At 41.4% G+C, this 100,379-nt stretch carries 87 protein-coding genes, 2 pseudogenes and 2 riboswitches; of the genes and pseudogenes, 6 read left to right on the top strand and 83 right to left on the bottom strand.

The window, feature by feature from the left end; translation table 11 throughout:
• Window positions 1–474: 474 nt before the first annotated feature.
• From ppdK to PGW42_RS09220, 33 genes are all read right to left on the bottom strand, one after another.
• Window positions 475–3,111 (bottom strand): pyruvate, phosphate dikinase, encoded by a 2,637-nt coding sequence (gene ppdK, locus PGW42_RS09380; RefSeq protein ID WP_117822757.1) that lies wholly within the window; start codon window positions 3,109–3,111, stop codon window positions 475–477.
• A gap of 345 nt (window positions 3,112–3,456) precedes the next feature.
• Window positions 3,457–4,857 carry an aminopeptidase gene (locus tag PGW42_RS09375; RefSeq protein WP_022220665.1) on the bottom strand — a complete coding sequence of 467 codons (1,401 nt, stop codon included), beginning with the start codon at window positions 4,855–4,857 and terminating at the stop codon, window positions 3,457–3,459.
• Between the two features lie 71 nt (window positions 4,858–4,928).
• Window positions 4,929–5,750, bottom strand: coding sequence for a 2-amino-4-hydroxy-6-hydroxymethyldihydropteridine diphosphokinase (gene folK / locus PGW42_RS09370; RefSeq protein WP_008372039.1), 822 nt, complete (start codon window positions 5,748–5,750; stop codon window positions 4,929–4,931).
• A gap of 13 nt (window positions 5,751–5,763) precedes the next feature.
• Entirely contained in the window at window positions 5,764–6,573 is an 810-nt protein-coding gene (gene folP, locus PGW42_RS09365) for a dihydropteroate synthase (protein ID WP_173699319.1), read from the bottom strand.
• Window positions 6,574–6,589: 16 nt separating this feature from the next.
• Window positions 6,590–7,126 carry an HD domain-containing protein gene (locus PGW42_RS09360; RefSeq protein ID WP_270203285.1) on the bottom strand — a complete coding sequence of 179 codons (537 nt, stop codon included), beginning with the start codon at window positions 7,124–7,126 and terminating at the stop codon, window positions 6,590–6,592.
• 4 nt (window positions 7,127–7,130) lie between these two features.
• Window positions 7,131–7,685, bottom strand: a complete 555-nt coding sequence (gene folE, locus PGW42_RS09355) for a GTP cyclohydrolase I FolE (protein WP_270203284.1) — start codon at window positions 7,683–7,685, stop codon at window positions 7,131–7,133.
• Window positions 7,679–9,004: a bifunctional folylpolyglutamate synthase/dihydrofolate synthase gene (locus tag PGW42_RS09350; protein ID WP_270203283.1), complete on the bottom strand. Its 1,326-nt coding sequence runs from the start codon at window positions 9,002–9,004 to the stop codon at window positions 7,679–7,681. The genes folE and PGW42_RS09350 overlap by 7 nt, the downstream gene beginning before the upstream one ends.
• A gap of 80 nt (window positions 9,005–9,084) precedes the next feature.
• A complete protein-coding gene (gene lpdA / locus PGW42_RS09345) occupies window positions 9,085–10,488 on the bottom strand; it encodes a dihydrolipoyl dehydrogenase (protein WP_270203282.1) in 1,404 nt (467 codons plus the stop codon).
• Window positions 10,489–10,502: 14 nt separating this feature from the next.
• The gene (locus PGW42_RS09340) at window positions 10,503–11,501 is read right to left on the bottom strand and encodes a lipoate--protein ligase (RefSeq protein ID WP_270203281.1); all 999 of its coding nucleotides are present in this window, start codon (window positions 11,499–11,501) and stop codon (window positions 10,503–10,505) included.
• Between the two features lie 30 nt (window positions 11,502–11,531).
• Window positions 11,532–12,962 carry an aminomethyl-transferring glycine dehydrogenase subunit GcvPB gene (gene gcvPB, locus PGW42_RS09335; protein ID WP_270203280.1) on the bottom strand — a complete coding sequence of 477 codons (1,431 nt, stop codon included), beginning with the start codon at window positions 12,960–12,962 and terminating at the stop codon, window positions 11,532–11,534.
• The gene (gcvPA, locus tag PGW42_RS09330; protein WP_118198824.1) at window positions 12,962–14,275 is read right to left on the bottom strand and encodes an aminomethyl-transferring glycine dehydrogenase subunit GcvPA; all 1,314 of its coding nucleotides are present in this window, start codon (window positions 14,273–14,275) and stop codon (window positions 12,962–12,964) included. The genes gcvPB and gcvPA overlap by 1 nt, the downstream gene beginning before the upstream one ends.
• Before the next feature lie 24 nt (window positions 14,276–14,299).
• Window positions 14,300–14,677, bottom strand: a complete 378-nt coding sequence (gene gcvH, locus PGW42_RS09325; protein ID WP_008372058.1) for a glycine cleavage system protein GcvH — start codon at window positions 14,675–14,677, stop codon at window positions 14,300–14,302.
• Between the two features lie 105 nt (window positions 14,678–14,782).
• Window positions 14,783–15,871 carry a glycine cleavage system aminomethyltransferase GcvT gene (gcvT, locus tag PGW42_RS09320; protein ID WP_270203279.1) on the bottom strand — a complete coding sequence of 363 codons (1,089 nt, stop codon included), beginning with the start codon at window positions 15,869–15,871 and terminating at the stop codon, window positions 14,783–14,785.
• 15 nt (window positions 15,872–15,886) lie between these two features.
• The gene (glyA, locus tag PGW42_RS09315; RefSeq protein ID WP_270203278.1) at window positions 15,887–17,134 is read right to left on the bottom strand and encodes a serine hydroxymethyltransferase; all 1,248 of its coding nucleotides are present in this window, start codon (window positions 17,132–17,134) and stop codon (window positions 15,887–15,889) included.
• Window positions 17,135–17,397: 263 nt separating this feature from the next.
• Window positions 17,398–17,510: riboswitch (glycine riboswitch) on the bottom strand.
• Between the two features lie 493 nt (window positions 17,511–18,003).
• On the bottom strand, window positions 18,004–19,395 hold the full coding sequence (locus PGW42_RS09310; protein WP_173826079.1) for a glycine--tRNA ligase: 1,392 nt from the start codon (window positions 19,393–19,395) through the stop codon (window positions 18,004–18,006).
• 178 nt (window positions 19,396–19,573) lie between these two features.
• Window positions 19,574–20,326 (bottom strand): DNA repair protein RecO, encoded by a 753-nt coding sequence (recO, locus tag PGW42_RS09305; protein WP_173826080.1) that lies wholly within the window; start codon window positions 20,324–20,326, stop codon window positions 19,574–19,576.
• The gene (locus PGW42_RS09300; protein WP_022220670.1) at window positions 20,271–20,441 is read right to left on the bottom strand and encodes a hypothetical protein; all 171 of its coding nucleotides are present in this window, start codon (window positions 20,439–20,441) and stop codon (window positions 20,271–20,273) included. Before PGW42_RS09300 ends, recO begins: the two co-directional genes overlap by 56 nt.
• A gap of 116 nt (window positions 20,442–20,557) precedes the next feature.
• Window positions 20,558–21,454 carry a GTPase Era gene (era, locus tag PGW42_RS09295; RefSeq protein WP_117555625.1) on the bottom strand — a complete coding sequence of 299 codons (897 nt, stop codon included), beginning with the start codon at window positions 21,452–21,454 and terminating at the stop codon, window positions 20,558–20,560.
• An 11-nt stretch (window positions 21,455–21,465) separates the two neighbouring features.
• Window positions 21,466–24,390 (bottom strand): insulinase family protein, encoded by a 2,925-nt coding sequence (locus PGW42_RS09290; RefSeq protein WP_270203277.1) that lies wholly within the window; start codon window positions 24,388–24,390, stop codon window positions 21,466–21,468.
• A gap of 274 nt (window positions 24,391–24,664) precedes the next feature.
• Window positions 24,665–26,263 (bottom strand): Na+/H+ antiporter NhaC family protein, encoded by a 1,599-nt coding sequence (locus tag PGW42_RS09285; protein WP_416387151.1) that lies wholly within the window; start codon window positions 26,261–26,263, stop codon window positions 24,665–24,667.
• A 139-nt stretch (window positions 26,264–26,402) separates the two neighbouring features.
• A riboswitch (Lysine riboswitch) is annotated at window positions 26,403–26,570 on the bottom strand.
• A 62-nt stretch (window positions 26,571–26,632) separates the two neighbouring features.
• Window positions 26,633–26,806 (bottom strand): hypothetical protein, encoded by a 174-nt coding sequence (locus PGW42_RS16120; RefSeq protein ID WP_334304019.1) that lies wholly within the window; start codon window positions 26,804–26,806, stop codon window positions 26,633–26,635.
• 93 nt (window positions 26,807–26,899) lie between these two features.
• Complete coding sequence (gene nifJ, locus PGW42_RS09275) at window positions 26,900–30,439, bottom strand: pyruvate:ferredoxin (flavodoxin) oxidoreductase (protein WP_118198820.1); 3,540 nt, start codon at window positions 30,437–30,439, stop codon at window positions 26,900–26,902.
• Between the two features lie 264 nt (window positions 30,440–30,703).
• A complete protein-coding gene (gene ychF, locus PGW42_RS09270) occupies window positions 30,704–31,804 on the bottom strand; it encodes a redox-regulated ATPase YchF (RefSeq protein WP_022220674.1) in 1,101 nt (366 codons plus the stop codon).
• 632 nt (window positions 31,805–32,436) lie between these two features.
• Window positions 32,437–35,178: an ABC transporter permease gene (locus PGW42_RS09265; protein ID WP_270203276.1), complete on the bottom strand. Its 2,742-nt coding sequence runs from the start codon at window positions 35,176–35,178 to the stop codon at window positions 32,437–32,439.
• Between the two features lie 11 nt (window positions 35,179–35,189).
• The gene (locus PGW42_RS09260; RefSeq protein ID WP_270203275.1) at window positions 35,190–35,873 is read right to left on the bottom strand and encodes an ABC transporter ATP-binding protein; all 684 of its coding nucleotides are present in this window, start codon (window positions 35,871–35,873) and stop codon (window positions 35,190–35,192) included.
• Window positions 35,874–35,973: 100 nt separating this feature from the next.
• Window positions 35,974–36,894, bottom strand: a complete 921-nt coding sequence (locus tag PGW42_RS09255; RefSeq protein WP_270203274.1) for a sensor histidine kinase — start codon at window positions 36,892–36,894, stop codon at window positions 35,974–35,976.
• A gap of 1 nt (window position 36,895) precedes the next feature.
• The gene (locus PGW42_RS09250) at window positions 36,896–37,549 is read right to left on the bottom strand and encodes a response regulator transcription factor (protein ID WP_270203273.1); all 654 of its coding nucleotides are present in this window, start codon (window positions 37,547–37,549) and stop codon (window positions 36,896–36,898) included.
• A gap of 358 nt (window positions 37,550–37,907) precedes the next feature.
• Window positions 37,908–38,237, bottom strand: coding sequence for a TfoX/Sxy family protein (locus tag PGW42_RS09245; protein ID WP_270203272.1), 330 nt, complete (start codon window positions 38,235–38,237; stop codon window positions 37,908–37,910).
• A 33-nt stretch (window positions 38,238–38,270) separates the two neighbouring features.
• Window positions 38,271–38,654, bottom strand: coding sequence for a VOC family protein (locus tag PGW42_RS09240; protein WP_008372125.1), 384 nt, complete (start codon window positions 38,652–38,654; stop codon window positions 38,271–38,273).
• 54 nt (window positions 38,655–38,708) lie between these two features.
• Entirely contained in the window at window positions 38,709–39,323 is a 615-nt protein-coding gene (locus tag PGW42_RS09235) for a TetR/AcrR family transcriptional regulator (protein ID WP_117555615.1), read from the bottom strand.
• 140 nt (window positions 39,324–39,463) lie between these two features.
• Window positions 39,464–40,366 (bottom strand): ABC transporter permease, encoded by a 903-nt coding sequence (locus tag PGW42_RS09230; protein ID WP_270203271.1) that lies wholly within the window; start codon window positions 40,364–40,366, stop codon window positions 39,464–39,466.
• The gene (locus PGW42_RS09225) at window positions 40,366–41,277 is read right to left on the bottom strand and encodes an ABC transporter ATP-binding protein (RefSeq protein WP_270203270.1); all 912 of its coding nucleotides are present in this window, start codon (window positions 41,275–41,277) and stop codon (window positions 40,366–40,368) included. The genes PGW42_RS09230 and PGW42_RS09225 overlap by 1 nt, the downstream gene beginning before the upstream one ends.
• Window positions 41,278–41,912: 635 nt before the next feature.
• Window positions 41,913–42,716 (bottom strand): helix-turn-helix transcriptional regulator, encoded by an 804-nt coding sequence (locus PGW42_RS09220; RefSeq protein WP_270203286.1) that lies wholly within the window; start codon window positions 42,714–42,716, stop codon window positions 41,913–41,915.
• On the opposite strand from PGW42_RS09220, the pseudogene PGW42_RS09215 reads away from it, so the two are divergent.
• A pseudogene (locus PGW42_RS09215) lies at window positions 42,695–43,045 on the top strand (helix-turn-helix domain-containing protein); the annotation flags it as partial. The gene PGW42_RS09220 and the pseudogene PGW42_RS09215 overlap by 22 nt on opposite strands.
• Before the next feature lie 223 nt (window positions 43,046–43,268).
• On the opposite strand, the gene PGW42_RS09210 reads toward PGW42_RS09215, so the two are convergent.
• From PGW42_RS09210 to PGW42_RS09090, 25 genes are all read right to left on the bottom strand, one after another.
• Window positions 43,269–43,919, bottom strand: a complete 651-nt coding sequence (locus PGW42_RS09210; protein ID WP_008372144.1) for a thiamine diphosphokinase — start codon at window positions 43,917–43,919, stop codon at window positions 43,269–43,271.
• Window positions 43,912–44,574 carry a ribulose-phosphate 3-epimerase gene (gene rpe / locus PGW42_RS09205; protein WP_270203269.1) on the bottom strand — a complete coding sequence of 221 codons (663 nt, stop codon included), beginning with the start codon at window positions 44,572–44,574 and terminating at the stop codon, window positions 43,912–43,914. Before rpe ends, PGW42_RS09210 begins: the two co-directional genes overlap by 8 nt.
• 1 nt (window position 44,575) lies before the next feature.
• Window positions 44,576–45,463: a ribosome small subunit-dependent GTPase A gene (gene rsgA / locus PGW42_RS09200; RefSeq protein WP_195488511.1), complete on the bottom strand. Its 888-nt coding sequence runs from the start codon at window positions 45,461–45,463 to the stop codon at window positions 44,576–44,578.
• Between the two features lie 12 nt (window positions 45,464–45,475).
• On the bottom strand, window positions 45,476–47,578 hold the full coding sequence (gene pknB / locus PGW42_RS09195) for a Stk1 family PASTA domain-containing Ser/Thr kinase (RefSeq protein WP_270203268.1): 2,103 nt from the start codon (window positions 47,576–47,578) through the stop codon (window positions 45,476–45,478).
• Window positions 47,572–48,315 carry a Stp1/IreP family PP2C-type Ser/Thr phosphatase gene (locus PGW42_RS09190; RefSeq protein ID WP_117822698.1) on the bottom strand — a complete coding sequence of 248 codons (744 nt, stop codon included), beginning with the start codon at window positions 48,313–48,315 and terminating at the stop codon, window positions 47,572–47,574. Before PGW42_RS09190 ends, pknB begins: the two co-directional genes overlap by 7 nt.
• A 3-nt stretch (window positions 48,316–48,318) precedes the next feature.
• The gene (rlmN, locus tag PGW42_RS09185) at window positions 48,319–49,356 is read right to left on the bottom strand and encodes a 23S rRNA (adenine(2503)-C(2))-methyltransferase RlmN (RefSeq protein WP_117822693.1); all 1,038 of its coding nucleotides are present in this window, start codon (window positions 49,354–49,356) and stop codon (window positions 48,319–48,321) included.
• Window positions 49,356–50,660 carry a 16S rRNA (cytosine(967)-C(5))-methyltransferase RsmB gene (rsmB, locus tag PGW42_RS09180; protein ID WP_270203267.1) on the bottom strand — a complete coding sequence of 435 codons (1,305 nt, stop codon included), beginning with the start codon at window positions 50,658–50,660 and terminating at the stop codon, window positions 49,356–49,358. The genes rlmN and rsmB overlap by 1 nt, the downstream gene beginning before the upstream one ends.
• Window positions 50,647–51,357, bottom strand: a complete 711-nt coding sequence (locus PGW42_RS09175) for a zinc metallopeptidase (RefSeq protein ID WP_008372155.1) — start codon at window positions 51,355–51,357, stop codon at window positions 50,647–50,649. Before PGW42_RS09175 ends, rsmB begins: the two co-directional genes overlap by 14 nt.
• Before the next feature lie 337 nt (window positions 51,358–51,694).
• Entirely contained in the window at window positions 51,695–52,633 is a 939-nt protein-coding gene (gene fmt, locus PGW42_RS09170) for a methionyl-tRNA formyltransferase (protein WP_270203266.1), read from the bottom strand.
• Between the two features lie 23 nt (window positions 52,634–52,656).
• Window positions 52,657–53,127, bottom strand: coding sequence for a peptide deformylase (gene def / locus PGW42_RS09165; protein WP_173826092.1), 471 nt, complete (start codon window positions 53,125–53,127; stop codon window positions 52,657–52,659).
• 24 nt (window positions 53,128–53,151) lie between these two features.
• Window positions 53,152–55,380 carry a replication restart helicase PriA gene (gene priA, locus PGW42_RS09160; protein ID WP_270203265.1) on the bottom strand — a complete coding sequence of 743 codons (2,229 nt, stop codon included), beginning with the start codon at window positions 55,378–55,380 and terminating at the stop codon, window positions 53,152–53,154.
• Complete coding sequence (locus PGW42_RS09155; RefSeq protein WP_270203264.1) at window positions 55,359–56,915, bottom strand: UDP-N-acetylmuramoyl-L-alanyl-D-glutamate--2,6-diaminopimelate ligase; 1,557 nt, start codon at window positions 56,913–56,915, stop codon at window positions 55,359–55,361. The genes priA and PGW42_RS09155 overlap by 22 nt, the downstream gene beginning before the upstream one ends.
• Before the next feature lie 153 nt (window positions 56,916–57,068).
• The gene (locus tag PGW42_RS09150; protein ID WP_270203263.1) at window positions 57,069–58,586 is read right to left on the bottom strand and encodes a Mur ligase family protein; all 1,518 of its coding nucleotides are present in this window, start codon (window positions 58,584–58,586) and stop codon (window positions 57,069–57,071) included.
• 33 nt (window positions 58,587–58,619) lie between these two features.
• Window positions 58,620–59,324, bottom strand: coding sequence for an aspartate/glutamate racemase family protein (locus PGW42_RS09145; RefSeq protein WP_008370818.1), 705 nt, complete (start codon window positions 59,322–59,324; stop codon window positions 58,620–58,622).
• 25 nt (window positions 59,325–59,349) lie between these two features.
• Window positions 59,350–60,561 (bottom strand): carboxylate--amine ligase, encoded by a 1,212-nt coding sequence (locus tag PGW42_RS09140; RefSeq protein ID WP_055297612.1) that lies wholly within the window; start codon window positions 60,559–60,561, stop codon window positions 59,350–59,352.
• A gap of 116 nt (window positions 60,562–60,677) precedes the next feature.
• A complete protein-coding gene (locus tag PGW42_RS09135) occupies window positions 60,678–61,931 on the bottom strand; it encodes a Y-family DNA polymerase (protein WP_173692595.1) in 1,254 nt (417 codons plus the stop codon).
• A 218-nt stretch (window positions 61,932–62,149) separates the two neighbouring features.
• Entirely contained in the window at window positions 62,150–62,350 is a 201-nt protein-coding gene (locus tag PGW42_RS09130) for a hypothetical protein (protein ID WP_173826095.1), read from the bottom strand.
• Between the two features lie 234 nt (window positions 62,351–62,584).
• Window positions 62,585–63,424: a tyrosine-type recombinase/integrase gene (locus PGW42_RS09125; protein WP_055246337.1), complete on the bottom strand. Its 840-nt coding sequence runs from the start codon at window positions 63,422–63,424 to the stop codon at window positions 62,585–62,587.
• A 130-nt stretch (window positions 63,425–63,554) separates the two neighbouring features.
• The gene (gene clpB, locus PGW42_RS09120) at window positions 63,555–66,155 is read right to left on the bottom strand and encodes an ATP-dependent chaperone ClpB (RefSeq protein ID WP_270203262.1); all 2,601 of its coding nucleotides are present in this window, start codon (window positions 66,153–66,155) and stop codon (window positions 63,555–63,557) included.
• 166 nt (window positions 66,156–66,321) lie between these two features.
• Window positions 66,322–67,356, bottom strand: coding sequence for a DnaJ C-terminal domain-containing protein (locus PGW42_RS09115; protein ID WP_270203261.1), 1,035 nt, complete (start codon window positions 67,354–67,356; stop codon window positions 66,322–66,324).
• 66 nt (window positions 67,357–67,422) lie between these two features.
• Window positions 67,423–67,893, bottom strand: coding sequence for an Hsp20/alpha crystallin family protein (locus PGW42_RS09110; protein WP_008370865.1), 471 nt, complete (start codon window positions 67,891–67,893; stop codon window positions 67,423–67,425).
• A 254-nt stretch (window positions 67,894–68,147) separates the two neighbouring features.
• Window positions 68,148–69,368 carry a tyrosine-type recombinase/integrase gene (locus tag PGW42_RS09105; RefSeq protein ID WP_117536952.1) on the bottom strand — a complete coding sequence of 407 codons (1,221 nt, stop codon included), beginning with the start codon at window positions 69,366–69,368 and terminating at the stop codon, window positions 68,148–68,150.
• A 104-nt stretch (window positions 69,369–69,472) separates the two neighbouring features.
• The gene (locus PGW42_RS09100) at window positions 69,473–69,667 is read right to left on the bottom strand and encodes a hypothetical protein (protein ID WP_004614488.1); all 195 of its coding nucleotides are present in this window, start codon (window positions 69,665–69,667) and stop codon (window positions 69,473–69,475) included.
• A gap of 439 nt (window positions 69,668–70,106) precedes the next feature.
• The gene (locus PGW42_RS09095; RefSeq protein WP_117536951.1) at window positions 70,107–70,355 is read right to left on the bottom strand and encodes a helix-turn-helix domain-containing protein; all 249 of its coding nucleotides are present in this window, start codon (window positions 70,353–70,355) and stop codon (window positions 70,107–70,109) included.
• Between the two features lies 1 nt (window position 70,356).
• On the bottom strand, window positions 70,357–70,776 hold the full coding sequence (locus PGW42_RS09090) for an RNA polymerase sigma factor (RefSeq protein ID WP_015552791.1): 420 nt from the start codon (window positions 70,774–70,776) through the stop codon (window positions 70,357–70,359).
• A 395-nt stretch (window positions 70,777–71,171) separates the two neighbouring features.
• On the opposite strand from PGW42_RS09090, the gene PGW42_RS09085 reads away from it, so the two are divergent.
• The 4 genes from PGW42_RS09085 to PGW42_RS09070 are packed head-to-tail and all read left to right on the top strand — an operon-like array spanning window position 71,172 to window position 74,529.
• Window positions 71,172–71,837 carry a response regulator transcription factor gene (locus PGW42_RS09085; protein WP_117536950.1) on the top strand — a complete coding sequence of 222 codons (666 nt, stop codon included), beginning with the start codon at window positions 71,172–71,174 and terminating at the stop codon, window positions 71,835–71,837.
• A 55-nt stretch (window positions 71,838–71,892) separates the two neighbouring features.
• Complete coding sequence (locus PGW42_RS09080) at window positions 71,893–72,810, top strand: ABC transporter ATP-binding protein (RefSeq protein ID WP_117536949.1); 918 nt, start codon at window positions 71,893–71,895, stop codon at window positions 72,808–72,810.
• The gene (locus tag PGW42_RS09075; protein WP_117536948.1) at window positions 72,803–73,624 is read left to right on the top strand and encodes an ABC transporter permease; all 822 of its coding nucleotides are present in this window, start codon (window positions 72,803–72,805) and stop codon (window positions 73,622–73,624) included. Before PGW42_RS09080 ends, PGW42_RS09075 begins: the two co-directional genes overlap by 8 nt.
• 26 nt (window positions 73,625–73,650) lie before the next feature.
• A complete protein-coding gene (locus tag PGW42_RS09070) occupies window positions 73,651–74,529 on the top strand; it encodes a sensor histidine kinase (RefSeq protein ID WP_117536947.1) in 879 nt (292 codons plus the stop codon).
• 37 nt (window positions 74,530–74,566) lie between these two features.
• On the opposite strand, the gene PGW42_RS09065 is transcribed toward PGW42_RS09070, so the two are convergent.
• The gene (locus PGW42_RS09065; protein WP_117536946.1) at window positions 74,567–74,920 is read right to left on the bottom strand and encodes a stathmin-1-A; all 354 of its coding nucleotides are present in this window, start codon (window positions 74,918–74,920) and stop codon (window positions 74,567–74,569) included.
• 19 nt (window positions 74,921–74,939) lie between these two features.
• Complete coding sequence (locus PGW42_RS09060; RefSeq protein WP_117536945.1) at window positions 74,940–75,164, bottom strand: sporulation initiation factor Spo0A C-terminal domain-containing protein; 225 nt, start codon at window positions 75,162–75,164, stop codon at window positions 74,940–74,942.
• Between the two features lie 149 nt (window positions 75,165–75,313).
• On the opposite strand from PGW42_RS09060, the gene PGW42_RS09055 reads away from it, so the two are divergent.
• Window positions 75,314–75,676 (top strand): helix-turn-helix domain-containing protein, encoded by a 363-nt coding sequence (locus tag PGW42_RS09055; protein ID WP_114091354.1) that lies wholly within the window; start codon window positions 75,314–75,316, stop codon window positions 75,674–75,676.
• Window positions 75,677–75,731: 55 nt separating this feature from the next.
• On the opposite strand, the gene PGW42_RS09050 is transcribed toward PGW42_RS09055, so the two are convergent.
• From PGW42_RS09050 to PGW42_RS08940, 23 genes and pseudogenes are all read right to left on the bottom strand, one after another.
• A complete protein-coding gene (locus PGW42_RS09050; RefSeq protein WP_117536944.1) occupies window positions 75,732–76,634 on the bottom strand; it encodes a conjugal transfer protein in 903 nt (300 codons plus the stop codon).
• A 17-nt stretch (window positions 76,635–76,651) separates the two neighbouring features.
• The gene (locus PGW42_RS09045) at window positions 76,652–77,659 is read right to left on the bottom strand and encodes a bifunctional lytic transglycosylase/C40 family peptidase (RefSeq protein ID WP_117536943.1); all 1,008 of its coding nucleotides are present in this window, start codon (window positions 77,657–77,659) and stop codon (window positions 76,652–76,654) included.
• The gene (locus tag PGW42_RS09040; protein WP_117536942.1) at window positions 77,656–79,875 is read right to left on the bottom strand and encodes a CD3337/EF1877 family mobilome membrane protein; all 2,220 of its coding nucleotides are present in this window, start codon (window positions 79,873–79,875) and stop codon (window positions 77,656–77,658) included. Before PGW42_RS09040 ends, PGW42_RS09045 begins: the two co-directional genes overlap by 4 nt.
• On the bottom strand, window positions 79,875–82,325 hold the full coding sequence (locus PGW42_RS09035; protein ID WP_117536941.1) for an ATP-binding protein: 2,451 nt from the start codon (window positions 82,323–82,325) through the stop codon (window positions 79,875–79,877). Before PGW42_RS09035 ends, PGW42_RS09040 begins: the two co-directional genes overlap by 1 nt.
• Window positions 82,303–82,701 carry a conjugal transfer protein gene (locus tag PGW42_RS09030; RefSeq protein ID WP_004843362.1) on the bottom strand — a complete coding sequence of 133 codons (399 nt, stop codon included), beginning with the start codon at window positions 82,699–82,701 and terminating at the stop codon, window positions 82,303–82,305. The genes PGW42_RS09035 and PGW42_RS09030 overlap by 23 nt, the downstream gene beginning before the upstream one ends.
• A 108-nt stretch (window positions 82,702–82,809) precedes the next feature.
• Window positions 82,810–83,313, bottom strand: a complete 504-nt coding sequence (locus PGW42_RS09025) for an antirestriction protein ArdA (protein WP_002323345.1) — start codon at window positions 83,311–83,313, stop codon at window positions 82,810–82,812.
• A gap of 17 nt (window positions 83,314–83,330) precedes the next feature.
• Window positions 83,331–83,834: an antirestriction protein ArdA gene (locus tag PGW42_RS09020; protein ID WP_117536940.1), complete on the bottom strand. Its 504-nt coding sequence runs from the start codon at window positions 83,832–83,834 to the stop codon at window positions 83,331–83,333.
• Complete coding sequence (locus PGW42_RS09015; RefSeq protein WP_101880314.1) at window positions 83,753–84,049, bottom strand: conjugal transfer protein; 297 nt, start codon at window positions 84,047–84,049, stop codon at window positions 83,753–83,755. The genes PGW42_RS09020 and PGW42_RS09015 overlap by 82 nt, the downstream gene beginning before the upstream one ends.
• A 366-nt stretch (window positions 84,050–84,415) precedes the next feature.
• Complete coding sequence (locus tag PGW42_RS09010; protein ID WP_117536939.1) at window positions 84,416–84,604, bottom strand: YgiT-type zinc finger protein; 189 nt, start codon at window positions 84,602–84,604, stop codon at window positions 84,416–84,418.
• An 86-nt stretch (window positions 84,605–84,690) separates the two neighbouring features.
• A complete protein-coding gene (locus tag PGW42_RS09005; RefSeq protein WP_002323342.1) occupies window positions 84,691–84,912 on the bottom strand; it encodes a hypothetical protein in 222 nt (73 codons plus the stop codon).
• A gap of 1 nt (window position 84,913) precedes the next feature.
• On the bottom strand, window positions 84,914–85,048 hold the full coding sequence (locus PGW42_RS09000; RefSeq protein ID WP_055154251.1) for a DUF3789 domain-containing protein: 135 nt from the start codon (window positions 85,046–85,048) through the stop codon (window positions 84,914–84,916).
• Window positions 85,049–85,060: 12 nt separating this feature from the next.
• Complete coding sequence (gene mobT / locus PGW42_RS08995) at window positions 85,061–86,257, bottom strand: MobT family relaxase (protein ID WP_117536938.1); 1,197 nt, start codon at window positions 86,255–86,257, stop codon at window positions 85,061–85,063.
• Window positions 86,258–86,440: 183 nt separating this feature from the next.
• Window positions 86,441–87,835, bottom strand: coding sequence for an FtsK/SpoIIIE domain-containing protein (locus PGW42_RS08990; protein WP_008792582.1), 1,395 nt, complete (start codon window positions 87,833–87,835; stop codon window positions 86,441–86,443).
• Between the two features lie 73 nt (window positions 87,836–87,908).
• Window positions 87,909–88,325 carry a DUF523 domain-containing protein gene (locus PGW42_RS08985; RefSeq protein WP_002322983.1) on the bottom strand — a complete coding sequence of 139 codons (417 nt, stop codon included), beginning with the start codon at window positions 88,323–88,325 and terminating at the stop codon, window positions 87,909–87,911.
• A gap of 75 nt (window positions 88,326–88,400) precedes the next feature.
• Entirely contained in the window at window positions 88,401–88,784 is a 384-nt protein-coding gene (locus tag PGW42_RS08980) for a YdcP family protein (protein ID WP_117536937.1), read from the bottom strand.
• 15 nt (window positions 88,785–88,799) lie between these two features.
• Window positions 88,800–89,126 carry a YdcP family protein gene (locus PGW42_RS08975; RefSeq protein WP_117536936.1) on the bottom strand — a complete coding sequence of 109 codons (327 nt, stop codon included), beginning with the start codon at window positions 89,124–89,126 and terminating at the stop codon, window positions 88,800–88,802.
• Between the two features lie 237 nt (window positions 89,127–89,363).
• On the bottom strand, window positions 89,364–92,399 hold the full coding sequence (locus PGW42_RS08970) for an SrtB-anchored collagen-binding adhesin (protein ID WP_117536935.1): 3,036 nt from the start codon (window positions 92,397–92,399) through the stop codon (window positions 89,364–89,366).
• Between the two features lie 558 nt (window positions 92,400–92,957).
• Window positions 92,958–93,191, bottom strand: coding sequence for a hypothetical protein (locus tag PGW42_RS08965; protein ID WP_243000040.1), 234 nt, complete (start codon window positions 93,189–93,191; stop codon window positions 92,958–92,960).
• 113 nt (window positions 93,192–93,304) lie between these two features.
• Window positions 93,305–94,117 (bottom strand): class B sortase, encoded by an 813-nt coding sequence (gene srtB / locus PGW42_RS08960; RefSeq protein ID WP_195250082.1) that lies wholly within the window; start codon window positions 94,115–94,117, stop codon window positions 93,305–93,307.
• 202 nt (window positions 94,118–94,319) lie between these two features.
• Window positions 94,320–95,276, bottom strand: coding sequence for a carbohydrate kinase family protein (locus tag PGW42_RS08955; RefSeq protein ID WP_117555945.1), 957 nt, complete (start codon window positions 95,274–95,276; stop codon window positions 94,320–94,322).
• Window positions 95,277–95,327: 51 nt separating this feature from the next.
• Window positions 95,328–97,148 (bottom strand): amylosucrase, encoded by a 1,821-nt coding sequence (locus tag PGW42_RS08950; RefSeq protein WP_270203260.1) that lies wholly within the window; start codon window positions 97,146–97,148, stop codon window positions 95,328–95,330.
• Window positions 97,149–97,252: 104 nt separating this feature from the next.
• Window positions 97,253–98,737: a glycoside hydrolase family 32 protein gene (locus PGW42_RS08945; RefSeq protein WP_270203259.1), complete on the bottom strand. Its 1,485-nt coding sequence runs from the start codon at window positions 98,735–98,737 to the stop codon at window positions 97,253–97,255.
• 25 nt (window positions 98,738–98,762) lie between these two features.
• Window positions 98,763–100,316, bottom strand: a pseudogene (locus tag PGW42_RS08940) (ABC transporter substrate-binding protein); the annotation flags it as partial.
• Between the last annotated feature and the right edge of the window lie 63 nt (window positions 100,317–100,379).

Here is a 100,379-nt window from a genome sequence, read left to right as displayed (position 1 = left end):
ACTCTAAGGAATTGACCTAATTATCTAAGTTTCATGTCCACACTATAGGGTCCATTATACTGTAATCTTCTTGATTTTCTTTGAGTTTTTGAGAATACAACCAATTTATTTCCATCATCTTCTTGATTTATTTTCATTTTTCCGGTATACAATCAATCCATTTCTGGAAACTTCTTGATTTATTTTCATTTTTTGGAATTATAATCAACCTATTTAATTAGACTGTCTTGATTTGTTTTAGCTTGTAATAATTTGCAATCAATTTACTCTTTGCAAAAATGATTTGATAAAAGATTTTTTGATTTGGTGGATTCAGTGTATCATATATATTCTGAAAAGAACAGTAAAATTTTCATTTTAATCATAATTTAATATTTCTAATCTATAACTAGATAAAATAAGAGAGCGTGTGAAAAAACGAAAGTTTTTTTCACACGCCCTCTTATTATTTATTTCTTGCTATACGCAATATGCTTATTTTGCATTCTTCTGAGCGATTGCAGCCTGAGCAGCAGCCAGACGAGCGATCGGTACACGGAATGGTGAGCAAGATACATAATCAAGACCAATGCTGTTGCAGAATTCTACAGAGCTTGGATCTCCACCATGTTCTCCACAGATACCAACGTGAAGTTTCGGATTAACCGGTTTTCCGAGTTCGATAGCCATCTTCATAAGTTTACCAACACCTGTCTGGTCAAGTTTAGCAAATGGATCGTTCTCGAAGATCTTAGCGTCATAGTAAGCGTCAAGGAACTTACCAGCATCATCACGTGAGAATCCGTATGTCATCTGTGTAAGGTCGTTTGTACCGAAACAGAAGAAGTCAGCTTCTTTTGCGATGTCATCAGCTGTAAGAGCAGCTCTAGGAATTTCGATCATTGTACCAACTTCGTACTCAAGGTCGCTTCCTGCAGCAGCGATTTCAGCGTCAGCTGTTTCTACTACAAACTTCTTAACATATTTAAGCTCTTTGATATCGCCAACCAGCGGGATCATGATTTCCGGTTTAACATTCCAATCCGGATGAGCTTTCTTAACATTGATAGCAGCACGGATAACTGCGCTTGTCTGCATCTTAGCGATTTCCGGATAAGTTACAGCAAGACGGCATCCACGATGTCCCATCATTGGGTTGAATTCGTGCAGAGAGCTGATGATTGCTTTGATCTGGTCAACAGATTTGCCCTGTGCATCAGCAAGTTTCTTGATATCTTCTTCTTCTGTTGGAACGAATTCATGAAGCGGTGGATCAAGGAAACGGATAGTAACCGGATTTCCTTCCAGTGCTTCATAAAGTTTTTCAAAGTCTCCCTGCTGTTCCGGAAGGATCTTAGCAAGTGCAGCTTCTCTTTCTTCTACTGTTTCAGAGCAGATCATTTCACGGAATGCATCAATTCTGTTGCCTTCGAAGAACATATGCTCTGTACGGCAAAGTCCGATACCTTCAGCACCAAGTTCGCGGGCTTTCTTAGCATCAGCTGGTGTATCAGCATTTGTACGAACTTTCATAGTTCTGTACTTGTCAGCCCATCCCATGATTCTTCCGAATTCACCTGCGATTGTAGCGTCTACAGTCGGGATGATTCCGTCATAAATGTTACCTGTAGATCCATCAAGAGAGATTGCATCTCCTTCATGGTATTCTTTTCCACCAAGTGTGAATTTCTTGTTTTCTTCATCCATGTTGATGTCACCACAACCAGATACACAGCATGTTCCCATACCACGTGCAACAACGGCTGCGTGTGATGTCATACCACCACGAACTGTCAGGATACCCTGAGCAGACTTCATACCTGTGATATCTTCCGGTGATGTTTCAAGACGTACAAGAACAACTTTTTCTCCTCTTGCAGCCCATTCTACAGCATCATCAGCTGTGAAGACGATCTTACCACAAGCAGCTCCTGGAGATGCTCCAAGTGCTTTAGCCATCGGTACAGCAGCTTTCAGTGCAGCTGCATCGAACTGTGGATGAAGCAGTGTATCAAGGTTACGAGGATCGATCATAGCAACTGCTTCTTCTTCGGTTCTCATTCCTTCATCAACGAGATCGCAAGCAATCTTAAGAGCAGCCTGAGCTGTTCTCTTACCATTACGTGTCTGAAGCATGTACAGTTTACCATGTTCTACAGTAAACTCCATATCCTGCATATCTCTGTAATGTGTTTCCAGAGTCTTGCATACTTCTTTGAACTGTTTGAATGCTTCTGGGAATTTCTGTTCCATTTCTGAAATGTGCATTGGTGTACGAACACCTGCAACTACGTCTTCTCCCTGAGCATTTGTAAGGAATTCTCCGAACAGTCCGTTATTTCCTGTAGCTGGGTCACGTGTAAATGCAACACCTGTACCACAGTCATCACCCATGTTACCAAATGCCATCATCTGTACGTTAACAGCAGTTCCCCATGAATACGGGATATCGTTGTCACGACGGTATACATTTGCTCTCGGGTTGTCCCATGAACGGAATACGGCTTTGATAGCTCCCATTAACTGTTCCTTTGGATCTGTCGGGAATTCAGCACCGATTTTTTCTTTATATTCTGCCTTGAACTGGTTAGCTAATTCGTGAAGATCTTCTGCTGTAAGTTCAACGTCCTGTTTAACGCCTCTTTCAGTTTTCATCTTGTCGATCAGTTCTTCGAAGTATTTTTTACCTACTTCCATAACTACGTCTGAGTACATCTGAATAAATCTTCTGTAGCAGTCCCAAGCCCAACGTGGGTTGCCTGATTTTTCAGCAAGTACATTGACAACGTCTTCGTTAAGACCAAGGTTCAGGATTGTATCCATCATACCAGGCATAGATGCTCTTGCACCAGAACGAACGGAAACAAGAAGTGGATTCTCTTTATCACCGAATTTCTTTCCTGTGATTCCTTCCATCTTTGTAATAGCTTCCATGATCTGAGCCATGATTTCTTCATTGATCTGTCTTCCGTCCTCATAATACTGAGTACAAGCTTCTGTTGTGATTGTGAAGCCCTGTGGCACTGGAAGACCTAAGTTTGTCATTTCAGCAAGGTTAGCGCCTTTTCCACCAAGCAGGTTTCTCATATCGGCATTACCTTCTGTAAACATGTAAACCCATTTTGTTGCCATTTTACAATTCCTCCTCGTTATTGGTAATTGATATATATAAAACTTGAAAATCACAGTCAGACTGGTAACTGTCTGCTCTTTTCATATCTTATATCGCCCTTAAAAAACGGATTTTACCGCACTAATATTGTAAATGTTTTAACTGTGATAGTCAACCCTTATGCACTTTTTTTCGTACAAAAAAAGTGAATTTATCGAAGAGTTCAATTTCTTCAAGTGATTTCTTCTATAAAAAAAATCTCCATAATTAAATTTCTTTTATATACTATAAATTTTGTTATTATCAGAAAAAACTCAGGCAAAACCGGACTGTATCCATTGTTTTACCTGAGTTCTTTTCATCTCTTACATATTCAGAAGGAATGCTCTGTATCCCTTTACTGCTTCATACACATCAGCTTTGCTGCTGACTTCATAAGGTGCATGCATGGAAAGTACAGCAACACCGCTGTCGATCACTTCCATACCATAATTTGCCATAATATATGCGATGGTTCCGCCGCCGCCTACATCGACTTTACCAAGTTCTGCGAACTGGTAAGTAACGCCTGCATCGTCCATCACCTTGCGCAGTCTTGCAAGATATTCTGCATTTGCATCATTGGATCCGCTCTTTCCGCGGCTTCCTGTAAACTTGTTGAATGCAAGTCCCTTTGTAAAGAAAGCGGCACTTCTCTTTTCAAATGCTTCTGCAAACATCGGATCATAAGCAGCACTTACGTCAGAAGAAAGCATTCTTGAATTAGCAAGTGCACGGCGTACCTTCAGTTCAGATTCACCTTCTGTAAGTGCAACAAGCTCTGCAACTGTATTTTCAAAGAAACGAGAATGCATTCCTGTTGCTCCGACGCTTCCGATCTCTTCTTTATCTACTAACAGACAGCATCCTGTACGCTTTGCATTTTCCACATCCAGCATAGCGAACAGAGAAGTAAATGCGCAGACTCTGTCATCCTGTCCATAAGAAAGGATCATGCTGCGGTCAAATCCACAGTCTCTTGCCTTTCCGGCCGGAACAATTTCCAGCTCAGCCGATGCAAAATCCTCTTCTTCGATTCCATAGTTCTCTTTTAAAATATGAAGTACGTTAGCCTTGATCGTTTCTTTTTCTTCTTCATCAAGTCCCTCCGCTTTATCAAGCGGACTGTTTCCAATCAGAAGATCCAGCTTTTCTCCTTCAATCACTTCACTTGCTTTCTTTGACATCTGGTTTGCTGCAAGATGAACAAGAAGGTCTGTAATAACAAATACCGGATCAGACTCTTTTTCCCCAATGCTGATCTCTTCTACGCTTCCATCTTTTTTCGCAACAACACCATGAAGTGCCATCGGTCCTGTTACCCACTGGTATTTTTTGATTCCACCATAGTAATGTGTATCCAGATAAGCCATTCCTTCACTTTCATATAATGGATTCTGTTTCACATCAATACGTGGTGAATCGATATGAGCTCCAAGGATATTCATACCGTTTGAAAGCGGTTCTTCGCCCATACGGAACATGGCAAGCATTTTTTCCATGCATACCGCATATACTTTATCTCCTGCTTTCAGGCTCTTTCCTTCTTTCAGAACATCTTTGATATCCTGATATCCTGCTTCTTTCGCCATCTCAACCGCAAGCTTTACGCATTCACGCTCTGTCTTTCCGGCATCCAGGCAAGCTTTGTACTTTTCATTGATTTCATGAAGTTCTTTTTTGGCAGCTTCATCATAAGAGCTCCAGAGATTCTTTTTTTCTTCCATTTCTATACCTCTCTTCAATTCAGTTGGGATTCCCCACAATATTTTTAGTATAATCCTCTCCCGATAAGAAGTCAATTATTACCCTTTAACTTTACAAGCATTTCCGTCATCGTTTCCTTCAAAACCGGATGCCGTTTATGCGGTGCGATCTCACACATTGGTCCAAGCACAAATTCCCTGTTCTGCATATCGATATGTGGTATACATAAATCATCCTCTTCAATGATCTGATCCCCATAGAAAATGATGTCCAGATCCAGTGTTCTCGGTCCCCATCTGCGGATCCGCTTTCTTCCGGCTTCCTGCTCAATTCGGTGTAACAGCTCCAGAAGCTCATGCGGGGTAAGCAGTGTTTCCATTTTCAGAGCCCCGTTCAGGAATTCATCCTGATCCGTCACGCCATATGGCTCGGTTCCGATCAGTTTCGATACCTTTAGGACTCTACAAAGTTTTTCATTTTTCAGCTCTTCTACCGCATTCTCAATGTATTTTTTCTTGTCACCCATATTCGATCCGAGTGCGATAAACGCTTCATTCCAGCAACGTTCAATCTTCACGGAAACCGTCTCAAGCGGCAGTCCTACCGGTGCCCATGGTTTCTTTACTTCCACCATGACTTTCCGGATCTTCTCATCAAATAATAAGATCTCTTCTGCAAGCTGCTCTGCTACTGCTTCGATCAGCCTGTAATTCTTCTCTTCCATCTTTTCTTTTATCAGATGGGAAATGGTTCCGTAATTCACAGACGCTTCCAAGTCATCTGTTTTTCCCGCCTTGCGTGTATCCACATATAAAATGCAGGAAACCAGAAACTTCTGTCCCAGTCTGTTTTCTTCCGGATACACCCCATGATTTGCAAATATTTCCAGGTTTTCAATTTTTATCTGATCCATCTTTTTCTCCTGCTTACTCTCTTGCCAAAATCACTTCTGTCATCTTGATCGCTCTGCGGTTTTTCTCAGCATCATGAACGCGCACAAATCCATAATGACTCTGTACTGCCATCACGGTTGTGACAAGAGTTCCTTCTTCTCTTTCTGATACCGGCAGATCCAGTGTCAGACCGATCATGGATTTTCTGGAAGTTCCAAGAAGCATCGGATATCCAAGTCCGTTAAAAAGATCCAGATGCTTCATCACATCCAGGTTCATCTCGTAGGTCTTTCCAAATCCAACCCCCGGATCCAGCATGATCCGGTCATCTTCAATCCCAGCCGCTTTCGCTGTATCTACACACTTCTGCAATTCTGCATACATATCCTTCAGGAAATTCTTGTACACCGCCTCATTTTTATTATGCATCAGACAGCATGCCGCATCATATTTTTTCACAAGACCTGCCATCTTTTCATCGTACTGGAATCCCCAGATATCATTTACCAGATCTGCCCCTGCCTGAAGTGCTGCCTCTGCCACATCACTCTTATAAGTATCAATCGAAACCGGCACATCAAAATTCTTTTTGACAGCCTCGATAACCGGCGCAGTTCTTGTAATTTCTTCTTCTGACGTAATCTGCTGGTGTCCTGGTCTTGTGGACTCTCCTCCGATATCCAGGATATCGGTTCCGCCTTCTAAAAGCTCTTCTGCATGACGCATTGCCGCATCATAACCGTTCCACTTTCCCCCGTCCGAAAAAGAATCCGGTGTTACATTCAGGATTCCCATAATATAAGTATGTTTTGCTGTGTCAAATTCTTTATTCCCAATTTTCATTTTGTTTCCTCGTTTTCTACCAGATGATTTTCTGATTCTTCTTTTCTCCACTCCAGTTACAGTCCTTCTCAGCCGGACACGTATAACACGCACGGGAAATCTTATCTGCATCATAAAGGATTTCTGCAAGCTGCCACTTATCCTGCCCTGCATTTTCTGTCTCTTCTGCATTGCCCCGGTGACTTAAAATTGCAAAAAGAATCCTGTCCGACTCCTCCTTTGTAAATCCAGTCTCTTCCAGAATCCTTTTTGCAATTTCAGCACTCGCTATCTCATGGGGAACTCCCGTCTTATACTGCTGCCATTTCCCAATATCATGAAGTAATGCCGTCGCATAAATCTCTTCTTTTCCAAAGGCATATCCACGCTCCATCGAAAAAATATACATCAGACGTGCCACGTCCAGAAAATGGTTCATATCATGATGGCAGAATATTCTTTCCTTTTCTGCATCTTTATTCTTTACCAGTCCTTCTATAAAAAGAGGATGCTCATATATTTTCCAGATTCTCTGCATCCTCCTCTGCTCTTCCAGTTTTCGTTTTATTTTCATCGCATTAACCTATCATACGGAAAAACATGTTCTGCAGCTTTTCATTTTCTTCAAATGCACCTCTTGTAACAACACTGACCGTCTTGCTTCCCGGCTTCTTGATTCCACGCATGGTCATACACATATGCTCTGCCTCAGCAAGTACCATTACTCCCTTTGGATGAAGATTTTCCATCAGGGCATCCGCGATCTGTGCTGTCATCTGCTCCTGCAGCTGAAGTCTTCTGGCAAACACTTCCACAGTCCGTGCAAGCTTGCTAAGTCCCACTACCTTTCCATCCGGAATATAGGCAATATGAACCTTTCCGTAAAATGGCAGCATATGATGTTCACACATGGAATAAAACGTAATATCTTTTTCCACAACCATCTCATTGTTTTCTGCTGTAAATGTCTTTTTCAGGTGTTCCGCTACATCCTCATTCATTCCGCCACAGATTTCTTCATACATTCTTGCAATCCGGTCCGGTGTCTCAGCCAGTCCTTCCCTATCCGGATCTTCACCGATTCCTTCCAGTAAAAGACGGATTGCCTGTTCTACTTTTTTATGATCTACCATAATGTTCTCTCTTCCTTTTTTCTTTCAAACACGTTTGTTTCCCGTTCAAGTCTTATCACTTCTCCCAGATAAGATAAGGAACCAAACACCAGAACAACATCTTCTTTCCCACATTCTGCTTTTGCTTTTTCAAGCGCATCTGCAATGTTCTCTGCCGGTTCTGACTGTACGTTCTTGGCCTTTAATACTTCACATAATCTCTCTTTTCCCAGATTTCTCTCCCCATTTGGAAGATCGATCGTATACACCTTTGAAAGATACGGAGCCATGATCTCTACGATTTGTTCATATTCTTTATCTTTAAAAACTCCCATCACACCGACAATCTTTCTGTCTGTCAGATAGGTTCTCACATTTTCCGCAAGTCTTCTTGCGGCATCTCTGTTATGCGCTCCGTCAACGATCACGGTCGGTTCTTTTTCGAGTACCTGAAACCGTCCAGGCCATGTCACTCCCGCAAATCCCTTTCTTACAGCTTCTTCCGGAATCGGAACACCGCTCCTTCTTAACGCATCCACAGCTTCCAATACTGTCACTGCATTGTCAATCTGATATCTGCCAGCCAGGCGAAGACGGATGTCTTTATATTCTCCATAAGAAAAAATCTGTCCATCCATCGTTTCTTCAGAAATCACAGCCTTTTCCGGATGCGACACCACAAGCCGGCATCCACACTCTCCGGCCTTTTTCTGAAGGATATCGGTCACAGACATCTGCTGTGGCGACGTGACAACTGCCAGACATGATGGTTTTATAATTCCGGCTTTATTTTCTGCTATCTCTTCTAATGTGTTTCCCAACACTCCGATATGATCCATACTGATCGATGCAAAAATACTCAAAACAGTTGTATCTATTACATTTGTCGCATCAAGAAGCCCACCCATTCCGGCTTCCAGAACGACATAATCACACTGTTTTTCTCTGAAATAGAGAAATGCGATCGCTGTTTCTATCTCGAAAACAGTTACGGTGAGATCCGTTTTTTCTTCTACTTTTTCTGCTGCCTCTTTCACCTGAGATACAAAAGGGGCGAGCTCGTCCTCCGCCATCCATTGGCCATCAACCTGAAATCGTTCCATATATCCCATCACGGTCGGAGAACAGTATTTTCCGGTCCGGTATCCAGCCTGCTGCAGGATACCGGAGAGTCCGGCGAGAATCGATCCTTTTCCATTAGTCCCGGCTATATGTATAAATTTCAAATCTTTCTGCGGATTTCCAAGCTCACCCAATAAGCTCTTTATACTATCTAAGCCAAGTACACTTCCGTATTTCGATACATGATCCAAATATACCCTTGCTTCTTCGTATAACATGATTTAATTTTCCTTTTTGTACTTTTCAGCATATGCTGATATCTGAATATTTTATCATATTCCCTTACTGCTGTACAGTTCTATTTCTTTTTCTTTGGTACAACGTGGATCGCTCCACCCTCTGCTTCTTCCAGGGCTTCTCCGATTCCTTCATTATACGTCGGATGTGCACGCATTCCCTTCAAAAGCTGTGCAACCGTCATTTTGTTTGCGATCGCAGTTACAAATTCACCGATCATGTCTGTGGCTCTTGCACACATCATCTGTGCTCCGAGAATCACATCTGTCTCTTCATCTGCCACGATCTTGATAAATCCTCTTTCTTCTTTTGTAATAAGCGATTTACCATTGGCACTCATGATAAATTTACCAGTCTTCACTTTGATTCCCTGTTCTTTGGCTGCATCTTCGGTAACACCTGCTGATGCGATTTCCGGATCTGTATAAACACACCCCGGAACCACATCCAGATTCACAGAAGGTTCTTTTCCCGCCAGCTGTTCTGCAACAACGATTCCCTGTGCACTTGCTGCATGGGCAAGCTGTGCACCAAAGATCAGATCACCGATCGCATAGACTCCCGGAATACTGCTTTCGAATTTATCATTTACAAGAACACGTCCTCTTTCCATATCCGGAGCAGCACCTTCTGCAAATAATCCGTCGGTATTCGGGCATCTTCCGACTGCACACAGAACATATTCTGCTTCTACAGTCTGTTCTTTTTCTTTTTCAACGAAGGTACATACACAGGTATCCCCTTCCATATGCACACCCTGTACTGCTGCTGATGTATGGCTTTCTACGCCACGTTTCTTCAGGATCAATTTCAGGTTCTGTGCAATCTCTTTATCCATATTTGGAACCAGACGCGGCATTGCTTCAAGAATGGTAACCTTAGATCCAAGTGCGGAATATACGGTAGCAAATTCTACACTGATCACACCGCCACCGATGATAACCAGACTCTTTGGAACTTCTCTCATCTTGAAGAGTTCATCACTTGTCAGAACTCTCGCAAGATCCATTCCCGGTATTGGAAGAATCAGTGATTTGGAACCAGAAGCCAGAATGACATTCTCTGCTTCAATAGACTGTTCTTCATTCCCTGTAATCTTAACTTTTTTCCCCTCAAAAAGTGTGCCTTTTCCATGATATCTTGTTACGCCGTTTGCCTGCAGGAGCTGTTCTACTCCCTGAACAAGCTGTCCGGTTGTCTGCTCCTTATATTCCAGAATTTTTTCAAAATCATAAGTAACATCTGATGCTGAAATTCCGAAGCGGTCCGCTTCTTTGATTTCACGATATAATGTCGATGCATGAATCATTGCTTTTGCCGGAATACATCCTCTGTTCAGGCATGTTCCCCCGACTTCTCTCTCTTCGATCACTGCGGTCTTCATTCCAAGCTTCGCAGATTTAATTGCTGCCACATATCCTCCCGGACCGGCTCCAATTACTACTACATCAAACTTCTCGCTCATTTTATTTCATCCTCCTACAGTTCCTCGCCCTGAATCCATTCGATAATGTCTTTCATCATCTCTTCTTCCTGTGGATCATCTGACCAGAACAGCCCCAATTCCGTACAGATACTTTCCTTTCTGTACTTCAGTCCTTTCAGATACTTCGGAAGTGCATGTATGAAATCCGGATTCAGTGCATCCGACCATGCAATTGCATCCTTGATCTTTCCTGATTCTACTGCAAACTGAAGTGTAATTCCTCCCCATCCAAAACGGTGGGAAAGCTCATACTGAAAATCAATTTTTCTGCCATAGAGCCAGTTCCATGAAGAGAAAAATTTCTCTCTTTCTGCAATTACTCCGGTATCAAGATCTTCTATTTTTTTATCACGTATCTTTAATCCGTATACCTTTTCAAATGACTGCTTAAGTGCCACCTTCAGTTCTTCCATTGTAAGCTCCGGAAGATAATCTCTTAAATTTGTCACTCTGGATTTTACCGAATCAACCCCCTTTGATTTCAGTTTATCCTTTGATACAGTCAGATATCTGGATAAGGTTTCCATGTTTACTCCTACCATGATCGTGCCATGGTGATAGCAATGTTTTTCCTGCTCATAAAACGCATTTCCCGAGAATTTCTTTCCATCGATCAGGATATCGTTACGCCCGGATTTTTCAGCCTTCAATCCAAGGATCCCCATCGCTCCTATGATTACCTGCAGTTGCCGGTTCAGATCATATTCTTCTTTACTGATCAGAAATGTGAAGTTCATATTTCCCAGATCATGGTACACAGCTCCACCACCTGACAGGCGCCTGGCAAGATGACCACCTTCTTCTTCCAGCTTTGTTGTTCTACATTCTTTCCAAGCATTTTGATTCCGTCCGATAACAACTGTATTCTGATTCTGCCACAAATAAAGAATACATTCTTTATCCTCGCAGTGGAGGAGCAAATACTCCTCCACTGCAAGATTTCTATATGGACTGAACTGATTGCTTTCAATATAAGTAATCTTTTCAATCATAGTTTTTCCCTCGCTTTAAGCTATAACTTATTAGTCCTGCCATTCATATCGCAGATATGGATGTCTTGCTGCTCCAACCTCATCCACTCTTGTAACCGGTGTTGTAACAGGAGCCTGATGAAGCTGTTCGGCATCTGTTTCTGCAATTTCATACAGTTTGCGTAATACTTCTACTGCTTCATCCAGAGTTTCTTTGGACTCTGTCTCTGTCGGCTCTACCATCAGTGCTTCCTCAACGATCAGCGGGAAGTACATTGTCGGTGGATGTATACCGTTATCAAGAAGTCCTTTTGCAATATCCATTGCAGAAATTCCTGTTTTCTTTTTCAGATCTGCAAGACTCATTACGAATTCATGCATACATACCTCGTCATACGCCATTGTATAAAGGTCTTTCAGCTTGTTCATCATGTAATTTGCATTCAGAACTGCATTCTGGCTCGCTTCCGGAATACCTTCGCGTCCCAGTGTCTTCACATAGGTAAGTGCTTTTACGATGACTGTAAAGTTTCCATAGAAGCTCTTCATCTCACCGATGCTCTGTGGTTCTTTTACAAATTTCAGTTCTTCTTCTCCATCTACTACATAAGACGGAAGGAACGGAACCAGCATGCTCTTGCATCCAACAGGTCCGCTTCCAGGACCACCGCCACCGTGCGGAGTTGAGAAGGTTTTGTGAAGATTCAGATGGATCACATCAAATCCCATATCTCCAGGGCGAACAGTTCCCATAACTGCATTTAAGTTTGCTCCGTCATAGTAGCAAAGTCCGCCACAGTTATGAACGATCTCCGTGATCTTCAGGATATTCTTATCGAAAAGTCCTACCGTATTTGGATTGGTAAGCATAAGTCCTGCTGTATCCTCTCCGCATACTTCCTGTAATTTTTCAAGATCAACACCACCATCCGGTGCAGATTCAATGCTGACTACCTGGAATCCTGCCATTGCCGCACTTGCCGGGTTGGTTCCATGTGCAGAGTCCGGAACGATGATTTTCTTTCTCTTTTCGTCTCCACGGCTCTTATGATATGCTTTGATCAAAAGGAGCCCTGTAAACTCTCCGTGAGCACCGGCTGCCGGCTGGAATGTCATACGATCCATACCTGTGATCTCGCAAAGCAGATTTTCTGATTCCTTGATGATTTCCAGGCATCCCTGTACCGTATGTGCCGGCTGCAGTGGATGGATCTCTGTGAATCCCGGAAGTGCTGCCATATCTTCATTGATCTTCGGATTGTATTTCATTGTACAAGATCCGAGAGGATAGAAACCATCATTCACACCATGTGATTTCTTTGCAAGCTCTGTATAATGTCTGCTCAGTTCAATCTCAGAAAGCTCTGGCAGATGAAGTTTTTTCTCTCTTTTATCTTTTTCCTGTGGAAGTGTTACTTCTACATCGCATTCTGGCAGTAAATCGCAACCTCTTCCAGGTCTGCTTTTTTCAAATATTAACATTACTGCACCTCCTTCAGAATCTGAACAACTGCGTCCATCTCTTCTTTGGTATTCACTTCTGTACAGCACCACAGGATTCTGTGTTCGTCAAGCGGAAATCCTCCAAGGATTCCTTTTTCCTCAAGTGCTGCAAGTGCTTTTGCGGCCGGAACATCGGATACAGTTACGAATTCATGGAAAAATTCTCCTTTGTTCTCGGTCTGATATCCAACTTTTGCAAGTTCTGCTGAAAGATAATGTGCTTTTGAAGTTGAAAGTGTTGCTGCTTTCTTAATCCCTTCATTGCCCATTGTTGCCAGATAAACGCCTACTGCAAGTGCGCAGAGTGCCTGGTTTGAGCAGATATTGCTGGATGCTTTTTCACGACGGATATGCTGTTCTCTTGCCTGAAGAGTAAGTACATAACCTTTCTTTCCATTGTGGTCTTCTGTCTGTCCAACGATACGTCCCGGAAGATTTCTCATCATCTTCTGTGTTGCAGCCATAAATCCAAGATATGGTCCGCCGAATGCAATAGAAAGTCCAAGTGGCTGTCCTTCGCCAACTGCCACATCAGCTCCATATTCTGCCGGTGTCTTTACTACACCGAGAGAAATCGGATTGACATTCATCACATATTTCGCACCAGCTCCATGTGTGATCTCACCAATCTCGGCTGCTTCTTCCAGATTACCGTAATAGTTCGGATGTTGGATCAGTACACATGCTGTCTGTGCATCTACATGTTCTTTCAGATATTCCATATCTGTAAGTCCGTCTTTTTCCGGAATTACTTCTATTTCCATTTCATTACCGAAGCAGTATGTTTTGATTGTTTCAAGAACATATGGATTCACGGTAGCTGAAACAAGTGCTTTGCTGCGTTTTCTGTCACGGCACATTGCCACACCTTCTGCGGATGCTTCTGCACCATCATATACGCAGGCATTGGAAATATCCATTCCTGTCAGATCACAGATCATGGTCTGATATTCAAAGATCGACTGCAGGATTCCCTGGCTGATCTCTGCCTGATAAGGAGTATATGCAGTTAATAAATTTTCTTTTGAAATCACGCTCTTTACTGTTGCCGGAATAAAATGCCGGTAAGCGCCTGCGCCGCGGAAAATCGTCTTAAAGACCTGATTCTTTGCAGCAATATTTTCCATATCACGACGTACTTCTAATTCTGTTTTTCCTTCCGGAATATTAAGACCGCCCTGGATCTTTACTTCTGCCGGAATGTGTGCGAACAGATCATCAATTGTCTGAAACCCGATTTCTTTCAGCATTTCCTGACGCTGTTCTTTTGTATTCGGTACATAGCTTCCCATAAATGGTCCACCGCCTTTCCCTGATTATTCTTCGCTTGCTACAAATGCCTCATATTCTTCTGCTGAAAGAAGTTCCTCTGTTCCCGATACATCTTTTACTTTGATGAACCATGCATCATACGGAGCGCCATTGATCTTTTCTGGTGCGTCAAGAAGTTCTTCGTTGATTTCTTCAACTTCTCCTGTTACCGGTGAGTATACATCTGATACCGCTTTTACAGATTCAACATCTCCAAATACTTCTCCTGCCTCTACACTGTCTCCGGCTTCCGGAAGATTTACAAATACGAGATCGCCGAGTGCTGACTGTGCATAATCCGTAAGACCAATTGTCCAGACTCCGCCTTCTTCTTTTACCCATTCGTGTGATTTTGTATATTTTAATTCTGCTCTAACTTCCATGATTTTAATCTCCTTTTCTTTTCAACTGCCGGTCGCCTTTTCCAAACACTCTCTATCGCTTTTTCTGCGACCGACCTGTTAATCTATTTTCGTTATTATTTTCTTTTATTTTGCTCTCTTATAGAACGGAAGCTGCACAACTTCTGCTTCCACTCTTCTTCCACGTACATCTGCTTCTACCTTGTCGCCAATTGCTACGCTTCCGGCATCAACAAGTGCCATAGCAATCGGATATCCAAGATAAGGACAATGTGTTCCGGATGTTGTATGTCCGATCTTCTGATCTCCAACATACAGATCCTGATGTTCACGGATGATTCCTCTTCCTGTTACTTTAAGACCAATTCTTTCGATCTTTGGTGTTCCTCTGTCTTCCATGGCTTTCTTTCCGATGAATTCGTCTTTCTTCATCTTAACACCGAAGTTCAGACCTGTTTCAAGAGGTGATACTTCATCATCCATCTCATGTCCGTAAAGAGGCATTGCTGCTTCCATACGAAGTGTATCACGTGCACCAAGTCCACAAGGGATCAGTCCCTCTTCTTTTCCAGCTTCAAGAAGTGTCTCCCACATCTTTTCTGCAAGATCACTTGCCAGGTAGATCTCTACTCCATCTTCGCCGGTATATCCTGTTTTGGATACGATGCAAGGCATTCCGGCAACTTCTGCACCAAATACTGCATGATAATATTTCTTTGGAATACTTTCTTCTGTTGTAAGTTTTCTTAAAATTTCCATCGCCTTCGGTCCCTGAAGAGCGATCTGTCCATACTGGTCGGATACGTCTGTAAATGTAACTTCTCCTGACTGATGTGCGAGCATCCACTGATAATCCTTATCCTTGTTTGCTGCATTTACTACGATAAAATAGTGATCATCTGCTCTTTTGTATACGATCAAGTCATCTACAGTTCCACCGTTCTCGTTACACATCGGGCTGTATCTTGCCTGTCCGTCTACCATATTTGTAAAATCGTTTGTAAGGATGTGCTGCAGATTGACAAGAGCATCTTTTCCTTCACAAAGGATTTCGCCCATATGAGATACATCAAAAAGTCCTGCCTGTGTACGTACTGCCATATGCTCTTTGATCACGCCTGTCTCATACTGAACCGGAAGAAGGTATCCGGCAAACGGCACGATCTTTCCACCTGCTTTTACATGAGCGTCATAAAGGGGTGTTTTTAATTCCATTATTTTTTCCTCCTGTTATTCATAAAGTGGATATTTATCGCAGATCTTTGTAACTTCGGCACGGATTTCATCTGCTTTGGTATCAAAGTCTGTAATCGTCATCTTGATCAGTTTTGCGATGGTCTTCATATCTTCTTCTTTCAGACCTCTTGTTGTAACAGCCGGTGTCCCGATACGAACTCCACTGGTCACAAACGGGCTTGCAGGATCATTCGGAACTGCATTCTTATTAACTGTGATGTAAACTTCATCCAGTCTGTTCTGAAGTTCTTTTCCTGTGATGTTCATGTTCTGAAGATCTACCAGAATCAGATGGTTGTCTGTTCCACCACTGACAAGGTTGAATCCTTCTTCAACCATGGCTTCTGCAAGTGCTTTTGCATTCTTGACAACCTGTTCCTGATAGGTTTTGAATTCCGGTTTTAATGCTTCTCCAAAGCATACAGCTTTTGCTGCGATAATGTGCATCAGAGGTCCGCCCTGTGTTCCCGGGAAGATTGCTTTGTTGATCGCTTTTGCATATTCTTCTTTGCATATGATCATTCCACCACGAGGTCCTCTGAGTGTCTTATGTGTTGTTGTTGTAACTACATCAGCATAAGGAACCGGGCTCTGGTGAAGTCCTGCTGCAACAAGACCTGCAATATGTGCCATATCTACGAAAAGATAAGCTCCAACTTCTTTTGCGATATCTGCAAAAATATCAAAACGGATCTCTCTCGGATAAGCCGAAGCTCCTGCTACGATCATCTTCGGTTTGCATTCATGTGCAAGCTTTCTGATCTCATCGTAATCCAGAACACCGTCATCATTGACATTGTAAGGTACGAAATTGTAAAGGATACCGGAAAGGTTTACCGGTGAACCATGTGTAAGATGTCCGCCGTGTGCCAGGTTCAGTCCCATAACTGTATCGCCTGGTTTGATCAGCGCCTGATATACAGCTGTATTCGCATTTGCTCCTGAATGTGGCTGTACACATACATGGTCACATCCAAATAACTTCTTTGCACGTTCGATTGCAAGATTTTCAAGAATATCTACATCCTCGCATCCGCCATAATAACGTTTTCCCGGATAACCTTCTGCATACTTGTTTGTCGGTACAGTTCCCATCGCAAGCATAACTGCCGGGCTTACGATATTCTCTGATGCGATCAGTTCAAGGTTTCTGCGCTGACGGCCAAGTTCTAACTGCAGCGCTTTTCCTACTTCTTCATCACATTCAGTAATGTAATTTGTTACATCTTCAATTCTGTTCATTCTCTTTTACCTCCTTAGAACCAACTACCTTGTCTTTTTTGCTCCCTTTTCGGTGTGCTAAATTCAGAATTTTATCGTTTATATCTGTATTTTTCCGAATATTCAACTTTTTAGGGTACAAAAAAACAGGCAAAAAAGTTTTCGTCATTGAAATCTTTTTTGTCTGCCTCTGTCCGTTCACCTGAAAGATCACCCAGACTTTTGCGCTATATAGTCCAGACTACTTCTTCGGTACAATACATATATATTGTTCTCCAGAGTGTTGTCCGAATATGTTCCTTTTGCCTGAGAGTTTCTGCTTGCCCCTTCGGCTCATGCTATACATTAAATAACGGTGCGCGCCGTCTGTACAACAAGTATCTCACATATTCATCTTCCAACCTTAACGTTAATCTCATTATATAATTGTCTTCACAATTAGTCAAGCGTTAAATAATTTTCTTTATTGTTTATTATTTGTCAGAATATTTAATAGTTTTTCCCTATAGGCATTGTTTTTATTGACTATTTTTTAACTATATCATCGATTTTCTTTGTCTAATTTCACAAATCAAATTTTTTCTCAGAATCCCATCACACTTGCCAGCATTTCCCCTGCCACAAAATAGTTTCCACTAGTAAAGTTGAATGACAAATGGGACAAATATAAGTGTTCAAATTCGATTGTTGTGCCATGGCGAGGAGACTCAAAAATTATGGAAGCCTCTGCTGACATAATTTTCGCTTTCAGAGGCTCCTCAGAATGGTTGGCACAACGGAATTTGAACACTTATATTTGTCCCATTTGTCTCACAACTTCCCCAACAAACTTTTTTGCACAAAAAGATCCGGACTTCCCAAACCTGGGAAATCCGGATCTTTTCAAATCTCTACCACTCAAATTTCTTCTCAAAGTACGCTTTGAGATCTTCAATTTTAATTCTTTCCTGCTGCATTGTATCACGGTCACGAACAGTAACTGCTCCGTCTTCTTCTGAATCGAAGTCATAAGTTACGCAGAACGGTGTTCCGATCTCATCCTGACGACGATATCTCTTACCGATATTTCCTCTGTCATCAAATTCGCAGTTGTAGTATTTGCTAAGCATAGCATAAACCTTCTCAGCACCCTCATTCAGCTTCTTGGAGAGCGGAAGCACACCGATCTTAATCGGTGCAAGTTCCGGATGGAAATGCATCACAGTACGTGTAGAACCGTCTTCCAGTTCTTCCTCATCATATGCTGCGCAAAGAAACGCAAGTACCACACGGTCAGCACCAAGTGATGGCTCGATAACGTATGGAATGTATTTTTCATTGGTCTCATCATCAAAGTAAGTCAGATCCTGTCCTGATACATTCTGATGCTGTGTCAGGTCATAATCTGTTCTGTCTGCGATTCCCCACAGCTCGCCCCATCCAAACGGGAAGAGGAATTCTACGTCTGTTGTAGCCTTGCTGTAGAAAGAAAGCTCTTCTTTGTCATGATCTCTGTAACGGATTTCCTCATCCTTAAGGCCAAGAGAGAACAGCCAGTCGAGGCAGAATTTCTTCCAGTAAGCAAACCATTCAAGGTCTGTATCCGGTTTGCAGAAGAATTCAAGTTCCATCTGTTCGAACTCACGGGTACGGAATGTAAAGTTACCCGGTGTGATCTCGTTACGGAATGATTTACCGATCTGACCAATACCAAATGGAAGTTTCTTTCTTGAAGTTCTCTGTACATTCTTAAAGTTTACGAAGATTCCCTGTGCAGTCTCAGGACGAAGGTAAACAACGTTCTTTGCATCTTCTGTTACACCCTGGAAAGTTTTGAACATCAGGTTAAATTCACGGATCTCTGTGAAATTATGTTTTCCACAAGTCGGGCACGGAACTTCATGTTCTTTAATAAATCCTTCCATCTCTTCATGTGACCATCCGTCAATGCTGTCCGGAATATCAATTCCATGCTCATGTGCATAATCTTCAATGATCTTATCTGCACGGAAACGTTCGTGACATTCCTTACAGTCCATCAGCGGATCACTGAATCCTCCCAGATGTCCGGAAGCGATCCATGTCTGCGGATTCATCAGGATTGCACAGTCAACACCTACGTTGTACGGGTTCTCCTGTACAAATTTCTTCCACCATGCTCTCTTTACGTTGTTCTTAAGTTCAACACCCAGGTTACCATAATCCCATGTATTTGCAAGCCCACCGTAGATTTCAGACCCCGGATATACAAAGCCTCTTGATTTTGCCAAAGCTACAATTTTGTCCATTGTCTTTTCTACCATAACACTAATCCTCGCATTCTTTTTATTTTTCGTTAGAAGAACAAAGCTACTTATCGCGATAACATTTATTCCTCTCTGATTCACCTATTATACCTATTGCATATAGGTTTTGCAAGCTTATCCTGCTAATTTTCGCCAGATTTGTCTTTATTTTCTAATCTAATATACAATTTTCCGGTTATTTCAGCCCTGTGAGCTGCTCCAGAATCTCAAGCGACTTGAATCTGTGATCCACGTATACATCCAGATAACGCTCCATTACCTTTCCCAGTTCCTTTAAAACCTCATCGCTTAAGGTAAAGGTATAGAGCTTTTCCACCGGTGTCCCGACAATGAACTGCATGGCATAAAGGGTAGACGTATTCAGCCGCATTCCGTCATAGACATTCTGACCGCATTCACTGCAGACCAGACCGCCCTCCTTCACACTGAACACACAGGGACGTTCCCTGTTCCCGCATCTGACACACTGAAATACCTGCGGTCCTTCCCCGCTGACACTGAGTGCCTTCAGTTCAAATATGTAGCGTACCAGCTCAAATGGAATGATCTTTTTCGTCAGCACGCGCATCGTCTGATAAAGAAGCTTCAGCATTTCCCGCTCGTCATTGGCTTCCCTTGTATAAAAATCTGCAAATTCGAGAAAATAAAATGCATAATATGCCGCTTCCACATCCGTTCGGAGCTCTGCAAAATAATTCTCGATCTCTGCCGACTGGAGAGTGTTGGAATTTCTTCCCTCATACAGCATGAATTTTCCGAAATTACAAGGCGTACATGCCCCTGCAAGCGGACTGTTCGGTCGTCTTGCCCCTTTTGCAAACGCTGATATTTTTCCTTTTTCTTTTGTCAGGATCACGACTCTTTTATCATATTCACCAATCGGTGCTACCGACAGAATCATCCCTGTCATTGTTGTTAACTGATTCACTGCATTTGTCCCCGTATTTCTCCGTTTTCGCTTTACAGACTTCCTTTTCCCGGTAGGAGAGATAATCCTCCACCCGTCCTGTCCTTGCAAACTGATCCCAGTATTCCTGATTCATCCTTCGGTCACCTCATCTTTTTCTTATGCCTTTTAAGATTAGGTTCTCCCATATTTTCAGATGCTATACTGCGTAATATCTGCCAGCTGTTTTTCAGAGAAACACCTTGACATTTTTTACTCGTCTTCTCGGTATCCGAAGTTCTTGATCAGGAAATCACTGTCTCTCCAGTCTTTCTTTACTTTTACCCAAAGTTGGAGATTTACCTTACATCCGAGCATCTGCTCGATCTCATATCTCGCCGTACTGCCGATCTTTTTCAGCATGGATCCCTGCTTGCCAATGATGATTCCTTTATGGGAATCACGTTCACAGATGATCGTTGCCTCAATATCCATCACTTTTTTACGTGCTTTCATCTTCTCGATCGATACCGCAATTCCATGTGGAATCTCCTCATTCAGGCAGTGTAGTGCTTTCTCACGGATCAGCTCTGCCACGATCTGCCTTTCCGGCTGGTCGGTAATGGTATCTTCATCATAAAACTGCGGTCCATACGGAAGATATTTCATGATGACCTTTAAAAGCTCGTCTGTATTTTCACCGGTTCTTGCAGATACCGGAACGATATCTGCAAACTGGTATACTTCGTTGTATTTTGCAATACACGGAAGAATGTCTTCCTTTTTCACGGTATCTGCCTTGTTGATGACCAGCACGACCGGTGTCGTCACCTTCCCAAGCTGCTGCACAATGTGCTGCTCTCCGGCTCCTATAAAGGTACTTGGTTCAACCAGCCACAGTACCACATCCACTTCATTTAAGGTGCGCTCTGCCACATTTACCATGTAGGTCCCAAGCTTGTTTTTCGCCTTATGGATTCCCGGTGTATCAACAAATACAATCTGTCCTTCATCGGTCGTAAGTACCGTCTGGATCCGGTTTCTGGTGGTCTGTGGTTTATTCGATGTAATAGCAATCTTCTGACCGATCAGATAGTTCATAAGTGTGGATTTCCCCACATTCGGCCTGCCGATCAGCGTTACAAATCCTGATTTAAAATCTGCTCTCATGCATTCTCCTTCTAAAATAAATTCTCAACTGTCATAAACAGTTCTTTTTCTTCTTCTATCTTTGCTTCGTTTCCGATCACACAGATCTGATCATTTGCAAGTACCGCACGTGCCACACCTGCAAGTGCACGGATATCCTCCTGGTTGGCCGTAAGGATCTGTTCTCTTTCTTTTCTGATCATCTCTGCACTGACATGATTCATATAAAGGTTCATGGAACGGTCTCCCTTGGTTGCCGGAGTCATCGGCTGATCAATGTTGCTGATCGTTCCGATAATATATTTTGTCATATCGCGTTCGCTGACCGTGAAGTTCTCCAGATATTCCGGAACTCCGTCGTAGATTTCCAGGGTTCTTCCAAGATTCGGGTCACGGTAAGATACAAAATAGCCCTCACCAATGCGGTTGAAGTTACTCATGCAGCCATACGCACCACCTTTTACGCGGATATTGATCCAGAGGTATTCATAACTCATGATCACTTTCAGGATCTGCAGTGCCCCGTTATATTCCTCCCCTGCGTCGATAAAGTTGCCTGCCTTTGCCGCAAACTGTACTTTAGAAGAAGTTTTAAATCCTTCATTCTTCTTTTCACAGTGCAGGATGCATCGGCTCTCTGGCATTCTCTCCGGATAAAGAGCTTCTTTTAAGCTTCCGATCTCCTCTTCCAAAACGACAAGTCCCTCTCTTGAGGCTGTGTAACTGATCATCACATTGCCTTTTCTGAAAAGCAATTCCGACAAAGCCTTCAATCCGCTGATGATTTCTTCTTTCTTCTCATCAAAATGTTCTTCCATCTCACGGATATTCTGGTAATATTCTATTCCATTCGTCGTATCTTTGAATTTTGAAATCGGTGACTTATAAGACATTGCCCGGAGTGCTGCTGCGGAATGTCCTGCAGACAGGAAACGATCCTGCAATCTGGTCTTTGTCATAGAAAGAATCTCTTTCAGACGTTTTTCATCATCCAGTTTCGATGCTGTCAGAATCTCTTTCATCATACGGATGGCAAATGGAATCTGTCCATAAAGTGCTTTCCCTTTGATTTCAAAAGTTGCCTTGAATTCTTTTTCTTTTACTTTCGTCACATCCGGGTAAAGCTCCAGTGAAGTTCCGATTCCTCCGGTGTGTCTGTTGATTTCATTAAAAAGTTCTCCATATTCATAATGCTCAGTGTCAATGATTCCGAGAACTGCCTGCAGAAGTCCTACCATCGGGAGATCTTTCTCCGGCACATCGGAAAGGTCAAACATCAGATCCAGATAACCGATTCCGTTCGTTTCAATCTCATGGAAGACAGTCGGGATATCTGCAATCTTCATCTCTTCATTATAAATCGGTGCGATCTCGCGGGAAATATCTGCTCTTGTCAGCATCGGGATCTTCTCCAAATCCTCCTGACTTGACGGTTCTTCCTGATACTCCTGTAAATGCTTTGTATCTGCAACCAGCTTTTCGATTTCTCCCCTGCTAAGGCTTTCTTTATATGCCTGCAGTTTTTCTTTTAATTCTGCATCCAGTCTGGCTGTACGTCCCGGTTCCGGCACGATCGTAACCAGTGCTCCATGCTGATTATCCAGAAGGTATGTCTGAATCAGCTTTTCAAAATACCCGGTACTGATCTGCTCTTTTAAGAATGCAAAGGTGTCCAGCGCCTCCACATGGATAAACGGCTTTGTCTCATCATAAAGCCAGCTGTCAAATATCTGCAGACCGTACATCAGTCCCTTCGGATAGCCTCCGAAGTCTGCTTCACGGTAACGGAATTCATGGTAATTGATTCCCGCTTCCAGTGCCTTTTTGTCCATTCCGTTTTCTACAATACCTTTTAATGTATCTTCGATCACTTTTACAAATTCTGCCTTCTGCTCTTCATTCGCATTCTTTGCCACGATCGAGAAAATCGGCTGATAGGTGCTGCTGTCATAAGATCCGCTGATATCTTTTCCGATTCCTGCTTCCAGAAGTGCTTTTGTGATCGGTGCTCCCGGAGCAGAAAGCAGTGCATAATCCAGGATCTGGAATGCCAGATACAGCTTTTCATCCAGAGAAGTCCCAATGACCTTATTGTAGGAAAGATAGGTATTATCTTCTGTCGATTCATTACTTGCGATCGAATACGGCTTTGTGATATCATGCATTTTTTCAAACGGCTTCTGCAGATGGATCTCGGAATCTACTTCTTTTTTATCGTAAGCAGACAGATATTCCTGATCCAGCCAGTTTAATTTCTCTTCCATATCCATATTGCCATAGAGGTAAATATAACTGTTGGACGGATGATAATAGGTTCTGTGGAAATTCAGATATTCTTCATAAGTCAGTTCCGGAATCACATCCGGATCTCCGCCGGACTCATTTGCATAAGTCGTATCCGGGAACAGAGAATTCAGGATCATACGGTCCAGAACACCATCCGGTGAAGAAAAAGCCCCCTTCATCTCATTATAAACAACTCCGTTATAAGAAAGCTCCCCGTCTGCTTCCTCCAGATGATAGTTCCAGCCCTCCTGCCGGAAGATCTCTTCGTGTTTGTAAATATTCGGATGCAGGACTGCGTCCATATACACGTCCATCAGATTCTGAAAATCCTTTTCATTACAGCTTGCAACCGGATATACGGTCTTGTCCGGATAAGTCATCGCATTCAAAAAGGTGTTCAAAGATCCTTTTACCAGTTCCACAAACGGATCCTTGGTCGGAAACTTTTCCGAGCCACACAGAACAGTATGTTCCATGATATGTGGCACTCCGGTACTGTTCGTGGTCGGTGTGCGGAATCCGATATTAAATACTTTATTTTCATCATCATTGGAGATCAGAAGCACCCTCGCACCGCTCTTTTTATGTCTTAAAAGCGCTCCTTCCGATTTCAGATCCGGAAGAGGTCTGTGCTCAATGATCTCATATGCTGTAAGCTTTGTTAAATCCATATATGATTTCCTCCAAGTTCTGTAGTTAGTCTCATAAATAACATTGTACACATTTCTTTGATTTGATACAAGGTCTTGGTGGGAAATGTTTTCCATAATCCGATGTACCTTCCCAGTTCTTTATGATTTTTCCGTCAACTATTAGAAACACGCTCCGCGAGTTTCTCAAGTTATCGCGTCAGTCGCCAAGGTCTCGTGCAAGCACGGACTTTGATTCGTTGCTCGCGTAAATAAAATAAGGAACAGCTACGAAAGCCATTCCTCATTTTCTCTGTTATGCTTCTTTCTTCTGTGAAAAAGCTGTTGTCTGCTTTTTCTGTGAAAATTTCATGAATGTCACAAAGACAAGCATCATGATGATTCCTGCCGGAAGTGCGATCCATGCACTCTGTACGAATCCGGCAATAATATAAGTGATAAACGAAATCGCCGCGCAGCTTGCCGCATATGGAAGCTGTGTATTGACATGATTAATATGATTGCACTGTGCACCAGCAGATGCCATGATCGTTGTATCCGAAATCGGTGAACAGTGGTCACCACAAACTGCTCCGGCCATACATGCGGAGATAGCAATGATCATCATCGTCTCATTCTTTCCTTCAAATGCATGTACCACGATCGGGATCAGGATTCCGAATGTTCCCCAACTTGTACCGGTTGCAAATGCAAGAAAGCATCCCACAAGGAAGATGATTGCCGGAAGAAGATTTACCATACCTTCCGCACTTCCGGCTACAATGCCTGCTACATATTCTGCCGCTCCAAGACTGTCGGTCATAGATTTCAGCGTCCATGCAAAAACAAGAATCAGGATTGCCGGAACCATCGCCTTAAATCCGTCCGGGAGACATGCCATACACTCATCGAATTTCAGCACACGTCTTACCAGATACAGCACGATTGTGATCACAAAAGCAAAGAAGCTTCCATACACCAGTCCCTGGGAAGCATCACTTCCAGAAAATGCTTCTACAAAACCGACTCCGTCAAAGAACCCACCGGTGTAGATCATTCCGATCACACAGCAGATGATCAGTGAAATGATCGGGATCAGAAGATCCATTACTTTTCCTTTACAGTTATCCACTGCCTCTTCCTCCGTATTTGCATACGGTCTGTCCGGTGTGGTGTAAATATCACCTTTTTTTGCATTATCTTCATGAACCTTCATCGGACCATACTCAACCTTCATCACAACCATTGCGATCATCATCAGGATAGTAAGGATTGCATAGAAGTTATATGGAATTGCACGGATAAATATTGAAAATCCATCTTCACCTTCTACAAAACCGGTAACGGCTGCTGCCCAGGATGAAATCGGTGCAATGATACATACCGGAGCTGCTGTCGCATCGATCAGATACGCAAGCTTTGCTCTGGAAACATTCTGCGCATCCGTTACCGGACGCATCACGCTTCCGACTGTCAGACAGTTAAAATAGTCATCGATAAAGATCAGCACACCAAGAATGATTGTTGCCAGCTGTGCACCTACACGGCTCTTGATATGGGTACTTGCCCATTCACCGAATGCGGCAGATCCTCCTGCCTTATTCATCAGGCAGACCATGGTTCCTAAGATAACCAGGAAGATCAGGATTCCCACATTATAGCTGTCAGAAAGAACAGCTACGATCCCTTCCTGAAAAATATGGGTGATGGTTCCTTCAAAGGAAAATCCGGAATAGAATATTCCACCTACTAAAATTCCTACAAATAATGAGCTGTACACTTCTTTTGTGATCAGTGCCAGTGCGATCGCAACCACCGGTGGAACCAGTGACCAGATGCTGGCATACATCTTCGGTACATACTCCTCCGCGTCTGCTGCAAAGGTGACAAGGGGACTTGCCATTACGCAGATCATTACAGCTGCGAGCAGACTGCTTAACTTTCTCATTTTTTCTCTCAATTAAAATACCTCCTGTTTTAAAACATAAAAATGCCATGAATAACGCTTGCACCGGCAAAACGCATTCATGGCATGTAAAGTCTTCCTTAAATGTTCTTCCGATAGCGCTCCACGTGTGTGACAGTACGCTGCATCTTCTGCATCGTCCCAGAAACCGGGGTTGGGGTTCCGGCTCCTTCGGCGGTATTTCCTTTCTCTTCTGTCGGCTTCCCTGCCGCATCTTTCAGAAGGTACTGATAAATCCCGCGCCTCTATCAAGCTGAATATTCATCATTTTCTTTATCAACCATACTACAAAATTTTCATTTTTGCAAGAGATAATTTCTATTTTACAATATCTACCGCTTCTTTTGTCATTTCTTTGATCTTTTCAAATTCTCCGCCATTTATCAGAGCATCCTTTACCATCCAGGTTCCGCCGCATGCGAGTACCTTGTCAAATGCAAGATAGTCTTTGACATTCTGTGGACCTACAACACATTTGCAGGCGGTGTGCAGCGCAAGTTCTTTTGTGTACGCGTCCCCTTTTGAATCCCCAAAACCAAAAAGGAGCCAGAGACTTTCGTCCCTGACTCCTCATTAAAGTCAATCTTATTCTTCAGAACCGTACAGTGTAACGAGTTTCTGCAGATATGCATATCTAGCTTTTGCTTCTTCTTCGTTCTTAGCAAACAGAACTTTAGCCTTTTCAGGATTGAATCTGGCAAGAGCGTTGTAACGAACTTCACCGTTAAGGAATTCTTCGTATCCGGCAAGATCTGGTGCCTTGCTGTCAAGAGTGAACTTAGATCCTTCTGCTTCTGGATTGAAACGGAAGTTGTTCCAGTATCCACATTCAACTGCAAGCTGTTCTTCTGTCTGAGCTTTGCTCATACCTTTCTTGATACCATGGTTGATACATGGAGCGTAAGCGATGATCAGGGATGGTCCCGGATATGCTTCAGCTTCTGCGATAGCTTTTACAGTCTGGTTGAAGTCAGCACCCATAGCGATCTGTGCAACGTATACGTAACCGTAGCTCATTGCGATAGAAGCAAGGTCTTTCTTCTTAGTTTCTTTTCCGCCTGCTGCGAACTGAGCGATAGCACCAGTCTTAGTAGACTTAGAAGACTGTCCACCTGTATTAGAGTAAACTTCTGTATCGAATACCATTACGTTGATGTCTTTTCCACTTGCAAGTACGTGGTCAACACCACCGAATCCGATATCGTAAGCCCATCCGTCACCACCGAAGATCCACTGGGATTTCTTAGCAAGGAAGTCTTTCTTTTCTACGATATCTTTGCATGTCGGGCACTCGCATCCTTCTAATGCAGCAACAAGTTTGTCTGTAGCTGTTCCGTTAGTAGCTCCGCATCCGTATGTTTCAAGCCATTCGTTGCAAGCAGCTTTTGCTTCTTCGCTGGCTTTATCTGATGCAGCAACTTCTTCTACTTTCGCTTTCAGACCTTCTCTGATTGCTTTCTGAGCAAGTAACATACCATAACCGAACTCAGCAGCATCTTCGAACAGTGAGTTAGACCAAGCCGGTCCCTGTCCCTTAGAGTTTACTGTGTAAGGTGTAGACGGTGATGAGTTACCCCAGATAGATGAGCAACCTGTTGCATTAGCGATGTACATTCTGTCACCGAATAACTGTGTGATAAGTTTAGCGTATGGAGTCTCTCCACATCCAGCACAAGCTCCTGAGAACTCAAGCAGTGGCTGTTTGAACTGAGATCCTTTTACTGTATTTTCTTTAAATTTAGCAACAACTTCTGGTTTTACTTCGATTTCTGTACCAAAGTCAAAGTATACCTGTTCTCCTGCGTTCTCTTCCATGTTACCCATAACAAGAGCTTTTTCACCCTTCTTACCTGGGCAGACATTTGCACAAGAGCCACATCCTGTACAGTCATAAGCTGATACAGTCATTGTGAACTTCATTCCCGGCATACCGATCATGTCGATTGCTTTCAGTCCTTCTGGTGCTTTTGCAAGTTCTTCTTCTGTAAGAGCTACCGGACGGATTGCAGCGTGCGGACATACATATGCACAACGGTTACACTGGATACATGTCTCTGACTGCCAGATCGGGATATCTACAGCGATACCACGTTTTTCGTATGCAGCTGTTCCTGACGGTGTAGATCCATCTACATAATCTTTGAATGCAGATACAGGCAATGTATTACCTTCCTGAGCATTAACCTTAGCCTGAATATTCTTAACGAATGCTACTGCATCTTCTCTTCCACCCTTAACTTCTGGTGTGAACAGACCTTCGTCTTCGCAGTTCTTCCAGCTTTCCGGTACTTCGACAGCGTTAACCTGCTTAGCTCCGGCATCGATAGCATCGTAGTTCATCTGTACGATCTTATCACCCTTCTTACCGTATGTAGCTTTTGCAGCTTTCTTCATAAGGTCGATAGCTTCTTCTTCCGGAATGATATTAGCCAGTTTGAAGAATGCAGACTGAAGAACTGTATTGATACGTCCGCCAAGTCCGATTTCTTTACCGATCTTGATACCATCGATTGTGTAGAATTTGATGTCATGGTTAGCGATGAATGCTTTTACCTGTCCTGGAAGATGTTTGTCCAGTTCTTCTACTGTCCATGGGCAGTTAAGAAGGAATGTACCACCATCTACAAGTTCCTGAACCATGTTGTATTTGTTGATATATGACGGGTTATGGCATGCAACAAAGTTTGCTTTGTGAATCAGGTAAGTAGATTTAATTGGTTTCTTACCGAAACGGAGGTGAGACATTGTAACACCACCGGATTTCTTTGAGTCATAATCAAAGTAAGCCTGTGCATACATATCTGTGTTATCACCGATGATCTTGATAGAGTTCTTGTTAGCTCCGACTGTTCCGTCAGCTCCAAGTCCCCAGAACTTACAGTTGATTGTTCCTTCCGGTGTTGTAACCAGTGGAGCACCTACTTCAAGAGAAAGTCCTGTTACATCATCAACGATACCGATTGTGAATTTAGCTTTTGCTTCATTTTCAAATACAGCAACAACCTGAGCCGGTGTTGTATCTTTAGAACCAAGTCCGTAACGTCCTGAGTTGATCTTAACAGCATCGAATTTTGTTCCTTTAAGAGCTGCAACAACGTCAAGGTACAGAGGTTCTCCAAGAGATCCTGGTTCTTTTGTTCTGTCAAGAACGTTAATGTACTTAACGGAATCCGGAATTGCATCTACAAGTGCCTGTGCGCAGAATGGTCTGTAAAGCCGAACTTTAACAACACCAACCTTCTTGCCCTGAGCAAGTAAGTAATCGATTGTTTCATCGATTGTGTCGCAAACAGATCCCATAGCGATGATTACGCTTTCAGCGTCCTCTGCACCATGGTAGTTGAACAGTTTGTAGTTTGTTCCGATCTTAGCGTTAACTTTGTCCATGTATTCCTGTACGATTGCCGGCATAGCATCGTAGTATGGGTTACATGCTTCACGAGCCTGGAAGAATGTATCCGGGTTCTGAGCTGATCCTCTTTCACATGGATGGTTCGGGTTCAGTGCATGTGCACGGAATTCCTTAATTGCATCCTTGTCTACGAGATCTTCCAGATCTTCGTAATCCCATGTTTCGATCTTCTGGATTTCGTGTGATGTACGGAAACCATCGAAGAAGTTAATGAATGGAATCTTACCTTTCAGTGCTGCACAGTGTGCAACCGGTGTCAGGTCCATAACTTCCTGTACGCTGGATTCACAGAGCATTGCGCATCCAGTCTGACGACAGGCGTAAACATCTGAATGATCACCAAAAATATTAAGAGCGTGTGAAGCTACTGCACGGGCAGATACGTTGAATACACCCGGAAGCTGTTCACCAGCAATTTTATATAAGTTAGGAATCATAAGAAGTAAGCCCTGGGAAGCTGTGTAAGTAGTAGTAAGCGCACCTGCTGACAGTGAGCCGTGTACAGTACCTGCTGCACCTGCTTCAGACTGCATTTCTGTTACCTGAACAGTCTGACCAAAAATATTCTTTCTTCCTTGTGTTGCCCATTCGTCTGTGGCTTCAGCCATTACAGATGAAGGTGTGATCGGGTAAATAGCAGCAACTTCTGTATAAGCATAAGAAGCATGAGCAGCTGCATGGTTACCATCCATGGTCTTCATTGATCTTGCCATTTTCTTTGTTCCTCCTTAGATTGTGTCAAAACTTTTACTTGTGTTAAAATTTTTCTACACTTTCGTTCGATATTATTATAGCTGTTCATATATGAAAAGTCCAGTCATTTTACTGTTCTGATTGTTCCTTTTGACGTACAAACCCTGCATTTCAAGGGGTTATTTTATGCAAACTGTAGTAAGATTAAACTATCTCGTTTCATAAAAGAGACGGACATCTGTCCGTCTCTCGCCATACATTATCAATTACTTTTTTAACAAATATTATACGTTAAATCTAAACAGGATAATATCTCCGTCCTGTACAACATAATCCTTACCTTCCAGTCTTACCAGACCTTTTTCTTTTGCAGCGTTATAAGTGCCACATGCCATCAAGTCATCATAGGATACGATTTCAGCGCGGATGAATCCTCTTTCAAAATCAGAATGGATCTTTCCTGCTGCCTGTGGTGCTTTCGTTCCTTTTTTGATTGTCCATGCACGGACTTCCGGTTCTCCTGCTGTCAGGTAACTGATCAGTCCAAGAAGGCTGTAGCTTGCCTTGATCAGCTTTTCAAGACCAGATTCCTTAAGTCCCAGTTCTTCCAGGAACATGCTCTTTTCATCATCATCAAGTTCCGCGATCTCCTGCTCAATTTCTGCACATACAACGAATACTTCGCAGTCCTCTCTTTTTGCATACTCACGGACTGCCTGTACTCCTGCATTACTTGCACCGTCATCGGCAAGATCATCTTCTGCCACATTTGCAGCAAAAATAACCGGTTTGTAGGTCAGAAGATTGTAGCTTTCCAGCCACTGCTGCTCATCTTCGTCATTGATATCGTCAAAGCTCTTTGCCATCTTTCCATCTTCCAGATGTGCTTTAATTCTTTCCATCAGTGCCAGTTCTTTTGCAATCGTCTTGTCATTTCTTGCTGCTCTGACTGCTTTGGAAATTCTTCTTTCCAGGATCTCAAGGTCTGAAAAGATCAGCTCCAGGTTGATCGTCTCAATGTCACGCAGCGGATCGATACTTCCGTCTACATGGACAATATTGCTGTCCTCGAAACAACGTACTACATGAACAATTGCATCAACCTCACGAATATTTGCAAGAAACTGGTTTCCAAGACCTTCTCCTTTGGATGCACCTTTTACAAGACCTGCGATATCTACAAACTCAATCGCTGCCGGGATGATCTTTTTGGTGTGATACATCTCACCAAGCACATTCAGACGTTCATCCGGTACAGTAACAACGCCCACATTTGGATCAATGGTACAGAATGGGTAGTTGGCTGATTCTGCTCCTGCTTTTGTCAGTGAATTGAATAAAGTACTTTTTCCTACATTCGGTAATCCTACGATTCCTAATTTCATTTTGTATATTTCCTCCTATAAATCCTTTGATTTTCAGTATAATTATCTAAATTCAGTACTCTGTATTATACCATAGCCTTTTCTCTTTGTGAATATTTAAGTTTCTGTTTTCTTTACACTTGTAAGCGACCTTATTTGTAAAACTTAATTTTCTCTAAGAAATTTGTTGCGCCTGCCGCCAATGACAGATCGTTCTTGATGAAAATTTTTTCGGTTATTTGAATTCCTGAAAACCAAAAACACTCACCCATTCCGGGTGAATGCTTTATCAAAATTTCCTTATTTTGTTGTCTATGACGCTTATTCAGATATGCCCGCATATCTGCTAAAATGTAATTGCCTGCAATTATATTTTCACGTGGATATGGGGACGTAATCCCCATCAAGTCTGCTACTCGTAAGTAATACAAAATTGTCAAAATGACAATACTTGTAATACACGGGTGGATCTTGCTCTGGTTGTAACATATTAATTCACGCGATAATAGGACCAAATGGGCACTTTCACCATTCAAGCCTATATATTATATGTCTTTCAGATAATAGCGTAAAAAACAACTGTAACAGGGCAAAGTTCACAAGAATTTCATTTCAAAGCTTAACATAGATCCTAAATAGTCACCATGTCTCTTCTATCTCTTCTTGCATATAAAATGTGTAACCGCAACATTAATAAGCAATAAAGATAATATTACACCTACAGTAATATGAATTGGCCAATAAAATGTAAAATATGACAATTTATTTTCCATATAAATTTTTACTCCAACCAAAGTTGCTGCTCCTACTGTGAACATCATTCCCACCACGCACATAAAATAATAACCGCCTTCTCCAAAGAACATTAATTTCATTTGCTTATCGGTCATCCCAATACTTTTCATAATATCAAATTCTTTTCTCCGTGCGTACATCCCGGTAAATACAACATTACAATAATTAGTCAATCCCGCAATGAATAATATGATACTTACAGCACCTAAGAGAATTCTATTTCCTCTCATATATGTTTCTTTTTGCTGCATCAGATCTGATTTGCAGATAACAAAAACTCCTGCTTCGCCGGTTCCTTCATCCATTGATACTTCTGTCATTTCGGATCGTTTCTTATTTTCCTCAGATATCAGCTCGCCAATCTGTGCTTTCACATAAGGTTCTTTTTCCGGATCAGCAGTTAATTCCATTGTTAATATCTTTTTCTCAGTCGGTATCTTTTGAAAACCTTTCTCGCTGATAAAATAATATAAGCTGCCTTCTCCATGCCAGGATTGATGTATTTCCGGAAAATTATCGCTCTGCCGGTCTAAATACCCACATAGGGTAAATGTTTCTGATTCTTTTTGAGGAAATTCGTCTTTCTCTTGTTCCTCTTCGCTCTTGAAATTGCTTAGTTCTTTTCTACGAATCGCATCTTCCCTTGAAATCAAAGTTTTAAAATATACCGGTTCACCAATTGCTTCATCTGCAAGTTTTTGCTGTTCCGGAGTCAGCATATGATCATGTATGATCAGCACGCCATTTCCCTCTTCCAAAGATTCCATATCAATATTGAGTTGATTATCCTGCACGTATTTCTTAAGTGACAAGATTTGATTTTCATCTATAACTTGTACAGTGTCCCAGCTAAATCCTTCCACCATATTGTCATCTGTAAGATTCGAAAGCCCCTCGTCATAAGGACGAATTCCCTTCTTAGATATAACCGTAGTTACATAGGCTCCTTCAATCAGATTGGAGTTCTCCCAATCGATACCATCTATCTTGTGTAGTTTTTTCTCTAACTCTTGAGAAATTGGTGCAAATTCATCATAATCATTGTCATACAACAGTTCTACACCGTCTCCCTGTGTTAACAAAGGATCCACATCGATTTCTCTGGTTTTATATTCTTCCCCACAACCCTGGCTTTTCCCGAATTCGCTAAACTCTCCTGCCAGCAAAAAATCAGGACGTTTCTCGAGCAGATACTTATAATCACATCCATTTGTAAGTACGTTCATTAAAATAAAAGACAGGACTCCCAAAAATATAGAAAGACTTGTAATTATAAATCGTACTTTATATCGTGTTATATTTTCCCATGCAATATAAAACATTTCTCCTGCCTCAGAACGTTTCAACACCAGTTTTCCAGGATGTTTTTCTTTTTTGTCACCCATATTTCCATCATAAGTGGCACTCTCAATACAAGACAGCTTCGTTATTTTTCTAATAATTTCTTCTGATGCCATCCACAAAATTCCATTTACAAATACAACAGAAAGCAAAAGAATCCACGGTCTGAAAAAGGAAAGTATTGTGTTTCCTCCCATTTCCTGATAAAAATGAACCCCTAATATTTCCGGTATCATTAAGACTAAAATCACTACAGAGAGCAAGCTTCCCAAGACAGAACCTTTTAACATAAGTGACCTCATTTGCTTCCGGTAAATTTTCGTGATTTGTCTTTCTGTAGCTCCAATTGTGTGAAGCAGTCCGAGATTTTGAATATCTTCACTCATGGATATCCAAAGAACATTACGCACAAGAAAATATATTCCACACAAAATACCTAGCGTTCCCAATATCACCAGCTCATATCCACCTGATAATTTAGAAACAGCAGTATATTGTGCTGTATCAGAAACGTATATCTTCTGTTCTGCGCTCTTCATCGGTAATGTCTGATATAATTTTTCTTCTATTTTGCTTCTGCTTAAATGATTGCTCTGACTGAAAAGTAAAGTATAGGAACCCTTTTCCAGGTTTAACTCATTAATTTTGTCATGTGAAATATATCCGGTTGCCAGTTCATTTCCAGAGTCCGTATACCAGCCACATAGTTTGAATGTTTCTTTCGAATGTTCGAACACACCTTTGTATACATCTAAGTTTATTTCCATTCCCTGGTCTGGTTCAGAAATACCAAGTTTTTTCAATGCCCGCTCCGACAATAGAATTTCATCCTTTTTCTGTGGGTAGCTTCCAATCACATTGGTATATGCAGGCTTCAAAAAATTGTTCCAGCTTTCTGAGTCAGCCCATACTACGTTGCATATCGTTTTTGCATTATCCTCTGAAATGTCTGTAGCTTCACCTACAAAAATGCTTTTCCCAACCTGTTTTATATAATCCAGTTGTTTTAATTTTGCATATTGTTCTTCTGTTCCATCTTCTATTCTGCCCGAAGAAGCAGTTCCATTTTCTCTGGTTAATCTTATTTCTTCTGCCTGTATTTTCCCAACGGAGATTCCGAATACCATGGTTATAGCAACAATACCGATTACTACTGAGCAAAATAAAATCGTATTTCTTATCTTTTTTGTGCCTGCAAAATTTTTAGCCAGGAATCGGATTATGTCTTTATTGTTATTTGGAATGTTCTTATGAAACATAATGATACCTCCTAACAATCGTTACAATCTCTTGTATAGATTTTCCCATCGGACATACGTATTACTCTGTCTGCCATCTGTGCTACTTCCTCTTGATGAGTCACGATCAATGTCGTCTGATGGAATCTGGTGGCACAGGATTTTAATAATTCTACGACTTCCATACTTGTAACAGAATCCAGATTTCCGGTCGGTTCATCCGCCAGGACAATTGCCGGTTTCGTTAATAATGCCCGTGCTATAGAAACTCGCTGTTGCTGCCCGCCGGACAGGGTTGATGGAAAACGTTCTAATTTATCTTTTAGTCCTAGTATTTCTACAATCTCATTGAAAAAATCTACATCGATTTCCTTGCCATCCAGTCTCATTGGGAGGACAATATTTTCACGTATACTAAGAGAAGGTATCAAATTATATTGTTGAAATACAAATCCGATATTTCTTCTTCTGAATATCGTTCTTTCTTCCTTGTTAAGATCTTTTAAACTTGTATTTCTGATCCAGACACCTCCAAAATCCGGAGTATCAAGACCTCCTAAGATGTTCATAAGTGTTGTCTTTCCGCATCCGGACGTACCGACAACTGCTATAAATTCACCATCCTCCACAGTCAACGACACACCATCTAAAGCACGCACTTCATATGTATCGGATGTATAATATTTTTTTAGATTCACGGCTTTGATCATATCCATTTTTCTATAAACTCCTTTCGCAGATGCTACCTCTAAATCAGCCATAATCTATTTTACATGGTACATCTTACAAACTTCTTACAGACTGCATATGAAATATCTATACCGGAAGATTCACTTCTATGAGCAACCCGGGCTTCATTTGTGTTGCTTTCATAATCCCTTTTTGTAATAGAACAATCTCTCTGGAAAGATACAAACCAATTCCGCATCCTTCCTGACCTCTTGCCTGTTCACCTCGATAAAATCTTTGAAAAATTTTATTTTCTTCTCCGTCTTTTATCCCGATTCCATAATCTCTTATTTGGATCTTATAAAACATTTCCGTTTGTTTCATTGTGATATCGATCGTACTGTTGCTTTTGCTATATTTGACTGCATTATCAAACACATTATAAAATGCCTCACACATCCAGTTTTTATCATGTTCGCAGATAATTTTCTCTGGCAATTTTACTTGAAAAAAGATATCTTTATCTTCTGCCTTCTTTTGTATTTGCCCTAACGCATTTAAAATAGCCTCAACAAGATTTCCTTTTTGCATATGAACTTGCATGGTTCCTTGTTCTAATCGAGCAGTTTTTATAAAGCTTTCCACCAAAAAGCATAACTGTTCTTCACTCGTTCGCAGATCTTTCATATATTCTATATTCAATATTTCCTGCGTTTCATTTAATGACTCTTGCAGCAATTCTGTATAATTTTTTATATTCGACAGCGGTGTCCGTAATTGATGTGCAATCTCAGAAATTAATTTCTGGATCTCATATTGGCTTTTTTCAGCCTCTTTTCTTCTCCCATCCAGCATTTCCTGCAAACGAATTAATTGATTGGCCGTTTTTGAATATAATGTTTCTTTTCCTATATCAAAATCATCTAATTCATTGCCATTTATTAAAGATTCGGCTAGTTTATATATTTTTTTCATTTCATTTGTTCTAAAATGATTTTCAAATAAATATACAACACTTCCACCAAGTATTATCCCCACCAAAAGTACTGTAAATATTACTACCGTCATGCTATTCTCCCATTCTATATCCCATTCCAAATACATTACTAATAACATCGGACGAATCATTTAATTTCTTTTTCAATCTGCTGATCATAACACTAATTGTATTTGGGTCAATGAATTCACTATCTATTCCCCAAATGTTTTCCATTATCATATCTTTTGTAAGAACCTGATTTTGATTCATAATAAAATATTCCAAAAGCTGATATTCTTTGACTGTCAAAAATATTTCCGTTTCTCCAACAAAAACCTGTTTTCTATCAGAATACAAGGTGACTTGTCCGCACATAAAAGTATTTTCATTTGACTTTCTCTTTAAAACAACTTCAATACGTTTTAACAATACTTTTATTGAAAATGGTTTCACCACATAATCATCTGCTCCTGTATCAAATGCTTTTAACATATCTTTTTCATCATCTTTTGCAGTTAAAAAAATTGCTGGGATTCTTCCATTTTTTTGAAGCTCTTGATATAGACTTATTCCATCTCCATCCGGTAATCCAATATCTACGATCAACAAATCTACAGATCTATCTATATTTTTAATTGCTTCTTTTCTTGAACCAGCAAGAATCGTTGTATAACCTTGATTTTGCAAAGATGTATCCAAAGCTTTTCTCAACAAATTGTCATCTTCTATAATTCCTATTACCATACACACCTCCTGATTTTTCTAGAATATAATACAAAAAAAGTCCATTACAATATACATAACACCTCTGCATATTGTAACGGACTTTTTTCAAACCCAGACTTGGTGCAAGCACCATTTCTGATAAAAACCTCGAAAGTTTTTGTTCTATGTGCATATATTACCCAATTTCATTCACAAAGTCAATATGTTTTCTACTAAATTTTCAAGTACCTTTTATATTTTGGATTATTATTTTGCTTCTTAATATATTGTATTACTCCACTAATGAATCTATACGCTTCAGCAATAACCTGATTTTTTTCGGTTATTTGAATACCTGAAAACCCAAAACACTCACCCATTCCGGGTGAATGCTTTATCAAAATTTCCTTATTTTATTGTTTGATTTATGAACCGGTAATTCGTCATACATTGCTTTAAAAAGTCCAGCCAAATATTCCTTACTGTCAACATCTTCTACTAACAGCATCTCCTTTGCCCCTTCATACGGTAATTCATAAATCGCAGTTGCCATATAAGAAACTGCAGATTTTGTCGGTTTCACAAGTAACCTGTCATCATATATGCCTCCGACAATCTTGCCACGATAATATATGATATATTCTCCCATCATTGCACGATAATTAATTTCTTCTAAATCAGATAACTGCTCTAATATAAATTGTAAATATTCTTTGCTTGAGGCCATGTTTTTGTCCTTTCAAATACCTGCATTTTCAAATTATACTGTAATCTCAATTTGATTATCTTCAACCGCAACAATGCAGCTTTCGTAATATCCATCACCCGTAGTCCGTGGTCCACTGATAACCTCATAACCATCCGCTTTTAATTCTGCCGTCAACGCATCCACTATTTCTATACTTCCTACGCTAAAAGCTATATGTGAATATCCCGTACGAACTATTTTCTTCGGTAAATCAGCCATTTCCGGTAAATTCATTATTTCAATACGTGCACCATCCTCAAATGTGAGAAAATACGAATAAAAGCCTGTTTTTTGATTATGATATCCAGCATTTGATTTTGCTCCCAAATATTTCATAAAGAATTTTTTTGTATTTTCCAAATCATTTACATAAAGTGCAACATGTTCAATTCTCATGATTATTACTCCATTCCTGATGCTCTGATTCATCGTTCAAATCGTTTCACCCTTTCAACTTATCTGCATTTCCTGTAAGAAATGATCCATATGCTCTTCCAGTAACTTTATCACTTGACTTTTGTCTTCTGCTCCATCATATATGCTATAAAGCAAAAAAATAGGTCCATAAAAATCAAGTGCTGTCTGTCTGGCTTTTCCTTCTTTGCCCAGCATTCCTGAAAACAAAGCTTCCATATAAGTTAATGGTCCGCTTGCAAGATAATTCTGATATAGCTGTGCCATCTGTGGCTCCCTGTACTGTTCCAATGTCAACATCTTACGAAAACAGCTTGAAAATTCTTCCTCCGTCCAATGAAGAAACTGCACCTTTGTGAACTGCTTAATCTTATCAAATGCCGTTTCTTTATACTCGGCTGTAACCTTTTCCGGATCACCCTCCGGCATTTCATACTGCTTTACTCTCTCAATATCCAATTCATTCATTTTTTCAATAATACTGTCCAATATCTCCTGCTTGCTTTTATAATGCTTATACAATGCAGCCTTGGTTACTCCAAGTTTTGAAGCAATATCATTCATGGATGTTCCCATATATCCACTCTGTGCAAATAACTTCAAAGCTTCTTCCAATATTTTTTCCTTTGTGTTCTTTTCTTTGCTTTCCATGTCTATCTCCTAATTTAAATCTGTTATTAAGTTACCTTTTGGTAACTTGTCAAGTAAATTATAAATTAGTGTTTTCTTTTTCCATATCAACGATTGGTGAAATGAAAAAGGCTTTGTCTATCTGCCGAAAATAATATTTTCTATCGTCCGCCTTCACCATCTGGCAGCAATGTAACAAAATAATAAATAATTCCGAATACAGCTATACTTCCCATCATAATACCGATCATCTGATTTACACCTACTACATTTCCATGAAATACCGGATTGCAATCAAGAGTGGCTCTTATCGCTTCAACCATTTCATCCGGATAATGTTTTCTCTCCATCTCCATGAATACTCCGTGAAGCATATGATTCTTAATCAATGAAGTGGCATATGTACTCGGAAGATAAGACAGTGCCTTCTGAAGACCTGATCCAAAATTTGAAATCGGCATATAAGCACCACATATAAAACCATATCCTGCGCTGACAATTGTACCTACAGCCGAAAGCTGTCCCTGTGTTGTCAACGGAAAGCTAATGATACTTGAAAGCGTACTTCCAAACAGGACGAGCAATATCATATCAAATAAAACCCATAATACATCTACTGCATTCATATACCATCCCATTTTAAGTAAATATCCCAGACATAATACAAACGCAAGTGCATTGACCATCAATGAATTAGCTACTGTTGACAGAAAATATCCCAAATATATTTTTCCCTTGCTGACAGGCGAAACATTAAAATCCTTCCATGTTCCATTTGCCTTGTCCTGCACCATAGTCAGATTCACACAAAATGTTACAGTGATACAGCTCACTGCCATAAGTGATGCTGTCAGTTGTGCTGCCACGGTTCCATTAATGAGCTTATCCGAAATCGTGATCATATCCGGAATCGCTGCTGTAAAAGAATCTCTGAAAACTTTTGCAAGAAACGTAGCATACAGAACAATCAGAATGACGGGGGTGATCATTGATGTAAACAACATACCTTTATCTTTAAAAAACAGTTTCCTGTTCCTGTTCATTAATGCCAATACTGTTCTCATCAATGCTCACCTCCTAGCTTTTTCCCTGTGACTGCAAGAAATACATCATCCATTCCGCCTTTTACTACTTCATAATCCCTGAATAGGTCCTGATGTTCTACAATAAGCTCCGTAGCTTCCTTCGTATTTCTTACTTTTATCTGATATCCGTCACGTATTTTTTTATATTCTCTGTTCAATGACTTTATTTCATCTTCGGAAACACCATAAACAGATACTATATCCTGTACATAATCATTTTTAAGTTCAAACGGTGTACCTTCCGCTGCGATACTTCCTTTGTCGAGAATCACAACATACCCGGCATTAGCAGCCTCTTCCATATAATGGGTGGTTAGAAATACTGTCATATTTTCATTTTTCTGAAGCTTCTCGATAACATTCCAGATTAATTGCCTTGTCTGTGGATCAAGCCCTGTTGTAGGCTCGTCAAGAATCAAAATTTCCGGTCTGTGCAATAATGCACGGGCAATATCAATCCTCCTTCTCTGACCTCCTGACAGCTTACCTACAGTTCTGTTTAAAAACTCGTCAAAATCCAAAATCTCGACCAGCTCCTGTAATCTCTTATCAAAGGCATTTCCTGTAATGCCGTACAAAGCAGCTCTGCTCATTAGGTTCTCTTTCACCGTAAGTGGTTTATCAAGTACGCTATCCTGAAATACAACACCAAGCATCCTTTTTATCTGTGCGCCGGCTTTGTCAGTTTCTATTCCGTTTACCTGAACCGTTCCACTGTCTTTTTTCAGCAGTCCACAAAGAATAGAAATGGTTGTACTTTTCCCTGCACCGTTTACTCCTAGAAATGCAAACAATTCTCCTTTTTTCACACGAAAGCTCAAATCATTTACCGCTTTTACTTCGCCAAAGCTTTTATTCAGGTGGCTGATTTTAATGATATCTGATTTCATATCTTCTCCTTATATTTTCATTTTTCCTTAAATGCTGCAGCATATGTTGGATTTATCTTTTAAAATAAAATCCATATATTAAAAAGTAATATGAATGCAAAAATTGTCCATACCCCTTGGCAATTACCATTCGGTTACTTATATTGTAGTAACCAATTGGTAACTTGTCAATCTTTTTCTAATCTTCTATCACTTCTATCGGATGAGCATCCGAAACATAAATCATCGGATCATATGAATAAAAAATATAATTTTTTCGCTTGCCGTTTTCGTTCTTCACTTGTTTTGTTATAAGCCATTATCTTTCCTCCGATCTGATTTTTGGTATAGAAATCAAATCGGAGCATGGCGGTGATCGGATATGTGATATCCCACAATTCTCAAAAAATGTCGAAAAAAAGTGTTGCAACCAGTATGATGATTACAACACTTTGTTCATTCTTATTGTTTAATTCTTTTTGTTGGACCCATTGATGCAAATACCACTTCTCCTATTGCTCATGTCTCCCCTCAAAACATTACATTTAGAAGCATATGACATAATAATTAACCACTACCCCATATTATAAATACCACCCAGAGATACTTATTTCAGACTGATAATCAGATTTTTATTGAATTTATTAATCTATATGTTATGACAACATATCTTTCAGACATGTACTCCGGTAGTCACTCGGTGATATTTTATATCTTTCTTTAAATACTCGGTTAAATGTTCTCTGACTTTCAAATCCACTATCCAGACAAATGTTTGTAATAGAATCACTCGTATTTTCCAAACGCTGGCATGCATAGTTCAGCCTTACATCGTTAAGATATTGATTAAAGTTTCTATGGAATGTTTTGGAAAAGAGTCTGGATAAAACATATTTGCTCACCCCCAGATCTTTTGCCATCTCTTCCAGCGAAAATTTCTTCTTAAAATTTGCTGATATATAGGAAACTGTCTGGTAAATAAGATCGTTGCTCCCCACATTACTCTTTTCTACCAAATTTAATTTTCCTATGCAACGTGCCAACACAATTTGAAAATATGCCTGTGCAACAGTAATATCCGACTGTTCTGTCTCTAAAATTGCATTTATAACCCTATATACCTCCGGTTCAATCTTTTCCGCTTTGATGATTGGGTATTCAGGAGCCATGGATTGCATGATATCTGCAAATTTGGCTATCGTAAATGGCGATGCAATCAGATAAGTCGCTTTATTTACACCGGGTGTCAGTACCTGATAGTGATGAATAACATCTGGAAATACAAAGCCTATATCTCCTTTTTCCATATGGTATAGTTCCTGTCCGACACCAAGTTCTAATGCTCCACTTGTTACACAAACGATCTCCAGTGCATTATGAAGATGTGGTTCAATATGTTTTGACTCCCTATTTATTGCTATGATCTCCTCTTTTGTGTCAACATATCTCGAAAAATGAATACCTGGATCACGAGATGGATAACGCAGTTACCTTTTTCAGTGAAAATTATAACCAGAATATTAGCATAGATGATTATGCTGCCTCACGTGGAATGAGTGTCAGCTGGTTTATCCGAAACTTCAAAAAATACACAGGTTCTACACCAATGCAGTTTATTGTGGGAATCCGAATTAACAATGCCCAGATGTTACTTGAAACAACAACCTATTCCATCAATGAAATTTCTAAAATCGTCGGGTATGATAATCAGCTTTATTTCAGCCGGCTTTTCCACAAGCTGAAAGGATATTCCCCAAGAGAGTACCGAAAGATAAGAAACAAGTTCTAAAATCCACAATATCATAAATCCAGTTTCCCCTCCAAAAGAGGATGCACTCCCTGCAGCATGTTGCCGGATTGTGTCCAACCCTTTTTCAGATTCGTGATTTTTTTCAAAATCCGGCTTTATAATCAAAAAAGTACTCATCTCAGACACCTAGTACCTTTTACGCAAAAAAACCAGATATCATTTTCGAGTGATATCTGGCTTTTCTCTTCTTATACATCTCTTATCAGTCTTTCGTTTCCATAATAACAATCCGACCATTTACAAAACTGATCTTCACTTCATCATCCACAAACTGGTTGCTCACCGTCAGACTGTCGCACGGCATCAGATCATGATGATTGAGCGGCCATTTCGTACCCTCCAAACTGAAATCATAAATCTCGCCTTCCAAAGAAAATACAGAAAGATATGGTCCGTATGCTTCTGACTTTTTCAGCACACAGGATTTATTCGTTACCCAGATTTTATTTTTCTCATCCAGAATGCAGGCATTTACTCCGGCATCACATGCCACACTAAGTGTCTGGACATTCGCCCACAAATGATCGATTCTTCCACCGGTTGCCCCAAGAAGGATCATCTCTTTGCTTCCCAGTGTAATTCCCAGCCGAAGAGCAATCTCTGTATCCGTCGCATCCTTAACCGGATTATATTCCCGGATCGGAATATTCGTCTCCTTGCGATAGTAATCAATCACCTTTGGATCAATACTGTCAAAATCCCCAACAATATACTGAGGCTCAATCTTATGGTTATACAGATACTCAAGCCCCTTATCTACTGCGATAATATAAGCCTCCGGATTTGCTTCAAGAACCTTCTCTGCAAATCCCTCGTCAAGCATTCCCCCACTGATAATGACTGTCTTACTCATAATTCTTTAAAATCTCCATCAATTCTCTTGTGTTTTCTCCTGCATTCCCTTTGAATACAGCTGATCCCGCAACAATCACATTTGCTCCCGCATCCAGTGCTTCTTTCACATTGAATGCATAAATTCCTCCGTCAACCTGGACATCAGTCTCAAGTCCACGTTCATTCAGCATTGTCCTAAGTGTTCTGACCTTATCCAACGTCTCAGAAATCAGCTTTTGTCCGCCAAATCCCGGATGGACTGTCATCACAAGGAACATATCCACTTCACCAAGGAATTCCTTCAGGACCTCCACCGGTGTATCCGGTGAAATTGCCAGTCCTGTCTTCATGCCACACGCTTTGATCTTGTCCAGAGTCGCACGTATATCCTTGCATGCTTCATAATGTACAGTAAGAATATCCGCTCCTGCCTCTGCAAATGCTTCCACATAACGGATTGGTTCCGTGATCATCAGATGCGTATCTATTACCTGCTTTACCGCCGGTTTGATTGATGCAAGCACAGGCATTCCAAAAGAAATACTCGGTACGAACACGCCATCCATCACATCAAAATGTAAATATACCGCTCCATTTTCCTCTGTCTGGCGGATACCTTCTTCCAGATTACAAAAATCTGCCGATAAAATAGATGGTGATAATTTATATTCCATTTTAGTACCTCCTTTTTTCCTTCTGTTCCAGTTCCCGATACATCTCACAATAATCTTCATACCGCACCGGATGCACTTTTCCCTCTTCCAGAGCCTCTTTTACCAGACACCCCGGTTCACTGATGTGATTACACCCCTGAAATCTGCAGCCTCCCTGATACTGATCAAACTCCGGGAAATAATATTTCAATTCTTCCTTGCCAAAATCATTGGTATACAGTGACGAAAATCCCGGTGTATCCATGATATAAGAATCTTCGTCGATCGGGATCAGTTCTGAATGGCGGGTAGTATGTTTTCCCCGCTCGATCTTTCTGCTGATACTTCCGGTCTCCATATTGACATTTTCCTGAAGACAGTTGATCAGAGAGGATTTTCCTACTCCTGAAGGTCCGGCAACAGTTGTTGTCTTTCCTTTTAGTGCGTCTTTAATCTCCAGAATATTTTCTCCTTCTCTGGCACTTGCAAAGATCACACGGTACCCACAAGCCTCATAAGTCTTCTCCAGAGACTCGATTTCCGGCTCATCTGCAATATCCTTCTTGTTGAAACAGATAATAACCGGAATCTCCTGCCGCTCCATCATAACCAGAAACCTGTCCAGCAGATTAAAATGCGGATCCGGCTTCTTCACTGCAAATACAACCAGTGCCTGATCAATATTTGCCACTGCCGGTCTGATCAGTTCATTCTTCCTTGGAAGGATCCGGATGATATTACCGGTCTTCTCTTCTGCATCTAAGATCTCATATTCTACCAGATCTCCGACCAGTGGTTTAATCTTCTCCTTACGGAAAATTCCTTTTGCTTTACATTCATAAATGACAGATTCTACTACGTCATAAACGTAGTAGAATCCTGCAATCCCTTTTATAATTCTTCCCTGCATAAAACAGTCCTTTTAATTTCCTGTATTGTTGCCGTTATTTGAATTGTTACCGGAATTATTGCTGCCCGAATTGTTACTGTCGGATCCACTGCTTGCCTGTGAGCCATTGCTTACATACAGTGTGATCGCAGTTCCTACATCTACCGATGTACCTTCTCCCGGATCAACTTTTACAACTTTTCCAGATGGTTCTGCACTGTCAATATCAACTTCTGTATAAGTCAGATTTCTGGCATTCAGTGCTGAAATCGCATCTCCAAGTGTCTTTCCTGTCAGAGTTGGTACCTTCACCTGATCTGCAGGCTTTGGTCCTTTGCTGACAACATAACTTATACTTGTTCCTTCAGTCACCTTCGTTCCGGCATCTTTGCTCTGACGAATAATCATACCTTCTGCATAATCATCTGAATATTCTTCACTGCTCGTTCCGCCATCGGACAGTCTGTTTGCGTTCAGTGTAGATACCGCATCATTTACATACATTCCCACAATTGGCGGAACTGATACCTTATCCGGCTGTTTTTCACCTTTACTGATATACAGTGTGATCTTAGAATCAGCAGATACCTCTGTTCCCTCTGCCGGATCAGTCCTTGTTGCTTTTCCGCTTTCAACATCACTGCTGTATTCACTGGTAACAGTGATGTTCTTGCTCGTAAAGCCCTGTTTGATCAGTGCTTTCTTGGCCGCATCTTCATCCATTCCCTCTACACTCTGGATCGTGATCTTTTCCGGTCCTGAACTTATCACAACCTTGATCACCGTATTTTTCTTGACTTTCTTTCCTGCTTTTGTCTTCTGCTCAATAATCGTACCTGCTGCCTTATCTGATGCTTTCTCGGATTCTACTTCCAGCTTCAGCTGCTTCTTTTCGCACATCGTCTCTGCAACATTCTGCGGCTGTCCGACCAGATTTGGCACTTCAATCTCATTGGAAACTGAAATCTGACTGTCTGAACGCTTACCGAACACACCTGCTGCTTTGCCGATCAGGAAAATCAGCGCAAATGCAACGATCACTGCAACTGCAACCATGAGGATCTTCATCATCTTGTTCATCTTCGGATCTACGCCATTTTTACTGTTATCGCGTCTGCCCCCGTTATAATTATCCTCTTCGTCATCCTCATCATAGTCATCATTTTCGTCATATTCTTCATCGTCATAGCCATCATCATACTCTTCGTCATCATAACCATCGCCCTGACGCTTTTTCATACGTGCCATCCGCTCCGGCGAGATCATCACCGTATCTCCCATACTCCGGATCGAAACCATATCTACAAATTCGCCACTCGGATCGACCAACGCCCTCTTCAGATCCTGGATCAGTTCTCCGGCACTCTGGTAACGTCTTTCCGCGCTCTTCTGTGTACACTTGAGAATAATCTTCTCCAGCGCCGGATATAAATCCGGTGTATACTCAGAAGGCGGGGTAATATTCTCCTGTAAATGCTTCATTGCAACCGAAACAGTAGAATCGCCATCGAAAGGAACCCTTCCGGTCACCATCTCATACATGGTGATACCTGCAGAATAGATATCACTCTTCTCATCACAATAGCCACCCCGTGCCTGCTCCGGAGATACATAGTGTACCGATCCCATTGCACTGGTGCTGACTGTCTGCGATGTTGTCGCCTTTGCAATACCAAAATCCGTAACCTTTACCTTTCCTTCTTTGGAAATGATAATATTCTGCGGTTTGATATCTCTGTGTATGATGTGATGATTGTGAGCTGCCTCAATACCGGTACACATCTGAATTGCAATACTGATCGCTTCCTTGGAAGAAAGCTTTCCTTTTTTATGCACATATTCTTTCAGAGTGATTCCTTCTACCAGCTCCATGACCATATAATAGAGTCCTCGATCCTCCCCTACATCATATACATTGACAATATTCGGGTTCAGAAGCCCTGCTGCTGCCTGTGCTTCTGACCGGAATTTCTTTACAAAGTTTTCATCTTCCCTGTATTCTTTTTTCAGGACTTTCACTGCGACATATCTGTTCAGCATACAGTCCTTCGCCTTATATACATCCGCCATTCCACCGGCTCCGATCTTGCTCAGAACCTGATAACGGCCACTTAAATAAATCCCGTCTTTTACCATATACTCACCTCATCAGAAAACGGTTCTGCAAGAACAACACTGATATTGTCATTGCCCCCGTTCTCATTCGCCCGGTCAATCAGATTCTGACCGGCTTCTACGATATCTCTTGCCCCTTTAACTATCGCAAAAATTTCTTCATCCTCTATCATATTACTGAGTCCATCGGAACACATCAGGATGATATCTCCCTTTTTGAGGCTGAATTCATAAAAATCCGCCTCTACATCCTCTTTTACTCCAATTGCTCTGGTAATGATATTCTTATCTGGATGATGTCTTGCCTCTTCCTCATTGATTCCTCCCAGACGAACCATCTCTTCTACCAGGGAATGGTCTCTGGAAAGCTGCCTGATATCCTTATTCAGAAGATACAGACGGCTGTCACCTACATTTATAAAATAAAGTGTATGATCGATCACAGTTGCCGCAACCAGAGTGGTTCCCATCCCCTCCAGATTAATGTCTTCATCTGCTTTCTCGATCAGCTTGTGGTTCGCTGTCTGAGCCGCATCTTTTAAAATCTCTTCCGGTCCATCCTTTAATGTATGCTTCAGTTCTTCTTTCAGAACTTCCACCGTATATTTTGACGCAAAATCGCCTGCCTTGTGTCCACCCATTCCATCGGCTACTACCAGAAGATTCGGCAGCGTACCTAATGACTCATCTGTGGCAAACACGTAATCCTGGTTCATTTCACGTTTTCTTCCAACATCTGTCATAGAAAATATTTTCATATTTTATACTCCTTGCATCGTCTTGCGCCGTAACTGTCCACAGGCTCCGTCTATATCTGAGCCCATTTCTCTTCTTATAGTAACATTTATCCCGTTTTTTTCAAGTTTATTTTTGAAATTCTCGGCACTTTTTTTGTCCGGTTTTTCGTAGTTTCTCTCCTTGATCGGGTTCACCGGAATCAGGTTTAAATGGCAGTTTCTGTCTTTTAAGATTCCCATCAGCTCTTTTGCATCCTCCGGTGTATCGTTTACGCCGTGAACCAGGCTGTACTCAAAAGTGATCCTTCGTCCGGTCTTTTCAAAGTAATAATCACACGCTTCCAGGACCTCATGAAGCTCGTATTTATTTGCCACCGGCATCAGCGATCTCCTCTTTTCCTGGTTGGAACCGTGCAGGGAAAGTGCCAGCGTGATCTGCAGCTTTTCTTCTGCAAGTTTCCGGATGTTCGGTACAATCCCACAGGTAGACGCCGTGATATTTCTCTGGCTGATATTGAGTCCGTGTTCGTCACTGACCATGTGAATGAATTTCAGAAAATTGTCATAATTATCCAGCGGTTCTCCGGTTCCCATGATCACAATATTAGAAACTCTCTCGCCAGTTATCTTCTGGATCTGGTAAACCTGTCTTAACATCTCTGACGGTGTCAGGTTTCGCTCCAGCCCGTCCAATGTAGATGCACAGAAGCGGCATCCCATCCGGCAGCCAACCTGCGAGGAAATACATACCGAATTGCCGTGTTTATATTTCATCAGAACACTTTCTACCATATTCCCGTCTTTCAGACAAAACAGGAATTTATTGGTTCCGTCAATCTTCGAAATCTGTCTTTTTTCCATCTCGACTCTTCGTATTTCGTATGCTGCTTCCAGTTTCTGGCGTAAAGCTTTTGGAAGATTGGTCATTTCTTCAAAATCATCCACCAGCTTTTCATGGATCCAGGAATAAATCTGTCGGCTGCGGAATCCTTTTTCTCCAATCGCCAGCATTTCTTCCTGTAACTCTTCAAATGAATACGAAGCGATATCTTTTTTCTCCATTATCTGCTCCTCCGGATAAATTTAGCAATATAGAAACCATCGGTTATATCAGACGGGAAAATCTGTTTCTCCCATTCCAGGTCAAATTCCGGATGTTTTTCGGCAAACCATCCGGCATTTTCCTCATTCTCTATCCTGCTGATCGTACAGGTGCTGTACATCAATGTTCCCTCCGGCTTCACATATCGGCAGACCGTATCCAGGATCTCTCTCTGAAGTGCTGCAACTTCAGTCTCCGTCTCCGGGTTCATCTTATACTTCAGATCGGTCTTCTTCGCAAGGACACCAAGACCGGAACACGGAAGATCCGCGATCAGCACATCTGCTTTTTCCTCGGAGTCTGCATCGAAGCAGGTTGCATCCTGCTGTACCGCACGGATATTTTCAAATCCCATCCGTGAAATATTTTCCCGGATCAGCTCTACCTTCATCTCTGTCAGATCCCTTGCCTCTACCATACCTGTCCCGTTCAGGATCTGTGCTGCATGGAGCGCTTTTCCTCCCGGTGCCGCACACACATCCAGTATGTAATCTCCTTCTTTGATTCCTGCCTGCTCCGCTACCATGATCGAAGCTGCATCCTGTACCTGGAATTTTCCTTCCCGGAACGCCGGGATTGCTGCCAGATAATCATAGCCTGAGATCAGAAGCGCAGACGCAAGAAGCGGATGTTCTTTTACCTGAATGCCTTCTCCTGTCAGTTCTCTGATCAGCTCTTCTTTGCTGGTTGCATTTCCATTGATCCGGATTGTTGTTGCACGTTCTTTATAAAAACCTTCCAGGATTTCTTTCGTCTTCTCTTCTCCATAATCTCTCACCCACATACGGATGATCCACTGTGGCATAGAATACTTTACTGACAGAAATTCTTCTGCATTCTCCGGATACGCAATCTTATCAATGTTTCGTGCGATATTTCTGAGTACCCCATTTACAAATCCCCGCAGGTTCTTAAATCCTTTCCGGATAGCAAGGTTGACTGCCTCATTGCATGCTGCCGAATCCGGAACCTGATCCATGTATTTGATCTGATAGACCGCACAGCGCAGGATATTGCGGATCACCGGTTTCATTTTTTCTGTCTTTACTTTTGAAAACTGGTTGATAATATAGTCCAGTTCTATCCTCCGCTCTGTTGTCCCTTCTGCAAGCCTGGTCAGAAATGCACGGTCCTGCTTGGACAGATACTGATATTTTTCCAGCACCTGTCTGAGCACGATATGACTTTTCTCTCCACGCTCGATTTCCAGCAGGATCATCAGTGCAAGTTCTCTTGTACCTACTCCCTGGTTATTCGTCGTCATTTCTTCTTCCTCCTGTCAGGATCAGTATTCTTAAAAGCTGCAGAAGTGCAGATGCTGCACTCGCCACATAGGTAAGCGCTGCCGCTGTAAGAACACTTCTTGCCTCACGTACTTCTGATTCATATAGCATGCCTGAATTTTTCAGGATTTTAAGTGCTCTTCCTGATGCATTAAACTCTACCGGAAGCGTGATGATCTGGAACAGCACTGCCAATGAAAACATCAGGATCCCAAGATTGATAAACAATGTAGACATTTCTCCTCTGATAAATAATCCCATTATGATCAGCGGCCATGAAATCCCGGATCCAAAATTCGCCACCGGAACAAGTGCTCCGCGTATTGTCAGCGGTACATAATGCCTTGCATGCTGGATCGCGTGTCCACATTCATGTGCTGCAACTCCAAGTGCCGCAACCGATGTCGAACCGTAGGTGGAATCTGAAAGCCGCAGTACATGGTTCGCCGGATCGTAATGATCGGTCAGTTTTCCACTTACTCTCATCACCTGTACATCATAAATCCCTTCCATCCTGAGGATCTGCTCCGCAGCCATCGCACCGGTGATCCCGGCGTGGTTGCGGACCTGATCGTACCTGGCGTAGGTGGAATTCACTTTAGCGGATGCAAGGGCGCAGATGATGACGCCGATGATGACAAGGAAATAAGTTGGATCAAAATAATATGGGTAGTACATGTTTGCCTCCTTGTTGAATAAGGGTCCGCCCGGAAGCGAAAGATATTCGCACGCAGGCCCGCTCGCGCTTAGTCCGGAAACGTAGCGGTACTAAATTCGGCTTTCGCTAACGCTCAGCCTTATTAAGTGCCGACGTTTTCGATGACCTGCTTAGCGAATATCTTTCGCTTCCGGGCTACATTTTTCAATGGGTGTCGGCTGTTTGTCCTATCGTGCGGTGCACGATGGGACAAATGCGCCAAAGGGCGCGAAAAACGCTTTGCGTTTTTTTGCGCCAGATATGTTAGGTTGAAAAATATTTGTTAAATTTGCAAAGCTCAAATTCTAAAAGTAAACTCTAGCCTAATTTTGTTCCTGTTTCTATGTGGTATCCGCGTAGGAAGGCATCGGCTTCCATGCGTTTTTTTCCTGGAATCTGGAGGGACTTGATGGCTAGTCTGCCTTTGCCGGTCTGAACTTTGAAGCCGTGTTTTGTGACTTCTGTGATCGTTCCGGGCTCATGAGTATCTATGGTTTCTACAACATCCTCTACTTCTGCTTCCCAGATTTTCATCGTTTTGCCTTCCCACTGGGTGTAGGCACTTGGCCATGGATTTAAGCCGCGGATCAGGCGTTCGATTTCTACTGCTGTTTTCGTCCAGTCGATCTCACCGGATTTTTTGTTGAGCATTTTTGCGTATTCGGTGGTGCTTTCGCCCTGTTTTTGTGGAGTAATGGTTCCTTTTTCCAGTTCTGCAAGGGTATGGACGCAGAGTGCGGCTCCTTTTGCGGAAAGTTTATCGAAAAGGCTTCCTCCTGTTTCTTTTTTATCTAATGTGATTTCTACTTTTTCCAGCATATCACCCGTGTCAAGTCCTTCATCCATCTGCATCGTTGTGACACCGGATACTTTTTCTCCATTGATGACCGCCCATTGGATCGGTGCAGCACCGCGGTATTTCGGCAGAAGGGATGCATGGACATTGATACATCCGTACGGTGTCATTTCCAGAATCTCTTTTGGAAGGATCTGTCCAAATGCCACGACTACGCAGACATCTGCCTGGTATTTTTTCAGTTCTTCGATACATTCCGGTTCCCGGATCTTCTTTGGCTGATAGACCGGAATATTATGTGCAAGTGCACATTCTTTTACCGGAGTGAACTGCATTTCTTTGCCTCTGCCCTTTGGCTTGTCCGGCTGTGTGACAGCGAGCACTACTTCATGTCCTGCTTCTACCAGTGCTTCCAGTGTTCCGACTGAGAAATCAGGAGTTCCCATAAATATTATCTTCATCTTATCTTCCTCCCGCTTCCAGCCTAGGCTTCTTCGTATTCTGTGCTGTGAAGTTCGCCTTCTACTTTTTCTACATAAAGATGACCGTCCAGATGCTCCAGTTCGTGACAGATTGCTCTTGCCATCAGTCCTTCGCCTTCGATCTCGTATTCTTTCATATCTTCATCAAATGCTACTGCTTTTACATAATTCGGACGGGTAACAATACCGGATTTACCTGGTACACTAAGGCATCCTTCTTCCCCGGTCTGTTCTCCGCTGCTCTCTACGATGCGTGGGTTGATCATGACAACCGGACCTTCTCCGATATCGATGACAACGATTCTTTTGAGAATTCCAACCTGTGGTGCAGCAAGACCTACCCCCATTGCCTCGTACATGGTCTCTAACATATCATCGATCAGTTCTGTTGTTCTTGGTGTCATCTTTGTTACTTCCTTACACACCTTTGTCAGTACTTCATCGCCTATTTCTCTGATTTTTCTAATTGCCATTTGTTCTTCCTCCTGCCTTTTCTTTTAAAATCCACTCATCGGATCAAAATCAAACTGAATCCGCATCTTTGCAAATCCCCGGTTCAATTCAATATATTGTTCCATTTTATCTTTCATTTCAATCAGGATCTCATAGGATTCCTGCTTCAGATACAAAACTTTCCGGTACACATCCTTGACCTTTCCGACTACCGGAGCTGCCGGACCGATCACCTGTACCTTGCGGTTCTTCGTGATCCGCATTGCATATAATTTGAGATAGTGCATTCCTTTTTCCAGAAGTGCTTCATCCTCACAGGCTACCAGTACCGCCATCAGATGCTCTGCCGGCGGATACCCCATCAGTTCCCTGTAATTCATCTCTTCTGTATAAAATGCCTGATAATCCTGACGTGCTGCCGTCTGGATACTATAATGCTCCGGACTGTAGGTCTGAATCACGACCTCTCCTTTTTTTCCCCCTCTTCCGGCCCTTCCCGCTGCCTGCGTCAGAAGCTCGAATGTCCTCTCTGCTGACCGGAAATCATCCGAGTATAAGGACATATCCGCGGCAAGCACGCCAACCAGGGTCACATTTGGAAAATCATGTCCTTTTACGATCATCTGCGTTCCGACAAGAATATCTGCCTCTTCATTTGCAAATGCAGATAGAATCTTTTCATGTCCTTCTTTGGATCTTGTAGTATCCAGATCCATCCGAAGTACCCTTGCCTGCGGAAATTCCTTTTTTACCAGTTCTTCAATCTGCTGTGTTCCTGCGCGGAAACCTCCGATATGAGGGGAGCCGCAAGACGGGCATTTTTTTGCAACCGGTTCTTCGTAACCACAGTAGTGGCACACCATTTTCCCATTATTGTGCGCTGCCAGTGAAACATCACAATGAGGACATTTTACTACATATCCGCAGGACCTGCAAGAAAGGAATCCGGCATACCCTCTTCGATTCAGAAACAAAATGATCTGTTCTTTCTTTTTCAGACGGTCTTCCATCAGCTCATGGAGCCTGTCACTTAAAATAGAACGGTTCCCTTTTTGCAGTTCTTCACGCATATCCACCGTGTAGACCTCCGGGAGCTCTGCTTTTGCAGTCCGCCTCTTTAATTCCAGCAACGTATACTCTCCCAGCTCGCACCGGTAAAATGCTTCCATGGAAGGGGTTGCCGATCCCAGTACCACACTTGCCCCTTCCAGGCTTGCGCGTTCGATTGCCGTCTCCCGCGCATGATACCGGGGAACCTGTTCACTTTTATAAGCTGCCTCATGTTCCTCATCGATCACGATCAGCCCAAGACTCGGAAACGGGGTAAAAAGCGCAGATCTTGGACCGATCATCACATCAATCTCTCCTTTTTTCGCCCGCATCATCTGATCATACCGCTCTCCCGCTGAAAGTCTGGAATTCATGATGGAAACGCGCTCCCCAAATGTCCTGTAAAAGCGCATCACCGTCTGGTAAGTCAATGCGATCTCCGGAATCAGTACGATTGCCTGCCGCTTTTCCTTTACCACCTGCCGGATCATTTCCATATAGACCTCTGTCTTGCCGCTTCCGGTCACACCGTATAAAAGATAGGTCTTTCGGATCCCTTTTTTATAATCGTTTTCAAACGTACGGATTGCACTTTCCTGCTCCTCCGTGTAGGTAATAAAATGCCGCTGCTGCTCTTTTTCTTTCACAGGATTACGGTAAATCTTATGATTTTTGATTTCCAGAACCCCCTGCTCTTCAAGCGCTCTCACCACCGTCAGCGTGATATTCAGCTTCTGGCTGATCAGAGAATATTCTACCTCTTCATCATCCAAAAGTGCTGCCATCAGTCTTGCCCGCGCTTTCTGGTTCTTGTGAAGATATTCTTCCAGCTTCTTTTCGCCTGCTTCTCTGGAAATACATCTTTTTAAAATCCGCTGTTCCTTCTGCTGCTCGGTACGCTTGATCGGAAGCACCGTCTTCAATGCCTGGATCATCGTACCTCCATAATATTCTTTCATCCACGCAGCAAGTGCGACCAGCCTTGCCTCAATCATCACACTCGATGTATCCGTGCGCAGAATATTTTTTATTTTTTCCGCATCATAATCACATGTTTCCGAAAAACCGACAATGTACCCTTTCGTTTCCCGGTTGCCCCGTCCAAACGGCACAATGACGCCTGCACCGGTCCGTAAATCTCCTTCCAGTTCTTCCGGTACGCGGTACTGAAATACTTTATCCAGTTTTTCATGTGTAATATCTATAATAATGTCTGCGTACATTCTGTCTGTTCCTTTTTCTGTCTCTTTTGTGCCATCATCCTGACGGCTTTTCGCACCAGTTCCCGGTCATCCATCGGATGTCTGACGCCCCGGATCTCCTGGTAATTTTCATGTCCCTTTCCCGCAATCAGAAGGATATCCCCCTGTCTTGCCATTTCCACCGCAAAGAGTACTGCCTCTTCACGATCCTGGATCATCCGATAGGCTCCGGAAGTTTCTTTGATACCTTCTTCAATGTCTGCCATAATCTTCGCCGGCTCTTCCCATCTCGGATTATCTGAAGTGATGATCGTCAGATCCGCAAGCTCTCCTGCCACTCTTCCCATCCTGCCTCTTCTGCTTCCGGCACGGTTGCCTCCGCATCCAAACACCAGTAAAATACGTTCTGGTTCATAAATTCTCAGCATTTTAAGCACTTTTGCAAGACTCATGGCATTATGCGCGTAATCAATGTAACACAGAAAATCTTCTCCTGCATCTACCCGTTCCATCCTGCCTCTTACCGCCAGATGCTTTAACGCGTCTCCTGCTTCTTCTCTTTCAAATCCAAGACAGCTCACCGTCTGTAAAGCAGCCAGTGCATTGTACACATTAAATTTTCCAGGAAGGGCAAGCTCATATTTTCTATCATCTGCATAAAATACCGTTTTAAGTTCTCCACCTTCCATCAGAAAACTGATTTTTTCTGCCGTCAGTACATGACTGTTTCTAAATCCTCTTTCCTGCCCTTCTTCTTCCCGACAGGTAAATCCGTATTTCGTGCAACATTTTCTCTGGAACATATAGCTGCACTGTGCATCATCCAGATTCCCTATTCCAATCCTGCACTGTTCAAAAAGACATGATTTGTAATATCGGTATTCCCCAAGACTTGCATGCTCGCCTGGTCCGATGTGATCCTCCCCGAAATTAGTGAATACCGCGATTTCAAACCAGATTCCATCGATCCGATGCTGCTTTATTCCCTGTGAAGATACCTCCATCACCGCATAGTGGCAACCTGCTTCTACCATTTTAGCAAAATACGACTGAATGGTAAAGGCATCCGGGGTCGTATTTTGCGAAGTTACCACTTCATTTCCAAGATGGTGTTCGATCGTACCGATCAGTCCGCATTTTTGGCCAAGACTTTCCAGCATCTCCCGGATCATCACTGCCACCGTACTTTTCCCCTTTGTGCCGGTCACGCCAATCACTTTCAACTTATCAGCAGGACTTCCAAACCAGATCCTGCTGATCCCGGCAAGAGCTTCCCGTGTATCTTTTACCAGAACGACGGCAACATTTTCCGGAAACTTCAGCATCCTTCCCCCAGATACCAGTTTTTCTATCAGAATGCAGGATGCCCCAAGGTTGCAGGCTTCTTCTATATAATCATGTCCATCTGCCCGGTTTCCCTGAATGCAGACAAACAGACTGTCTTCTTCTGCCTTTTGGGAATTACAGGTAATCCCCCGGATTTCCATCTCTTCTTCTAATTCCGGCATTTGGATCACCGCATGCTGAATCCTTTTAAACAGAACCGAAAGCTTCATAAGGCTCCTCTTTTTGGACTCTTTGTTTTCAGAATATGCTGTTTCCCCTCAAACGTCACACCGGATATGAAAATATATAAAATGGGTGGATTTCCTGCTTTCGTTTTCACGCATCCTGTGCGTTTGCAGGAACACCCACCCATCTCTCAGTTTCTATTGATGCTTTTTATCATACTCGGCAAGATATTCTTTAACATACTGTGTATCTGATTTGCAGTCCAGATACTCACAGCCATATTTCTGTCTTGTCTCATTTCCTTTTCCGGTAATCAGGAAAATAGTCTTTTCCTCTGCTTCATCCATCGCTGCTTTGATTGCTTCTCCCCGATCCTCGATCATGGCATACGGACAGTTTTGTGCTTCCACATACTGTGCGATTTCTTTGGAAATCTGCTCTACCGGCTCATATCCCGGATCTTCCGCTGTCAGATAAACCTTTTTCGCATACTGACCCGCTACCGTTCCAAGGTCTCTTCTCCGGATAAATGCTTTCTTTCCGGGGCATCCGAAGATCGATACGATATTATAATCCGGATATTCATCTTTTATTGAAGAGAACAGCTTTTCAAAACTAAGCTTGTTGTGTGCATAATCCACAACAGCGATCAGATTCTTATCTGCACTTCCATAAAGCTCCATACGTCCGCTGGATCTTGCCCTCAAAAGACCGCTGTGCATATACTCCTTCGGGATTTCAAGAAGAATGGATGCCGCAATGACAGCCAGTGCATTTTCCACATTGAAAAGTCCCGGCATCGTCAGACGGAATTCTTCATCAAACAGCTCTGTCTTTACCATAAATACCGTTTCATGTCCGTCTTTCTGGATCTCATAACCATAAACATCCGCTTCCGGATTCTTTGTACTGAACGTCAGCACCTTCTCACAGACCTTTGACTCTTTCAGAATACGGTCTGCAAAATCTGCATCCATGTTCACAACTCCGTAACGTGATTTTCCGAAAATTTTCAGTTTAGACGAAAAATAGTCTTCAAAATCCGGATGCTCGATCGGACTGATATGGTCCTCTGAAATATTCAGAAAAATTCCCACATCAAACTGCATGTTATCGACACGATTGTATTTTAACGCCTGTGAAGATACTTCCATCTCAGCAAATGTAATACCACTTTCTACGGCATGGCGCAGATGCTCCTGCAATTCTACCGACTCCGGCGTAGTAATATGGGATTCTTTCTTGATCACTCCGTCATAAATATCGATTGAAGAAAGGACTGCACTTTCCTTTCCACCGGTTGCTTCCATATAATCATCCACGATTGCTTTCATATAGTAAGCAGAAGTGGATTTTCCTTTTGTTCCGCCGATTCCGGTGATCGTCAGTTTCTTCCACGGTGCATTATTGAACTTCTCTGCAAGTGGAGGCATCGCCTTACGGATATCGTCTACCAGAAAATATGGAACATCTTCTTTCGTTTCATATTTTACTTCGCTGACATAAGCAATCGCACCTTTTTCGATCGCTGCATCCAGATACTCAGCCTTAAATGCCGCACCTTTGCAAATAAACAATGTCCCTTCCGTCACCTCTCTGGAATCATAGGTCAGATATCCTACGTTTTTTTCTTCTTCCCCATTTGAATAAAATTCTTTCATCATACGCAGGTTCTGTAACAGATTTGCGTACTCCTGTAATGTGTATTTTTCCATCTGGTATTTATCTCCCTTATATTCTTTCCGGTATTATTCCCGGTACTCTGCGCCGGATCTGATGATGGATTCTCTTACCAGAACATCCATTGCATCCATGCAGTCTGCCGGTACCTGATAATATTCTTTGAATACCGAAATCTCTGTGCATGCAAGAATTACTGCATCACAGCCTTTTGCCTTCAGATCATTATAGGCACGGTCAAATTTGTTCTTGTCTCCCGGCTTTCCTTTTTTGATATCATCATAGATCAGCGACATCACATCTTTCTGGCAGGCTTCTCCCGGAACTACCGGTGTGATTCCAAATTTTTCGCAGGCTCGGTGGTAAGTCTTTGCCTGCATCGTTCCATCTGTTCCCATGATCCCGATCTTCTTCACTTTTGGATGAGCCTCTACTACATATCTGACACTCTCCTCTACCATATTGATGATCGGAACACTTGTAGATTTCTGGATATCTTCCAGGAAATAGTGCGAGGTATTGCACGGAATCGCAATATTTTCCACTCCCAGCATCTCCAGATCTCTTGCGTCCTGTGTGATTGCTTTCAGAAACGGAAGCTTATTTCCTGTAAGGATTGCCTGTGTCCTGTCCGGCATTGTCGCATGACTTAAAATGATCATGTTGATATGCTCCTGATCACTCTCCGCCTTTGTCCTCGCGATCACTCTTGCATAATAAAAACTTGTCGCCTCCGGTCCCATTCCGCCGATAACACCTAATTTTTTCAGCATATCATTCTCCCTGTTTCAGCTTCTCTTAGCTGTAATATTTCTTAAAGTTACCAAACTGTCTGAGATGATTCTTCACCATAGCAAGATAACGTCTTGGTTTAAAATCACCTCTCTTAAATACCGGATTGACCATCTTCTTTTCCTTAAGAAGGCGTCTCATCTTCTCACGGTTTGCTTCTTCTTTGATATATTTGAAAGCAACTGCCTTCGGTACTGTCATCCAGAGATGTTCTTCTTTTGCAAATTCAAGCGGCAGTTCTTTTCCGTAAACATATTCTTCTACTACATATTTTGCAACATTGAATCCAGATCCTGTCACATAATAATTACTTCGTCCCTGGCGGGTGTTGATCTCGAAGAAACGGTATTTGCCATCACGCCTGTCATACTTGATATCAAAGTTGGAGAATCCTACATAGTGCAAATCTTCCAGCAGATTCTTCACCTTCATCATCAGCTCTTCGTTTGGCTCTGTGATGATAACTGCATGATTTCCAAGTCCGTGTGGTGTGTGTTCTTCCAGGAGTACATGTCCCAGACACATCATTTTAACTTTTCCATTCCGATCAGAATAAGAAGTCAGAACACGCATATATTCATCATTTCCCGGAATCATATCCTGGATGATCAGTTTATCTGTATAACCTGCCCCATAGATATCCCGAATTACTTTTTCCAGTTCTTTTCTGTCCTTGATCGTGTAGATCTTATTCTGGGTTGCAAACGGATGCTCCCAGTAAGAAATACTGTCAGACGGCTTTAAAATTACCGGGTACGGGAAATTCATCTCAAAATCCAGTCCCATGGACTGATCGTAAATAATCGTTCCCGGATAATCTACCCCATGCTTTTCGCACAACTTGTAGAAAGTCTCTTTCTGCTGCAGACTGTTCATCAGATCAAAATCGATATATGGTGCGATAATATTTTTCTCAAGCTCTGCCTTATGCTTACTGATCAGCGCCACATAACTGTCACCACATCCGATGAGCATAATCTTTTTGTCTTTATGCTTTTTTGCAAATCCATTGACTGTCTGAAGAAAATAATCGTCCGTATCAATCTTCGGATTCGGATGATATTCGATGATCTTACTTCCGTAACTCGGTCCTGTTGCAAACTTTCCAAATATATATGTCTTCACCTGATACTGCTCATAAAATGCGCGGGCAACACTGTAAGTATTGATATCTCCACCAAGCAGTACCGGAATAAATTCTCTGTCTTTAAATTCCATTGTTTAAAGAAGCTCCTTTCTATCCCCTTATATTTCTACATATCATCTCATTATACTCCAGGGATTCTTTAGGTGTCAAGGCATGGAAACAGCTCTGAAAGTTTCCCGGGAAATTTTCAGAACTGTTTCTTTTCATATTTCTTCTCTTTTTCTCTCTGCTCCAGAACACTGCCCCGTATCACCGCATCCGCCCCATACTTTCCGCGGATCTCTCCCATTGCCGCACTGAGCTTTTTCAGCTTTTCCATGCTCTTCTTCGGCTTCTCAGATTTCACCTCGAATTGCAGGTCAAACAGGCTTAACTGCTCCGGTTCATCTTCGTCCACAAGCTTCGCTGTGCGAACACCAAGCAATCTGATTGGCTTACCGTTCCACAGCTCATCGAACAGACTGCAGGCCGCCTCGTAGATCACCTGATCTGCACCGGATGCTCTGCCAAGCTGCTTCTGGTGAGATACATTCTGAAAATCACTGTAGCGGATTTCCACACTAACCATATTGGCTTTCTGCCCTGCTTTCCTTAGTCTCTTTCCCACACTTTCTGCCAGAGAAAATAGAACCTTTTTTGCATCCTCTGCCTTTTCCACATCTTTTGGAAGTGTGGTGGAATTACCGACACCCTTTGCTGCGGTCTCCTCGGATTGCACCTTCGCGTCACCGATTCCATTTGCAAATTCCCACAGCGTTCTCCCATGACTTTTCAAATGGAATTCCAGAAGCTTCGGATCTGTCTGCGCAAGCTCACCAATTGTCCGGATTTCCAGCTTTTCCAGAATCGCCACACTGGACTTTCCTGCCATAAAAAGCTCACTCACCGGAAGCGGCCACATTTTTTCCTTGACCTCTTCCGGGAAAAGAGTGTGGACACGGTTTGGCTTTTCAAAGTCTGATGCCATTTTTGCCAGAAGCTTGTTTGTCGAAATCCCCACATTCACGGTAAACCCAAACTTTTCATAAACCCGGGCTTTGATTTCATACGCAGCCTCCACCGGCGAAGAAAAGCGCTGTGCGATTCCGGTAAAATCCATATAGCACTCGTCCACACTGACCTGCTCGATTTCCGGTGTATAAGTTTTCAGGAAATCCATCAGTCTCCGGCTATACTCCCTGTACATCCTGTGATTTGGCGGATCCATGTGAAGATTCGGACACTTGCGGAACGCATTTACCACCGGCTCTCCCGTCCGGATGCCGAATTTCTTTGCCGACGGAGATTTCGCCAATACGATCCCATGGCGTGATTCTCTATCACCGCCGATGATCGCGGGGATCGTGCGGATATCCACATCGGCACCATTTTTCAGTTGTTCTACTGCCGTCCAACTAAGGTAGGCTGAATTGACATCTATATGGAAAATGATGTGTGACATTCCTGCTGTCTCCTCTCTGTAAATAATCGAGCAGGCTGACTCCTGCTCGATTTGTATACTTTGTACACCATCTCGCTTAACAGCCAGGTGATGTACATTCGACAAATGCAGATCCTTGTGCAAGCACAAATCTGCACTTGGCTCATCGTATACACAAAAAATACGGAATATGATATTCATTTTATCATATCCCGCATCCATTTTCATTATTTTATCTTTTATTTATCAAGCTTACCGCCGATTTCACTCCATCCACAGTTAAATACATATTGTGCAAATTCTTCCAGCTGCTTCTCATTATATAAACTTAAATCCATCGTTTTCAGCTTGGATTCTACTATTTTTTTGTTGTATCTCAGATCGGATACATATGAACAGTCCACTCTCTTTATCATATCATCAAATATATCTCTTTCCATATGTTCCCTCTTTTCTACATAATGTTAATTATGTTGTAATATAAATCGTCCAAACTCAGTCCAACTATATTCTAGTCTGTATTACAAAGACTGTCAACATTAAAAAACGTCACAAAAATACAAAACAGTCCTTTCACTTTAATTATGTAAAACATTTATTTTTTCCTTTTTATTTTCATATTTTCGAGTCAAAATACCTATATTGAAAACTACAACATAATTAACATTATGTCGTCATTCTACAAGCATCTCTAACATTTCCATGCTCTTTTTCCATTCCATAATTCCATCCGAAGCATAAATTCTTGTCACCTCGATACTGCTGTGTCCCAGAATATCCGCAAGCTGCAACAGATTTCCAGTAACCCTGTAAAAAATTCTTGCAAACATATGTCTGAAATTATGCGGAAATACTTTTTCGGTTTCCACCCCCGCACTTACTGCAAGCTGTTTTAATTCTCTCCATATATTCGACCGGTCTTTTTCATGACCCGATCTCGTTATAAACACATTTCCCTTTTGAATTTTGTTTTTTCTTATATAATACAACAGTCTTTTTCTCAACTGATCCGTTAAAATAACCGGTCTGTATTTTCCTTTATTCCACACCTTCACGATCCCTCTTTGAACACTATCAACTGAAAAATATCTTAGCTCACTGATCCGGATTCCTGTCCCTGCAAGCGTCTCCATAATCATTACAAGCTGTTCCTTTCCCTGCTCTTTTGCTTTCCGCACCAGTTTGATATAATCGGATTTCTGCAGTTCTCTTTCCATCATCTTTGAATTACAGCCCTGTACACGGACTCTGCGGAGCTTCCATTTTCCAAGCCCAACGGCAAGTAAATACTGATTCAGTGCCACAAGCATCGAATTTACACTGCTTACTGCATAATGCTGCATCAGCCACTCCCGGTAAGCAAGCAGAAGTTCCTTATCTATTTCTTCCGCTTCTGCTGCATAGGAATAAAAAGTCGTTACATCTGTCATATATTTCTTCTTTGTTGCCTCCGATGCTTCCCGCTCGATCAAATACTTCATAAAGATTTCTTTTTCAAATTTCATTCCGCTCATAATGTGTCCTCCTAGTTTTTTCTCTTTACTCACATTATTTCACAGATCTGAAATTTTATTAACCGAAAAAGCAGTAGGACAAAACCTTTTTTCATTGTCCTACTGCTCATATCCATTTATTTTCCTTATCTTATACTTCTCTTAAGTGCTGCTTGATCCTTGCTGTAAGTTTTCCATCCACATTATCGATCAGGATCGTATCTCCGCTGCCAACATTTCCTTCCAGGATCAGTTTAGCTGCCTCGGTTTCAACATTCTTCTGAAGATATCTCTTCAATGGTCTTGCACCATAGGTCGGATCATATCCGCCTTCCACTACAAGCTGTTTGGCTGCTTCGGTAAGCTCGATCCTCAGTTCTTTATCTGCAAGCCGTTTATTGATATCATTGACAAGCAGGCTGATGATAGAGTAGACATTATCTTTCGTCAGCGGACGGAACATAATCGTCTCATCCAGACGGTTCAGAAATTCCGGTCTGAAATGTGCTCTCAGATCATTCATGACCATCTCCTCTGCCTCTGGTTTGATATCGCCATTTTCATCAATACCATCCAGCAGATAAGAAGATCCGATGTTCGATGTCATGATCAGGATCGTATTCTTGAAATCAACGGTACGTCCCTGCGAGTCCGTGATACGTCCGTCATCCAGTACCTGCAGAAGTACGTTAAATACATCCGGATGTGCTTTTTCTACTTCATCGAAAAGCACTACGGAATACGGTTTTCTGCGAACGGCTTCCGTAAGCTGACCGCCCTCATCATATCCGACATATCCCGGAGGCGCTCCGATCAGACGGGACACAGAATATTTCTCCATGTACTCACTCATATCGATACGCACCATATTGTTCTCATCATCAAACAGATTCTCGGCAAGTGCTTTTGCAAGCTCTGTTTTACCTACACCTGTAGGTCCAAGAAAGAGGAAGGAACCAATCGGCTTAGTCGGATCTTTGATTCCTGCTTTGGAACGGATGATTGCATCGGTTACTTTCGTAACGCCTTCGTCCTGTCCGATGACACGTTTGTGAAGTTCATCTGCAAGGTGCAGTGTCTTGCTTCTCTCGCTTTCGTTTAATTTTGCAACCGGAATACCAGTCCAGCGGGAAATAATCTTGGCAATCTCATCATCGGTAACACTTTCATGAACCAGTGACAGATCTTCATCTTTTACCTTTGCTTCCTCTTCTTCCAGCTGTTTCTGCAACTGTGGAAGACGTCCGTACTGAAGCTCTGCTGCCTTGTTCAGATCATAACTCCTCTGAGCTGCTTCGATTTCACGGTTCAGCTGTTCAATCTGCTCACGGATCTTCTGTACATGTTCAACAGAATGTTTTTCGTTATCCCACTGTGCTTTCTGCTTTGCGAATTTTTCCCGTTCTTCGGCAAGTTCTTCCTGCAGTTTCTGCAGTCTTTCCTTGCTCAGTCGGTCATCCTCTTTCTTCAAAGCGGCTTCTTCAATCTCCAGCTGCATGATCTTACGGTTCAGTTCATCCAGCTCTGTCGGCATAGAATCCAGCTCTGTCTTAATGGATGCACATGCTTCATCAACCAGGTCGATTGCCTTATCCGGAAGGAAACGGTCTGAAATATAACGGTTACTCAGAGTAACCGCCGCAACCAGTGCGCTGTCTGTGATCTTGACACCATGGAATACTTCATAACGCTCTTTCAATCCACGAAGGATAGAAATGGCATCCTCAACTGAAGGCTCATCCACCATAACCGGCTGGAAACGACGTTCCAGAGCGGCATCCTTTTCGATATACTGGCGATACTCATCCAGAGTTGTCGCACCAATACAATGCAGCTCACCACGGGCAAGCATTGGTTTTAACATATTTCCGGCGTCCATTGCACCGTCTGACTTTCCGGCACCTACAATGGTATGCAGCTCATCGATAAACAGGATGATGTTTCCATCACTGTTCTTGACTTCTTCCAGAACTGCTTTCAGACGCTCTTCAAATTCACCACGATACTTGGCACCTGCAACCAGTGCTCCCATATCCAGTGCAAATACTTTTTTATCTTTCAAAGCTTCCGGTACATCACCACGCACGATACGCTGTGCCAGACCTTCTACTGCTGCTGTCTTACCTACACCAGGTTCACCGATCAGAACCGGGTTGTTCTTTGTCTTACGTGACAGGATACGGATCACATTCCGGATCTCTGCATCACGTCCGATGACCGGATCCAGCTTCTGCTCCATGGCTTTTTCTACCAGATCTTCCCCGTATTTGTTCAAGGTATCATAAGTAGCTTCCGGATTATCACTGGTTACTCGCTGATTACCTCTTACCGAAGAAAGTACCTGAAGGAAGCTTTCCCTTGTGATTCCAAGTTCCTTCATCATACCTTTGATCTCACGGTTCGCATATTTCAGAAGTGCGAGGAACAGATGCTCAACCGATACATATTCATCACCCATCTGCTTTGCCTCATCCTCACCATGGATCAGCACATTATTCAGATTCTGACCAATATACATCTGACCGCCCTGTACCTTCGGACGCTTCCGTAAAAGCTCTTCCACACGATTCATCATCGTCTCTTTTGTAATGCCCATCTTCTCAATCAGCTTGAGAATCAGGCTGTCATCTATTGTAAGCAAAGAATACAGAAGATGTTCCTGTTCAATTTCCTGGTTGCCATAATCTGCCGCAATCTTTTCAAGGTTCTGTACTGCTGCCATAGAACTTTGTGTAAATTTATTGATATTCATAACATGAGTCCCTCCTTTGCCTTGCTATCTTTGTTCTACTCGAACTATAGCACTTGTTGTTAGCACTGTCAAGAGTCGAGTGCTAAATCTATACAAATTTTTACTTCCCTGTCAAATCATCGAACTCATTTTCTGAGTCCCATCTATATGAAACGCCCCGGATCCTTTATCTTCCTCCGGCAGCGGCTTTCTTATATTCCATCAGTTTCTGTCTTGCTTCTGCATTTAAATGTCTCGGAACCTGAATTTGTACCGTTACATACTGATCACCATGGACATTTGCATCCTTCATGGAAACGATTCCTTTTCCTCTTAAACGAATCCTGCTTCCTGACTGTGTTCCTTCTTTAATCTTGCACATCACATCACCATACAGGGTATGCACCCTTGCTTCTCCACCAAACACAGCCGTTGTATAAGGAATGCTGACCGTTGTATAAACATCCATACCTTTTCGTTCATATCCGGCTTTTGGCTGAACAGTTACTTTCAGAAGCAGATCTCCTACACCGCCTTTTCCGGTTCCAGGCATCCCTTTTCCACGAAGTCTTATACTCTTTCCACTGTCAATTCCTGCCGGAATATGCACCTCAAGTGTCTGCGCCTTTCCGCTCTGATCCTGCAGAGTAATTCTTTTATCACATCCAAATGCTGCCTCATCAAATGTAACAGATACACTGGCATTCAGATCCTGTCCTTTCTGATCAAAGCCTGCTGACCCGTGACCGCCAAATCCTCCGAAGCCACCAAATCCGGATCCATCGTCATAGAAACTGCTTCTGTGAAAGCCATGACCTCCGAAACCATCTGTGCTTTTACTGCTGCTTCCATGGAAGATATCTTTAAACATATCTCCGAAAATATCATCTGCATTTCCTGTAAAATGATACTCCTGATATCCTCCAGGACCACTTTTGAATCCCTGGAAACCATTTCCAAATCCACTGCCCTGATAGCTGCCTCCTGCAGACTGGTCAAATGCGGCGTGTCCAAACTGGTCATACATCTTCTTCTTTTCCGGATCACTCAGTACTGAATAGGCTTCTGTTACTTCTTTGAATTTCTTTTCTGCATCCGGATTTCCGGCATTGGTATCCGGATGATACTTCTTTGCCATCTTCCGGTAAGCTTTTTTGATTGTCTTCTCATCTGCATTCTTTGCTACTCCGAGCACCTCGTAGTAATCCCGCTTTGCTGCCATGTTCTGTCACCTCCTGCCTGTAAAACACCCCGGAGATTGCTCTCCGGGGGAAATTTATCTTCTATATTAACCTTCAATTGTGATATATTTCTTCTCTTCTACCGCTGGTTTTGCTTCTTTTTTCGGAACAAAGAGTTTCAGAATACCATGTTTAAATTCTGCTTTGATATCTTCTTCTGTGATATCTTCACCAACATAGTAACTTCTCTGACATGCTCCTGCGTAACGTTCACGGCGGATATACCTGCCGGTTTCTTTCTCCTGTTCATCCTGATCAAGACCTTTCGCCGCACTGACTGTCAGATAACCATCTTTCAATTCTGCAGTAACTTCATCTTTCTTGAACCCTGGAAGATCAATCTCAAGTTCATATCCATCTTTCATTTCCTTGATATCTGTCTTCATCAGATTATTCGCATGATGTCCATAGAGCTTCTTTTCTGCTCTGTTCTCTGCTTTATCTGCATATCCGTAAAACGGAAATCCAAACCAATCATCATCAAATAAATTATTATTAAAAATACTAGGCATTAACATAAGTCCTGTCTCCTTTCAAACACTCATAATACGTTCGGAACACTTTCTGGCGAACCTTTCTTTTCGTTCCCCTTCCTTTGTTCTATCTGTACTATAGCACGCATTATTAGCACTGTCAAGCATTGAGTGCTAATATTTTTGTTATTTTTTTGCAAACCCTTTAAAATCAATGGTTTGCAGTATCTTATTTCTTTTGAAATTGTGATTTTTTCTGTTTTGACACCAATTTGACACCAATTTTTCTTTTTAGGGTGTCAAGCATTTAACACCATATTATCCAGCCTTGCAATCTCATTTTCAATCCTTGTCAGCTCTCCAATATGGTTATACACTTCCATTGTTACATCTATATGGGCGTGTCCCATAATATATTGAAGAACTTTTACGTCCATACGGCACTCTGCCATTCTGGTACAAGCTGTGTGACGCATTACATGAGCTGAAAACTTCGGTAACAGTTCTGCTTTCCTATGCTCTTTTTTTGCTCTCTCTACTTCGGTTTTGTTATATGCGTCTACAATGTTATATAAAACACTATTTACGCCATTCGGCATAAGCGGTCTGCCCGATTTCGCTGTAAAGACAAACCCTGAATACCCGTCCACCTCAATGCTCTTATCCTTTGCAAGCATAAAATTGATTTTCCTTTGTTCCTCAAAGGCTTTTGCAACTTCTTGTGTCATAGGTATAATACGAATACCCGACTCCGTTTTTGGTGTTGAGATATGGAACTTGCAACCGTCGCCTAAATTCTTATAAATGAGCTGGTGGTCTACATTAACCGTTTTTGCCTTGATGTTTATATCTTTCCATGTAAGACCAATAAGCTCCCCACACCTTAACCCCGTACCAATCATTATGGTAAACATGGGATAATATGTGTTATAGACATTGCTCTGTTTTACAAACTCCATAAACTTTTCTTGTTGAGAAACAGTTAAGGCTTCTTTTTCCTCTGCTGGTTTTCCATAATCGCTAATGGAACTTTTTGCAGGGTTCTTTCGGATAATATCATCATCAACAGCCATTTCTAATGCAGGATAAAGCAGGTTGTGAATATACTTGATTGTAGAATAAGCATATCCAGCTTTGGAAAGTTTCGCATAATACGCTTTAATATGTGAGGGTAAAAGTTGAACAACTTTAATATTTCCAATCTCGTCTTTTACTCTGTTTTCCCAAGCACGAACATAACTAACTCTTGTAGTATCAGCCAGCTCACGAGTTGCCATATAACGCTCAAACAACGTGTTAAGCGTCATTTTTTTGATTGCTCCGTCTGTCAATATATTATCTTCCATATCTTTTGCAATCTGCTTCTCTTTTTCTCGAAGCTCTGGTAAATCTTGTGCATAGACTGTCAATCTCTTGCCTGTTCTTACATCTGTATAACGATAACTGTATCTTCCATCATTACGCCAGTTTTCGCCCTCTCTTAATTTTCTTCCTTTTGGGTCTTTTCTACTAATTGCCATGAGAACCATTCCTTTCTGAAAAAGCCTCTTTTCTTGTTCTCACAGCGTGCTTTGTCCTTTCTTATTATACTACACACGCCAGAGAACATAAATAGAAAATCGTTCTATTCTTCCAAATATAGCAAGTATTTCTTGACTTTTTCTATGGAATAAAGAACCCTGCGACCTATCACAATTTTTGCTCCTGCCTGCTCGCCAATCTTTCTTGCAGTAGCACGACCACAAGATAACATAGCAGACAGTCCCTCTATATCAACAGCAATCGGTTGTTCCGTTGCTCTTATTTTCGTTTTATTCATATTCCAACACCTTACCTCGCTGGAACATCACATCATTTAACACATCAGTCTTTAACATAATGTAACACCCCCTTTATTGTGTGTCTATTTATAAGTTACAGAAGCAGGCAGACGGCTTTGGAAAGCTCCGTTAGTATCTCAACTATTCCCATTCTTGTGGGCAGAACCGCACCATGCGGACGTATCATTATTCTGTGAGGATAGGTCGTGGCAAAACGACTTTTCCAACAGTCGCTCTCGGATCACTGCGTGGGTCGCTCGCTTTCTTTTGAAAAGGTCGTGGCGTACAGTCCCCGTGGCTCGCTATCTCACAAACGTATCTGTCTGCTTTATTCAGTTGTCAAAGAGCTGTGGCGAAAGCGTGTTGCTTTCATGTAAAAGCAGGTGCAGAGCAGGAAAGAGGGGGATTGAACAAATCATGCTCTGCGGTTACTGCTTGTTATTCTTCTTCGATTTCTAAGGCAATATCAAACCCTAAAATCATTTTAATAAGTGCTTCTCTGATAAGTCCCTTTAACTCCATATCTACAACAATATAAACATTGCCGTATTCATCATAGAGTGGACGCAGACAGCACTTTGATATGTACGGGTCATAAAATGCCAGTATCTTTTCAATCGCTTTTTCGTCCCCGCCCATTGCTTGTGAAAGCAAATAGTAGGACGGCTTCTTAAATGTTTGCTTCATTTTACTGTTTCTCCTTTAGTAATTTTTTCATAAGTGCCAATGAATTATGTCGATTTTGGAATACACCGCTTCTGGAAATATTCTGCTTTTTTGCAATTTCTTCGTTGTTCATTTCCAAGAAGTAATACATCAGCAAAGTTTCACGGTTACGCTCGGACAACTGTTTCAAGGCTTCTGCCAATTCATCATCATAGACACGAATATCATTACCGCATACGTTGAAAATCGTATAGTCCGTATCATAGTCGTCCCAGACAGCCAGATTTTCTACAACGATTTCTGGAAGTTCACAAAAGAGTGTTTCTTCCTTTTGTCGTCGTTTTAATTTCTTCTGATAGTCCTTAACAACATGTCGGACAACTTTCTTCAAACAACTTTCAAAACGGCATTGAACTGTTTTCTGGAAGTCAGACGGTTTCATCAATCTCACCCCCTTTCCGTTACGACGTGAAAAGTGGTTATCCCTCTTTCCACACCATATAGGGAACGGCAGGTGTGATTTGTTAAGTTGAGAACTCAAAAAAGCCAAAATTTTTCCAGAATGAAAAAAGCCCGCACAAAACAGACTGTTTGCACGAGCAAATGAATTTATATATCTAATTAACGATTTTATTGATTGCTTTTTCCATTTATAGCCGATAAATTTCTTTAAAACATTCCATGAAACATACTCCCTAATTTACACATCAAAATTATTTTCCAAAATCATAAAGTATATTTCTAAATAATTTCTAAATGTACCATAGACTTCTTTGTTTCATGTGGATAGCATAAAAACCTTATGGTACAATATCTAATTAAAGGAGATGAAATCACATGAATAAAATTGCTATTATTGAAGATGATATAGACATTTGCAATATGATTGCAAAATTCTTAGAAAATAATAAATATATCGTTCATTATGCCTTGAATGGTGCAGAGGGAATAGAATTATGTAAATCGCTTGTTCCAGATTTAATAATACTTGATATTATGTTACCGAAGTTAAATGGAAATGATGTATTGCAGCGATTGCGTAAATTTACAAATGCTCCTGTCATTGTTGTTTCCGCAAAAACAATGGTACAGACAAAAATAGATTTATTAAAATTAGGTGCTGATGATTATATGACTAAGCCTTTTGACCTGCATGAGCTTCTTGCTCGTATTAAGGCAAATTTGAAAAGGACTTCAAATACGTCCTGCCAAAATGATACTTTGACATATAGAGATATCGAAATCAATAACTCTCTAGTTTATATCAAAGAGGTATTAGTATCTTTTACATCAACCGAGTTAAAGATTTTAAGACTATTATTGCAATATCCGCAAAAAATTTTTTCAAAGCAAAATTTATATGAATCCATTTGGAATGAAACTTATGCTTATGATGATGATACGATAAATACCCATATTAGTCATATTCGTAAAAAAATCAAGGCAATTACAAATGAAGATTATATACAAACCATTTGGGGAATCGGTTATAAAATTAAATGACTTTAGATTTTCTTTAGACTTATCAGATATAGTGGCATAGAAAGGAGTGTTTAGAATGACAAAATTTATATGCGAAACAAAAAATCTAAGCAAAAAATATAAAGATTTCTATGCTTTAAAGAATGTGAACTTAACTATTCCAAAAGGAGAAATCTACGGTCTTGTAGGCGAAAATGGGGCAGGAAAAACAACTCTAATCCGATTATTAACGGGACTTAATTTTAAGAGTGAGGGAGAAATAATCCTGTTTGGACATACAGATAATCTGCAATATGAAAGGACAAAAATCGGTTGCACGATTGAAATGCCTGCATTATACAAGGATATGACAGCTTCACAAAATTTAGAGGTGCAAAGAATACAGCGTGGTATTCCAAACAAAGAGTGTATTGCCGATACTTTAGAGTTGATAGGTTTATCCAATGCTGGCAAAAAAAGAGTGGCAAACTTTTCTTTAGGAATGAAACAAAGGCTTGCTTTAGGTGTTGCATTATTAGGTGAGCCAGAATTTTTGATTTTGGACGAACCCGTCAACGGACTTGATCCAACGGGAATTATTGAATTAAGAGAACTTCTTAAAAAATTAGTAAAAGAACGAGAGGTAACGATTTTAATATCCAGCCATATATTAAGTGAATTACATCAGCTTGCTACCTGTTACGGATTTCTTCATAAAGGAGAACTTTTGAAACAAATTTCTGCCGAAGAATTGAACGAAGAATGTAAACGCCATATTTGTTTAAGGACTGATAATATCCAAAAAACCACTCTTTTATTAGAGCAAAAGGGAAATATTAACAATTACTCCGTTTACCCCGATAATTCTATTCGGATATACGAGTGCTTAGATAATGTAAGAATGATTTCTAAATTACTATCCAGTAATGGAGTTATTATTGATGAAATTTCTGTGCAAGGAGAAAATTTGGAAACATACTTTGAAAATCTAATAGGGGGACGAAAAAATGTTTAATCAAATAAGAGCAGAATTTTATAAGTTATTTCATACAAAGGCATTGTACTTAACCTTTGCTTTGATTTTAGCAGTCTTTGGAATTTTCTCCATAGGCGGTCAGCAACAATTTGTGGCATCAAGTTCAAGTTTAGACGAAACATGGAAAATAGGAGAAACTGTTGGATTTCTTGCTCGTGCTTATAGCGATACAGCACACCCATTGATTGAAGAAATAATAAGGACAGCCACATCTTATACTGTATTTTTCTGGCTGATTGTTCTTATATTTTCTGTTATTTTCTTTTCAAGAGAATATACGGATTCAACAATTAAAATTGCAATCGCAAGCGGACAAAGCCGAATTAAGTTTTTTGTTGCGAAATATATTGTGATTTCGATTACCAGTATATTTCTATACTTTTCATTTATTATGATTGCATTTATAATAGAATGTGCGAAATTTAATATTCCAATACAACTGTTTCCAATGCTGAAAATTGCAGGACTAAATTGTATGATTATGGGAGCGTTTATCGGAATTACACTTATGTTATGTGTAATATTCAAACATACGGCAATCGTTGTAGGTGCTATGTCATTGTTTACATTTAGCGGACCGCTTATCTATATGATGACATGGGATAATATGTCAACTCAATCATGGAGAGTTCTAACATACTTAAAAATAAATCCTATGTATTACTGGATGAATACCTGTTCTTATAATATGATAAATAATTTAGAAATCAATATTTTGATTTATTTCGTGGGAACTGTAATTATTACATTTCTTGTTTCAGCATTTATACTAAGAAAGCAAGAAATACGCTAATCATAACAGAAAGGGGAAATGCGAATATGTTATATTTCTTATTGATTTGCTTTATCTTCATATTAGCATTTTCCTTATTCTCTATTATCAGAACAATTCGCAACATAAATAAGCAAATAAAGCAACAACGGAAAATACGAGTATCTTTATCAAATAGGGACATTGAAGAATTAGCTTATGCAATCAATCAAAAAGATAATCTACATAAAAAATTACAGGTTCAAATTAAGCAGGAAGAAGAACAGTTAAAACAGTCTATATCTAATATAAGCCACGATTTAAGAACACCTTTGACATCTATACAAGGCTATTTAACACTTCTGCAAGAATGTGAAGATAAACAGGAACAAGGACAATACATTAAAATCATTAAGGCAAAAACAGATTATCTCACGGATTTAGTACAAGAGTTTTATGATTTATCTGTGATAGAAAATGAGCAAGTTGATGTTGAATGTGAGCGTGTTGACATAAATAGAATTGTTACAGATTGCTTAATTGAAAAGTATTATGAATTTGGAGAAATCCAACCAACCATTCAAACAGAAAATACTCCTGTATGGATATATGGAAATAACCTTATCTGTAAACGAATTATTGAAAATTTAATTGTAAATGCACTTCGTTATTCAGATAATTACATTGAAGTTTCTATCAATCAAAAAGGAGTGTTCACAATTAAAAATTCAACAAAATCCCTTGATGATATTGATGTAAACTTATTATTTAACAAGTTTTATACTGTTGATAAATCACGCACCAAAGGAAGTTCTGGTCTGGGCTTGTATATTGTAAAGGAATTGCTGAAAAAGATTGACGGTAAAATTGAAAATGTAAGTTACGAAAAAAATATTTTGTCTATTAGCATTTGTTTTCCCTTGTATAATGATAAAAAGTTACTGTGATCAGAACATCTGAATACAGTAACTTTTTTTAGTAGCTTTAACTCTCTTTTATAAGTTTTTCAAAATATTCTCTTTTCTTCTCTGGAAGTTGATTTAAAAATTCTTCCAGCCATTTTTCTTCTTCTTCCAAAATTCCCTCGTCCTCATAATACTCTGGGTATTCTAAATATATTTCATGTTCTCTTTCTTCTCGTTCTTCGTCAGCTTGTGCTAAGTCCATATATTTTCCAATAAGGATTTGAAGATATTGACTATATCCAAGAGAACCCACTAAATAAGTAATTCGTTCATAGTCTTTTAATGTCATTTCTCTCTTTCCAGTTAAAAGGTCATAGTCGTAAGAAGAACAAACTTCCAAAAATTCCTGTTCCTGCGTTTCTGCTTTTTTCATTGTTCACGCTCCGTATTTACTAAAATTTTAAATTCTTGCTAACTACACAAATAAATTCTTCTGGACTGGGTATCTTATTTCCAAATAAACGTTGAAATTCCGCTTGCTTGTTTGGGTCATTACTATTTCTAGCTTCATCAATAGCATACTGCATTTCTCTGCGAATTTCAGATACCGAACAGCCATTTGTTTTAGCCATTCTTTTTATAAGCTCTTTGCTATCCTTTTTACGAAATCTTAACATATAGACATACCCCCTTTGCATTTATATTCTTCCATATTTTAAACTTTTTAGCCTGGATATATACTGAAAGAATTGTTCATTTACACAGAGTATTATATTACACTCTGTGAATGGTTACAATATAAAAAAGCAGGAAAGGAGAGGAAACTGTGGAAGTTGATTACAAAGCAATCGGACAGCGTATTAAAATTGCAAGAATTAAAAAGGGCGTAACACAAGAAACCGTTGCCGACCTTATAGACATTACACCAGCTCACATGAGTAATGTAGAAACAGGAAAAACAAAAGTCAGTTTACCAACCTTGATTGCGATTGCCAATGCACTTTCTGTATCAGTCGATACTCTTTTATGCGATAATGTGATTGCTTCTAAAATCATTTTTGAAAAAGAAGCAAAAGATATTTTTTCAGACTGTGATGAATACGAAGTACGTTTCTTAGTAGATTTAATGAAGTCCGCTAAAATAGCGTTTCGTAAAGACAAGGATATACGCAATCAATTTCAAAAATAACCGTAGCTGTAAGGCACATAAATGTGTATTACAGGCTACGGTCTTTTTATATCATTTATCCTACAATCTTCCAGTTACTATCTTTTTGTAACACAAGCTCATACTGCGATACCTGCGTTGCCTTTGTCTGATTATCAAGGAATTTCACAGCAACCTTGACTTTCACATTGTCCCCGTCCTTTGTAAAGATAGGGTTTACCAATTCAGAATAAAGGTAGTCCCTGCCGATAGGTTCAATCACATTTCCAGCTACATAGTAGGCAAGCTCTTTTTCTGTGGCTGTTGGGTACAGCTTAAAGAATGTTTCCAGAAATGCGGTAGCGTCGTTTACGGTATCAGCGTCCACGCTTGCGTCTGCTTCTGGTGTCTTAGGCTCATAGTCTGATTTTTCGATTGCTGGTGCAAGGGTAGGGTTCTGAACGATTACCATATCCCCGTCAGCGTCCACATGGACTTTTACGGTATAGGTTGCCTTGACATTGCTTGTCTGTTCTCCCTCTTTTATCTGCTGATCTACTTCGTAGGTAGCAGAAAAAGTGTCCGTTCCCGATTGCTCGATATGCCATACAATCACATCTGTAACTGTGGAGCTGGTCGGTATGTCGGTTCTGATTGTATCAACATTCAAGTCCTGCAATTCCTTTGTCAGATAACCGTTGATTGCCTGCGTTCTTGCTTCAATCGCTTCTTTGCTGTTATTCCATGTGTAATAGGACTTCGCAAAGTTCTTCACGAAATTTTCTATCCCGTTGGTGTCCTGCAAGCGAAGTTCAATGATTTCTTTTTCATGGGTGGTGTGCTGGTCGATAGCGGTAAAATTTTTATATACCCCAAAGCTCACGCTTGCGAGAAGCACCACCCACAACGCAATCACGGTTTTCTGATGTGTGCCTACCTTGACAGTACGCACCTTTTTTTCTTTGACATTTTCTGTCTGTTTCTTATTCTTCTTAAACATAATGTTATCCTCACTTTCTATTGTTTTACTCGTCCTGCACCGATTAAGTGCTGTTGCCAGTAACTATTATTTAGGTCTGCATATCCTATCGGATTTCCTGCGTGGTACATCTGCGTCGGCGAAACAAGAATACCGACGTGTGTTACATAACTTCCAGCGTTATAGGTAGAATGGAAAAATACCAAGTCCCCAGCCTTTGCCTGCGAGAGTGGAAGATGTTGGGTGGCGTCATACTGTGCTTGTGCTGTTCTCGGTAAGGAAACACCAGCTTTTCCATAGCACCATTGCGTCAGCCCCGAACAATCAAAGGAAGTATTCGGGTTACTGCCACCATACACATACTTCCAGCCTTGATATTTCAACGCTTCATTCATTACCTTTTGTGCCAGTTCTCCCGATACCTGCGGAACTGCTAAATACTGATTGACTACTTCCACATAGAACATATTTCCATAGCCATACCGCCAGCCCCCGTTCTTAGCAACGGCTATCGGGTTGGTGTAGGTTACTTTCTTTCCACCCGATTTCTCACGGGCGAAGCTCTCTGCAAGATTAAAAGTGTGTTTTTTTCCTTTTCCTGCCACATATCCCACATAGCCACCGCCATAGTTATAAGACTGTATTGCTACATTCAAGTCGTCGATACCTTGATTTTTGCAGGAAGAAAGCAGGGACGCAAAATACTTACATCCCTGCTTGATTGAGCTTTCCGTATCTAAAGAGTTGGGCGGTAAACCCAGACTTTCCGAACTCTGCATAACATCTTCTGCCGTACCGCCACTTTCTACTTGAATGATAGCAAGTAGCACATTGACATACTCGGAGATACCGTTTTCTCTGGCGTACTTTTCCACCATAGGCTGATGTTTCAAGACTTCTGCGGATAGGTTCATACCCGTAATGCCAGAAGAAAAATTGCTGTTCTCATCGTCGCTGTCCGCACTAATGAGGACACCAAAGAAAAGCACCAGAGAAAAGAGGATAGGAAACAGACTGCCAATGATAGCGATATGTTTCAGTTTCATTTTTTCTTCTGTCCTTTCTTCGTTACAAGATTACGGCTTTTCTCTATGGTCTGTTGGTTCTTCTGGACGCTATGGGTCTGCTGAACCTTTTTCCTGCGGTCTTTGGTGTAATTCTGGCGTGTTTCCTGCAATACTACTTTTTCTACATTCTGCCTATGTACTTGCTGTGTAAGCTGGGTTGCTTTTCTATCAGAAGCACCAGAAGATAGCGGACGCTCTTTGATAACGCTTGTCTTGACTGGCTCGCTTGCTTTTGAAGTGGTCGCTGTGGCAGGGCGTTTGACTTCCTGCATTTTTTCCGCACTCGGCTTTGGAATGGTTGAAGCTGTGGCTGGTCGCTCATGGGGACGGGTAGCTCCCGTTGTCGCTGATCCGTCAGCCTTTCGCTGTACCTGCTTTGCTTCTTGTGCCTTTTGAAGCTCCATACGTTTGTCAGCGATATTTTTCTTATGCTGTTCCTGCTTTTCCAAACGTCCCGTCTGTCTGGACTGCTGTTCCTGCACCATGCCACGCTTAAAGTCGGACACGCTGGACTTTGCCTTTTCCTTTGCGGAATACACCGCATAAGCGGTCTGTGTCGGCATATCCTTGATATTCTCTTTGACAGCATTTGCCTTGTCTTTTACTTTATTTTTCGTATCTAAGACAGCACCGACAGCAGAACCAGCACGATTTCCAAAACTGGAAGAAGTGTTGCTTCGTGAAAAAGTACGTTTATCTTTTTGAGGATTACTCCTTGAAGAACCATTACCCGATAGCATAGCTCCCGTAACCGCACCTGTGCCAGCTCCAACCATACTTCCATGACTAACAGCTCTAGCCATGCGTCGCTCCATTCTTCTAGCCCTATGTCGCATAAACAGATATGGTCTGCGGAAAATTCTTCGTCCCATGCTTTGACTGTCGTTAGCGTTCAAAGAGAACATACTCATTAAGTCGCCCAGCTTCATGTAGATACCAGCGAAACACACTATCTGTAAGAACGCTACCATAAAGAAAGGATAGTCCGTGGATATGTTATAAAACATACTGGAAATGCTGAACGCCACCGTTACAATGAGCGTTATTCCTGCCCGTGTCATTATGGTATTAAACACCCTCACGATTGCCTGCTTTGCCAGATTTTCTTGACTGGGTATCATAGAAAGAAGAAAACTGATAGGTAAAAACATTGAAAAGATAATAAAAAGTATCTGGCTAAACAACATCATGCCCGTAAGCAAGAATACAAATATCGTTATCCCTAAATTGAAGAACAATAGGAAGAACACCATGCCTAAACGGTTCACGACCTGCGGTATCGTCAGATTGTTGTTGTCATTGTCCTCAATTTCTGTTTTCACGACTTCTTCTCTGGTTTTCCCGTCCTCGTCCTCTGGGCTTGCCGATACCAGAGCGACCACACGGTCTGTTCCGATTTCCTCTGCGTTGCTGTTCCCGAATTGTAAGAGTAGCCACGGCTGTTCCACTTGAATAGAAAATAAGCTGTCCCGTATCAAGTCCACGCTGTCCTTGCCCTCGCTGTCAGAGTTGGGGAGCATGATTTTTGTTCCCAAGTCCAAAGAAGCGGTACTGATGTCTGATGAAAACTCATTTATCTTCTTGATGTAATCGGGAGCATAGGCAATAAAAGAAGCCGACAGCACGAACACCACAACAAAGTTGATAACGGCATGAAGTGCCTTGCTGGTTTCCCGTTTGATAAGTCCCGTATAGGCAACATAAAGTCCCACCACTAAGATAATGAGAAGCAGGAAACCAACATAAAAGCCAGAGCTGGAAAAACCGTTCTGCGTTACGCCTGCTAAGGTCTGTATGCTTTTTCCGATACTGTCTGCCATATCGTTAATAAAATCAAGTTTGTAGGCTTCCTGCACCACATAGCCCGTTGCATTACTCAAATATAAACTGATAGTCCAGACAAAGTTGGTAATGCAATAAAGCCCATACTGTACCGATTTTCCAATCCCGTCCAGCCAGTTCCACGGCAACCACGACCAGCTATTATCCACATAAAAATCAAGCTGATAATTCGACAACGGATATTTTGAGTAAAGATTTTCTGCGTTTATGGTATCGTCCACAAGTCCCGTCGCATGAGCCACCGTCCCCAAAAGTGAAAGCAGGATAAGGGAGAGTGCCACCACGAACAGAGCTATTTTTAGAAAGTGTAGTATCTTCTTTTTAGTGAACGCACCTTTTATCCTTTCTTTCATCACTCCACCTCATTTCTCTGTACGGGCGGTCTGGTATCAAAGGCGTGTAGCAGTTCTTCAAAGACGGGGTGTATCTGTACTACACCGACACGCCCGTATAAGTCCTGCAATAAGCATTGTCCGTTCTCCAAATCACGCAAGCGTTTCTGGTTGTTTTCGTCGTCCTTGTCGATACCGAAAAATTCTAAGGTCTGTTTTATCTCGTTAATGTCAGTAGAACGAAAGGCAAATTTCAAGCCGATATTGTTTTTCAGACTTTCCTTTGATACATCGTCAGAGGATTGTGTAACGAAATAAACGCCTGCCTGCATAGCTCGTCCAGCACGCACCAGCTTATTTGATAAGGTTTCGCCTTGTGCCACATTTAAGAACGCCCACGCTTCATCAAGGTCTACAATCTTAAAAATACTTCTGTCCGAATGGATAAAATCAAGGGCAAAGGTACTAATCACAATCAGCATAGACACCGACAATAATTCAATGGTCGTGTATTCCTCAAAAGTCGTGTCCTTATCTGGCAGTACAAGGTCGGCTACTTGAATGATATTGAGCTGGTTGTCAAGACTGATAGCATTTTCCACCGTACCGTCCGAAAACAGCAGATGTGCAAAGTCGTAGTCCGTGAAGCTGTCGATATGGTCTGCGATATTTCTTGCTATTGGTGTTTCTTCACGGCGTAGCTCATCTATCACATGGAGCAAGCCCCGACGGTCGCTCTGGGTAACAGAGCGAACCGCCTTACGAAGTACGGGGAATTTTTCGCCGTCCCTAGAGGAAATACCCGTAAGGAATGTCAAGATGTCGATTGCCAGACTTTCAGCGTCTTTGACATTTTTCATTATCACAAACGGGTCAAGAAGTCCTGCATTGTCCTTGTCGCTGGTTAGATTTACGATATTGATTTCATGGGCGATTTCTGGGAGCGTTTCTTTCCAGTTGCCACGCTCACTTTTAGGGTCTAACAGAAGTGCTTGACCGCCAAACAGCACCGCATAATACACCAGAAGATTGTTACAGAACGATTTCCCACCGCCAAGCGAACCGACAAAAGCAGACGCTAAAGCGTTGGTAACTGTACCTTTTACACCTTGACTGGCAAGGGACGGTTGCAGGTACACATTTCTTCCCGTATCAACAGAATAGCCCATATAGATACCCGTAGTTTCTCCTAACTGCTGTGTCGCACCAAAACCAAGCCCTGCTAGAAAATCTGATTTTACATACTGCACATAGTCATTGATATATCGCTTGCTGGCTGGTAAAAATTCAGAATGAAGCCCCAGCATATCCCCAGCAGGACGCACCAGCTTTACATTGAGGTCATCGTAAAAGTCCTTGACTTCATCACAACGGCGTTTCAGCTCGTCAAGATCGGGTGCAGACACCCGAATAACGTAGCTTAACTTATACATACTTTCTTTGCTCTGGTCTAAGTCTGTTTCCAGCTCGTCCACGCTGTCTAAAGCGTCCACCACATTTGAGCTGGTTTCACTTCCAGCTTGATAGGCGTGATTGTCAAGGTCTTTCAATTCCTTTTTCTTGTTGCGGACGGTTGTTAATGCTTTTCGGTTCTCCACGATTTCTACATTCATGGAAGTATCAACGGGGAATGTGAATTGCTGTTGCTGGAAATAGAAAATTTCGCTTGACGGAAAATCAAGCTCGCCTACAATCGCATTGACGGTAAAATAGGACACATAGCTTTCCTTATCCTCATGTTCCAAGCGTAAATATCGCTGGCTTTCCTCAATCACACATCTTGTCGGACGGATAAGGTCGTAGTATTTTATCAGCGTTTCTTTCTGCAAGTTCTTCTTTGGTAGCTGGTACTCATAATCTTCATAGGCGATACCGTCCCTGCCGTAAAGATGTTCCATGAGATACCCAAAATCATGGATTTCCAAGCGACGCACCTTAAAGCGACGGGAGATTTTATTTTCCAGTAACTTTTCCATTTTCATATAACGGTTGATTTCATCATTCGGCATGGAAACAAAATCATTCATCAGCGTGTGGTTCACTTCATGGAGAAATTCTGCAAACGTCAGCCACGCCGATTTTTTCATGTTCTTCAGATTGAGCTGTTCTTCTGTAACCATGAGCTTAAAGCCAAGAAAAAAGCGGTAGTCCACTTGATTGTCCCCAATCATAGATACTAACGCTTCGGTCTGTTCGTCTATCTTCTGGTAGGCAACTTCCTTTAATTTTCCCGTTACCAGTTTCTTTGACTGCTCCTGCATACTTCGTATTGAGCTTTCTGTGGCAATCTGCAACGCATGAATTTTACCCTCACGGGACTGTGCAATGAGCTGTCGAAAGCTGTCATGCACGATAAATTTCTGCTCTGCGGATAAGAAAGAATAGTTGTACGGTATCAGCTCATAGTAGGCGAACACCTCATTGTCCTTGTTCCAGACAAGGTTGTTGTCAATATATTTTATCGGGAACATAGTTCACACTCCTTACTGCCGTGATTGTTTCATTTAAGGTCTGCTTATGCAGTTTTACGGCTTTTCCTGCATAAGTGATTTTTGGTCGCAGGGCATAGGTTATCTGTGATTTCAAAAAGCTGTACGGCTTCTTTCCGTCAAAGGTTTTCTGCGACATAAACCAAGTGAGAGCAACGGGAATACCGAAGTATTTGAGAAATGCTCCCTCAATCATGGAAAGTGGGGGAATATCCCCAAACAGAATGATGATAAATTCCGTAATCACAAACCATGTAATCTGTGTAAAGGTAACGGGAAAAGGCAAGTTAAAGTCATTGATTGCATACAAGACTTTTTCCACGTTCCAGATACCCGTATAAGATTTAATCTTTTTCAAGTTCTTTCAGCTCCTTTCAAAATAGAAAAGGACAGCCATTTTCAGACTGTCCCTTAAAAGAGAAATACGCTGTCAGTAGCAACAATGCTTGTCGCTGATCGTCCAGCGTTAATATGGTATCTCGCACATACCTCGGCTTGTTTCAATAAAGCAACCGCCCATATCCAAATCTCGCCCGTAGGCTTCATAGTCAATGTAGTTCTGCAAGCTGGGTGGAATATCCCCCAGTGCCTGCAATTCGTCTATGTAGTAGTAGGCAACGTCTGTCATGGTTTCACAGTCGGGATAATAATAAATATCGTCCTTATGTTCCACGACTTCTTCCAGCGTCCCGTAGTGGCTGATAAATTCGTCCAGACATTCTACGATATAGTCGGGAAGTTCCTCTATCATTTCATACATCTCATTGAGTTCTTCAATGGAAACATACTCGCCAATCGCAATGGGGAAGTTGTCAGTATCATGGATAGCGTATTCCTCATACTGTTCATTCAAGCCGATTTTTTCTTTTACATCTTCCTCGTCAATGGGAAATGTAAACCAAGCACCGACTAAATAGCCCTCATTGTATTTGCCAAGATTAGCGATATAAACCGCCATATCATCAATCATAAGTACCACCTCATTTCCTACTCTGGCAGTTCAAAGATACCGTGTTCCGTTACTAAAAATTTCCCGTGTTCCTGCAAGTGAGAAGCGTAGGCTTCAAAGTCAAAGTAATATTCTTGACAGTCCTCGGATAAATGCTTAAATGTCGGGTCGTTCATCAGCTTTTGCTTTGCAACATCTATCATGCTTTTGCAGTCGGGATAAATCGTAATCACGTTCCTGCAAATATAAAGTGCTTCTAAATTCTCAAACACCGTAAGTAGTGATACATATTCTTCCTGCATATCACTTGAAAGCTGGCGGTACATAAAATCTAATTCGTTAAGCTGATACACGCTTGTATGTTCGTGAACTTCATCAGCATAAGGCAACACCTTTTCGATAATGCGGTAATCCCCACTTTCTGCACCGATACCTAACTTTTCTTCAAACTCTGCAACATCTATCGGCAGGTCGAACCAGTATGATGTTGTTTCTTCGCCAGTTGTTCCTTTCGTTTCCACCAGCACCCTTGTTTCCTGCATTGTTCCTCACGTCCTTTCTGTTGTTTCATCACATCTTTTATGGTCTGGTACGACATACCAAACACATACTTTGAAAAATCTTCTAACTGTCTTTCTTCATAGTCAGCAAGGTTCAGCCGTTTCATTTCATGCCACACCTTACGCTTGTAAGAGGGCAGGTCGGAAAGATAATCACAGCCGACTTTTGCCTGCATATCCTTAAAAATATCGTTCATGTCATCACTCCAATCTGATTTTAGGTAAGAAAAAAGCAGTCAATCCTAAGACTAACTGCTTTGTGTGTAGGGATATGGAATTTTTAAAATGGAAATTCACAATATTAATTGAGAGGCAGAAGCTTCTTCATTCTCACATTCTGCATAATCAATATTTTTTACATTTCTTGTTACAACGCATTTTATTTGATGCCATAATTTGCAGAATTCGGAAAATTAAAACATCCCATTTTTAGCCTTGTTATAACGGTAATAATTTTTTCTATTACTGTTATAACAAGGATTCCAGGGGTTCGGGGATGGAAGATCCCCGTATTATTTCTGCACTATTTATTTTTCTGAAAATGGCATATTATAATGTGCTGATCAACAATTTCTTTGAGTGGCATATTGAACAATTCGTTCTTCAATTATTTCATATATAGTTATTTTCCCACATTCAGGACATATTTTTGCTGGTACATTTGTGGCATGATATGTTGTGCCATTATAAACTACATCAGTTTCTGTTGTAATACTTTTTAACCATTTTCTACATTTTTGACATCTAAACATAATCGCTCTCTCCTTTAACTTCTAACTTGCCGTTTTCTTCATATCCACATTATATCATTCCCATATATGTGCTGCAATATAAATTGCTATGCACCGATAATCTTATTAAACAGCTCTAACAGTACATCTTTCACACCGCCAGCGTTGAATACCAAGCCGACAGCAATTAAGGCAACTACCAAGAAGCCGATAAGTTTGGAAAACTCACGCTTGAACCCTAAGTAGATACCGATAACCACAATCGCCATAAGCACTAAGCTCTGTGCATTGCTTAAAAACCATTGATACAAATTTTGCCCGAAATTCATGTTATTTGTCCTCTCTTTCTTTGATTTCTTCCATATATCTGTCAGCTTCTTTGCCGACATTCAAAATACACATCAAGACTACGCCGATACCCATTCCCATAGATACCAGCAGGAAGTCTTTTCCTAATTCCCACATTTTTTATCACTCCTAACTTTCCACCAAATCTTTTGCAGGGGTCGTCTGCTGTTTGATTATCATTTCATGTTTTTCACTCAAGGTTGCCTGCTTTTCGATAGTTTCCATGTAGTCTGTACCGTTTTCCTTATCAATCTTTTTCAGCATTTTCAAGGTCGGTGCTACCTGCCTTTGTACCCAACGCAATGTGCGGTCTAAGGTATAAGGCTCTGGCTTTGTTGTCAGTTTCAGACTTTGCCGATTATCGCCGATAAACCACGCCCAGCGGTCATTGAGTTTCCAGTCATTTTTTCGCTTGTCGGGTTCTTCATCAACAAACCGCACATACTGGTTGATGATAGAAAAGGCGGTCTGCTCTGCGTCATAATAGGTCAGCAAATCTCGTACTGCATAATAGGCACGTTCATTTCTAAGCCGTATCTCAAAACGGTTGATAATGTCGGCTTCTTCCAGAGGTGTCCCTAACTTGACATACTGCTCATAGTCCTTTTCATAGATACAAAAATACACATCTGATTTCAGCGACCCAAGATAAAGGGTACGTCCCATATATTCTCTGTCGTCCTCTCTGTGCTTGATAAGCTCGCCCGACTGGTAAAACTTATAACTTCTGGACTTTCCGATATATTCCCGTTTCCTGCATTTTTCCGCAAGCTCTGGAATATCCAAAATGCCCGTATGGTCGTTGATAGCAAGGTCGATACGCTTCATCACGCCACCGTCTATGAGTGCGTCCATGAGGAAGTCATACCAGCTTCGTTGCTGTGCCAGCAGGTAACTTTCAAACTGTCGGCAACCACGCCCCTTTAACTCTAAAAGGACACCTTTTTCTTCGTCAGCCGACGTATAGATAAAGATGTCCCCTAAAGAATAATGCTCCGTATAACTGTAATGTCCGTAATCTTCATGGAACATATAATTGATATTCAGTTTTAATATATCTTTGATGATGTGCTGTATATCCAGCGTGGGAAAACGAATTTTTACATAATCAAACAGCATGGTAAGCGGTGCTTCTGGATTGAACCTTGCCACTTCCTTGTGCAGAGTTTCCAGAAGCTCCTTTGACGGCTTCATTTTTCCGCTTTCTATCTTGTTGAGATATTCCCTTGTGATACCAGAAGCCAACGCCAGCCTGCCTTGTGAGATACCGTAAGCAATCCGTTTCTCCCGTAATTCTTTTATCCATTGTTCTTCATTCAGAACCATACCTCCAATCTGTAAAGTGTGAAGTTTTTTCAGACGACTTCACAACTGATTTTTGCTAGAAAACCATGCCAGAAGCCTTATGTTTCCTATGTTTTTTGTCTATTGTCTATTTGCAAACGTACCCCTCTGTTAGATACCGAGGGGTTTTACCTGCTGGCGTGGCTTACGCCACACCAGCAACGGCTAGTCCGTGCCGTCGCCTTTCGCTTCGCACGTCGCCGTCCCGTCCTGCCTTGCTTGTGCAAGAGAGCCGATGGTCTGCAAAAAATCATGTCCTTTCGGGACTAAAGGCGTATAAAATTCGCTTATCACGCTTGTTCCCACATCACAATAGCCACGCCCCTTGATACGCTTCTGAAAAAACTGTTTCTTCACATCAGAACCGAACAGCATACCGTAACCTAATTCGCTGATACGCCCAAGTCCTACACGGAAATTGAAATTATCTCTGATACCGTCCGAGAAATACTTTGCATCTGGACGCTGGCAGGCAACGATAAGGAAATAACCTGCTTGTCGTCCTAACATAACGATTTTCTTTAACTGGCTAAGTAGGCTCACACTTTCTTTTGTCCCCAGCATTTCAAAAAACGCCACATATTCATCAAAGATAAGAAAGCAGGGTGGCAGTCCCAGATAGGCGTAGTTTTCGCCCGTCTTATAGTTCGGGTGTCGCTTCATTTTCTCACTTCGCTGTACCATGCCCTCATAAAAGGCATTGACGCAATCAATCATTTCTTCTTTCGTGTGATACACATTTCCCATAACTGTCCCCAAGTCTGCTAAGTCCGCATTTTTCGGGTCTAAGATATAAAGGACAGCGTTTGTATGCAGTAAGGCTTCAATGAGTGTCAGCAGAAAATATGTTTTACCGCCACCAGTCCCACCAGCAATCAGAGCGTGAGGGAGTGCGTCATATTCCCAGACAAGATTTTTCATCAATCTAAGACAACCGTTTTCTGCCCGTACTTCATCAATGGTAATGCGGTTCGCTATCATATCATAAAGCAGGGTATATTCGATATAGCCGTCATGCAGGGTCTTGTCGGTCAGCTCACAATACAAGCCACTTTCCAACTTATCCTCCAACCGTAAAAGCTGGTCTTGATATTTTCCCAGCGTAATTTCACAGCGGATATGAAGAAGTCCTTTTTCCATTTGATAATAAATCTTTGGAAACCAGACGATTTTTTCCCTTGATCTGCTTTGCAGGTCAGTAAAAAAACCGCTGTCTTGTACGGTATCGGCTTCATACCACTTATTTTCCAGTATCATTCTTGCCAGCTTTTGACGGTGCAGTAGCTTCTTGAAACTGTCGTAACAGAAGCGGTAATACAGAAAAGCGACCAATGCACAAACACCAGTCGCTATCAGTATGGTTATGAAGTTGTAAAGGGAAAGCGTAAAGCCATTGTCTAATAAGCTGAAATGTTCCCAGTCGGTACGCATGAGCTGTTTGCTATTCAGTAGCAGGAGAACTGCCACGAACACAAACAGAAGCGTCTCTATGGAAAAATGATAGACAAGGTGCTTGTCGCTGGCTCTGATACGGTGTCCTTTGTTCCAAATCATACGCATAAATCAATCACTCCTTTCTGGGTATGAAAAAAGCAGTCAATCCTAAGACTAACTGCTTTTTCATTACCATTCATTAAAAATCTTCTGAGTCCAACACTTTATATCCAGCCTCAATTAACGCTTGTGCAAATAGACCTTGACCTTTTATCAATTTTCCCGTAAAACTACCATCATAAATATTCTTGACTGCACAAGTTGGGCTTCTTGATTGCAGAATAACTAAATCTATTTCCATACTTCTTATTTCATTTAAAGCCAACTGTACCGCATGACGATATTCCTCATCAACAATATTTCCATTTATATCCATGACAATACCATTTACTATTTCCGCACTAGGACGTGGTGTAGGCATATTCGCTAATAATTCTGGACAAATTTCGATAACCTCTTTATCTTTTAGAAACTCTACAACTTTCGGATTGAGATTATTCCCACCGTTATATTTGCAGTTCTTTCCCATGATACATGAACTAACTAATACTTTCATAGATAAGCACCTCACAATTTATCCTAATTATATCATTCAACGAATTACCTCACAATAAAAATCTAATCTCTAATTTTATTTTTTCAACTGTCCCTGCGTGTTATTATTCTGTGGATTGCCTGCGTTCTGGTTGCCTTTATTCTTCAACACAATATCCTCTGCCTTTACATACCAGTCCACCTCTGCACCACCAAACGTCTTTTTTGATACCGTATCGGCTACGGGATTGACAAGCTCCACAACTGCATTGTACGGAAATTCCCTTAACGGTACTTCTGACGGTACAGACACGGGGATAATTCCACCATGCAGACTGCACTTCAAATCATAGATACGCTTTTTTAGCTGGGTACTCGGTGTCCCGTCCTCATTCTGCAAGAACACATCACGCACCGCTGTAAATTTTAATTCTCCAAATGTTTTCTCTTTGTCAATAACAAATCCGTTTGATAATCTCATAGTATTTTCACTCCTTTACTTTTCTTCAACTGCTACAATATCATCAGCAAGCAACACATAATCGGTATGTCCCATATCCCCGATTGCGTAACCTCTGCCGTATAGCTTCGGATTGACAAGTTTTACTTTCTGTTCATACTTGAAATGCTTTTCGCCAGCCTGCACGGGAATTTCCACCACAACATTTTCGCCTTTCTGTACGTCAGAATAAAGGTTGTAACTTCTTCTTGCGAAAAATCTGCGGTTATCTTTATCTCTATCAAAAACATGGTCGCTTTCGCCTGCAAATTCAAGAGTTCCAAAAGACTGTGCCATATCTGGCACGACATATTTCATTTCCATATTGTTTTACCTCGTTTCTTTCTATATTTGATAAGTTTTTTGATTGTGATTTCTTATTCTGGCGGTTCGGGAAGTACCAGCAATCCCACCGATAGTAAAGGGTAAAATAAATGCTTACGCACCCTTGACTATCCGTGTTCTTGCAGGTAAGTGGCAGACAAGCCAGAATAAGCGGAAGTCTGCCTTTGACAGCTTCGGCGGAGAGCGTGATTTTCCTTTTTTCATATCGTTACCGCCTTATGATTTCTTTATTTTACAGCGTTTGTAAAGATATGTTCCAGCTAATCCACCAGCAGACACAAGCAACATCACGACAAATGCCATTACATTTGTACTGTCGCCCGTTTTGGGACTGTCGCTAGGTCTGTTAGGCTTTTCTGGTGTCGGTGGTGTTTCGGGTTTTTCTGGCTTTTCCTTAAAGGTAATCGTCTGTCCCTTATCCTCAATATCCTTATGTTCGGTAACTTTCTTCGGTTCGTCTGGATTGCTCAAATCGTACAATTCTTCAAAAGTTACAAGCTGTTTGCCGTCAAGGGAAGTAGCGTCAAAGGTAAAAGCAACTTCCACTTTCATAGTTTCGCTGTCAGCGGTAAACATATAATCACTTTCCACACGCTTTCCATTGATAAGAAGCTCTGCACTTTCTTCTTTCAACATCTGCCAGCCCACAAGTTTGTACTGTGTACCGACTTCTAAGCCCTCTAAGGTTACGGTATCAATGATTGTAACGTCTTTTCCAGCTTCAAGCTCTTTGTTGCCGTCCTTATCCGTAGCAGTCGTATGAATTTTGATGATACGCTCTGTGATAAGTACGGTCTGCCCGTCGTCCTCAATGTCTTTGTGTTCTGCAACTTTTACGGGTTCGTCTGGATTGCTGAAATCATACAATTCTTCAAAGGTAACAAGGTTTTTGCCACCTAAAGCAGACGCATTGAACGTATAGGAAATTTCCACTTTCATTTCTTCCTCATCAGCGACAAAGGTATAATCGTTTTCTACACGTTTCCCGTCAATGATAAGCTCGGCGTTTTCTTCCTTTAACATCTGCCAGCCTTTGAGCTGATATTTTGTGCCTTTTGTAAGTCCGTCTAATTTGACCGTATCAACGATTGTAACCTCTTTTCCTGCAAGGATAGTCTTTTCGCCGTCCTTGCTGGTCGCTGTGGTATGGATAGAGATTTCTTTTTCGTATTCATCAGTCAGCGTTCCTAAATCAATCACAAGATTATTTCTTGATACCACGATTTCAAAAGGTGGGATAAGTTCAAAGCCTTTGTTACTATCAGAGCGTAATTCTTCAATGATGTAAGTATCATAAAGTAATGCACCCTTGCTGTCGTCTGGTTCAGAAGTCCCAAACCACACACCGTCCTCACTGGTCTTTCCTGCGTTTGTATTGTGCTTATGAGAAGCCCATTCAGCAGAAGTGGAGAATTGCCCGTTATCATCAGTTACCACTACATGATTTTCACCCGTCGTCTTGCTTGTGATCCTAAAGGGAACATTAGCAAGACGCTTGTGTGTACCTGCACCGATTTTTACACCCTCAATATCTCCACGCTTAATCTGATTGTAGATAGAATGAGCTTCGTCGGTTAAGTCCACGATTTTTCCATTTTCTGTGATTGTAAAATCAATCGGTTTTGCACCGTCAGTTAAGTAACCGTCGGGAGCTTCACTCTCAACAATACGGAATTTTCCATAAGGTAAAAGGTCAGAAGAAGTAGAAGCGATACCCTCAATATCTGTACGAATTGTCTTTACCACTTCATTTTTCTTGTATAGCTTGCCCTCAACCAAAACAGAATTATCATTTAAGGAAATGATGTCAAAGGCAGTATCTTTCAAAGTGGCACTTCCTTGTGGCTTTGTATCGCCCGTTTCTAAATCTCGTTTCTGAATTTTGATACCGCCACGGATAACCTTGTCTGATACGGAAAACTGGTTACTTCCAGATAATACGGCAAGGTCGCCGTCCTCGGTAATCTGTGTTACATATAAGCCCTTAATCTGTTCGGACTTATCGCCAGCCTGCATATATGCACCCTCTAACAAGTAGCCGTTTGGAGCTTTTGTTTCTTCTACGGTTAGCGTCCCAAGTGGAAGAACCGCCTTACCGTCCTGCATATAGAAGCTGTCGCCAGATACCTTGTATGCGTCCGCTAATTTTGTGATGTAGTGGGTTGTCCCGTTGCTGTCTGTTTCAGCGATTGTCTTTGTAACCCATGTACGAGTAGCTTCGGCAGGGAGATTGTCTTTATTATAGAAGCCTGCATAATACTTCCATGTAAATTCCGCACCTGCTAAAGAAGCGCTCCCTTGCGGATTGTCTTTCTGTGTTTCCATATCAATCTTGAAAAGCTCAATCAAAGTGTCCGTTACTTTTGGCGTATCAGATACTTTCAATGTTGCTGTCTTTCCAGCTTCAACCTTTAAGGAATATACAGTTTTATCCACTTTATATCCTGCTGGTGCGGATAATTCCTTGATATAGACTGTGCCTGCTTTTACCTCTACAATATCTGTATTTCCGTTTTCATCAGTCGTAAGGGGAGCAAGCTGTTTCGTGCAGTCCTTATCAGAAAAGACACCATAGGTTGCACCTGCAATAGAGTAATTCCCGTTACCGTCTGTAATGCTAGTATTACTGGAAGTCTTTTGTAATTTCGCATTTCCGACATTCAGCTTCGCCCAGAATTGTCCCAATTCCTGCCCCTCGCCAGAGTAGATATAACCGCCACATTCATAGCGTCCTTTATTTTCTTTGACAAAGGCTCTTGCACCAGAGAAAACTTCGTCCTGCGTTGCCTTTGGAATTTCATCATAAGAAGCTCGCACGTTATCACATTGCCAGCCAAGATGTACGCTCAATCTCTGCCAGACTACACATTGTTCCAACAGATAGACTTGCTTGTAGTTCAATTCCTTGTGAGTTTCGCCATACTGTTTGACATACTCTAAGGATAACGCCACATCTGAAATCTGGTCGGCACTCATGCGTGAGCTTGCGTCAGCTCTGGTCTTGTAGCCATTCTTAAAATCTGTATTGATGTCGATACAATAGGCAGTTTCGCCCTCGACTTTCATATAGCCCTCATTGAATGTCGAACCGATAGAACCGTCATTCATTACTTTTTCAATGATACCGACACGCTCTGCACTTTCCGTCCAGTATTGCTTACTTTCTGCATGGACAGGTGTAATCGGTAAAGCAGTAACGACAGTTGCAAGAACTAAGAAGCCCGTACACAATCGTTTCCATGTCTTTTTCATAAATCTAATGCTCCTTTCATTTTGGGTAATAAAATAGCCGTCCAATAAGAACGGCTGGAAATAGAAAAGGAACGTCATTTTAGGCGTTCCATAATCTATAAAATATTCAATTTTTTATACTGATGTGTTGCTCATCAAAATCTCAAATTAAGGTTATTTGACACCAATTTTGACACCAATTTTTTGTATATTGACGATTTTTGATGAAATATGATAAATTCATAAAACCCGTGAAAAGCCTGTAAATAGGCACTTTACGGCACTCTATGAACTAAGACAAAAGCTACGCTGTAATAACAAGCATTGAGTGCTAATTTTTTGAGATTTTTTTTGCACCAGCTTTTAAGATTGCTTGTATGTCTTTTCTATTTATTCCAATCATAAAGAATCCTTTCGATTTTACAAATGTCGCAGATTCACACGATATTCTTTTAAAGACGCTTCATCGGCATTGGAAATCTGATATTCCAAATGCTTAATCAATTTCTTCTTTCCAGTTTCCCTTTTGAAGCTCATACTGTGAGCATTGGCAAAATTTTTTTCGGGACTGTTCTTTTTTCACAGCCCCTCAGCTACAGTTTTTTTACTCTCTAAAACAGAATTTACAGGATACTTTTTATACAAAAAAAGAACCTCACTGGTCGTTATTCCTGTTGTTCTGGCATATTCCTTTGATGTAATCTGTCTGCCCTGTCTCCATTTCCGATAGACATACTCCAGAAGGTCTTCTTCCAGTTCTCCTCTGGCTTTTGCAGTATCAATATTTCTGTTTTCTGTTTTTTTATCCGCCATTACTTCACTCTCTGTGTTCTTGTTTTCCTCTTTTGCTTCTGGTTAGTTACTTCAAACCATGGTTTTCCCCATTATATTGTTCTTTTTTTTAGTTTGTCAATGCATTTTACCTGTTAATCATCCGTTTCCTTTAATTTTGTCTGGTCTGTTGTCTGGGTATCGATACATACCGCATGAACAGCAAACCGTTTGCTGTATCCATTCCCGGTACAGGTGGACAGCGTCAGGATCTTGTTCGTTGACTTTGGTCTGATCCCGGTATCAAAATCCGAGTCTTTTACCATCTCGTCAATAAACGTCTGGTATTCTTCCCCCGGCTGATAACCGACTTTATATACATTGCCGCCATTCACCGCATCCTCATAGGAGAAGATCTGATAGCGGTAGGCAGTGCTTTCGGTATAGACCGTAAAGTACTGGTTCTTTTTCCAGAAGCCTTCATCCTTGTATTTCTTCAGACTGCCGAACATACTGCCATTGTTCATGTTGTGTCCGTAAATGATGTTATAAAGGTCGGAAAAATCTGACTGATTCAGTCCTTCCAGAAAGATACTTCCGGCGATATGCTTATTGCCATGGATATCTTTGCGCAGATATTTTTCGTTGTCCCCGGAGTGCACGATAGGATAGTTGATACCAAGCTCATTCTGATCGTCGAACCGTATCCAGCCGATGCCGTCCGGGTTTTCTGTTTTTAACTGGTCAAATTCGACTTTAATGTCGGTGCTCCACCAGTCTTTTTTCTTCTGCTTCCCGTCATCTGGTTCGGATTCATCACTGACATATTCTTCGGCAAGTTTTTCATAATCTTTCGTCGACTGCCATCGATCAATATACGGCGGCAGAATATTCCACAATGCCACACCTATCAGAATTACAGCCAGAAAAATCCATATCAGCCATCTATAAGAATTCTTTTTCCTCATGTCACGCTCCCGCTCTTGTTAGCTCTATCAAACTGCTATTGTCATTATGGAATGCACCGCCAGAAATGTCAATCCTTTTCTTCGCACTGTTTATCCATTGGAACTGCCAGCCAGTGTTTCTGATTCATGTACTTTGCCGGAGCAAGGTGATACATTTCGATATAATTGCTTATCATATCCGACTCTGCCTGAACTTCCATGATTAACATTGCAGATTCTGAATTTCATCTCTGGTTGGCATTACACGCAGTGCCCCTTTTCTTGTTGTAATCACAGATGCTGCCGCATTTGCAAAAGTCAGCATTTCCTTCAGGTTTTCTTCCTCTAAACCTTCCATTCCGTGTTCACAGATATAATGTAATACACAACCACAAAATGTATCTCCTGCTCCTGTCGTCTCAATTGTATTCTTCTGAAGGAACGGTTTTACTTCTACCATCGTTCCGTTATAGTATGCACGACTTCCTTCTTTTCCCATAGATACAAGGATCAGCGGAATCTGATATCTTTCTCTAATCCAATTTACCCCTGCCGTATAGTCTTCTTCACCTGTCAGCCATTGGATTTCATTGTCTGAAATTTTCAGAATCTGACAATGTGCTAATCCATACAATACCTGTTCCTTTGCCTCATCCAAAGAGTTCCAAAGTGGTGGACGTAAGTTCGGATCAAAGGAAATAACTGCACCGGATTCTTCTGCAATACGGATTGCTTCTTTTGTTGCTTCGCGCACTCCTCCATGTGTCATGGACAACGTTCCGAAATGGAAGATTTTTGTTTCTTTAATAAGTTCTGCCTGAACCTCTTCTTTATTCAGCATCATATCCGCTCCCGGATTACGATAAAACGAAAAATCTCTGTCTCCATCCGGATAAGTATGTACCATAGCAAGTGTCGTATGGATTTCCTTATCTGTACATAATCCACCTGCATCAATCCCTGCTTCTGTTATCGCATCTCTCAGCTGTTCTCCGAAAAAGTCTTCCCCTACTTTTCCGATAAATGCCGTCTTATGTCCGAGTTTCGTCAGCATTGCAAGTACATTGCATGGCGCTCCTCCCGGATTTGCCTCAAAAAGTGGATTTCCCTGATTACTTTTTCCATTTTCTGTGAAATCAATTAACAATTCTCCAAGTGCCACTACATCATATTTTTTCATTATATTCTCCATTCTGCCTCCAAAAATGACATTGCTTTTTCCATAAAATTCCTATTTTTTCACGCACCATCTGTACTGATAAGGATTCATCCATACCGAATTTATTTCCAGTTTTTCTCCTGTAAATAAATCCTCATATTCACCTTCCAGACAATTCAGCCATGCATTCTGTCCATATTCTGAAAAATTAGCCAGACAGATTAATTCTTCATTTCCTGCTGTTCTTCTAATCGCAAAAACCGCATAATTTCCTGTATCCCAGGTAGAAATACCGGCAGTTTCTCCAAAGCAATTTTCCTGACGCCGTATTTCTTCCATCTGCTTCAGACCATTCCAGATGTCGTACTGTACTGTACCCGCTTTTTTTCTCTTGTCTGCATTGTCCCACTGGAACGCACTGCGGTGCAGATACCTGCTATCCGCAGCAGTATCTGGATTTTTCTTATAATCATAATCATTTACCTGACCGATCTCGTCCCCGGATGAAAGCATTACAAATCCTTCCATACTCATACATGCCGCATGCATCATGAGCACTCTTTGGATTCCTTGTTTCACCTGTTCTAAATCCCCTTCAAATCCACCTTTTTCAATTCCGCACAAACTCGCAGTTGTTCCACAGCTTCTGGCATCTTTCGTCGCTGGATCGTAATTATATAATTCTCCTCGCGCAAAGCTATATGGATAAGTACCTTCAAAGAAATGATACAAATATTCTTTGTGCCGGATTGGGTTTATTCCCAGCTTTTTCTCCTGTTCTTCATCCAGTCCCCAGCCAATATCATCATGACAGCGAAGGTAATTGACAAAATAGCAGTTCTTCGGAAGGCTGTGGATCACATCCATCTGATGCTTCAACATCCTTGTGTCTCTCGTAGCCAGTGCTGCCCACAGATTTACCATGCTGGAAACTCCATATAACATATGACATTCCGGTTCACTCTCTGTTCCAAAATAAACCGGCAGTTCTTTTGGTTCCATAACAACCTCACCTTTCAGGATCACAGCCGGGCAGATCATTTCAACAATGATACGCAGCATCCGGACAATACTATGAACCTGGGGAAGATTTCTGCAGCTTGTTCCTAATTCTTTCCAGATATAAGGAACTGCATCAATACGAAACACTTCTACTCCAAGATTTGCCAGATACAGGATATTCCCAATCATTTCATTAAATACTTTCGGATTATGATAATTCAAATCCCATTGATAAGTATAAAATGTTGTCAGTACATGCCTGTGCATCTCTTCACACCATGTAAAATTTCCCGGAGCGGTTTCCGGAAACACTTGCGGCATAGTCTTTTCAAATTGATCCGGAATTTCTCGCGTCTCATAGCACTGATAGCGATCCATATATTCCTGTTCGCCTCTCTTGGCTCGTATCGCCCACTCATGTGTATCTGCCGTATGATTCATAACTACATCCAGACATAAGCTGATGCCACGCTTTCTCAGCTCTTTTGTCAGTCTTTTTAACTCTTCGTTTGTTCCTATTTCCGAATCGACCTGCTTAAAATCTTCCACCGCATACCCACCGTCATTATATGGATGAGGCATCTTTAAAAGCGGCATCAAATGAAGATAGGTAATCTTCTGCTCTGACAGATAATCCAAGTGTTCTATCACACCTTTTAATCCCCCCGCAAACAGCTTCGGATACATCGTCATTCCAAGCATATTTCTGTTGCGATACCAGTTTGGTTCTTTCTCTCTTCTACCGTCTAATCTCCTAAGCTCCGCCGATCTGTCCTGATAAGCCCCTTCCAACATCTGCATTAGTTCTTCATAACATTGTTCATTGTGATATAACTGCAGATATTTTTCATGCAGTTCCTTCTCATATCTTTTTCTTCTTTCCTCTATCATCAATACTCTATGCTCCTATACTACAAAGGGGATTCCCGTTCCAGGAATCCCCCTATCATTATCCATACGTCTTCAAACTCCATGTAAGTTTTATCATGTATTTCCTAAACCAGATCGTATTTCACTACATCGATTTTAGCTGCACCTTCAGCAAAAAATGAAATTCCTTTTGCCTCTTGTTCTGTAAATAGGACAGCCGACATAACCTGCTCGCCATCATTAATAAATATCTCTGCGCTAAATCTATCCAAAATCACACGAAGCTTTAATTCATCGGCATCTCCATTTACCCGACATCTTCTCTGATGAACCAATGCTCGTTCACTTCCTGAAAATTTTCTATCAATTTTCAGGACAGACTCATCCGGGCGGAAACTCAGTTCTGTATGAAACTTCTCATTCTGTGCAAAGCGTAATGCAAATTTTTTATAGACATTCCCCTTATCTTCCGGACGTATCACCATTTCCATGTCTATGGTTCGTCCTTCGATTTTATCTAATGTGATTATATCATTATTTATTACCACATTGTTGTACTCAACTCTGTTTTTACGCATTGCATCAAGTTCTTTGACTGGAGTTTGGTAAAGTCTTCCATTTTTTACAGACAATTCTCTCGGCAGACTCATTTGTGCAAACCACTTCGAATCGTTATCACGATGAGCTAGTGTATCCCAGTTCTGCATCCAACCAATCATAATTCTCCTGCCATCCGGGGCTTCCAACGTCTGCATTGCATAAAAATCAATTCCATAATCCACAGATTGCGTAAACTGCTCTTTTAAGGTATATGTATCTTTGTCCATTTCTCCTATGATACATAAAGTACCGTTTCCATTATGAAATTCGAAGCCTTCCGGCAACATATCCTGCGGACTGGTCAAAAGAACGTGTTTTCCATCCAGTTCAAAGAAGTCCGGACATTCCCACATCTTTCCAAAACGTTTCTTATTTTCTGCAAGGATGCTGACAAATTCCCACTCAAATCCATCCTTGCTTCTATAAAGAAGAATCTGTCCACTTCCGTCTGCTGGTCTGCTTCCGATAACACAATAGAAGTTCCCGTCTTTTCCTTTCCAGATCTTTGGATCACGAAAATCCACTTTACTTGCACCTTCCGGAAGATCTTTGGCTGTCAGAACCGGATTCTTCTCATATTTCTTATAATCTTTTCCATCGCCAACAGCCACTGCCTGTGTCTGAATATCCCTTACCGTTCCATCTTCCATTTTCTCCTGATCCACTGCAGTATAGATGAGCAGCTGTCTGCCGTCTCCTAACTCTGTTGCACTTCCTGAAAAGCATCCAATCTTATCATACTCTTCATCCGGTGCCAAAGCTGCCGGAAGATATTCCCAGTGAAGCAGATCCTTACTAACCACATGCCCCCAATGCATACTGTTCCAGTATGTATCGTATGGATGATACTGATAAAAAAGATGATACTCTCCCCGATAGTATGAAAAACCATTCGGATCATTCATCCATCCGACATATGGACTCACATGAAAAACCGGTCTGTCTTCTGCTTTTATCTGCTTTCCCTGTTCATCTTCATATTTTCTAGCCTTTTCTAACATCTCACTCATGCGAATCCTCCTATTATTCGTATCGTTATTTTTCTTCACTCAATGACTCTTGATACTGATCAAAGTATTTCTGTTTAATTGAAAGATAATCAGAAAGTCCATACTGTTCCATTTTCTTCAGATAGGAATCCCACTCTTTTTCAATTCCTCCATTCAGGATCCAGTCTGCTTTCTTCTGCTCTGCATATTTTTTAATATCGGTATCGTACTGAGATACTTTATTGGTATCATCAATGCTCATAAAGACATTTGGGTAAACATACTTGCTATTCATATCCTGTAAATAAGTTTCATGCATATTGTCTAAACGCCATTTTGCATCTTCCGGCTGTGTTACATATACATCATAATATTCATTCAGTACTGCAAGTGGACCATTTACAGATTGTGCCTCACGTACTTCTACCGGCGACTGCGTTCCAAGATCCATGTGCTTCAGCATTTCTCCGCCATCTTTATTTTTGGTCAGTTCAAAAATGTTAAAAGAATCCTTTTCTCCATAAGTTCCCCAGTTATTCTGTGGTGACTGAAGGGGTGCATACATCTGATCGATCCATGCAGCAGCAAGTGCTGTGTCACGACAGCTGGATGTAAGGACACATCTTCCACGATCGAATCCGCTTGTTTCGCTGTTGTTCTGTCTTGTGATATTTCTCATTCCATTCGGTCCTGTCAAAGCCGGCAGCATAACATAATCTTCATTGTTATCAATATTTGCAATATCCCATGTAAAGCAGAGACCATATCGATGATTCTTTCCTTTTGCTACATAGGTGGACCACTCTTGTGTAAATGCTTCCGGGTCAACCAGATCCTCTGTTACAAGCCTATGCAACCATTCAATTCCTTCTTTATACCCCTCCTGAACCGTTGTATAAATAACTTTTCCTTCATCCGTTACAGCGAAATGATCCCCTGTATCTCCATAACCCTCTCCAAATCCATTGATCAAAATTGCAGGATCCTGATCTCCATTATTGATAATAAATGACATTGGGATCACATCACCTTCAATTGAAAATTCTTTTTCAAGTTCATCTGCATGATCACGGAACTGAATTAATACCTGTTCCAATTCATCTGTTGTTGTCGGAATCTCAAGTCCAAGATAATCCAGCCATTTTTTGTTAATATACGGAATATCTCCGATTGCCTGAATGGCTTCTTTCCCAGCTCCAAGCTGTTCAATCCATGGAAATGAATAAATATGCCCATCCGGTGCTGTACACATTGTCCTGTATTCTGGGTATTTTTCAAATACTGCCTGTAAATTCGGCATATATTTATCTATCAGATTTTCCAATGGAATAATGATTCCCTGCTTTGCATAACGCAACAGATCATACTCACTCATTCCGGCATTGAATAATCCATCCGGCAGATTTCCAAACTGGGCAAGTGCCAGGTTTTTCTTATCAGAAAACTGATCTGATACAAAACAAGTCCAGTCAATATGAACATTGGTCTGCTCTTCCATACGCTGAAAGATCACTCGTTCATTTGGCTCCTGTGTTGATGTAGCCGGTGCACTTGTAATAAAGGAAAGTTCTGCGGTTTCCTTCAATGGAAACTGCACTTCCGAGTATAGTGGTTCAGTTGTCAAGACAAAAATCTAAGCTTTTTATAATGAACTGATATATGT

The sequence above is a fragment of the Coprococcus sp. TM115-187 genome, from assembly GCF_027679115.1.
Classification (GTDB): Bacteria; Bacillota; Clostridia; order Lachnospirales; family Lachnospiraceae; genus Allocoprococcus; species Allocoprococcus comes.
This window is presented reverse-complemented; position numbering and strand designations above follow the sequence as displayed.

Bases quoted from the DNA above. Each gene is read 5' to 3' on its own strand.
- ppdK (WP_117822757.1), bottom strand. From the start codon at position 3,111: ATGGCAACAAAATGGGTTTACATGTTTACAGAAGGTAATGCCGATATG.
- PGW42_RS09375 (WP_022220665.1), bottom strand. From the start codon at position 4,857: ATGGAAGAAAAAAAGAATCTCTGGAGCTCTTATGATGAAGCTGCCAAA.
- folK (WP_008372039.1), bottom strand. From the start codon at position 5,750: ATGGATCAGATAAAAATTGAAAACCTGGAAATATTTGCAAATCATGGG.
- folP (WP_173699319.1), bottom strand. From the start codon at position 6,573: ATGAAAATTGGGAATAAAGAATTTGACACAGCAAAACATACTTATATT.
- PGW42_RS09360 (WP_270203285.1), bottom strand. From the start codon at position 7,126: ATGAAAATAAAACGAAAACTGGAAGAGCAGAGGAGGATGCAGAGAATC.
- folE (WP_270203284.1), bottom strand. From the start codon at position 7,685: ATGGTAGATCATAAAAAAGTAGAACAGGCAATCCGTCTTTTACTGGAA.
- PGW42_RS09350 (WP_270203283.1), bottom strand. From the start codon at position 9,004: ATGTTATACGAAGAAGCAAGGGTATATTTGGATCATGTATCGAAATAC.
- lpdA (WP_270203282.1), bottom strand. From the start codon at position 10,488: ATGAGCGAGAAGTTTGATGTAGTAGTAATTGGAGCCGGTCCGGGAGGA.
- PGW42_RS09340 (WP_270203281.1), bottom strand. From the start codon at position 11,501: ATGATTGAAAAGATTACTTATATTGAAAGCAATCAGTTCAGTCCATAT.
- gcvPB (WP_270203280.1), bottom strand. From the start codon at position 12,962: ATGTTAATATTTGAAAAAAGCAGACCTGGAAGAGGTTGCGATTTACTG.
- gcvPA (WP_118198824.1), bottom strand. From the start codon at position 14,275: ATGGGAAGCTATGTACCGAATACAAAAGAACAGCGTCAGGAAATGCTG.
- gcvH (WP_008372058.1), bottom strand. From the start codon at position 14,677: ATGGAAGTTAGAGCAGAATTAAAATATACAAAATCACACGAATGGGTA.
- gcvT (WP_270203279.1), bottom strand. From the start codon at position 15,871: ATGGAATTAAAAACACCCCTTTATGACGCTCATGTAAAAGCAGGTGGA.
- glyA (WP_270203278.1), bottom strand. From the start codon at position 17,134: ATGAACAGAATTGAAGATGTAACAAATTACATTACTGAATGTGATGAA.
- PGW42_RS09310 (WP_173826079.1), bottom strand. From the start codon at position 19,395: ATGGTAGAAAAGACAATGGACAAAATTGTAGCTTTGGCAAAATCAAGA.
- PGW42_RS09300 (WP_022220670.1), bottom strand. From the start codon at position 20,441: ATGAATCAGGAATACTGGGATCAGTTTGCAAGGACAGGACGGGTGGAG.
- era (WP_117555625.1), bottom strand. From the start codon at position 21,454: ATGAGAGCAGATTTTAAATCAGGATTTGTAACGCTGATCGGCAGGCCG.
- PGW42_RS09290 (WP_270203277.1), bottom strand. From the start codon at position 24,390: ATGGATTTAACAAAGCTTACAGCATATGAGATCATTGAGCACAGACCT.
- PGW42_RS09285 (WP_416387151.1), bottom strand. From the start codon at position 26,263: ATGATCTGCGTAATGGCAAGTCCCCTTGTCACCTTTGCAGCAGACGCG.
- nifJ (WP_118198820.1), bottom strand. From the start codon at position 30,439: ATGGCAAGATCAATGAAGACCATGGATGGTAACCATGCAGCTGCTCAT.
- ychF (WP_022220674.1), bottom strand. From the start codon at position 31,804: ATGAAATTAGGAATCGTAGGATTACCGAATGTAGGAAAAAGTACTTTA.
- PGW42_RS09265 (WP_270203276.1), bottom strand. From the start codon at position 35,178: ATGTTTCATAAGAACATTCCAAATAACAATAAAGACATAATCCGATTC.
- PGW42_RS09260 (WP_270203275.1), bottom strand. From the start codon at position 35,873: ATGGATATGATCAAAGCCGTGAATCTAAAAAAATATTATACATCCGAT.
- PGW42_RS09255 (WP_270203274.1), bottom strand. From the start codon at position 36,894: ATGACGGTAGTAATATTTACAGTACTTTTGGTGGGGATAATACTTGGT.
- PGW42_RS09250 (WP_270203273.1), bottom strand. From the start codon at position 37,549: ATGGTAATAGGAATTATAGAAGATGACAATTTGTTGAGAAAAGCTTTG.
- PGW42_RS09245 (WP_270203272.1), bottom strand. From the start codon at position 38,237: ATGGCCTCAAGCAAAGAATATTTACAATTTATATTAGAGCAGTTATCT.
- PGW42_RS09240 (WP_008372125.1), bottom strand. From the start codon at position 38,654: ATGAGAATTGAACATGTTGCACTTTATGTAAATGATTTGGAAAATACA.
- PGW42_RS09235 (WP_117555615.1), bottom strand. From the start codon at position 39,323: ATGGAAAGCAAAGAAAAGAACACAAAGGAAAAAATATTGGAAGAAGCT.
- PGW42_RS09230 (WP_270203271.1), bottom strand. From the start codon at position 40,366: ATGAGAACAGTATTGGCATTAATGAACAGGAACAGGAAACTGTTTTTT.
- PGW42_RS09225 (WP_270203270.1), bottom strand. From the start codon at position 41,277: ATGAAATCAGATATCATTAAAATCAGCCACCTGAATAAAAGCTTTGGC.
- PGW42_RS09210 (WP_008372144.1), bottom strand. From the start codon at position 43,919: ATGAGTAAGACAGTCATTATCAGTGGGGGAATGCTTGACGAGGGATTT.
- rpe (WP_270203269.1), bottom strand. From the start codon at position 44,574: ATGGAATATAAATTATCACCATCTATTTTATCGGCAGATTTTTGTAAT.
- rsgA (WP_195488511.1), bottom strand. From the start codon at position 45,463: ATGCAGGGAAGAATTATAAAAGGGATTGCAGGATTCTACTACGTTTAT.
- pknB (WP_270203268.1), bottom strand. From the start codon at position 47,578: ATGGTAAAAGACGGGATTTATTTAAGTGGCCGTTATCAGGTTCTGAGC.
- PGW42_RS09190 (WP_117822698.1), bottom strand. From the start codon at position 48,315: ATGAAAATATTTTCTATGACAGATGTTGGAAGAAAACGTGAAATGAAC.
- rlmN (WP_117822693.1), bottom strand. From the start codon at position 49,356: ATGGAGAAAAAAGATATCGCTTCGTATTCATTTGAAGAGTTACAGGAA.
- rsmB (WP_270203267.1), bottom strand. From the start codon at position 50,660: ATGACGACGAATAACCAGGGAGTAGGTACAAGAGAACTTGCACTGATG.
- PGW42_RS09175 (WP_008372155.1), bottom strand. From the start codon at position 51,357: ATGTACTACCCATATTATTTTGATCCAACTTATTTCCTTGTCATCATC.
- fmt (WP_270203266.1), bottom strand. From the start codon at position 52,633: ATGAAGATAATATTTATGGGAACTCCTGATTTCTCAGTCGGAACACTG.
- def (WP_173826092.1), bottom strand. From the start codon at position 53,127: ATGGCAATTAGAAAAATCAGAGAAATAGGCGATGAAGTACTGACAAAG.
- priA (WP_270203265.1), bottom strand. From the start codon at position 55,380: ATGTACGCAGACATTATTATAGATATTACACATGAAAAACTGGATAAA.
- PGW42_RS09155 (WP_270203264.1), bottom strand. From the start codon at position 56,915: ATGAAGCTTTCGGTTCTGTTTAAAAGGATTCAGCATGCGGTGATCCAA.
- PGW42_RS09150 (WP_270203263.1), bottom strand. From the start codon at position 58,586: ATGGAAAAATACACATTACAGGAGTACGCAAATCTGTTACAGAACCTG.
- PGW42_RS09145 (WP_008370818.1), bottom strand. From the start codon at position 59,324: ATGCTGAAAAAATTAGGTGTTATCGGCGGAATGGGACCGGAGGCGACA.
- PGW42_RS09140 (WP_055297612.1), bottom strand. From the start codon at position 60,561: ATGGAATTTAAAGACAGAGAATTTATTCCGGTACTGCTTGGTGGAGAT.
- PGW42_RS09135 (WP_173692595.1), bottom strand. From the start codon at position 61,931: ATGTCACACATCATTTTCCATATAGATGTCAATTCAGCCTACCTTAGT.
- PGW42_RS09130 (WP_173826095.1), bottom strand. From the start codon at position 62,350: ATGGAAAGAGATATATTTGATGATATGATAAAGAGAGTGGACTGTTCA.
- PGW42_RS09125 (WP_055246337.1), bottom strand. From the start codon at position 63,424: ATGAGCGGAATGAAATTTGAAAAAGAAATCTTTATGAAGTATTTGATC.
- clpB (WP_270203262.1), bottom strand. From the start codon at position 66,155: ATGAATATCAATAAATTTACACAAAGTTCTATGGCAGCAGTACAGAAC.
- PGW42_RS09115 (WP_270203261.1), bottom strand. From the start codon at position 67,356: ATGGCAGCAAAGCGGGATTACTACGAGGTGCTCGGAGTAGCAAAGAAT.
- PGW42_RS09110 (WP_008370865.1), bottom strand. From the start codon at position 67,893: ATGTTAATGCCTAGTATTTTTAATAATAATTTATTTGATGATGATTGG.
- PGW42_RS09105 (WP_117536952.1), bottom strand. From the start codon at position 69,368: ATGGCAATTAGTAGAAAAGACCCAAAAGGAAGAAAATTAAGAGAGGGC.
- PGW42_RS09100 (WP_004614488.1), bottom strand. From the start codon at position 69,667: ATGAATAAAACGAAAATAAGAGCAACGGAACAACCGATTGCTGTTGAT.
- PGW42_RS09095 (WP_117536951.1), bottom strand. From the start codon at position 70,355: ATGAAGCAAACATTTAAGAAGCCGTCCTACTATTTGCTTTCACAAGCA.
- PGW42_RS09090 (WP_015552791.1), bottom strand. From the start codon at position 70,776: ATGAAACCGTCTGACTTCCAGAAAACAGTTCAATGCCGTTTTGAAAGT.
- PGW42_RS09085 (WP_117536950.1), top strand. From the start codon at position 71,172: ATGAATAAAATTGCTATTATTGAAGATGATATAGACATTTGCAATATG.
- PGW42_RS09080 (WP_117536949.1), top strand. From the start codon at position 71,893: ATGACAAAATTTATATGCGAAACAAAAAATCTAAGCAAAAAATATAAA.
- PGW42_RS09075 (WP_117536948.1), top strand. From the start codon at position 72,803: ATGTTTAATCAAATAAGAGCAGAATTTTATAAGTTATTTCATACAAAG.
- PGW42_RS09070 (WP_117536947.1), top strand. From the start codon at position 73,651: ATGTTATATTTCTTATTGATTTGCTTTATCTTCATATTAGCATTTTCC.
- PGW42_RS09065 (WP_117536946.1), bottom strand. From the start codon at position 74,920: ATGAAAAAAGCAGAAACGCAGGAACAGGAATTTTTGGAAGTTTGTTCT.
- PGW42_RS09060 (WP_117536945.1), bottom strand. From the start codon at position 75,164: ATGTTAAGATTTCGTAAAAAGGATAGCAAAGAGCTTATAAAAAGAATG.
- PGW42_RS09050 (WP_117536944.1), bottom strand. From the start codon at position 76,634: ATGTTTAAGAAGAATAAGAAACAGACAGAAAATGTCAAAGAAAAAAAG.
- PGW42_RS09045 (WP_117536943.1), bottom strand. From the start codon at position 77,659: ATGAAACTGAAACATATCGCTATCATTGGCAGTCTGTTTCCTATCCTC.
- PGW42_RS09040 (WP_117536942.1), bottom strand. From the start codon at position 79,875: ATGAAAGAAAGGATAAAAGGTGCGTTCACTAAAAAGAAGATACTACAC.
- PGW42_RS09035 (WP_117536941.1), bottom strand. From the start codon at position 82,325: ATGTTCCCGATAAAATATATTGACAACAACCTTGTCTGGAACAAGGAC.
- PGW42_RS09025 (WP_002323345.1), bottom strand. From the start codon at position 83,313: ATGATTGATGATATGGCGGTTTATATCGCTAATCTTGGCAAATACAAT.
- PGW42_RS09020 (WP_117536940.1), bottom strand. From the start codon at position 83,834: ATGCAGGAAACAAGGGTGCTGGTGGAAACGAAAGGAACAACTGGCGAA.
- PGW42_RS09015 (WP_101880314.1), bottom strand. From the start codon at position 84,049: ATGAACGATATTTTTAAGGATATGCAGGCAAAAGTCGGCTGTGATTAT.
- PGW42_RS09010 (WP_117536939.1), bottom strand. From the start codon at position 84,604: ATGTTTAGATGTCAAAAATGTAGAAAATGGTTAAAAAGTATTACAACA.
- PGW42_RS09005 (WP_002323342.1), bottom strand. From the start codon at position 84,912: ATGAATTTCGGGCAAAATTTGTATCAATGGTTTTTAAGCAATGCACAG.
- PGW42_RS09000 (WP_055154251.1), bottom strand. From the start codon at position 85,048: ATGTGGGAATTAGGAAAAGACTTCCTGCTGGTATCTATGGGAATGGGT.
- mobT (WP_117536938.1), bottom strand. From the start codon at position 86,257: ATGGTTCTGAATGAAGAACAATGGATAAAAGAATTACGGGAGAAACGG.
- PGW42_RS08990 (WP_008792582.1), bottom strand. From the start codon at position 87,835: ATGCGTATGATTTGGAACAAAGGACACCGTATCAGAGCCAGCGACAAG.
- PGW42_RS08985 (WP_002322983.1), bottom strand. From the start codon at position 88,325: ATGAAAGTATTAGTTAGTTCATGTATCATGGGAAAGAACTGCAAATAT.
- PGW42_RS08980 (WP_117536937.1), bottom strand. From the start codon at position 88,784: ATGAGATTATCAAACGGATTTGTTATTGACAAAGAGAAAACATTTGGA.
- PGW42_RS08975 (WP_117536936.1), bottom strand. From the start codon at position 89,126: ATGGAAATGAAATATGTCGTGCCAGATATGGCACAGTCTTTTGGAACT.
- PGW42_RS08970 (WP_117536935.1), bottom strand. From the start codon at position 92,399: ATGAAAAAGACATGGAAACGATTGTGTACGGGCTTCTTAGTTCTTGCA.
- PGW42_RS08965 (WP_243000040.1), bottom strand. From the start codon at position 93,191: ATGGCGGATAAAAAAACAGAAAACAGAAATATTGATACTGCAAAAGCC.
- srtB (WP_195250082.1), bottom strand. From the start codon at position 94,117: ATGAGGAAAAAGAATTCTTATAGATGGCTGATATGGATTTTTCTGGCT.
- PGW42_RS08955 (WP_117555945.1), bottom strand. From the start codon at position 95,276: ATGAAAAAATATGATGTAGTGGCACTTGGAGAATTGTTAATTGATTTC.
- PGW42_RS08950 (WP_270203260.1), bottom strand. From the start codon at position 97,148: ATGATAGAGGAAAGAAGAAAAAGATATGAGAAGGAACTGCATGAAAAA.
- PGW42_RS08945 (WP_270203259.1), bottom strand. From the start codon at position 98,737: ATGAGTGAGATGTTAGAAAAGGCTAGAAAATATGAAGATGAACAGGGA.